The sequence below is a fragment of the Achromobacter sp. 1011791174 genome (assembly GCF_059760925.1).
Genome location: NZ_JCBANH010000013.1, coordinates 1 through 95,442 on the forward strand (window position 1 = coordinate 1; position 95,442 = coordinate 95,442).

Below are 95,442 nucleotides of genomic sequence, written 5' to 3' on the forward strand. Positions count from 1 at the left end.
GCGGCGCCCGCCGCCGCGAAGTCGGCCGGACCGGGAAGGCCCGGGGCGGGCCCGGCCCGCCCGCCATGCCGGCGTCCGGCTTTCGGCGTACCATTGGGCGACCCCGGCCCGCGGTACGGCCGGGGCGATTCTCGAGGCCCGCATGCTCCAACCCGTTTCGGCCAACACCGACCTGCCCGCCGAGCCCGCGCCCGCGCCGGCGCCCGCCCTGCGCGTCAGCACACTGTCCCCCCTGTCCTTCCCGGCGTTCCGGATCATCTGGATCGCCAACCTGTTCGCCAACCTGGGCACCTGGGCGCAGTCCGTCGCCGCGGCCTGGATCATCACCACCGAACAGAGCAGCCCGCTGCTGGTCGCCATGATCCAGGTGGCCGCCGCCTTTCCGCTGGTGGCCCTGTCCATCCTGACCGGCGTGCTGGCCGACAACTACGACCGCCGCAAGGTCATGCTGGCCGGCATGGGGCTGGAACTGGCCGGGGGCCTGTTCATCACCATCCTGGCCTTCGCCGGCCTGCTGCACCCGATCACGCTGATCGCCTCGGTCTTCTGCATCGCCATCGGCAGCGCCGTCGTGACGCCGGCCTGGCAGGCGGCGGTGGGCGAACAGGTGCCGCGCGCCCACGTGGGCAGCGCGGTGCTGCTGAACAGCGTCAACTACAACGTCGCGCGCGCGGTCGGTCCGGCCATCGGCGGCCTGCTGCTGGGCGCGCTGGGCGCGCCCTGGGTGTTCCTGCTGAACTGCTTCTGCTACGGCGGCCTGATCTGGGCGATCTGGCGCTGGAAGCGCGACCTGCCCGAGCGCCGCCTGCCGCCCGAGCGCCTGCTGCAGGGCGCGGTCACGGCGCTGCGCTACACCCAGCATTCCACCGTGACGCGCGTGGTCATGCTGCGCGCCTTCGCCTTCGGCCTGTCGGCCAGCGCCCTGTGGGCGCTGCTGCCCCTGCTGGCCCACGAACACGACGGCGGCAGCGCCATGCTGTACGGCTACATGTTGGGCGCGCTGGGCCTGGGCGCCATCCTGGGCAGCGTGCTGGTGCGCCGGGTGCAGGCGCGCTGGGGCGCCAGCGGCCTGATCAGCGCCGCCGCCGGCCTGCTGGCGGCCTGCCTGCTGGCGCTGGGCCTGACCGGCACGCTGTGGGTCGCCTTCCCTGCCCTGCTGCTGTCCGGCGGCTGCTGGATCGGCGTGCTGGCCACCTACAACACCACGGTGCAGATGCTGGTGCCGGACTGGGTCAAGGCGCGCTCGCTGGCGCTGTACCAGACCGCCATTTTCGGCGGGCTGGCGGCCGGCTCGTTCATGTGGGGCCATTTCGCCGGCACGCTGGGCGTGTCGGGCGCGCTGGCCGGCGCCGGCGTCATGCTGGGCCTGACCGTACTGCTGCTGTACCGCTCGCGCCTGCCCGAGCAGGTGGACGCGCAGTCGCTGACGCGCGCCGACAGCGCCGAGCCGGCCCTGCAAGCCGCCGGCTTCGACACCGAGCACGGCGCTGTGCTGGTGGCGGTGCAATACCAGATCCCGAACGACAAGCTGCGCGCGCTGATCGGCGCCGCCCATCCGCTGCGCCTGATGCGGCTGCGCAACGGCGCGCAGCAGTGGCAGCTGTTCCGCGACCTGGAGCGCGAAGGGGTGTGGCGCGAGGTCTTCCTGGTCGAAAGCTGGATGCAGTACCTGCGCATGCTGGATCGCATGACGCTGGCCGACAAGATGGTGCTGGACGGCGTGCGCGCGCTGCACGCCGGCGACGCGGCGCCGGAAGTGTCGCGCAACGTCAGCTACCTGGCGATGAACGGGTCGCAGGGATTCTCGCTGCGGCGGGATCCGGAATCGCTGTAGGGCGCTCGACCCGGGCCTGTCCCGGGCGCAGGCTCAGAATGTGATGGTGGCCGTGACGGTATCGCTGTAGCTGCCCGGCCTGGGCGTGGCCTGCGGCGGCACCAGGCCGTAGACGGTGTAGCTCTGCGCCGCGCCCGTGCCCAGGCCGGCCATGGGCGAGCCGCCCGTCGCGTCGCCCCAGACGATGGCGTAGCTCGACCCCTGGTACAGCTGGTAGCCGACCGTGTCGGCGGCGGTCGAGTGCTTCATCTTGCGCGCCAGCACGTTGCCGCCCACCGTCCCGCCATTGAGCGCCAGCGAGTACGCGTTGTTGTTGGTGCATTGCACGCTGATCTGGCTGCTGCCAGGCACCGGGGCCGTCAACAGCCCCTGGGCCGGAAACACCAGGTTGGTGGCGGAAATGGTGCAGTTCTTCTGCACCAGCGCCTTGACCGTCAACGGGATCTGCAAGGTCAGGGAGGGCGAACTCAGCGGGCAGTTCAGGAGCAGCCCGATGAGCGGAAAGGTCTGCAAGTCCACCTTGGCCTGCGTGGTCGTGGCGTAGCTTTCCATGTATTGCGTATCGGCATTGTTCACGATGGCCACGGTGTTCTGGCCGCCCGGCAGCTTGGCATAGACGGTCGCCGACACCGACCCCGCGCCGATGCCGGTCAGCAGCTGCGACGTAGGCGCCGAGGTGGTCGCGTCGCCCCAGATATTGGAATAGCCCGGATCCGTATACAGGTTGTAGTTCATGCGGTAGGAACCGTTGCCCATCGCGCGCGCCGCGATCGACGGGCTGGTATTTCCCGTTCCCAGGCTGATGCATACCCGCGTGAACAACGACAGGCCGGAGCAGTTCAGCTTGATCAGCCCGCCGCTGTTGAGCGTATCCGCCGGCAGCAGGGGATTGATCGTGCCAAAGTCGATGGTGGTCGAACTGCCGGTCAGGTCGCAACTCTGCGCCTGCGCCGCGCCGGACCAGGCCCAGCACCACGCAAGCACGATCAACACGATGGCGCGTCTCATTGCGCAGGTTCCTCCAAAGGATGGCAGACATAGGGGCCCAGCGTGGGCATCAGGCGTCCGGGCTCGGCGCCGTATTCGAATTGCGCGCGGCAGGACACGCCCTTGCCCTGCACCGTCAGGTGATTCAGCGCCTGCAGGTCCTCGACGAAGGTCATGCCGTCGTAGCCCACCACCCCGCGCTTGCCGCTCTCGGCATGCAGCACCCCGGCCCCAGGCGGCAGGAACTGGCCGTCCGGCGTCTTCAGGATCACCGTGGCCGCCACATAGCGCTCCAGCTGGAAGTTCGCCACCACGCCCGAGCGCGACTGCGGCACCACCACCGCCTTGGTCGATTCCAGCCGCGTGTCCACCGGCAGGTTCTCGGCGTCGATCGACAGGCGATTGGCCTGATAGGGAACCAGGTCCGGCACCAGCAGGTGGCCCGAGCTGTCGGTCTTGCCCAGCTTGCGGTTCTCGTGCAGCACGTCCACGTCCGGCGCGCCCGTCGACACCAGCGCGAAGCTGTCGTTGATCCGGCGCGAGGGCGTGACCACGCCGTCCATCAGCACCAGCGCCCCCGAGGCCTGGGCCGCCGCCTGCGTGCGTCCGCCCAGGTCCTGCGCCAGACCGGTCAGCTGGCCGTAGCGGCCCAGGTACTGCGCCTGGCCCTGCGTGTAGGCCTGCCCGCCGCTGCGTCCGCGCTGCACCGACCAGCCCGCGCCGCCTTCATAGTCCACCGAACGCTGCGCGCCCACGCTGTAGCTGTCCTGGCGCTGCTGGCGGCTGACCGACGCGAAGGCCTGGGTCCGATCGCCCATCATCAGCGTCAGGCTCAAGTACACGCCGTTCGAGTCGGACTGGTTGAAGTCGTGGAACGCACTCAGGTTCATGGCCACGCGGCTGTGCAGGTTGACGGTATAGGTCGCCGAGCCCAGCTTGGCGGCCGGCGCGTCCGGCTGGCGATAGCCGATGTAGCTCAAGGCCATGCTCTGCGACCGGGTGATGGGAAACGACACGGTCGCGCGATCCGTCTGGCGGACCACCGGCGCGTCCTCGCGCGAACCCAGGTCGCCGTAATCGCCGAGCGCCCGGGTGGACAACAGGTCCAGGCTGAACTCAGGCCGCACGTACTGGTAGCCCAGGCTGGTCTGGCCGCCCGCGTAACGGCCCGCGCTGCCGGCCAGCGAAGCGCTGACCACGCCCGCCTCGCCCAGCCTGACCAACGCGCCGCCCCCCAGGTTGTAGACGCCGGGCGCGCTCTCGGCATGCCCTTCCAGCGTCAGCGCGTCATCCAGGCCATAGCGGCCCGATGCGCTGAAGGCCGGCGCGTGGTCGTAGTCGAACGAACGCACGCTGAACCGCCGCCGCACGAAGCCCGCCTCCACCGAATAGCTGGACAGGCCCCGCGCCAGCAGGCGCGTGTCCACGTACAACGGCACCGTCGTCGCGATGCTGCGCCCCAACGCGTCGCGCGTGACGATGGTGGCCTGGCCCGCGCCGGTGATGCCGGGGATCTGGTTGACCACGAAGGGGCCGGCCGGCACGTTGCTGGAGTATTGCTGCACCCCGTTGATGTACAGCGCGATCGAGGACGGCACCACCGAGGACGCGCTGATCGCCGCCACCGGAAAAGTCACCAGGTCCGGCCGCAGCGAGAAGTTGCGGCCCCACTGCACGCCGGCGATGCGGATCGACCGCGACCAGTCCAGCGACGACGTGATCGTGTCGCCCAGCCGCAGCGTGCGCATCGTGTCCTGGTCCGAGCGCGTCCAGTAGGTGTCATAGCGGATATAGCGGTCCGCCCGCCCGCCGGCATAGGTGATGCCGGTGTTGCTGAATACGCCGGACGGACTGAAATAGCGCTGCTCGGTATACAGCGACAACCGGGACAGGCCGCTGGTCTGCGCGTAGGCGTCGTAATTCAGCACCAGCCCGCGCCCGCTGGTGGCCGGAGGCGCCCTGGGGACGCCGCGCATGTCGAGTTGATAAGGCGTGCGCAAGGCGTCCGGCACCACCAGGTTCACCGACTGCGTCGCGGCGTTGTAGCTGTAGCGCAGGCCCGGAATCGCATCCAGCCGCAACGCCGGACTGCCAGCGGCGCCCTCCGCCCCCGGCACGTCGATGCCGACCGAGCGCAGCGCATCCGCGCTGGCCGACAAGCGGCCCTGCGCATCGCGGAACCGCAGCAGTTGCGAGGTATTGGCGCCGTTGATGCTCACTTCCAGGAACACGTCGCGCTCGGCGATATCGCCGAACGACACCAGCTGATCGGGCACGTCCGCCGCCCGCGCCACCGCGCAAGACAGGGCCAGCGCGATGCTCCAGGCGCGTCGCCCGCGTGTACGGGAAGCGCATACCGCCATAGGCTGCATACCTCTGGCGCGCCGCCTTCCGCCCAGGCCGGCGCGCGGCCAGTCAGTCCATCCGGGGCGCCACCGAGATCGTGCCGCCATTGATCAGGGCCTTGATACGCACGGGGCCCGGCGCCTGCGGCCGGCCCGGGATACGCCACTGCCGCTGGCGCTGGGCCAGCGCATAACCCACCAGCCCGTCGACCTCGGCCACGGGCTTGCCGCCGCTGTCCAACACCTGCAGGCTGGCCACCTGCGCATAGCGGGTGCCGGTGTTATTCAGGCTCAGCACCCATTCCTTGCCCTCGCGCGCCGCCCTCCAGCTCAGTTCCGGACGCGGCTCGGGCGTGGCCCCGGCCACGAACACCGGCACCGAATAGCGCAGCCGCAGCACCACGCCATTGACCGCCGGCGTGGACGGATCCGGAATCTCGTCGATGACCAGCCGATAGCTCTTCTCGATCGCCGCCGGTTCCCGCGACGCGCGCACCAGCCGCACCAGCTGTTCGCTGCGGGGCGGCACCTGGATGATGGGCGGGCTGACCTGGATCTCGTCGGTGGGCAACAGCACGTCGTCGCCGTCGCGCTGTTCCCAGGCGTAGACCCGCACCTGACCATAGACCGGCATCGCGTCCGGGTTGCGCAGCGTGATGCCGCTGGCGCCCTGTTGCGGCGCCATGTCGACCATGACCGGGGAAATCTGCAGCGTGGCCGCGCCCGCCGGACCCGTCGCGCCCAGCAGGACCGCCACCGCCGCCAGCACTGCAAGCATGGCTGTACGCACGGTGGCGGCTCCTCAGAAATAGACGGTGGCGGTGACGGTGGAGCTGTAGGTATCGGGCGCCGGCGTGGCCTGGGCCGGCACCGAGCCGTTGACGGTCAGCGTCTGCGCGGCCCCGGTACCCGTGCCGCTCACGCGCGCCGCCACGGTGGCGTCGCCCCAGACGGTGCTCAGGTCGGCCTTGTACAGTTGGTAGGCCACGGACGCCGTCGTGTTGACCGTGCCGAACATATGCCGGCTGGCCTCGGTATTGCCCGTGCCAGTGCCCGCGTTCAAGCCGACGGTATACGGCGTGGTGTTGGTGCACGTGACAGTCAGCGTCGAGGTGGATGTCACCGCCGTGCTCAGCACGCCCTGGGGGCCGAATGCCAGGTTGTTGGCGGCGATGGTGCAGTTGGCCTGGATGACGATGGTGACGTTGAAGTTCGCCGTGCTCTGTCCCGCGGCCAGGTTCGACGCGCACACCAGGGAGCTGAGCAAAGAAAATGTGGCCGAGCGATAGATCAGGCGTTTCATGAGCGCTACTCCACGAAATACTGCTGAATCAACCTACCCGCAATTGATGCATGTCATGTCAATTTTGAAATTTGACGAAACATACAGCTATTTTCCATTCTCTCTGGCTTTCTTCAAGACATTTTCGATATTTTCCCGCTATTTTTCTGTCTTCCCCTTCGAAGTAGCTCCAATGTTCGGCAATAAAACTTGTTGTAATTCAGGGAATTGGCTGTTTTCTTAAAAAAGTGACGGAATTCAGACATAAAATGCCGCCTTGATTCGGCATTTTTCAGCGCCTTTATGTACGGATTTTTTCGATTATTGGCAGCATTAATTGCGGCAAGAATCGAAAGTGACCGAGGAGTCTCAAAAATCCTCTCACTCGCCGCATTGCGCGGCTAGCCGGTGTGCGACCGCTGTCGCCCCCGCCGTGTGCGGGTTCAGAATGTGATGGTGGCCGTGACGGTATCGCTATAGCTGCCCGGCCTGGGCGTGGTCTGCGCCGGCACCCGGCCATATACCGTATGGTTCTGCACCGTGCCCGACCCCAGACCGGTCTTGGGCGAGCCGCCGCTCGCATCGCCCCAGACGATGGCGTAGTTCGCCCCCTGGTACAGCTGGTAGCTGACCGTGTCGGCGGCGGTCGAGTGCTTCATTTTGCGCGCCAGCACGTTGCCGCCCACCGTCCCGCCATTGAGCGCCAGCGAATACGCGTTGTTGTTGGTGCATTGCACGCTGATCTGGCTGCTGCCAGGCACCGGGGCCGTCAACAGCCCCTGCGCCGGAAACACCAGGTTGGTGGCGGAAATGGTGCAGTTCTTCTGCACCAGCGCCTTGACCGTCAACGGGATACTCAAGGTCGTGTCCGGACTGCTCAATGGGCAATTCGTGAATGCGCCGAAAAACAGCAGCCCGGTTTCCACGTCGACCCTGGCGCTGACGCCGCCGTAGGTCTCGAGGTACTGCGTATCGACATTGCCCACCGTCGACACCGAGGTCTGCCCGCCCGGCAGCTTGGCATAAATGGGCACCATTATCGAACCATTGCCCAGGACATTGAGCACCTGGGAGGTGGGCGGCGAAGTCGTCGCATCGCCCCAGACGGTCGTATACCCGGCGTCTGTATACAGGTTGTAGTTCATCCGGTAGACGCCGTTGCCCATCGCGCGCGCCGCGATCGACGGACTGGTGTTGCCGATCTCCAGGCTGATGCATATCCGCGTCGTAAAATACAGCCCTGAACAGTTCACATCGATCAAGCCGCCATTGTTGTAGGTATCGGCGGGCAGCAGGGGATTGACGGCGCCGAAATCGATAGTGGTCGAACTGCCCGACAAATTGCAGTTCGCCTGGGCCTGCGCCGCGCCCGCCCAGGCCCAGGAAAACACAATCGCGATCAACAGGATGGCTCGTCTCATTGCTTGTGCTCCTCCAAAGGCTGGCAGACGAACGGGCCCAGCGTGGGCAATTGCCGGCCGGGCTCGGCGCCATATTCGAATTGCGCGCGGCAGGACACGCCCTTGCCCTGCACCGTCAGGTGATTCAGCGCCTGCAGGTCCTCGACGAAGGTCATGCCGTCGTAGCCCACCACCCCGCGCTTGCCGCTCTCGGCATGCAGCACCCCGGCCCCAGGCGGCAGGAACTGGCCGTCCGGCGTCTTCAGGATCACCGTGGCCGCCACATAGCGCTCCAGCTGGAAGTTCGCCACCACGCCCGAGCGCGACTGCGGCACCACCACCGCCTTGGTCGATTCCAGCCGCGTATCGACCGGCAGGTTCTCGACGTCGATCGACACCCGGTTGGCCTGATAGGGAATCAGGTCCGGCACCAGCAGGTGGCCCGAGCTGTCGGTCTTGCCCAGCTTGCGGTTCTCGTGCAGCACGTCCACGCCCGGCGCGCCCGTCGACACCAGCGCGAAGCTGTCGTTGATCCGGCGCGACGGCGTGACCACCCCGTCCATCAGCACCAGCGCTCCCGAGGCCTGGGCCGCCGCCTGCGTGCGTCCGCCCAGGTCCTGCGCCAGACCGGTCAGCTGGCCGTAGCGGCCCAGGTACTGCACCTGGCCCTGCGTGTAGGCCTGCCCGCCGCTGCGTCCGCGCTGCACCGACCAGCCCGCGCCGCCCTCGTAATCGATCGAATGCTGCGCGCCCACGCTGTAACTGTCCTGGCCCTGCTGGCGGCTGGCCGACGCGAAGGCCTGGGTCCGATCGCCCAGCATCAGCGTCAGGCTCAAGTACATGCCATTCGAGCCGGACTGATTGAAGTCGTGGAAAGCACTCAAGCTCATGACCGCGCGGCTGTGCAGATTGACGGTGTAGGTCGCCGAGCCCAGTCTGGCGGCCGGCGCGGCCGGCTGGCGATAGCCGATATAGCTCAAGGCCGCGCTCTGCGACTGGGCGACGGGAAACGACAGGGTGACGCGGTCGATCTGCCGCGCCACGGGCGCCTGCTCGCGGGATCCGAGATCACCATACCCCCCCAACGCGCGCGTGGCCTGCATGTCCAGGCTGAACCCCGGCCGCACGTACTGGTAGCCCAGGCTGGTCTGGCCGCCCGCGTAACGGCCCGCGCTGCCGGCCAGCGAAGCGCTGACCACGCCCGCCTCGCCCAGCCTGACCAGCGCGCCGCCCCCCAGGTTGTAGACGCCGGGCGCGCTCTCGGCATGCCCTTCCAGCGTCAGCGCGTCATCCAGGCCATAGCGGCCCGATGCGCTGAAGGCCGGCGCGTGGTCGTAGTCGAACGAACGCACGCTGAACCGCCGCCGCACGAAGCCCGCCTCCACCGAATAGCTGGACAGGCCCCGCGCCAGCAGGCGCGTGTCCACGTACAACGGCACCGTCGTCGCGATGCTGCGCCCCAACGCGTCGCGCGTGACGATGGTGGCCTGGCCCGCGCCGGTGATGCCGGGGATCTGGTTGACCACGAAGGGGCCGGCCGGCACGTTGCTGGAGTATTGCTGCACCCCGTTGATGTACAGCGCGATTGAGGACGGCACCACCGAGGACGCGCTGATCGCCGCCACCGGAAAAGTCACCAGATCCGGCCGCAGCGAGAAGTTGCGCCCCCACTGCACGCCGGCGATGCGGATCGACCGCGACCAGTCCAGCGACGACGTGATCGTGTCGCCCAGCCGCAGCGTGCGCATCGTGTCCTGGTCGGAATGCGTCCAGTACGTGTCGTAGCGGATGTAGCGCCCAGTGCCATCGGCAAGGTTGGCGCGCCCGCCAAGATAGCTGATGCCGGTGTTGCTGAACACGCCGGACGGACTGAAATAGCGCTGTTCGGTGTACAGCGACAACCGGGACAAGCCGCTGGTCTGCGCGTAGGCGTCGTAGTTCAGCACCAGCCCGCGTCCGCTGGTGGCCGACGGCGCCCGGGACACGCCACGCATATCGAGCGCGTAAGGCGTGCGCAACGCATCCGGCACCACCAGGTTCACCGACTGCGTCGCGGCGTTGTAGCTGTAGCGCAGGCCAGGAATCGCGTCCAGCCGCAGCTCCGGGCTGCCCGCCGCGCCGTCCGCCCCCGGCACGCCGATGCCGACCGAGCGCAGCGCATCCGCGCTGGCCGACAAGCGGCCCTGCGCATCGCGGAACCGCAGCAGTTGCGAGGTATTGGCGCCGTTGATGCTCACTTCCAGGAACACGTCGCGCTCGGCGATATCGCCGAACGACACCAGCTGATCGGGCACGTCCGCCGCCTGCGCCGCCATGCACGACAAGGCCAGCGCGATGCCCCAGCCGCGCCACTCGGCCGCGGCCACTCAGTCCATCCTGGGCGTAGCCGAGATCGTGCCGCCATTGATCAGGGCCTTGATACGCACGGGGCCCGGCGCCTGCGGCCGGCCCGGGATACGCCACTGCCGCTGGCGCTGGGCCAGCGCATAACCCACCAGCCCGTCGACCTCGGCCACGGGCTTGCCGCCGCTGTCCAACACCTGCAGGCTGGCCACCTGCGCATAGCGGGTGCCGGTGTTGTTCAGGCTCAGCACCCATTCCTTGCCCTCGCGCGCCGCCTTCCAGCTCAGCTCGGGACGCGGCTCGGGCGTGGCCCCGGCCACGAACACCGGCACCGAATAGCGCAGCCGCAGCACCACGCCATTGACCGCCGGCGTGGACGGATCCGGAATCTCGTCGATGACCAGCCGATAGCTCTTCTCGATCGCCGCCGGTTCCCGCGACGCGCGCACCAGCCGCACCAGCTGCTCGCCGCCGGGCCGCACCTGGATGATGGGGGGACTTACCTGGATCTCATCGGTGGGCAACAACACATCGTCGCCTCCGCGCTGCTCCCAGGCGTAGACCCGCACCTGGCCATAGACCGGCATCGCGTCCGGGTTGCGCAGCATGATGCCGCTGGCGCCCTGCTGCGGCGCCATCTCGACCATGACCGGGGAAATCTGCAGCGTCGCGGCGCCGGCCGGACAAATCCAGCCGAGCAGAACCACCAGCATGGCGGGTATGCGCGCGCACACGGCCACACTCCTCAGAAATAGACGGTGGCGGTGACGATCGAGCTATAGGTGTCAGGCGCCGGCGTGGCCTGGGCCGGCACCGAGCCATTGACGGTCAGCGTCTGCGCGGCCCCGGTACCCGTGCCGCTCACGCGCGCCGCCACGGTGGCATCGCCCCAGTTCGTGGTCAGGTCGGCCTTGAACAGCTGGTAGCCGACGGATGCCGTGGTGTTGACGGCCCCGAACATGCGTCGGCTGGTTTCAGTATTGCCCGTGCCGGTGCCCGCGCTAAGGCCGACGGTGTACGGCGTGGTGTTGGTGCAGGTGACGGTCAGCGTCGAGGTGGACGCGACCGCAGCGCTCAGCACGCCCTGGGGAGGGAAAGTCAGGTTGGTAGCTGCGATGGTGCAGTTGGCCTGGATGATGATGCTGACGTTGAAGGTCGTGGAATTCTGCGCCGCCAGGCTCGATGCGGATGCCAGGGAAGTGAATAAAAGAAATGCGGTTTTGCGATAGATCAGGCGTTCCATGCGCGCCACTCCACAAAATACTGCTGATTCAACCTACCCCAACATGGGTGTGTCTTATCAGATCAGATACAAGATCTGGAGCAACACGAGCGTATTTTCCATACCCCGCTGGCTTATTCAAGTTATTTTCTTAACATCGGTGCTGGATTTTACTTTTCTTTTTACTACTCCCGAGTAATTTAGTTTTATTTTAAAAATAGTCTTAAGCCAATTGAAATATCACGAACATCGCTGATATTCGAAGAAATATAACCCCACATATTTAATCCAATACCTGCAGGACAGCGTCAAATTAATGACCCCGCCACGCTTCATGCAGTTATGACACTCCAGACCAGACCGTGAGGAAAACATTCTCACCTGACATGAAAAACGCAACACTATTGCTTGAAATGTCGATTTGTTCCATGCCCAGCTGGCACATTCCGTCATGTTGTAACGCCAGCTAAATTCGCCTGTCTCCAAGCCGTTGTTGCCGATGTAGCACCCCCTAAGCACTCAAGAGCGTCGCGTCATGAAACAGCTACTGAAAGACATCACCATCCGCCGCATGATCCTGGGCACCCTGCTCACCATCAGCGTCCTGCTTGCCGGCATGTCGGCAATCACCATCAACGGTTTGCGCGGCTCGGCGGATGCGCTGACCGACAGCACCGAACTGCTGCACGAAGTCTCGGCGCTTTCGCGCGTCAACGACCAGATCATGCGTGCGCGCCTGCGCCTGTCGCGCCAGATGGAATATGCCGCCGCCGGCGACGCCACGCAGGCGGCCGAGGAAGGCCGCAGCATCGATGCCGCCCTGGCCGAAGCCCGCAAGCAGCAGGCCATATTCCTGGAACTGGCCGGCAACGATGCCCCGGCCGCCATCCTGGATCCCATGAAATCGGGCTTCGATGCCCTGACCGTGGCGGGCATCGCGGTCCAGCGCGACCTGCTGACGGCCGGCGATGTGGCGCGCGCCCGCGCCCATGGTGCCGGCCCGGTCGTGAGCGCCAGCCGCGCCTTCGGCAAGAGCATCGAGCAATACGAGGCCTACGCCAAGGAACGCGAGACCCAGCTCTGGGAGAACGCCGCCGCCAAGCGCCGCCACGCCTATATCGGCATGGGCGCGGTGCTGGCCGTCTGCCTGCTGCTGCTGGTGCTGGGCGACCTGTACGTGGTGTATTTCGTCAAGCGTCCGCTGGACGACTTGCGCGGCCATTTCCAGCGCATCGCCGCCGGCGACCTGACCGCGCCGATCGCGGCCTTCGGCCGCAACTGCGTGGGGCAGGTGATCCCCTATCTGCAGGACATGCAGGCCAGCCTGGTCCGCACCGTGCACGCGGTGCGCGCGGGCGTACATGAAATACATATCGGATCCAGCGAAATCGCCGCGGGCAACCAGGACCTGTCCAGCCGCACCGAGCAGCAGGCCGCCTCGCTGGAGGAAACCGCCGCCAGCATGGAGCAGCTGCTCTCCACCGTCAGCAGCAACGCGGAGAACGCGCGCCAGGCCAACCAGATGGCCTCGACCGCGTCCGAAGTGGCGCAACGCGGCGGACAGGCCGTGCGCGATGCCGTGAACACCATGCGCGAAATCGCCCAGGACTCCAGCCGCATCGAGGACATCGTCGGCGTGATCGACGGCATCGCGTTCCAGACCAACATCCTGGCGCTGAACGCGGCCGTGGAAGCGGCCCGCGCCGGCGAACAGGGCAAGGGCTTCGCGGTGGTGGCGGGCGAGGTGCGGTCGCTGGCGCAGCGTAGCGCCACGGCGGCCAAGGAAATCAAGCAGCTGCTCAACACCTCGGGCGCCACGGTGCAGGCGGGGTCCACCCAGGTGGAGACGGCCGGGCGCACGATGGAGGAAATCGTGCGGACCATCGAACACCTGACCTCGCTGGTGGCCGATATCGCCGCCGCCTCGCAGGAACAGGTCACGGGCATCGACCAGGTCAACACGGCGGTCACGCAGATGGATCACGTGACCCAGCAGAACGCCGCGCTCGTCGAAGAGGCCGCCGCCGCCGCGTCGTCGCTGGAAACGCAGGCGCAGCGGCTGCAGGGCGCGGTCAGCGCCTTCCGCCTGCCGTCCCAGGCCGGCCTGCCCGCGCTGGCGATGGCGGCGTAGGCCGCATACATCGCGGCCCGGCGGCTGTCAGGCCGCCGCGTCCGGCGCCGTCGCGTACACCTGCTGCCCATGCCGGACGACGCGCCTGGGCAATTCGCCGCCAATCCAGTAGGCCAGCTCCGACGGATGATCGATGCTCCAGGCCACGAAGTCCGCCGCCTTGCCCGCTTCCAGCGTGCCATGCGTGGTCTCCAATCCCAGCGCGCGGGCCCCATGGAGGGTGGCGCCGGCCAGCGCTTCCTCCGGCGTCAGGCGGAACAGCGTGCAGGCCATGCTCAGCATCAGGCGCAGCGACAGCGCCGGCGAGGTACCCGGATTGAGGTCGGTGGAAATGGCTATCGGCACGCCGTGGCGGCGCAGCAGATCCACCGGCGGCAGCCGGGTTTCGCGCAGCGCGTAAAACGCGCCCGGCAGCAGCACCGCCACGGTGCCTGCCTGCGCCATGGCCAGCACATCGCTCTCGGTCAGGTATTCAAGGTGATCGGCCGACAGCGCGCCATGGCGCGCCGCCAGCGTGGCGCCGTGCAGTGACGACAGCTGCTCGGCATGCAGCTTGACCGGCAGGCCCAGGTGCGCCGCGCTCTGGAACACCCGCTCGACCTGCGCCGGCGAGAACGCCAGGTGCTCACAGAAGGCGTCCACGGCGTCCACCAACCCTTCCGCCGCCAGCACGGGCAGCATGCGGCGGGCGACCTCGTCGATGTAGTCGTCCGGCCGGCCCGTGAACTCGGGCGGCAGCGCGTGCGCCGCCAGGCAGGTGGCGCGCACCGTCAGCGGCAGCGAGCGGCCCAAGCGGCGCGCCACGCGCAGCATCTTGCGCTCGTTGGGCAGGTCCAGGCCGTAGCCGGACTTGACCTCCAGCGTGGTCACGCCGTCGCGCAGCAGGTGCAGCGCGCGCCGGCTCGCATCCAGATACAGCTCGTCCTCGGTGGCGGCGCGCGTGGCGCGCACCGTGCTGGCGATGCCGCCGCCGCGCGCGGCGATCTCGGCATAGTCCACGCCCTGCAGGCGCTGCTCGAACTCCAGGCTGCGGTTGCCGCCGAACACCAGGTGGGTGTGGCAATCGACCAGGCCCGGCGTGACCCAGGCGCCGCCCAGGTCCTGCACGGCCGCCGAGCCATCCAGCGGCATCTCGGCCTCGGGGCCGATCCAGGCAATGCGCCCGTCCTCGGTGACGATGGCCGCGCGCTCGATGATCGAGTACGCGCCGCCTTGCATCGTGGCGGCGTGGCAGTTGCGCCAGACCTGTTTCATTGCCGGTTCTCCTTGTTGCTTGCGTTGTTTCAGTCCGAGCCCTGCGTCAGCGGCCGGGACGGGTTTTGCGGCGCGCCCTGCTCCGGGACGCGCACCTGCGCCGCCTTGCGCTGCGGCAGCACCCACAGGCGATAGGCGATGCACAGCAGCGCGATCCACACGGCTCCCACGATAAGCGCGGCCTGCGTGTTCGGGAAGTAGCCCAGCACCAGGATCACGAAGACCATGAAGGCGATCGCCAGGATCGGGCCGGCCGGCCACAGCGGCACCGGGAACTTGAGCTGCGCGGCCTCCCTAGGGTCCATCTTGCGGCGCATGTTGAATTGCGACAGCAGGATCATCAGCCAGACCCAGACCGTGGCGAAGGTGGCGATGGAGGCGATCAGCAGGAACACATCCTTCGGGATCAGGTAGTTCAGCACCACGCCGATCAGCAGCGCGGCCGACATCACCACCACCGTCATCCACGGCACGCCACGGCGCGACACGGCGGCGAAGCCGCGCGGCGCCTGGCCCTGCTGCGCCATGCCGTAGAGCATGCGTCCGGCGCCGAAGATGTCGCTGTTGATGGCCGACACGGCGGCCGATATCACCACGATGTTCAGGATGGTGGCGGCGGACGGGATGCCCAGCTGGTCGAAGATCTGCACGAAGGGGCTGCCCTGGCTGCCGATCTGCGACCAGGGGAAGATGGCCATCAGCACGAACAGCGTCAGCACGTAGAACAGCAGGATGCGCAGGGGCACGGCGTTGATGGCGCGCGGGATGGTGCGGCCCGGGTCCTTGGCCTCGCCGGCCGTGATGCCGATGATCTCGATGCCGCCAAAAGCGAACACCACCACCGCCAGCGATGCGATCAAGCCGCCGATGCCGTTGGGCATGAAGCCGCCGTTCTGCCAGAGATTGTGCACGCCGGTGGCCGGCGCGTCCGCGCTCAGGCCGATGCCGAACAGCATGATGCCCAGTCCGCCGGCGATCATGGCGACGATGGCGGCCACTTTCAGCAGCGACAGCCAGAATTCCAGTTCGCCGAACAGCTTGACGGTGCACAGGTTGAGCCCGCCGATCAGCAGCACGATGGCCAGCACCCAGATCCACTGCGGCACGTCCGGATACCAGAATCCCATGTACAGCCCGAACGCCGTGACGTCGGCCAGGCAGACGATGATCATCTCGAAAGTGTAGGTCCAGCCGGTGATGAAGCCGGCCAGCGGTCCCAGAGACTGGCTGGCGTACTGGCCGAAGGAGCCGGCCACCGGGTTGTGCACCGCCATTTCCCCGAGCGCGCGCATCACCATGTACACGGCGGCGCCGGCGATCAGGTAGGCGATCAGGACCGAGGGGCCCGCGGCCTGGATGGCCTTGGCCGAGCCGTAGAACAGGCCGGTGCCGATGGCCGACCCCAGCGCGATGAAGCGGATGTGCCGGGCGCTCAGCCCTCTCTTCAACTCACTGCTCTGCACTTCTTGCATGCTTGTCTCCATGTGGTGGGAATGCCGCGGGCAGGGCCGAGCGCCGCCCGCGCGCCCTCTGCGGGGCGCTGCAAGCGGCTGCGGCGGGAGGGCCCACGCCGCGCGCGCGGGCCGGTGTTGCGTTACAGACTGGGCAACAGGCCCGCCGGCATGAGCGCGTTCAGGCTGCGTCCGGCGATCAGCGCGCTGGCCTGTTCGATGTCGGGCGCGAAGAAGCGGTCCTTCTCGTAGTGCGCCACCTTCTGGCGCAGCAGCTGGCGCGCGCGCTCCAGCTTGGGCGAGGTCTTCAGGCCCTCGCGGAAATCCAGGCCCTGGCAGGCGCCCAGCCATTCGATGGCCAGGATGTCGCGCACGTTCTCGGCCATCGGCCACAGGCGCTTGCCCGCGTTCGGCGCCATCGACACGTGATCTTCCTGGTTGGCTGAGGTGGGCAGGCTGTCGACGCTGGCCGGATGCGCCAGCGCCTTGTTGTCGCTGGCCAGCGCGGCGGCCGTCACCTGGGCGATCATGAATCCGGAGTTCACACCGCCGTTGTTCACCAGGAAGGGCGGCAGCTGCGACATGTGCTTGTCCATCATCAGCGAGATGCGGCGTTCGGACAGCGCGCCTATCTCGGCCAGCGCCAGCGCCAGATTGTCGGCGGCCATGGCCACCGGCTCGGCATGGAAGTTGCCGCCCGAGATCACGTCGCCCTCGGCGGCGAACACCAGCGGGTTGTCCGACACGGCATTGGCCTCGACTGCCAGCACCTCGGCGGCCTGGCGGATCTGCGTCAGGCAGGCGCCCATGACCTGCGGCTGGCAGCGCAGCGAATAGGGATCCTGCACCTTGCCGCAGTCGGCGTGCGAATGGCCAACCTCGCTGTCGTCGGTCAGCAAGTCGCGGTAGACGGCGGCCACGTCGATCTGGCCGCGCTGGCCGCGCGCCGCGTGGATGCGCGGATCGAAGGGCGCGCGCGAGCCCAGCATGGCTTCCACGCTCAGGCCGCCGCAGACCAGCGCCGCGGACATGAGGTCCTCGGCCTCGAACAGGCCGCGCAGCGCATAGGCGGTCGACACCTGGGTGCCGTTCAACAGCGCCAGGCCTTCCTTGGCCGCCAGCGTGAACGGCTGCAGGCCGGCGATTTCCAGCGCCTGGCGGGCAGGCAGCCACTCGCCGCGATGGCGCGCGCGGTTCTCGCCCAGCAACAGCAGGGACATGTGCGCCAGCGGCGCCAGGTCGCCCGACGCGCCCACCGAGCCCTTGAGCGGAATGTGCGGATAGACCTCGGCGTTGACCAACGCGATCAGCGCGTCGATGACCTTGCGGCGGATGCCGGAGTAGCCGCGCGCCAGGCTGTTGATCTTCAGCACCATGATCAGACGCACCATGGCGTCGTCCAGCGGCTCGCCCACGCCGGCCGCGTGCGACAGCACCAGCGAGCTTTGCAGCGCTTCCAGGTCCTCGCGCGCGATGCGGGTGGACGCCAGCAGGCCGAAGCCGGTGTTGATGCCGTAGGCGGTGCGGTCCTCGGCGATGATGCGCTCCACGCAGGCCACGCTGGCGTCGATCGGGCCGGCCGCCGACGGATCCAGGGTCAGGCGCTGCGGCTGGTGGTAGACCTGGCGCAGGTCGGACAGCGTGAGTTGGCCGGGTTTCAAGTGCAAATCCATTGTCGATCTCCTATGCCGCCGTCAGGCGGTATTCATGCAATGTCGTGGCCGCCGCTCGTGGCGTGGCGGCGCGCAGCCGACGCGCCGTTGCGGGCCAGCAGGTAGTACAGGATGCCCGGCACGATCAGGCCGATGATCCAGGAAATATCCACGCCGCCCAGGTGCTGGACCAGGGGGCCGGTGTAGAGCTTGGTCGAGATGAAGGGCATCTGCACCAGCACGCCGACGGCGTAGGCGGTGAGGCCCGTCATGTTCCAGCGGCCGTAGCGTCCGTCGGGGTCGGCCAGCGCCGGCACGTCATAGCGCTCGCGGTTCACGAAGTAATAGTCCACCAGGTTGACCGCGCTCCAGGGCGTGAAGAAGGCCAGCAGGAACAGGATGAAGGACTTGAACGCGCCCAGGAAGCTGTGCTGCCCGATCAGCGCGACGGCCGTCGCCGCGCCCACGATCAGCAGCACGGCAACCACGCGCTGCCGGTGCGTGACGTCGATGCTTCCACGAAAGCCGCTGATGATGGTGGCGATGCACATGAAGCTGCCGTAAGAGTTCAGCGTCGAAATGGTGATCTTGCCGAAGGCGATGCTGAAATACAGCAGCGCGGCGATCGTGCCCGTGCCGCCCAGGTCCACGATATAGGCCACTTCGCGACCGGCGAACTGACCCGGCGCCATGGCCGCGGCCAGCACGCCCAGCACCATCGCGATCTGCGCGCCCGCCACCGAACCCAGGCCCACCGCCAGGAAAGTCCTGGCCGAAGACGTGCGGCTGGGCAGGTAGCGCGAGTAATCGGCCACATACGGCCCGAAAGCGATCTGCCAGGAGGCCGCCAGTGACACCGACAGCAGGAACGAGCCCCAGGTGAAATGGCGGTTGGCCAGCAGCTCGCCCACATCGGCCAGCGCCATAACGCGGCTGAACAGGTAGACGAAGGCGACGATGCCCAGCAGCGTCGCCACCCGGCCGATGATGTGGATGACGCGGTAGCCGAACACGGTGGCCAGCACGATGGCGGCGGCGAACATCAGGATGCCGGCGCTGTCGCTCACGCCCAGCAGCTGGCCGATGGCCTGGCCGGACAGCACGGTGCCGGTGGCGGTGAAGCCCAGGTACATGACGCAGACCAGCGCGATGGGAATCGCCGCGCCGTAAACGCCGAACTGCACCCGGCTGGAGATCATCTGCGGCAGGCCCAGTCGCGGCCCCTGCGCGGCGTGCAGCGCCATGATGGCGCCGCCGAACAGCTGGCCCACCAGCAGGCCCACCAGCGACCAGAACACGTCGCCGCCCAGCACCACCGCCAGGGCGCCGGTGACGATGGCCGTGATCTGCAGGTTGGCGCCCATCCACAGCGTGAACTGGCTGTAGAGCTTGCCGTGCCGCTCCGATTCCGGAATGTAGTCGATCGAACGCCGCTCGATGAGCGGCGCCCGTTCCGATCCGACTGGTGTCGCCATGCTTTCGTCTCCTGGCGCCTGTGCACAGGCCGGCGCCTTTTCCCCCATGTGCGGGAGCCGCGCCAGCGCGGCTCCCCGGACCGCTCAGCGGCCCGTGATCATCGGCAGGTTCAGACCCTGCTCGCGGGCGCAGTCGATCGCGATCTCGTAGCCCGCGTCGGCATGGCGCATGACGCCGGTGCCCGGGTCATTGGTCAGCACGCGGGCGATGCGCTCGGCGGCGGCGTCGGTGCCGTCGCAGACGATGACCATGCCCGAATGCTGCGAAAAGCCCATGCCCACGCCGCCGCCGTGATGCAGCGACACCCAGGTGGCGCCGCTGGCGGTGTTCAACAGCGCGTTGAGCAGCGGCCAGTCGGACACGGCGTCGGAACCGTCGCGCATGGCCTCGGTTTCACGGTTGGGGCTGGCCACCGAACCGGAGTCCAGATGATCGCGGCCGATCACGATGGGCGCGGACAGCTCGCCGCTGCGCACCATCTCGTTGAAGGCCAGGCCAAGCCTGGCGCGCTGGCCCAGGCCGACCCAGCAGATGCGCGCCGGCAGGCCCTGGAAGCTGATGCGTTCGCGCGCCATGTCCAGCCAGCGGTGCAGGTGCGCATCGTCGGGAATCAGTTCCTTGACCTTGGCGTCGGTCTTGTAGATGTCCTGCGGATCGCCGGACAGCGCGGCCCAGCGGAACGGACCGACGCCACGGCAGAACAGCGGGCGGATATACGCGGGCACGAAGCCGGGGAAATCGAAGGCATTGTCCACGCCTTCTTCCTTGGCCATCTGGCGGATGTTGTTGCCGTAGTCGAAGGTGGGCACGCCCTGCTTCTGGAATTCGAGCATGGCGCGCACGTGCCGGGCCATGGACTGCTTGGCCGCCTTGACCACGGCGGCCGGCTCGCTTTTCGCGCGTTCGCGGTATTCGGCCCAGGTCCAGCCGACGGGCAGATAGCCGTTGAGCGGATCATGGGCGCTGGTCTGGTCGGTGACCATGTCCGGACGCACGCCGCGCCGCACCAGTTCCGGCAGGATCTCGGCGGCATTGCCGCACAGCGCGATCGAGATCGCGCGACCTTCCTTGGTGTAGCGGGCGATGCGTGCCAGCGCGTCGTCCAGATCGGCGGCCTGCTCGTCGACATAGCGGGTACGCAGGCGGAAGTCGATGCTGCTCTGCTGGCATTCGATGTTCAGCGAGCAGGCGCCGGCCAGCGTGGCGGCCAGCGGCTGCGCGCCGCCCATGCCGCCCAGGCCGGCGGTCAGCACCCAGCGGCCCGCGAGCTTGCCGTCGTAATGCTGGCGACCGGCTTCGACGAAGGTCTCGTAAGTGCCCTGCACGATGCCCTGGCTGCCGATATAGATCCAGCTGCCGGCGGTCATCTGGCCGTACATGGCCAGGCCGCGCGCGTCCAGCTCGTTGAAGTGTTCCCAGGTGGCCCAATGCGGCACCAGGTTGGAGTTGGCGATCAGCACGCGCGGCGCGTTCGCGTGGGTCTTGAACACGCCCACCGGCTTGCCGGACTGCACCAGCAGGGTTTCGTCCTCGTTCAGGTTCTTCAGCGACTCGACGATGCGGTCGTAGCAGTCCCAGTCGCGCGCGGCGCGGCCGATGCCGCCATAGACCACCAGCTCCCTGGGGTTCTCGGCCACGTCCGGATCGAGGTTGTTCATCAGCATGCGCAACGGCGCCTCGGTCAGCCAGCTCTTGGCCGTCAGCTGCTTGCCGCGCGGGGCGCGGATCTCGACGTCGCGGTAGCGTTTCGATTTTTCCATCGTGGTCTCCATAGCCAGGTGCGCCGCGCCTTGGATCCGCGGCCATTGGCCGAATCATAGGATGCCTATGCTTGTATATACAAGATGGGACGAGCTATTTTTTTGTCAGGGATTACCCGCAGCAAAGACGAGCCACGGGCGCGCGACCGCGCCCCGCCCGCGGGGCGGACGGGGCGGAAAAACCGGGGTCGGAAACGCCGCCGCGCTCAGGCGGCGACGGGCAGCAGCTCGATCAGGCAGGCGTCCAGCGCGGCGGACGCCGTCGCCGGCTCGATGCGATATTCGGCCAGGCCACCGGCCGTTTCGATGTGCAGGCAGTCATGCCGCGACGGCAGCTCGTGGCGCGCGCCGTCAACGGCCAGCGCCAGCGGCGCGTCGGACGCGTTCAGCAGCAGCACGGCGCGGGCCGGGCTGTGGAACACGCAGGATGCGTTCAACCATTGCAGGCGGGCCTGCCAGCGCGCCGGCGCGTAGAACAGGTTGAAGTCGCGGATGGGGCCGTCCAGCAGGCGGCAGTCCACCTTGGCGTCGCCACGGAAGGCATAGGCGCGGCGCGGTCCCAGCGGCGGCTCGCGACGACCGTCGACAGTCAGCTCGATGCCCGCGCCTTCCAGCACGGTGATGATGCGCTGGAAGCCGTCGAAAGCCGAAAAGCCGCCATCCTGCCCCACGTCCGCGATGGACAGGCGCCATTCGAAGCCGGCCGTGCTGCCGCCGGGATTGCAGGCCACTTCCTGGGTGGTGCCGCCGCCGTTGCGCCACGGCATGCGCGGATAGTCCCGCGCCCGGTACAGGCGCGCGTCGAACTGGGTCATGTGGTGAATTTTCCTTCAAGACGATGGCGCGATCCGGGATGGATCAGGCGAGCCAGCGTGACCGCGCGCTCGCCCGACCAGGTGCGCCGGCGTATCAACAGACAGGGTTCGTCGCGCTCGATCTGCAGCAGCTGGCACTCGCGCGGCTTGGCGCGGATCGCCTCGACCACGTGCTCGCCCTCGGTCAGAGGGGCCACGCGCGTCAGATATTCATAGGGCGTGCCCTGCGTGAAATCCTGCTTGAGGTAGTCGGGCGCCAGCTTGACGTTGACGTAGCGGTCCTCGAGCTGGATGGGCAGGTCGTCCTCGTAGTGCACGATGACCGAATGGAACACCGGCTGGCCTTCGCGGATCTCCAGCATCAGGGCCTGCTCGTTGCCGGCGGGCTCCTCGGCCAGCCGGATCACGCGGCTGTGATGACGATGATTGCGCGCCGCGATCTCGTCGGCGATATTGTTCACCGCGAACAGCGCCGAGCGGGCCTTGGGCTGCGCCACGAACGTGCCCACGCCCTGCATGCGCACCAGCAGCCCTTCGGCGGTCAGCTCGCGCAAGGCGCGGTTGATGGTCATGCGGCTGAAGCCCAGTTCCTCGACCAGCTCGCTTTCGGACGGCACGCGGTAGTGCGCGGGCCAGGCGCCGCTGCGGATCTGCTGGGCGATCATCTGCTTGACCCGCGCATACAGCGGGGCGGGCAGGGCGTCTGGCTGGACGGGCAATCGGGTAGGGTTGGAAGCCACGAAACAGTCCTGTGCTGGGCCGGCGGGCAGGATGCGAGCGCCTGGCCAGTTCTCATGTTTCGGGAATTATATAGAGGATGACTAGACACGTATAGACATCATTGCAGACGGCGCCGGCACGCCGGGATCCTGGACCGTGCTGGACGCCGGGCGGTGAATTTTTTATACTCCCCCCCTGTATCCAACGGAGTCCCGGCCGTGCCCCACAGCCCGCAAGAGAAAAAGCGCGTCACGACGCGCCTGCGCCGCATCCAGGGCCAGGCCCTGGCGCTGGAGCGCGCCGTCAACGACGGCACGGAATGCGGCGCGCTGCTGCAACAGCTGGCGGCCCTGCGCGGCGCGGCCACCGGGCTGATGGCCGAAGTGCTGGAAAGCCATCTGCGCGAAACCTTCGCGCAATCGGCCCAGGCGCCCGCCCCGACCGCCGACGCCGACGCCGAGATCGACCAGATCATGCGCATCGTCCGCACTTATCTCAAATGAACAAGGCCCACCGCCGAAGCGCTATCGCGCTCCCCCCTCAAAGGGGCGCGGCAGCGGAGCGGCCAGGGCAACATCCGCGCACATGGCCCCGCGTCGTGTACGGCAGAAGCAACACCATCGTCAACGCTCTGGAGCATCATCATGAAATCACGCGCAGCAGTCGCATTCGGACCCGGCAAGCCGCTGGAAATCGTTGAAATCGACGTGGCGCCGCCGCGGCGCGGGGAAGTGCTGGTGCGCATCACGCACACCGGCGTCTGCCATACCGACGCCTTCACCCTGAGCGGCGACGATCCCGAGGGCCTGTTCCCCGCCGTGCTGGGCCACGAAGGCGCGGGCGTGGTGGTCGAAGTGGGCGAGGGCGTGACCTCGCTGCAACCCGGCGATCATGTCATCCCGCTCTACACGGCCGAATGCCGCGAATGCAAGTTCTGCCTGTCCGGCAAGACCAACCTGTGCCAGAAGGTCCGCGCCACGCAGGGCAAGGGCGTCATGCCCGACGGCAGCTCGCGCTTCAGCTATGAAGGCAAGCCGCTCTACCACTACATGGGCTGCTCGACCTTCAGCGAATACACCGTGGTCAACGAGATCTCGCTGGCCAAGATCAACCCGGCCGCGCCGCACGAAAAGGTCTGCCTGCTGGGCTGCGGCGTGACCACCGGCCTGGGCGCGGTCCACAACACCGCCAAGGTCAAGGAAGGCGACACCGTCGCCGTGTTCGGCCTGGGCGGCATCGGCCTGGCCGTGATCCAGGGCGCGGTGCAGGCCAAGGCCGGCCGCATCATCGCCATCGACACCAATCCCAACAAGTTCATCCTGGCCAGGGCCATGGGCGCGACCGACTGCGTCAACCCCAAGGACCACGACCGTCCCATCCAGGACGTGATCGTCGAGCTGACCGACGGCGGCGTGGACTTCTCGTTCGAATGCATCGGCAACGTCAACGTGATGCGCGCGGCGCTGGAATGCTGCCACAAGGGCTGGGGCGAGAGCATCATCATCGGCGTCGCCGGCGCCGGCCAGGAAATCAGCACGCGTCCGTTCCAGCTGGTCACGGGCCGCGTCTGGCGCGGCTCCGCCTTTGGCGGCGTCAAGGGCCGCACCCAGCTGCCCGGCATGGTCGAGGACGCCATGAGCGGCAAGATCGACCTGGATCCCTTCGTCACCCACACACTGCCGCTGGACCGCATCAACGAGGCCTTCGACCTGATGCACGAGGGAAAATCGATCCGCACCGTGATCCACTACTGATCCATCGCGTCACACCGGCATTCACGGGCGGTCCACGGGCCGCCCGTTGTTTTTTCTTCACGCCCGGTTCATCTGCACGTCATCTGCCGCCACGATCATTCGCCGTTCCAAGACCAACCACGCGGGAAAGAGAATGGACTGGAAGCAAGACTGGAAGCGGCATTGCGCGCGCGCGACGATGCTGGGAATGATGGCGCTGGTGGCCGCCTGCGGCGGCAGCGACGATGACGACGACAGCCCGGCGCCGACCCCGCCCACCACGCCGCCCGTGGCCGCCCGGCCGATGGAGCTGACGATCCTGCACATCAACGATCATCACTCCAATCTGGACAGCAAGAAGAAGGACTTCAAGCTCAAGAACGCCGCCGGCGCGACCGTGACGGTCAACGCCGACGCCGGTGGCTTCGCCCGCGTGACGGGCGCCATCAAGGCGCTCTCGGCCGCCTCGCCCAATGTGCTCAAGCTGCACGCCGGTGACGCCACCACCGGCACCCTGTACTTCAACCGCGCCGGCGATCCGGGCGAAGCCGACGCGGCCATGATGAACACGGTCTGCTTCGACGCCATGACGTTGGGCAACCACGAGTTCGACAAGGGCGACAGCGGCCTGAAGCGCTTCATCGACCTGCTGCACAAGGGCGCCTGCCAGACGCCGGTGCTCAGCGCCAACGTGACCTTCGGCGCCAATTCCGCGCTGAACCCCTCGCGCGCGCCCGGCCTGGTCAAGCCCTCCATCGTGCTGCAACGCGACGGCCAGTCCATCGGCCTGGTCGGCCTGACCATCGCCAACAAGACGCAGCAGTCGTCCAGCCCCGATCCCGGCACCGTGTTCGGCGACGAGACCGCCGCCGCGCAGCAGCAGATCGACGCGTTGCGCGCGCAAGGCGTGAACAAGATCATCGTGATGAGCCACGTCGGCTACGACTACGACAAGCAGATCATCCCCAACCTGAGCGGCGTGGACGTGGTGGTGGGCGGCGATTCGCACACCCTGCTCGGGCCGGCTGGCATGGCGGGCTACGGCGTCGGCTCGCCGGCCGGCGCCTACCCCACCGAAGTCAAGAACAAGGATGGCAAGCGCGTCTGCCTGGTGCAGGCCTGGGAATACTCGCAGGTGGTGGGCGAGCTGAAGGTCAGCTTCGACGCCAATGGCGACGTGACGGCCTGCGCCGGCACGCCGCACGTGCTGATGGGCAGCGCCTACAAGATCGGCGGCGCGGCGGTCTCCCCGGCGGACCAGGCCGCCATCGCGGCCGACATCAAGGCCAGCGGCTTCCTGTATCCGCAGGAGCCGGACGCCGGCGCGCTGGCCGTACTGCAGCCCTTCAAGGCCAAGGTCGACACGTTCAGCGCCAGCCAGGTGGCGAAGGTGCCGCAGGAACTGTGCTCGCGCCGCGTGCCGGGCGGGCCCGGCTCGCGCGACTACAGCCGGTCCGGCGTGGACTGCAACACGCTGGGCAGCGTCAGCCTGCGCGGCGGCGACATCCAGCAGCTGGTTGCCCAGGCCTATCTGGAAGTGGGCAACGCCAGCTACGGCGGCGCCGACATCTCGCTGCAAAGCGGCGGCGGCGTGCGCGTGCCGCTCAAGGGCACCGTCACGGCGGCCAATGTGATCGAGGTGGTGCCCTTCGGCAACATGCTGTGGCGCCTGAACGTGACCGGCGCCGAGGTCAAGAGCATGCTGGAAGACGGCATGCAGGCGGTCTACGGCCCGGGCGGATCGACGGGTCCATACCCGTACACGGGCGGCCTGCGCTTCGACGTCAACGCCGCGCAGCCGCAAGGCAGCCGGGTATCCAACATCGAGGTCTACGACGCCGCCACGTCCTCATGGGGTCCGCTGGACGCCAGCCGCACGTACAAGCTCTTCGTGCTGAGCTTCAACGCCACCGGCGGCGACGGCTACAAGACCCTGGCCAATGTGCCGGCCGCGCGCCGGCAGGACATCGGCGTGCTGGATGCCGACGTGCTGCAGGCCTACATCGACAAGCAGGCCAAGGATCCGGCCACCGGCCTGCCGGTGCTGAATCTGCTGCCGATCAGCCAGTACAGCACCAAGTCCTACACCGAGTAGGACGGGCGGCCCGCCGCGCGCGGGAGCGGGCTCAGTTGCCCCGCTCCTGCTCGCGGCGCAGCGCGGCCTGGTACTCGGGGCCGTTGCGCAGGCGCAGGTACTCCGCATAGCGCTTGCGGTACTTGGCGCTGTAGACGTCGGGTTCCTGGTTGCCGCGATACAGATCGGACATGCCGGACTTCTTCCACACGGCCAGATCGGCCAGCACCTGAGCGCGCGTCAGCGGCGCCGACGCATCGCCCGGCGCGGACGCCATGGCGGCGGCCTGGCGCGGCGCGGCATAGGCTTGGGCGTTGTCGGCGGCGGCGCCCTGCGCGAGGGCGCTCGTCGACAGGGCCAGGGCCAGCACGCAGGACGATGCGATGATGGGACGTTTCATGATTTCTCCTTGACGGGTGACAGGCCACCGCGATGGGAGGCCGGAATGCCGGGTGCCGGAATCGCCCTGTCGGGCGCGCACCGGGCGCATGGAGAAAGTCTAGGGAAGCGGCCGCGACAGAAGCCCGACGCCGGGATTAGTTTTCGGTAATCCGGGGTGCCGACAGGCCAAAACCGATGGTGATGTCGCGGCCCTCGGAAGCGGCGAAGGGCCGGCCGCCATGCATGCGGGCGATGGCCGCGACGATGGCCAGCCCCAGCCCGTGGTGGTTGGCGTCGAAGCCACGCGCCTCGTCGCCACGATAGAAGCGGTGGAACAGCCTGGGCAGGTGCTCCTTGGCAATGGGTTCGCCGACATTGCTGACGGCGATCAGCACGTGCTCGTCGTCGCGCGACACATGGATGCGTATCGTGCTTCCCGCGTCCGCGTAGCGCACCGCGTTCGACACCAGATTGGACACGGCCCGCTGCAACAGCGGGCGGTCGATGCAGGCGGCGGCCTCGCCCGACACGGCCAGCGTCAGCCCGCGCTCCTGCGCCTCGGCCTCGTGGTAGTCGGCCACCTCGCCCAGCACCTCGGAAAGCCGGTCGACCCAGACGCCGCGCGCCTGCGCGCCACGGTCGGCCTGCGACAGGAACAACATGTCGTTGACCATGCCGGACAGCCGCTGCAGCTCTTCCAGGTTGGAGCCCATGACATCGCGCAGCACCGCCTCGGAACGGCGACCGCTCAGCGCCAGCTCGGTCTGGCCGATCAGCGTGGCCAACGGCGTGCGCATCTCGTGCGCCACGTCGGCGTTGAAGCCCTCCATCTGCACATAAGCCCGCTCCAGGCGCTGCAGCACGGCATTGAACTGCCGCACCAGCGGCTGGATTTCCTCGGACTGTCCGCTTTCGTCCAGCCGTTCGCCGATGCGGTCCGGCGCCAGCCGCGCCGCCTGCCGCCCCAGCTCGTCCACGGGGGCCATGGCGCGCCGCACCAGCAGCGCCGCGATGCCCGACACCGCGGCCGCGCCCACGAAGGCGCAGGCGATCAGGGTCCAGGCCAGCGCGGCGCGCAGATGCAGGTCGGACGTGATGTCCAGCACCAGCTCGGCGTGCATGGCATCGCCCGGCGTGCCCGGCGCTGGCAGCGAGAACATGATGCGCCGCTCGTGCGCGTGATCCTCATCCTCGGCGATGTCTGCGCCGAACGCGGTCTTGGCGCCATCGATCTCCAGCACCAGGGAAAAATCCGGGCGGCCATAGAAGAAATCGCTTAGCTTGTGCCGCAGGGTGGTCGAATCGCCGGTGGCGGCGTTCTCGTCGACCAGGTGGCGGATGACTTCCATCTTCTGTTGCAGCAGCGCTTCCTGGCGGGTCTGCAGGTTCAGGTTGGTGGCGTAGTACACCGCCAGACATACCCCGCCCAGCCCCAGGAACGTCAGCATCGCCAGCCAGCGCGAGAGCCAGCGGCGCAGGGAGCCGGAGCGCGGCTGCATCAGTCTTCCCGCAGTTCCAGCACGTAGCCCATGCCGCGCACCGTGTGCAGCAGCTTCTGGTCAAAGGGGTCGTCGACCTTGCCGCGCAGGCGTCGCACCGCGACCTCGACCACATTGGTGTTGCTGTTGAAATTGATGTCCCATACCTGCTCGGCCAGCTCCAGCCTCGACAGCACCTCACCCTGCTTGCGCATCAGCAGCGCCAGCAGCGTGAATTCCTTGGCCGTCAGGTCCAGCCGGACGCCGCCGCGCGAGGCGCGCCGGCGCAACAGGTCCAGTTCCAGATCGCCCACGCGCAGCACGTTCTGCCCGCCGACCTCGGCCTGGTTCTGGCCGCTGCGCCGGCCCAGCGCCAGCACGCGCGCCAGCAGCTCCGACAGGGCGAAGGGCTTGACCAGATAGTCGTCGGCGCCGTCGCGCAACCCCTTGACTCGGTCCTCGATCTTGTCGCGCGCCGTCAGCATCAGCACCGGCACGCGGTCGCTCTTGCGCAATTCGCGCAGCACCGAGAAGCCGTCCATGCCGGGCAGCATCACATCAAGCAGGATGAGGTCGTACTGGCTTTCGCGAGCCAGATGCAGGCCGCTGATCCCGTCCATCGCGACGTCCACCACATAGTTGTGTTCCGTCAGCGCCAGGCGCAGGTATTCGGCCAGTTTCTTCTCGTCTTCGATTACCAGTACTTTCATGGGGCCCGTGGGTGAAAAAAGGGCTGAGCGGCGCCGCCGCTAGGCTGCGCCGGCCGGAAACGACCCAGCCATTCTATCGCTTGCGGATCTGGCGCGGATACGGCGCGCCGGTATGCGTGGCAGGGCGAACTCAGCGGAAAAGGGCGGGACGGCATAAGCCGCTCCGCCCGCAGGCGCGCGGCCGCCTTGGGCGGCCGCGCGGATTGGCAGGGCACGGGCGATGCCGCCCTCAGCCCGGGGTGTAGATGCTGTTCAGGCGGGCGCGCTCTTGCGCGCTCATGTTGCGCACCTCTGCCTGTACCTCGTCGCGGGTGAGCGCGGTGCCTTGCTTGTACCAGCCCGGCGTGCCCAGGTTGCGATAGGCCAGGAACCACTTGCCCGGGTCAGCCTTGGCGGCGGCCAGCTCGCTGTCCACCTGGGCCCGGCTCTTGCCGCCGGCTGCGTGTTCGGGCGCGATGGCGTAGCCGATCTCGGTATCGGTCTGGTGCCAGACGTTCGAGGCGCTGGCGGCGAAGGGCAGGGCGAGCGCGGCGCAGAGCGACAGGGCGGCGGCGTGACGGGTTTTCATCAGGATCTCCTTACGGCGGTTGACGTTGACGGACCGGCGAAGGCGCCAGCCCGATACACGCTTCGTGTTAAGCGATGACGACAACTTTACGGATCTGATCGCGTCAATTCGCCAACGCGCCGATTACGAATTCGTAATCGGCGCGACTGTCCCGAAACCCGCGTGTTTCCTGGCTTCGCGCCGACCCATGGCAGAGACGGCAACCTTACGGAAATGTCATTTTTCTGTCGGGGTTCTGACGAGGCCCGTTCGATACAGTGCCGCCAGATGCCTATCCCAGCCCGGCTGCGCGGGCCCGCCACTCCCTTCCCCTGACAGAATCATGCGCCCATCCCTGATACCGCTGGCCCTGGCGGCCGCCCTGCTGGCCGCGCCGGCCTGGAGCCAGCCGCCCGCTTCGTTCCTGGCGCCGCCATCGACCGCCATTCCGCCCTCCAGCGATCAAGCCGCCCCCAACGCGCCGCTGACGCTGGAACAGGCCCTGTCCATCGCCTTCGAACGCAGTCCCCTGCTGGCCGCAGCGCGCAACGAAGCCGCCGCGACCGAAGGCGAATTGCAGCAGGCGGGCCTGCTGCCCAATCCCAGCATCGACGTCAGCATGGACGATCGGCGCAAGGCATCGCGCACGACCACCACCACGCTCAGCATGCCGATCGAGACCGGCGGCAAGCGCGGCGCGCGCGTCAAGGCCGCCGGACTGGCGCGCGACATCGCGCAGACCGACCTGGGCGCGGCCCGCGCCGATCTGCGCTCGACCGTGATCGCGGCCTTCTTCGACGTGGCCACCGCGCAGGAAACCGTGCGCGTCGCGCAGGAGAACGCAAGCATTGCCCAGAAGGCGCTGCAACTGGCCGACAAGCGCGTGGCCGCCGGCAAGGCGCCGCCGCTGGAAAGCAACGCGGCGCGCGTGGAGCTGGCCAATGCCCGCATCGACGCGCGCGCGGCCGAAGCCGCGCTGCAGGTCGCCCGGCGCGGCCTGGCCTTGTTGTGGGGCGAAGCGGCGCCTGCGTTCGCCAGCGTGCGCGGCGACATCGGCCAGTTGCCGGCGCGCGGCACGCTGGATGAGCTGAACGCCGAGTTGTCGCGGTCACCGCGACTACAGGCCGGAAAGCTGGCGGTGGACCTGGGCGCCGCACGGTTGGAAGTCGAGAAAAGCAAGCGCTACCCGGACATCACGCTGAGCACCGGCGTGGCCCGCGACTATGAGGCGAAACGCAACAAGGTCCAGTTCGGCGTGGGCATTCCGCTGCCGCTGTTCGATCGCAATCAGGGCAATGTCTATGCCGCCACGATGCGCTCATACAAGGCGCGCGATCAGTACCGCGACCTGGAGGCGCGGCTGTCGGCCGAGCTGCTGCAATCGGTCTCCCAGTTCGACCTGGCGGCGGGCGCGGCCAATGACTACCGCGCCACGGTGCTGCCCAGCGCGCGCCGCGCTTACGACAGCGCGCTCAAGGGCTTCGAAGCCGGCAAGGTCGGCTATCTGCAGGTGCTGGACGCCCAACGCACCCGCTCGCAGGCCGAACTGGGCTACCTGTCCACCCTGACCAACGCCTACCAGGCCTGGGCCAATATCGACCGCCTCATCGGACGCTGACTCTCATTACGCCATGACCATGCAAATCCTGCGCTTTCCCCCTGGCCGCTCCCGCGCGCGGTCCCTGACTGTCGCGCTGCTGGCGGCCGCGAGCCTGCTGGCCGCCACGGGCGCGGCCGCCGACGAAAAGCCCGGCGCCGCCGGCCACGCCGACCACGCGCCAACCGAAAAGGGCCCGCAAGGCGGCGCCCTGACCCGCGCCGGCGGCAACGGCGTCGAACTGCTGGTCAGCGAATCCGGCGGTTCCTCACGCCTGCGCCTGTGGGCCTACGCCGGCTCCAAGCCCGTCGCGACGGGCGAGATCAAGGCCCGCGTCCGCGTGCTGCGCCCGAATGGCGTCGTGGAAGAACTGCGCCTTGAGCCATCCGATGGCGCGCTGGTCAGCACCCAGGACATCGCCGAACCGCACTATTTCGAGATCGAAGCCGAGGTGAACTGGCCCGGCCAGGCCGAGCCGCTGAAGGCGTCGCTGGAAAAGGACGAAGGCCTGATCGCGCTCACCGCCGAGCAGGTTGCCGCGGCCGGCATCCGCAGCGCGGCCGCCGCGCCCGCCGCGCTGGAAGCCACCTCGCAGTTCCCCGGTGAAATCAAGTTCAACGCCGACCGCACCGCGCACATCGTGCCGCGCCTGGCCGGCGTCGCACAGGAGGCCCCCGTCGAGCTGGGCCAGATGGTCAAGAAGGGCGACCTGCTGGCCGCGCTGTCCAGCACGGCCCTGTCCGACCTGCGCAGCGAATGGCTGGCCGCCGTCAAGCGGCGCGACCTGGCCGCCGCCACTCACCAGCGCGAGCTCAAGCTGTGGCGCGAGCAGGTCACCGCCGAACAGGATTACCAGCAGGCACGCACCGCCTTGCAGGAAGCGCAGATCGCGGTGCAGAACGCCGAGCAGAAGCTGGCCGCCGTGGGCGCCACGCCGCGCGCGAAGGACCTGAGCCGGCTGGAGATCCGCGCGCCGTTCGACGGCGTGATCGTCGAAAAGCACATCACGCTGGGCGAGGCGCTGGCCGACAACGTCAATATCTTCACGCTATCCGACCTGCGCACCGTCTGGGCGGAATTCTCGATCGCGGCCAAGGATCTGCAGGACGTGCGCGTGGGCGAGGCCGCCCGCGTCAGCTCGGCGTCGTTTACGGGCAGCGCGATGGGCAAGGTGTCCTATATCGGCTCGCTGCTGGGGCAGCAGACCCGCACGGCTACCGCGCGCGTCACGCTGGAGAATCCCGACATGGCCTGGCGGCCCGGCCTGTTCGTCTCGGTCAACGTGGTGATCAGCCAGCGCGACGTGCCGGTGGCGATCGCCGCCGACGCGGTGCAGACGGTGGAAGACCAGCCCTCGGTGTTCATCGAAGTGCCCGGCGGCTTCCTGGCGCAGCCGGTCAAGCTGGGCAAGGCCGCGGGCGACCAGGTGGAAGTGCTGTCCGGCCTGGCCCCGGGCGTGCGCTACGTGACAGACAACGCCTTCGTGCTGAAGTCCGAGCTGGGCAAGGCCAGCGCCGACCACGCGCACTGAGCCAGGGGCTACATACATGTTTGAACGCCTGATCCGCTTTGCCATCGAACAGCGCTGGATGGTGCTGTTCGTCACGCTGGCCATGGCCGCCGTCGGCATCTACAACTACTCGCGGCTGTCCATCGACGCCGTGCCCGATATCACCAACGTGCAGGTGCAGATCAACACGGCCGCGCCTGGCTATTCGCCGCTGGAGACCGAGCAGCGCGTCACCTACCCGATCGAGACCGTGATGGCCGGCCTGCCCGGCCTGGAACAGACCCGCTCGCTGTCGCGCTACGGGCTGTCGCAGGTCACGGTGATCTTCAACGACAGCACCAACATCTATTTCGCGCGCCAGCTGGTCAACGAACGACTGCAGCAAGCGCGCGAGAATCTTCCCGAAGGCATATCGGCCACGCTGGGGCCGATCTCGACCGGCCTGGGCGAGATCTACTTTTGGACGGTCGAGGCCGAGGACGGCGCGCGCAAGCCCGACGGCTCGCCCTATACCTCCACCGACCTGCGCGAGATCCAGGACTGGGTGGTCAAGCCGCAGGTGCGCAACATTCCCGGCGTGACGGAAATCAATTCCATCGGCGGCTACGCCAAGGAATACCTGGTGGCGCCGAACACCGAGCAGCTGGCGTCCTACGGCCTGTCGCTGACCGACATCATGACGGCGCTGGACCGCAACAACGCCAACATCGGCGCCGGCTACATCGAGCGCAAGGGCGAGCAGTACCTGATCCGGGCGCCGGGACAGGTCCAGTCGGTCGATGATATCGGCAACGTGCTGCTCACCGCCGTGAACGGCCAGGCCATCCGCGTGCGCGACGTGGCCGAGGTGTCCATCGGCCGCGAGCTGCGCACCGGCGCGGCCACCGACAATGGCAAGGAAGTAGTGCTGGGCACGGCCTTCATGCTGATCGGCGAGAACAGCCGGACCGTATCGCTGGCAGTGTCAGATCGCATCGCCGCCATCAACAAGACGCTGCCCGAGGGCGTGAAGCTGATCACGGCCTACGACCGCAGCAATCTGGTCGACAAGGCCATCGCCACCGTCAAGAAGAACCTGCTGGAAGGCGCCACGCTGGTCATCGTGATCCTGTTCCTGTTCCTGGGCAACATCCGGGCGGCGCTGATCACGGCCATGGTCATCCCGCTGTCCATGCTGTTCACCTTCACCGGCATGGTCACGTACAAGGTCAGCGCCAACCTCATGAGCCTGGGCGCGCTGGACTTCGGCATCATCATCGACGGCGCCGTCGTGATCGTGGAGAACTGCGTGCGGCGCTTGAGCCATGCCCAGGCCCATCAAGGCCGGCCGCTGACCCGCAGCGAGCGCTTCCACGAGGTCTTCGCCGCCGCGCGCGAAGCGCGCCGGCCGCTGCTGTTCGGCCAGCTCATCATCATGGTGGTGTACCTGCCCATCTTCGCGCTGACCGGCGTGGAAGGGCGCATGTTCCACCCCATGGCGCTGACCGTGGTGCTGGCCCTGCTGGGCGCGATGATCCTGTCGGTGACCTTCGTGCCGGCGGCCGTGGCCCTGTTCATGGGCAACAAGGTGGCCGAGAAGGAAAACCGCCTGATGAGCTGGGCCAAGCGCCGCTACGAGCCTTTGCTCGACATGGCGCTGCGCCGCACGCCGCGCGTGCTGATCGCGGCAACCGTATTCATGGTCGCCTGCGGCGTGCTGGCCTCGCGCATGGGCAGCGAGTTCATTCCCAGCCTGAACGAAGGCGACATGGCGATCCAGGCGCTGCGCATTCCCGGCACCAGCCTGAGCCAGTCGCTGGAGATGCAGAAACAGCTGGAAGTACGCCTGAAAGAGAAATTCCCCGAGATCGAACGGATCTTCGCGCGCACCGGCACGGCCGAGATCGCCTCGGACCCGATGCCGCCGAACATCTCCGACGGCTACATCATGCTCAAGCCCATGGATCAATGGCCGAAGCCGCGCAAGACCCATGCCGAGCTGCTGGCCGCCATCCAGGAGGAAGCGGGCAAGATGCCGGGCAACAACTATGAGTTCTCCCAGCCCATCCAGCTGCGCTTCAACGAGCTGATCTCCGGCGTGCGCAGCGACGTGGCCGTGAAGATCTTCGGCGACGACAACGACGTGCTCAACCGCACGGCCGCCGAAGTGGCCGAGTCGCTGAACAAGATTCCCGGCGCGTCCGAGGTCAAGGTCGAGCAGACCACCGGCCTGCCGGTGCTCACCGTGAACATCGACCGCGCCCGCGCGGCGCGCTACGGGCTGAGTCTGGCCGACGTGCAGGACACGCTGGCGATCGCCGTGGGCGGGCGCGCGGCCGGCACGTACTACCAGGGCGACCGGCGCTTCGACATCGTGGTGCGGCTGCCGGAATCGGTGCGCGAGAGCATTCCCGCCCTGCGCAAGCTGCCCATCGCCCTGCCCAAGGCTGACGGGCAGGCGCAGACGGCCTACATCCCGCTGTCCGAGGTCGCCAGCCTGGACCTGTCACCCGGCCCCAACCAGGTCTCGCGCGAGGACGGCAAGCGCCGCATCGTGATCAGCGCCAACGTGCGCGGCCGCGACCTGGGCTCGTTCGTGTCCGAGGCGGCGGACGTGATCGAACGCGACGTCAAGATCCCGGCGGGCTACTGGACCACCTGGGGCGGCACGTTCGAGCAGCTGCAATCGGCGGCCCAGCGCCTGCAGATCGTGGTGCCGGCCGCGCTGGTGCTGGTGTTCGCGCTGCTGTTCGCCATGTTCGGCAATGTCAAGGACGGCCTGCTGGTCTTCACCGGCATTCCCTTCGCGCTGACAGGCGGCATCATCTCGCTATGGCTGCGCGGCATGCCGCTGTCGATCACGGCGGCGGTGGGCTTCATCGCGCTGTGCGGCGTGGCGGTGCTCAACGGCCTGGTGATGCTGTCATTCATCAACGGATTGCGCCAGGAAGGCAAGCCGCTGGACGAAGCGGTGCGCGAAGGTGCGCTGACGCGGCTGCGGCCGGTGCTGATGACGGCGCTGGTGGCCTCGCTGGGCTTCGTGCCCATGGCCCTCGCCACCGGCACCGGCGCCGAGGTGCAGCGCCCGCTGGCCACCGTGGTGATCGGCGGCATCATCTCCTCGACCATCCTGACCCTGCTGGTGCTGCCCGCGCTGTACCGCCTGCTGCACCGCAAGGACGCCGAGGAGCTGGAACTGGCCGAATCAGCCCGCGTGGCCCGCGACAACGCATGAGGCCAGGCGCGGCGGCCCACCCGGGTCCGCCGCGCCTTACGGAAATGTAATCGGGCCGTCGGCTATTCGTCGGCGCTCGATCGCTACATTGCCTGAATTCTTCCCCGATCGGTTATCTCCATGCATCTTCCCCCTCCGCCCACCGCCGCGCGCGCCCGCCGACCCGCCGTGCAGCTTTCGGTCATCGTGCCCTTCCTGAACGAGCGCGAGGTGCTGCCCGCCTGCCTGCAGCGCTTGAGGCGCGTGCTCGACGGCCTGAACGAGTCCTACGAAATCGTGTTCGTCGACGACGGCAGCCACGACGGCAGCGCCGAGTTCCTGGCCGCGCGGATCCGCACGGAACCCGGCCTGAAGCTGCTGCGCCTGTCGCGCAACTTCGGCAAGGAGGCCGCCATGACCGCCGGCATCGAGCACGCCGTGGGCGCGGCCATCGTGATCCTGGACGCCGACCTGCAGGATCCGCCCGAGCTGATCCCCGACATGGTGCGCGCCTGGCGCTAGGGCGCGGACGTGGTCTGCATGCGACGCCGCAGCCGCGCCGGCGAGAGCTGGCTCAAGCGCGCCTCGGCCTATGCCTACTACCGGCTGCTGAACCGGCTCAGCAAGGCCGACATTCCCGCCGACACCGGCGACTTCCGGCTGATGAGCCGCAAGGCAGTGCAGGCCCTGCTGCAGCTGCCCGAGCGCTGCCGCTACATGAAGGGCATGTATGCGTGGATCGGCCTGCCCACCCGCATCCTCGACTACGACCGCGATCCGCGCGCCGCCGGCGCCACCAAGTGGAACTACCTGGGCCTGATGCGGCTGGCGATGGAGGGCATCACCTCGTTCTCCACCGCGCCGCTGCGCTGGGCCACCGGCCTGGGCGTGGCCGCCGCGCTGGCCGGCGTCGGGTTCGGCATCGTCATCACGATCAAGACCTTGCTGCTGGGCGAGGAAGTGCATGGCTATCCCTCGCTCATCGCCATCATCACCTTCCTGAGCGGCGTGCAGCTGATCACCATCGGCCTGCTGGGCGAGTACGTGGGCAAGACCTATATGGAATCCAAGCAACGGCCGGTCTACCTGCTGCGCGACGTGCAGCGCAGCCGCACGGCGGCATTGCGCCTGCCCGGATCCGAACCCGGCACGGCGGCGGCCCCGGCCTCCGGATACGCGCGCGACGACGCGGCCGGCCCGGCGCGCCAGGCCGCCGCATCCGCCGCCATGACCGGAGAGGGTCCGCATGCGGTCAACTTCTAAGGCCCTGCTGCTGGGCCTGGCGGCCATCCTCGCGGCGCGGCTGTTCGCCATGGCGGTCATGCCGCTGGCCGACACCTCGGAACCTCGCTACGCCGAGATCGCCCGCCTGATGGCCGTCACCGGCGACTGGGTCACGCCCTGGTTCGAGCCGGGCGTGCCCTTCTGGGGCAAGCCGCCGCTGGCGTTCTGGGCGCCGGCGCTGTCCATCAAGCTGCTGGGTCTGTCCGAGTTCAGCCTGCGCCTGCCGGCCTTCGCCGCCATGCTGGGCGTGCTGGCGCTGGTCCATGCCTTCGCCGCCCGCCGGTTCGGCGTCAGCGCCGCGCGCTGGGCCGCACTGGTGTTCGCCACCATGCTGCTGCCGCTGGCCAGCGCCGGCGCGGTGCTGACCGATCCCTACCTGGCGCTGGGCGTGACGCTGTCGATGACGTCTTTCCTGCTGGCGCGACGCGACGGCCCCCCGTGGTGGCGCTATGGCTTCTTCGTGGGTCTGGCGATCGGCCTGCTGTCCAAGGGGCCGTTGGCCCTGGTGCTGGTGGCGGCCGCCGTGCTGCCCTGGTCGCTGCTGCCCGCCGGACGCGCGCAGTGGCGCGCGCTGCCCTGGATCGGCGGCACGATCCTGATGCTGGCGCTGGCCCTGCCCTGGTACGTGATGGCCGAGATCCGCACGCCCGGCTTCCTCCAGTACTTCATCGTGGGCGAGCATTTCCTGCGCTTCGTCGACCCGGGCTGGCAAGGCGATCTGTACGGCACCGCGCACAAGCGGCCCTATGGCGGCATCTGGCTGGACTGGCTGCTGGCGACCATGCCCTGGGGACTGGCGGGCCTGTGGCTGTTCCTGCGGCCCGGCCAGGACGCGCCGCTGCGGACCCGGCTGGCGTCGCTGGCGCGCGATCCGCTGCGCGCCTACCTGCTGCTCTGGGGCCTGGCCGCGCCCGCGTTCTTCACGCTGTCCGGCAATATCCTCTGGACCTACGTGCTGCCTTCGCTACCGCCGCTGGCGCTGGCGCTGGGCGCCTGGATGGCGGACCATGCGCCGACGCAGGGCTGGCGCGCCCGGTTGCCGGCGGCGCTGATGCTGCTGACCCCGCTCGCGGCGCTGACGCTGGGCGCGCTGTCGCTCGCGCAGCCCGAACGCTACAAGACCGAAAAGCAGCTGGTGGCCCAGGCCTTCGCGCGCATGCAGCCCGGCGAGCAGCTGGTCTTCGTGGGCAGCAGGCCGTTCTCGGCGCGCTTCTATTCGCAAGGCGCGGCCGGCCAGCTTCCCATGGATGCCGTGGCGGCGGCGCCGGCCCTGCCGGGGGCCGGCGCGCGCCTCTTCCTGGCGGTCGAAAAGAACCGCCTGCCGGCCTTGCGCGACACGCTGGCCGGCTGGCGGCTGCTGCCGCTCTACGCCAGCCGGCGCTACGTGCTGCTGCAAGTCGAAAGCGGCGCCGTCGCGGCGCGCGATGACGCCGCTCGGGAAGCGCCGGCCGCCATCGCCGCGACCGGCCTGGCGGCCAATCCGCCGTCCCCGGCGCCCTGACGCGCGCTCAGCGCCCGCGCGCCACGCACATCAGGCTCAGGATCTCGAACATGATCTGCGCGCCGGCGTGCGCGGTGTTGGCGGTGGCGTCGTAGGCCGGCGCCACCTCCACCAGATCGCCGCCGGCGATGTTCAGCCCCGCCAGCCCGCGCAGCATGGCCTGGGCCTCGCGCACCGTCACGCCGCCCACTTCCGGCGTGCCGGTGCCGGGCGCGAAGGCGGGATCCAGACAGTCGATGTCGAACGACACGTAGACCGGCGCGTCGCCCACCACCTCGCGCGCCTTGGCCACGATGGCGTCCACGCCCAGCCGGGGAATGTCCTCGGCATGGATCACGGTCATGCCCGAGGCGTAGGAAAACTCCCACAGATACTCGGCCGCGCCGCGGATGCCGATCTGGATGGTGCGCGTGGGATCGAGCACGCCGTCGAGCACGGCCTGGCGGAACGGGCCGCCGTGATGGAAGCGGCTGCCGTCGAACGGCCCGCCAGTGTCGCAATGCGCGTCGAAGTGGATCAGCGCCAGCGGCCGCTCGCGGCCCAACGCCCGCAGGATCGGCAAGGTCACCGAATGATCGCCGCCCGCCGACAGCGGGATCACGCCGGCCTGCTGGATATGCCGGTAGATGGCCTCGATGTCTTCGTGCGACTGGTCCAGGCTGAAGCGGCTGCGCATCGGCACGTCGCCGATGTCGGCCACGCGCAGCTGGGTCACGGGCGTGCATTTCAGGACGTGGTTGTAAGGGCCGACGCGCTCGATCGCGCGCAGGGCGCGCGGCCCGAAGCGACAGCCGCTGCGGTTGCTGGCGCCCAGGTCCATCGGCACGCCCAGCAGCGCGACCTCCAGGTCGCCGAATTCGGGCCGGCTCCAGTCCATCGCCCGGGCCGGCGCGTCCAGCAGCGTGGGCATGCCGGCATAGGGCGCCATGCGCGTGCCGCTATCGTTGATCACATTGGCCGCGATGGCGCGGAAATGCGGATCGTGGATCTCGGCCTCGTTGGCGCCGCCGAAGCGCTCGCGCAGCGCCTGCAATTTTTCGGGCGTGAAAGTCATGTCTTGCTCCTGCTTGATGAAAACTCAGTCGGCCCGGGCCGGGGCGCGCGCGCCATCCAGGCTCGCGGGCGCGTCGGCGCGGGTCGCCAGGCTGATCACGACCAGGCTGGCGAGGCTGACGGCCAGGCTGACGTAGATGGGCGTGTTGGCGTCCAGGCCGTCCTTGATCATGAACACGATGGCCGCGCCGCAACCGAGCAACATGCTGGCGATGGCGGCCGGCGTGGTGGCGCGGCGCCAGTAGATCGCGCCCAGCAGGGGCACCAGCATGCCGCCCACCAGCAGGTTGTAGGCGCAGGTCAGCGCGCTGAGCACATCGTCCACCGCCAGCGCGATGCCGACGGCCGTGAACCCCGCCAGCAACGTGATGAGGCGGTGCGAACTCACGTTCTCGAAGCGGCGGCCGCCGCGCAGCGCGGGCAGCAGGTCTTCCGCCAGCACGGTGGAGGTCGCCAGCATGGCGGCGCTGGCCGTGGACATCATGGCCGCGAGCGCGGCGGCGATGACCAGACCGCGGATGCCGTCGGGCAGGCTGGCCTGCACGATGGCGGCGAAGGCGTTGTTGGGATTGTCCAGATCGGGCAGCAGCACCTTGGCGGCCATGCCGATCAACGCGCCGGCCAGACCATAAAGCACACAGTACACCCCGGCCACGCTGCCGGCGACGCGCGCCACGCCCGTGGTGCGGGCGGTGAACACACGCTGCCAGATGTCCTGGCCGATCAGGATGCCGAAGAAATAGATGACGAAGTAGGTGGCGATGGTGCTCCAGCCGATGGTGGTGAAGTCGAAGCTGGCGGCCGGCAGGCGCGCGACCAGCTGGTCCCAGCCGCCCACGCGCATGATGCAGATCGGCAGCAGCACGAACATCAGGCCCACGGTCTTGATCACGAACTGCACGATGTCGGTCAGCGTCAGCGACCACATGCCGCCCACCGCCGAATAGATGACGACCACGCCGCCCCCCAGCAGCACCGCCGCCCAGAAGGGCAGGTCGAACAATACGTGCATCACCGTGCCGGTGGCGATGACGGACGTGGCGGCCAGCATCAGCGCGTAGGCCATCATCACCAGCGCGCTTACGCGGCGCGTGGCCGGGCTGTAGCGCCGCTCCAGCACCTGGGTCACGGTATAGATGCGCAGCTTGAGCAGCGGCTTGGCCAGGAACAGGTTCAGCACCACGATGCCCGCGCCCAGCGCCGCGCACAGCCAGAAGCCGGAAATGCCGTGGACATAGCCCAGGCGCACCGTGCCGACGGTGCTGGCCCCGCCCAGCACCGTGGCCGCCATGGTGCCCATGTAGAAGCCGGGCCCCAGGTTGCGCCCCGCCACCAGGAAGTCTTCCTGCGTCTTCGCGCGCCGCATGCCGTACCAGCCCAGCAACAGCATCGCGCCCATGTAGATCACGACTACGCCTATGTCCAAGTACATGTCCGCCCCTCGATTCGTTTCCGGCGCGCGTCCAGGGCGCGCCATGTGGTCTTGATGCCATTCACAGGCGTTGCACGAAACACCGATATGTATAAAAGTGAATTTCCGCAAAACCTGCTTTCCAGCCATTGCCGGCATGATTTCCGCGCTTTTCAACGTAGGACTTTCATGCCTGCAAGGCCCGATGGAATAATAGAAATCACGCAATTCCCGATCCATATCTCGTTCGCTCAACAAGCATCGATCAATATCAATGTTTCATAGGTGATTACCCTATGCTGTCCACCGTTACCGATCTGGATCTCAGGCTGATCAGGGTGTTCCTGGCCATTGTCGACGCCGGCGGCGTATCGGCCGCGCAGGACGTGCTGGGCGTGGGCCAGTCCACCATCAGCAGCCAGCTCGCCACGCTGGAGACGCGGCTGGACTTCCGCCTGTGCGAGCGCGGCCGGGGCGGCTTCCGGCTGACGGCCAAGGGCCAGCGTTTCGCCCGGCTGGCGCGCGGCGCGCTGACCTCGCTGAACAACTTCACCGCCGAGGCCCGCAACATGCATCGCCAGCTGGTCGGCAGCCTGACGCTGGGCCTGATCGGCAACGCCACGCTGGAACAGAACGGGCTGATCGCACGCGCCATCGCCCGCTTCCGGCAACGCGACGAAGCGGTGCGGCTGTCGCTGCTGATCCGCGGCCCGCGCGAACTGGAAGAGCTGATCCTGAAGGACGAAATGCAGGTGGCGGTGGGCTATTTCCTGCACCGCGTTCCGATGCTGGACTACGCCACGCTGTTCCAGGAGCGCCAGGTGGCCTATTGCGGCGCGGGCCACGCGCTGGCGGCCCGCGCCGGCAGCCTGGGCCCGGGCGACGTGGCCGAGTCGGACTGGACCTGGCGCACCTACCCGCTGCCCGAGGCCTCCTTCGCGGGCCTGCCGCGCCGCATTACCTCCGAGGCCGACAACATGGAGGCCGCCGCGGTGCTGATCCTTTCCGGCGCGCACCTGGGCTACCTGCCCGAGGCCTATGCCGCGCCCTATGTGCAGGCCGGCCTGCTGCGGCCTCTGAATCCGGCGCTGTTCCATTACGACGTGGACATCACGCTGGTGGCCAAGAAGCGCCCCCACCTGAACGAGATCACGGCGGCCTTCCTGGAGGACATGCGCGCCGCGCTTGCGCTGCCACAGCCATGAAGCGCCTGGGTTAAGCTCGGGACGCGGCGCTGCCTGCCAGGCCCGCCGCGCATCCCGAACACGAGGCCCGCATGTCGACCACCGCCACCCTGAATGCCAACGCTCCCGCCCCCCGCCGCATGACCGTGCCCGCCTTCCGCGCCCGCAAGGGCCAGGAACCGCTGGTCATGCTGACCGCGTACACGGCGCGCATGGCCGAGCTGCTGGATCCCTGCTGCGACGCGCTGCTGGTGGGCGACAGCCTGGCGCAGACCATCTACGGACTGCCATCCACCGTCCCCGTCACGCTGGACACCATGATCGCGCACGGCGCGGCCGTGGCGCGCGGCGCGCGCACCGCGCTGGTGGTGGTGGACATGCCTTTCGGCAGCTACGAAGCCAGTCCCGAGCAGGCCTTCGCGTCGGCCTCCCGCGTGCTGAAGGAAACCGGCGCGGCCGCCATCAAGCTGGAAGGCGGCGAGGCCATGGCCGCCACGGTCGCCTTCCTGTCGGCGCGCGGCATCCCCGTGATGGGACATGTGGGCCTGACGCCGCAGGCGGTGAACATCCTGGGCGGCTACGGCGCGCGCGGACGCGGCCATGCCGAGCAGGCCAAGATCGCGGCCGACGCCGAAGCCATCGCCGCCGCCGGCGCCTTCGCGGTGGTAGTCGAGGGCGTGGTGGAACCGCTGGCGGCATCGATCGCCGCCAGCCTGTCCTGCCCCGTGATCGGCATCGGCGCGTCCGCGTCATGCGACGGACAGGTGCTGGTGGTGGATGACATGCTGGGCATGTTCGAGCGCACCGCCCGTTTCGTGAAGCGCTACGACACACTGTCCGAACGCATCCAGGCCGCGGCGCGGACCTATTCCGAGGAAGTGAAGGCCCGGCGCTTCCCGGGCCCCGAGCATCTGTACGAAGCGCCCAAGGCCTGAGCCGGGCCAACGCCGCGACTTGCCCGATCCGCCACCGGCATCAGGCGCGCGGCCACAGCAACGGAAACAGCGCGTGCTCCAGCGGCGCGCCCGCCGGCAGCTCCTGCTCCAGCCCCGGAAACTCCGGCGAGGTCCGCCAGGCGCGCGGTGCATGCCGCATGTCCTCGCCCAGGAAGCGCACCGAGAACGCGCGCCGGCGTCGGTCTCCGCCCACGCCGCCGGACGCGTGCAGCGTCAGCATATGGAAGAACACGGCGTCGCCCGGCTCCAGCTCCCAGCCCAGGATGCGCCAGCGCGAGCGGTCGGCCTCGATGTCGGGCAGATCCGCCAGGCTGCCTTCCGGAAACCACCTGGCCTGGTTGTCCAGGAAGGTGCGCGGCATCAGCCAAGGCCCCAGGTGCGAGCCCGCCACGAACTCCAGCGTGGCCTCGCGCGCGACCGGATCCACCGGCATCCACATGCTGCAATTCATGCGCCCTTCGACGTTGTAATAGGGCTGGTCCTGGTGCCAGGGCGTGCGCTGGCGCGTGTTGGGTTCCTTGACGAGCAGATGGTCGTGATAGAGCCGCGCCGGCCCGCCGCCCATCAGCTGCGAGGCCACCGAGCCCACGCGGCTGTCGAAGATGAATCGCCGGTATTCGTCGTTGTCCCGCCAGTTGCAGAAGTCCTCGAAGAACCAGCCGGGATCGTCCGGCCGGCTGGCCACCTTGGCGCGCGGGCTGGGCGCGTCCAGGTTCTTCTGGATGCCGCGCGTCAGCAGCTCGACTTCCGGCGCGGTGAACAGCTGCCGCACACAGAGCGCGCCGTCGCGCTGGAAGGCCGCGATGTCCTCGGCCGGCAGTTCGAATTCATGGCGATGCATGGTCACTCCTCCTTGTCATCATCATAGTCAGGCCGCGATGCGCCGCCCGCGCGCCGACGCATCGCGGACAGCCAGAGATAGGCCGCCGACAGCAGCGCGAGCCAGCCCAGGCCCACATACAGCGCGCCGCGCGTATCCTCGAACGCGGCCAGCACCGCGAACACGAACAGCATGAAGACGACGGCGCAGCGCTGACCCCAGGGCCACAGCGGCACGGGAAAGGCCAGCTCGGCGGCGGCCGGGCCCAGGCGGCGACGCATGGCCAGCTGCGACAGCAGGATCATCAGCCACACCCAGACCACGGAAAAGGTCACGATGGCCGCCAGCTTCATGAACAGGCCGTCGGGCAACAGGTAATTGAGCGCCACGCCCACGAGCAGGCCCGCGCCCATCACCGCCACCGTCATCCAGGGCACGCCGAAACGCGACACCCGCGCGAAGCCGGCCGGCGCCTGGCCGTTCAGCGCCATGCCGTAGAGCATGCGCCCGGTGCTGAAGATATCGCTGTTGACCGCCGAGATCACAGCCGAGATCACCACCAGGTTCAGCACGTCCGCGGCCGCCTTGATGCCCAGGCTGCTGAATATCTGCACGAAGGGGCTGCCTTGCGTGCCGATCTTGCTCCAGGGGAAGATCGCCATCAGCACCAGCAGGGTCAGCACGTAGAACAGCAGGATGCGCAGCGGCACCGAATTGATCGCCTTGGGAATGACGCGCCGGGGATCGCCGGCCTCGCCCGCAGCCATGCCGATGACCTCCACGCCGCCGAAGGCGAACATCACCACCGTGAAGGACGCGATCATGCCCTCGATGCCGTTGGGAAAGAAGCCGCCGTGCTGCCACAGGTTGGCCAGGGCCGGCGCCGTGGCGTCCGCGTCGCCGATGCGCATGCCGCTGAGCAGCACCGCCGCGCCGCCCGCGATCAGCGCCAGGATCGCCACGACCTTGAGCAGGGACAGCCAGAACTCCAGCTCGCCGAACACCTTCACACTGCACAGGTTCAAGCCGCCGATGCACAGCACGATGCCCAGCACCCAGATCCAGCGCGGCGTGTCCGGATACCAGAAACCCATGTACACGCCGAACACGGTGACATCGGCCAGACAGACCATCAGCATGGAAAAGGCATAGCTCCAGCCGGTCAGGAAACCCAGGTACGGCCCCAGGTAGCGCGTCGCGTAATGGCCGAAGGAGCCGGGCACCGGATGGCGCACCGCCATCTCTCCCAGCGCGCGCATGGTGAAGAAGATGGCCGCGCCGCCGATCAGGTAGGCCAGCAGCACCGACGGCCCCGCGCGCTGTATGGCGGCGGCGGAGCCATAGAACAGGCCGGTTCCGATCGCCGAGCCCAGCGCCATGAAGCGCACGTGCCGCGCGCTCAGGCCACGGCGCAAGCCTGTCTGCTCATCCATGGATATCCCCTCTCTTTTGGTATTGGTCTGATCGGCAATATCTATACTTGTATAGTCAAGCTTGGGACAACATGACGTAATCCCTAACCCGGCGTCCAATCCCGGGCTATCCGAGGCAAGCGTCCGAACTTCCACGGATTGAACCCATTAGAATCAGACGAATCCAATCCAGATGCCCGCCCCCATGCCCGATCCGCTGCCCCTGCAAGACGCCATCGCCGACGCGATCAGCACCGCGACGCGCGGGGCCGGCCGCGTCAACATCCTGGTGGCCGGCAAGACGGGCGTGGGCAAGAGCACGCTGATCAACGCCGTGTTCCGTGGCGAGCTGGCGCGCACCGGCGCGGGCAAGCCGGTGACCTCGACGACCCAGGAATTCACCCGGCCCGGCCATCCGCTCACCATCATCGACACGCGCGGCCTGGAAGTAGCCGACTACGAAGCCTCGCGCCGCGAGCTGGACGCGCTGATCCGCGAGCGCGGAGCCGCCGCCGATCAGGAACGCCACATCCACATCGCCTGGCTCTGCATCCAGGACAGCAGCCACCGCGTCGAGGACGCGGAGATCGCGCTGTGCAACATGCTGGCGGACGCCGGCATTCCCGTCATCACGGTGCTGACCAAGGCCCGCAAGAACAGCCCGTTCGCCGACACCGCGCGCGAGCTGCTGCCCCCCGGCAGGTGGTGCCGGTGCGCGCGCTGCCCGAGCGCATCGACGAGCTGGACGCGGATCTGCCGCCCATGGGGCTGGACGAGCTAATCGCCGCCACCGCCCAGGCCATCCCCGAGGCGCAGCAGCGCGCCTACGCCAATGCGCTGTCCACCCGCAACAAGCAGGCGCTGGAAGTAAAAAAAAAGCGGGCTGAGATCGAAGTGAACATCGCCGCCGGCCTGGCCGCGTCGGCCGCCGCCGCGCCCATCCCGTTTTCCGACGCCTTCGCGCTGGTGCCGATCCAGGTCGGCATGATCGCCAAGATCGGCATCACCTTCGGCATGGAGCTGGACACGGCGGCCATCACCACGCTGGTCACGTCCACGCTGGGCGCCTCGGCCGCCACGCTGATCGGCCGCTCGGTGGTGTCCAGCCTGCTCAAGCTGATCCCTGGCGCCGGCAGCGCGGCCGGCGGCACCATCGCCGCCACCACCGCCGCCACCCTCACCAAGCTGCTGGGCAACGCCTACGTGGCGGTGCTCTACGACTTCTGCCAGCGCCATCCGGGCAAGGACATCGACACCGCGATGATCGCGCAGGCGCTCAAGCAACGCGTGGGCTTCGGCCGAGGCTGAACACCGCGCCGGATAGGCGTACTTTTTCGCAACAGTTGGACGGCCTTCGCAATAATGCGCAGGCTTTTGGCATTTTCATATGCGGGATAAATATTTGGCTTCCGCAGACGTAAAGCCATATATCCCGTCATGTTTTCATGCCAGCCGCAGCGGCGGCCCATGCCGGAAGACCGGCCATAAGCTATGACCATCGCGAATTCGGACGTCATGTACAGGCACCTGGTGCAGGGTGTCGAGGACTACGCCATCTATATGCTGTCTCCGGACGGCACCGTCGCCAACTGGAACGCCGGCGCCGAACGCACCAAGGGCTATGCGGCCGACGAGATCGTCGGCCAGAATTTCTCCTGCTTCTATACCCCGGAAGACCGGGCCTCGGGCCTGCCGCAAGCCGGACTGGCGCGGGCCCGCGACCGGGGCAAGTTCGCCGCCGAGGGCTGGCGCGTGCGCAAGGACGGCACCCTGTTCTGGGCCAGCGTGGTGATCGACGCGATCCACGGCGACGGCGGCGAACTGCTCGGCTACGCCAAGATCACGCGCGACGAGACCGAGCGCCGCATGCAGGAACAGCAGCTGCTGCGCGCCAAGGAAATGACCGAGCGCTACAACGCCGAGCTGGGCTCGCTGTCGAGCTTCCTGGACGCGGTGATTTCGCAGATCCCTTCCTGCGTGCTGGTGATGGACGCGGTGTCGCGCCGGATAGTGCTGGCCAACCGCCAGGTGCAGGCCATGTTCGGCGTCGACCGCGCCGACATGCGCGGCCGGACCATGCAGGAATGCCTGCCGGAACAGGCCTGCGCCTTCTTCGAGCGGCTCTGCAATGATGCGCTGCGCTCGGACGGCGCCATGCGCGAAGAGGAAGAGGAGCTGTCCACCACGCTGGGCCCGCGCTCGCTGCGTACCAAGACGCTGGTGTTCCACAACAGCGATCCGCGCTCGCGCTATGTGCTGCTGATCGCCGATGACGTCACCGACGAGAACGCCGCCCATGCGCAGGTGCGCTACATGGCCCACCACGACACGCTGACCGGCATGCCAAACCGGCGCCTGTTCCGCGAACAGATGCTCAAGGCGCTGAACGCGGCCAGCGACGGCCGAGCCACCGCGGTGCTGTGCCTGGACCTGGACAACTTCAAGAGCGTCAACGACACGCTGGGCCACCAGTTCGGCGACGAGCTGCTGCGCCTCCTGGCCAAGCGCCTGCCCAAGGTCCTGCGCGAACAGGACACGCTGGCGCGGCTGGGCGGCGACGAATTCGCCGTGGTGCTGCCCAACATCGAGCAGACTGAGGACGTGCGCCGCATGGCGCAGCGCCTGGTGGACGCCGTGCGCGCGCCGTTCGAGATCGACGGTCACACCGTGCCGGTGACGGTCAGCATCGGCATCGCCGTGGCCGACACGCCGGAATGCACCGCCGACCACCTGCTGCGCTACGCCGACATGGCGTTGTACGAGGCCAAGCGCAACGGCCGCAACGGCATGGCCTTCTTCAAGCCCGAGATGGAGACCACCGCGCTCAAGCGCCACGAGATGGAAATGGACCTGCGCCAGGCCATCATCTCGCAGCAGCTGCGGCTGCACTACCAGCCCATCAAGGACGCCAGCCATGTACGCACCGTGGGCCGCGAGGCGCTGATGCGCTGGCAACATCCGACCAAGGGCCTGATCATGCCCAACGACTTCATTCCCGTGGCCGAGGAAACCGGGCTGATCCATGAGCTCAGCGCCTTCACGCTGCACGAGGCCTGCCGCGAGGCCATGCGCTGGGAGCCGCATGAAACCGTGGCCGTCAACCTGTCGGCCAGCCAGTTCGCCAACAGCGCGCTGGTGTCGCTGGTGGAATCGGCGCTGACCACGTCCGGCCTGCCGGCCGACCGGCTGGAGCTGGAGATCACCGAATCGGTGCTGCTGGCCAATTCGGCGGCCAACCTGTCCACCCTGACCCGGCTCAAGGACATGGGCGTGAAGGTGGCGCTGGACGATTTCGGCACCGGCTATTCCTCGCTGAGCTACCTGCGCAGCTTCGAGTTCGACAAGATCAAGATCGACAAGTCCTTCACCCAGGACGTGGAGTCCAGCCGCGAGGCGCTGGCCATCATCCGCGCCATCAACGGCATCGGACGCAGCCTGGACATCCCCACCACCGCCGAGGGCGTGGAAACCCCGGCCCAGCTGCGCCGGCTGACGGAGGAAGGCTGTACCCACTTCCAGGGCTACCTGCTGGGACGCCCGGTGTCGCACGAGCCCGGCGCCACGCCGCCGACGTCGACGTAATCCGCCGTAAACGCCTGTGTGACAGCACGCCTGCGGGACAACCCGCAGGCGCGCGCGGCAACGCCATACGGCGGCAATACGTCCCTGTTACAGTGGCCCCGGCAGGGTCTGGCCAAAATGACGAACTGGACGGCAGGCGCGCCCTTGATCCCAGGGTTGATTGCACCGCGCCGACCTTACGCTGCGCCTCATATGCGGCGGCTTTCCGTGCCGCCGCGATGTCGACAGCCATCGGGGCCGCACCATGTTCAAGTCCATACGCAACCGCCTCATCGCCCTCTGCGTGGCGATCACCATTCTTTCCATGCTGTCGCTTTCCCTGGCCACGGTGCTAGTGGCCCGCAACAATACCTTCGACCAGGTCGACCACAACATCGGCCAGATCACGCGCAATCACGCCAATGAACTGTCCGCCTGGGTGCGCGACAAGCAGCGCGTCACCAGCTCGCTGAAGAACGCCGTCGACCAGCCCGAAGCCATCGCGCACACCATGGCCGCGACCGCGCAGCAGGCCGGCGGCTTCGATGACGCCTATATCGTCTACGCCGACAAGCGCTACATCTTCAACCACGCCATGCCGGATGGCTTCGACGGCCCGGCGCGCGCCTGGTACCAGCAGGCCGCCCAGACCAACGGGCCGGCCATCACGCCGATCTATGTGGACGCCGCGTCGGGCAAGCTGTGCATGAGCTTCGTCGAGGCGGTGCGCAAGGACGGCCGCGTGGTCGCGGCCGTGGGCACCGACATGCTGCTCGACAGCATGGCCAAGATGGTCGCGGCCATCCAGGCCACGCCCAAGAGCTTCGCCTTCCTGCTGGACGGACAGGGCCAGATCCTGGCCCACCCGGACGTCAAGCTGGCGCTCAAGCCGGTCACCGCCATCGATCCCGGCCTGGACCTGGGCCAGCTGCAACAGCTGGCCAGGAACAGCGGCAGCTCGCTGACACAGGACATCGGCGGCGTCAGCCAGCTGCTGTACGCCAGCGCCGTGGAAGGCACGCCCTGGACGCTGGTGATCGCCATCGACCGCGCCCAGGCCAACGAGCCGGTCACCATGATGGTCAAGCTGGCCGCGTCCATCACCGCGCTGGCGCTGCTGCTGGCCGTGGCCTTCGTGACGATGGCGGTCAAGCGTCAGCTGCGCGGCCTGCCCCAGGTGCAATACGCGCTGCAGGACATCGCCAGCGGCGACGGCGACCTGACGCGCCGGCTGCCGGCCGAGGGCGGTGACGAGCTGGCCCGGATCGGCGCCGCATTCAATCAATTCGCCGACAAGATCGCCACGATCCTGCGCGAGATCCGCGTGGCGGCCGACTCCGTGCGCACCGCCAGCCTGGAGATCGCCAGCGGCAACCATGACCTGTCCGACCGCACCTCGCAGCAGGCCAGCTCGCTGGAGCAGACCGCCGCGGCCATGGAAGAGATCACCTCGACCGTGCAGCACAACGCCGACAACGCCAGCCAGGCGGCCAACCTGGCCAGCGACGCCTCGCGCGTGGCCGGCCAGGGCGGCGCGGTGATGCAGCAGGTGGTGCACACCATGGACGGCATCGACGCCTCGGCGCGCAAGATCGTCGACATCATCGGCGTGATCGACGGCATCGCCTTCCAGACCAACATCCTGGCGCTGAACGCGGCGGTGGAAGCCGCGCGCGCCGGCGAACAGGGCCGCGGCTTCGCCGTGGTGGCCGGCGAAGTGCGCACGCTGGCCCAACGCAGCGCCACCGCCGCGCGCGAGATCAAGACGCTGATCGAATCCTCGGTCGACCAGATCCGCACCGGCAACTCGCTGGTGCGCCAGGCCGGCGGCACCATGGATCAGGTGGTGGGCAGCGTCGAGCGCGTGACCAGCATCGTCGGCGAGATCGACCTGGCCAGCCAGGAACAGCGCACCGGCATCTCGGAGATCGGCAACGCCATCGGCCTGATGGACAACGCCACGCAGCAGAACGCCGCGCTGGTGGAACAGGCCGCCGCCGCCGCGCAGACGCTGCAGGAACAAGCCGCGCACCTGGCGCAGCTGGTGGGCGGCTTCAAGCTCGACAGCCATGACGTCGCCAGCCACGCAACGACTCGCGGCGCGCCGCAGGTGGCGCCGGGAGCCATGTTGGCGTTGAACTGAACCAGCAACGCAGCGCCGTTGCACCGCGTGCGGCGCCGGCCCTCAGGCCGGAATCGCGCGCAGCAGCTGTTCGCGCAGCCAGGCATGCGCCGCGCTGCGCTGGCGCACGTGGCTGTAGGCCTTGAGCGTGAAGGGCGGGATCTCGAAGGGCGGCGGATACTCAACGATCGACGCCACCGCGCCCAGCGTGCGCGCCGCCTGACGCGGCACCGTCATGATCAGCGCCGAGCCGGCCACGATGAAGGGCGCGGCCAGCACCGAGGGCAGCTGCACCGCCACGTCGCGGCGCAGTCCGCGACGCTCCAGCAGCTTGTCGATATGGCCGCCGGCCTCGCCCCAGGGGCGCACCGCCACGTGGCGCTCGGCCAGGTAGGCGTCCAGGCTGGGCGCGGACCGGATCCGAGGATGATCCCGGCTGGCGATCACCACGTAGTGATCCGTCAGCCAGTCGAAGCTCTCGATGCCGGGAGCGGGCTCGGCCATGTCTTCCACATAACCCAGCGCGAAATCCAGCCGGCCCGAGGCCAGGTCCTCGGCGTAGTCCGGGTTTTGCGCGTGGACGATCTGGAAGCGCAGGCGCGGCGCCAGATCCTGCACTTGCGCGACCAGGGCCGGCAGCATGGCGAAGGTGGTGTAGTCGGTGGCCGCGAGGGTGAAGCAGCGGTCGCTGGTGGCCGGGTCGAAGCGGCCCGCCTGCGCCAGCCCGTTGGAAAGCAGCGCCAGCGCGGCGCTGACCGGCCCGGCCAGCCGCTCGGCATGGGCGGTGGGCTGCATGGCGTTGCCGATGCGCACGAACAGCTCGTCGTCCAGCGCGGCACGCAGGCGCGCCAGCGCGTGGCTCAGCGCGGACGGGCTCATGGCCAGTTCGTCGGCGGCGGCGCTCACCGAACGGCGACGCAGCAGGGCATCCAGCGCCACCAGCAGGTTCAGGTCCAGGCGTCTCAGATCAGAATGCATAACATGCATTATCTGCTGAAAATAATGCACTTGATGCACTGACACCCGCATCCCTATCATCGTCGGTTTGCCATTCCACGCGGCCATGCGCCGCCTTTTCGATTTTCTCCGTAGCGCTCCCATGACGATTTCCATCCGCCCCGCCACCGAACAGGACTGCGCGCTGATCCTGCGATTCATCACCGAGCTGGCCGTCTATGAAAAGGCCGCCGACCAGGTAGAGGCCACCGTCGAAACCCTGGCCAGCAGCCTGTTCGGCCCCGGCACGCCCGCGCGCGCGCTGATCTGCGAAGCGGACGGGCAGCCGGTGGGCTACGCCATCTATTTCTTCAACTACTCGACCTGGCAGGCCAGGAAAGGGCTGTACCTGGAAGACCTGTACGTCTCGCCCGCCAGTCGCGGCATCGGCGCCGGCAAGCGCCTGCTGCGCCATCTGGCGCGGGTCGCGGTCGAGGAAGGCTGCGGCCGCTTCGAATGGAGCGTGCTGGACTGGAACCAGCCGGCCATCGACTTCTACCAGTCGATCGGCGCGCGGCCGCAGGCCGAGTGGGTGCGCTACCGCATGCACGGCGAGGCGCTGACGGGCTTCGCCGCCGGCTCGGACTGAAACGTCGGGCGGGGCTGTCGGACGACGGCGGCATCACCGCCCACGGGATCGACAGCCCTCGGAGCGCCGGCCATGGAACGGCGGACCACCTGCGGGAACGCTCCCGCCAGCGCCAGTCGCCCGGCTGGCGCGCCCTAAATCACCAGGTTGCGAATGAAGCGCAGCACGCCCGCCTGCCGGTTGGCGTAGGCATAGGACACCGAACTGGCAAAGGACGTGGTCGCCCCCGCAGGTATGACCCGCTCCTGTCCGGCCAGCTCCAGCGTCAGCGCGCCCTCGATCACGTAGAGCATCTCGACGCAGCCTTCCGGGTCGGCCTCGGCCTGGTAGCGCTCGCCGGGCGCCAGGGTCCAGGACCATAGTTCCACCTGATGCGAGGCGGCCGCCGAGCAGTGCAGCACCGCCTGGCTGCCGGCAAGCTGGCCGCGCCAGGTCAGCACGTCGGGCGCCTGATCGGGCGCGCGGCCGGCCGGGCTGACCAGGGCGGTGAAGTTGGCGCCCAGCGCCGTGGCGATGAGGCTGAGCTTGGCCAGGCTGATGTTGGCGTCGCCGGCCTCCAGCCCGGCGATGGTGCGGCGGCTCACGCCCGCCGCATCGGCCAGCGCCTGCTGGCTCAGGCCTTGCCCATCGCGCAGGCGCCTGAGATTGGCGGCCACGTGTTCGAGCACCTGGTTCGACGGCATGGCGATTCTCCTTGCGCAAGCGCATGAGCAATATATTGCGCAAAAATACCACATCCGATATTGTGCAATATTATGCACAATAGCCCCACATCCCCATCTCCCTCCCTGCTTGCGCGCAGGGCGCCCGAAGCCGCGCTCGTCCTGATCACCGTGGTCTGGGGCGGCACCTTCCTGGCCGTGCAGCACGCGCTCACCGCGGGCACGCCCATGTTCTTCGTCGGCTGCCGCTTCGCCGCCGCGGCCCTGGCCGTGGGACTGGTGTCGCTGCGTTCGCTGCGCGGCATCACCTGGCGCGAAGTCCGGGCCGGCGGCGCGGTCGGCCTGGCCATCGTGGCCGGCTACGGCGGCCAGACCATCGGCCTGCAGCACATCACCAGCAGCGAATCGGCCTTCCTCACCGCCCTGTACGTGCCGGCGGTGCCGCTGCTGCAATGGCTGGTGCTGCGGCGCGCGCCGCGCGCCATGACCTGGGTCGGCGTGGCGCTGGCCTGCATGGGCCTGATGCTGCTGACCGGCAACAACCCCGCCTCGATCTCGTTCAGCTACGGCCAGCTCATCACCATCGCCGGCGCGGTGGCCATCGCCGCCGAGATCCTGCTCATCAGCCATTACGCGCGCAGCGTGGACCTGCGCCGCGTCACCGTGCTGCAACTGGCGGCCGCGTCGATCGCGGCCTTCGCGCTGATGCCGCTGGCCGGCGAGACCGAGATCCCGCCGTTCTCCTGGACGCTCACCGGCCTGGCCGTGGCGCTGGGCTGCGCCAGCGCGCTGATCCAGCTGACCATGAACTGGGCGCAGCGCACGGTCGATCCCGCGCGCGCCACGCTGATCTATGCCGGCGAGCCGGTATGGGCCGGCATCTTCGGCCGCATCGCCGGCGAGCGGCTGGCGCCGCTGGCGCTGGTCGGCGGCGCACTGGTAGTGCTGGGCGTGATCGTCAGCGAATGGAAGCCGCGTCTGCGGCGCGCGCGGGCATCCGCGACGGCCGGACAGGCTTGAGCCACCACACCGGCAACCGCCGGATTCGCCACGCATGGCGGCGAGCCGGCAAAAGAAAACCCCGCGCGCCGATTCAAGACGGCGAACGGGGCCTGGTGTGCTGTCCCGCAAACGCCAGCGGCACGCGACCGCTGGCGAAGGGCCTACTGCCCGGCGTAGCGCGGCGAACGCGGACCATACAGGATGCCGCCTTGCGTGCCGGCGCTGAGCAGGGCGTTGCTGGTCATGCCGGCCACGCCATAGCTGCGGTCCGACAACGAGTTGACCACCTGATCCACCACCGCCTGCACCAGCATGCCGATCAGGCCGCCGCTGTTGCTGCTGCTGCCTTGCCTCAGGGTCTGGTGGCCGTCCCACAGCTTGGCGCCGCTGCGCAGGTCCAGCAGCGTCGCGTCGATGGACACGGTGACGTCGCTCGACACCACCTTGTAGCTCGCGCCGTATTCCTTGACGGTCATGTACAAGGCGGCGTCGGCCCCGAAGATCTCGCGCAGGCGCGCGGCGGGCACGGCGTGGATGTCATCCGGCGTGGTCAGGCCGTTCTGGCGGAAGGTCTCTTCCATGACGGCAACCGGCACCACGTAGTAGCCGGACTCGGCCAGCGGCAGCGTGGCTTGCGACAGCACGGCGGCGGACGCGGCCACGTCGACGGACGTGTTCAGCGGCGGCAGCACCAGGATGGAAGCCGGCTTGCTTTCACGGAACGCGGTGTAGTCCACGTTGCGCTGCGGGCCGGCGCAACCGGCGAGCAGGGCGACGATGGCCAGCATGGCCAGGCGCAGTGATTTCATCATGATCAGTTCCCCTTCTTCTTCGGCGCGGCCGGCTCGGTCTGGGCGGCGGGTTCGGACTTGGCGCCCGGCTCGTTCCTGGCGACGGATTCGGCGGCAGGCGTTGCGGCCTGCGCTTGCGGCGCGGCGGCGGACTTGCCCGCGTTGCGCATCAGGAAGTCCATGAACGGCGTGGATTCGGGAAAGGCCTGCTTTTCGCCCTGCAGCTGCTCGACGCCCTTTTCGCCGTCGCCCATCTTCAGGTACAGCATGCCCAGGTGCGCGCGAAAGCCGGGAGGCAGTTCGCGGTTGGTGGCGCGCGCCTTCTCGACGCTCTTTTCCAGCGTCTGCGCTTGCACGGCGTAATCGTTGCCATCTTCCTTCAGGTAGGCGTACACGGTGGGTTGATAGCCTTCCCAGGTGTACAGGCTCTTGGGCTGCTGCGCGCAAGCGCCCAGCAGGCCGGCCAATGCCGTGATCGCCAGCGCGCGACCCGTACGGGCGAACGCCGTCCGGCGCGGCTGCGCCATCGTCTTCATCATGATGGATTCCCCTTTTAGTTGGCGGTGGGCGCCCAGGCGCCTTGCGTGATGCCGTCGACCAGGCGATCCACCGCTTCGCGGATGGCCAGGTCCAGCACCTTGCCGTTGAGCGTGGAGTCGTAGCCGGCCGAGCCGCCGAAGCCGATCACTTCACGGTTGGACAAGCTGTACTCGCCCGCGCCCGATGCGGAATAGACGACTTCGGAGCTGGTCACGTCGACGACGTTGAGATCGACCTTGGCGTAGGCCACCTGCTCCTTGCCGCGCCCCAGGATGCCGAACAGCTGCTGGTCGCCGGTCACCTTGCGGCCGAAGGCCGTGACGTCGCCGGTGACGACGTAACGCGCGCCCTTGATCTTGTTGGCCTGCTTGTTGAAAGCGGCTTCCTGGGCGATCTCGGACAGGTTCTGGCGATCCATGACCTGGAAGCGGCCGGTGCGCTGCAGATGGCTGGTCAGGATGGTCTTGGCCTGGCCGCCGAGGCGATCCACGCCGTCGGAGAACACGCCGCGCAGGAAGTCCGTGCGGTTGTCGAACTTGCCCACGGAAATCGGGCTGCGCGGGCCCTGGTAAGGCGTGCTTGCCGCCACCGTCGCGGGCACGGCGACGGACTTCGACCGCTCCGTTGCGCAACCCGCCATCAACACCGACACCAGGGCCAGCGTTCCTGCTTTCACTACCGTACCGAACATCAAGCTTCTCCTGAGAATTTCCCTAGGCCTCTAACCGGGCCGCTTGCGTGACATTTATCGAAGCCGCAATATATACAACTTTTAACAACTTAAATAATTTGAAGTGACGGACCCTTTGGCGTCATTTTTCAGGAATCAAGCCCTTGCCGGTTCGCGCCACGCGGAAACGCGCAACCGCTGGCGGCCACTCTAGCGACCGCCAGGGAATGCGGAAATGGGAATAGTCCGAAATCGCGACCGGCCGGGTCGCGGCCACGGCAAGCCGCAGACGCGCCGTCGGCCCAACTTCCCGCGCCGGCCGACGGTGGGCTCGTCTAGCGCAGCGTCAGCGTCGCGCCGATGACGCGCAAGGTCGGCATCAACTGACGCCATGCATCCTTGGACAGCGCCTCGGGCCGACGCAGCCGCGCCGACGCCGGATCGTCCAGCAGATCGCCCTTGCAGGCGAACACGATGCTGTTGGTCATGTCGTCGTCCACCACCTCGAACATCGCCGCGCCGAAGGACTCGCGCACGCGGGCCAGGTACTCATGGTAGAGCGGATGATTGACGTGGAAGTTGATCACCAGCAGGCCGTCGTCGCGCAAGGCGCGCAGGCAATCGGCATAGAACGCCTCCGAGCACAGCGCGTCGGGCATGCCCTGGTCGCCGAAGCCGTCGAGCAGGATCACGTCGGCGTGGTCCGACGCGCCGCCCAGGAATTCGGCCGCGTCGCAGGCGATGACGCGGAAACGTTCGTCGTCCGGCGGCACCATGAAATCGCCGCGCAGCGCAATGACCGCCGGATTGATCTCCAGCGCCTCGACCTGCGAACGCGGCAGGTGCCGATGGCAGAACTTCGCCAGCGAGCCGCCGCCCAGGCCCACCATCACGATGCGGTCGGGCTCCGGGTTGAACAGCAAGAAGCCCATCATCATGCGCGTGTACTCCAGCTCCAGCGCGTCCGGGTTCAGCAGCGACATGCTGCTCTGGATGACCTGCTCGGAAAAATGCAGCGAGCGCCGGTCGCCCACGTCGCGCACGAAGGGTCGCGACTCGCTGTCGGGAATGGAGGCCGGCGGGGCGGAAGCGGCGGGATGGTCGGACATGAAGCGGCGCGGCGTTGCGGAAAGACGGGCGAACGATAGCACCGCGCGCGCCCGGGCGGTTGGCGGGGCGGCGAAGGCGCGGCCGCGCCATCCGTACAACCCCCTATTACCTCCGTGCCGCCATCTAATTATCGTATTCGAGAATTATCAAATAATAGAATTCTCTTCGACGCAGCGATGAACCCAGACCTCATTTCGGACTATGCAGTGATCGGCGCCGGCATCGCCGGCGCTTCCGTGGCCTACCGCCTGAGCGCGCATGCCAGCGTGATCGTGCTGGAGCGCGAGGCGCAGCCCGGCTACCACTCGACCGGCCGCTCGGCGGCCATGTTCATGGAAACCTATGGCACGCCGCAGATCCAGGCGCTGACCCGCGCCAGCCGCGCGTTCTACGAGAATCCGCCCGAGGGCTTCACCGAACATCCGCTGCTGCACCCGCGCGGCGTGCTGTACGTGGCCACCGCCGAACAGCGCGACCTGCTGCAACAGACCTATGACGAATTCCGCCGGCATTCCGACAACGTCCGCCTGATCGAACCGCAGGCCGCCGCCGCGCGCGTGCCCTGCCTGCGCGCCGAGCAGCTGTGCGGCGCGCTGGAGGAGCCGGACGCGCGCGACATCGACGTGCACGGCCTGCACCAGGGCTTCCTGCGCGGCATGCGGGCGCGCGGCGCCACCCTGCGCGCCAATGCCGAGCTGCGCGCGGCCAGCCATGCCGACGGCGTCTGGACGCTGACGCTGGCCGACGGCGCCACGCTGCGCGCGCGCGCCATCATCAACGCGGCCGGCGCCTGGGCCGATCACGTGGCCGCGCTGTGCGCCGCCGCGCCGGTCGGCCTGCAGCCCTGCCGCCGCACCGCCTTCACCTTCAACGGTCCGCCCGACGTGGATTTCTCCGCCTGGCCGGCGGTGGTGGGCGTCGACGAAAGCTATTACTTCAAGCCCGACGCCGGTCAGCTGCTGGGCTCGCCGGCCAACGCGGATCCGGTCGAGGCGCACGACGTGGCGCCGGAGGAACTGGACGTGGCCACCGGCATCTACCGCATCGAGGAAGCTACCTCGCTGACGATACGGCGCCCCAAGCACACCTGGGCCGGCCTGCGCTCCTTCGTGCGCGACGGCGACTTCGTGGTTGGCTGGGACGAGGCCGCGCCGGCCTTCTTCTGGCTGGCGGCGCAGGGCGGCTACGGCATCCAGACCGCCGCCGCGGCCTCGGAACTGGCGGCCGCGCTGGTCGAGCGCCAGCCAGTGCCCGACGCGCTGCGCGCGCATGGCGTCGACGCCCGGGCCATGCGCCCGGGCCGCCTGCGCTGATCCTCTTTCATTCCACCCGTTTTCCGGAAGTCCCCATGACCGCCATCACCCGTTATCCCAGCACCCTGCCGCTGCCGTTCTCGCGCGCCACCCGCGCCGGCGGCTTCCTGTTCCTGTCTGGCCAGATCCCGATGGATGCCGACGGCAAGGTCGTGCGCGGCGACATCCGCGAACAGACCCACGCGGCCATCGCCCGCATCAAGGACACGCTGGCGCTGGCCAATGCCAGCCTGGCCGACGTGGTGCGCGTGACCGTCTGGCTGGCCGACCTGGCGCAATTCGCCGATTTCAACGAAGCCTACCGAGAGCATTTCCCGGCCGACTTCCCGACGCGCTCCACGGTGGAGGCACGGCTGGCGCTGGAAGTGGACGTGGAGATCGAAGTGCAGGCCTGGGTCGGCGACCGGACCTGATTTCCCCGCAAGCAATCCCACGCGCGCCGGCCTCGCGCACCCTGCAAACGCTCGACATGGAGTGGCAGCATGAAGATCTTTTCCGGTTCCCTGGCAACCGAAACCAATACCTTTTCCCCCATCCCCACCGGCCTGGGCGCCTACCGCGCGCGCGGCTATTACCCGGCCGGCCAGCATCCGGACCGCATGCAGATGTATGCCGGTCCGCTGTGGGCGGCGCGGCAGCGCGCCAAGGGCAAGGACTGGACGCTGGTCGAAGGCCTGACCGCCGCCGCCATGCCGGCCGGCATCACCACTCGCCACGCCTATGAAACGCTGCGCGACGAGCTGCTGCAGGACCTGCGCAACGCCGGCCCCGTGGACGTGGCGCTGTTCGGCCTGCACGGCGCGATGGTGGCCGACGGCTACGACGATTGCGAGGGCGACCTGCTGCGCCGCGCGCGCGAGATCGTCGGCCCGGACACGGTGATCGGCGCGGAACTGGATCCGCACTGCCATCTGACCGCGACCATGATGGAATCCGCCGACCTCATCGTCTGCTACAAGGAATACCCCCATACCGACATCCTGGACCGCGCCTATGAGCTGGTCGACCTGTGCGTGGCCAAGGCCAAGGGTCGCATCCGGCCGACGCGCGGCGTGTTCGATTGCCAGCTCATCTCGGTCATGCACACCAGCCGCGAACCGATGCGCGGCTTCGTCGACAAGCTGATGGCGATGGAAGGCAAGAACGGCGTGCTGTCGATCTCGATCGCCCATGGCTTCCCCTGGGGCGACACCGCCGACATGGGCGCCAAGGTGCTGGTCTATACCGATGGCGATCCGGGGCGGGCCGAGGCGCTGGCGCGCGAGCTGGGCCAGGAGATCATCGGTTTTCGCGAACAGCTGTCGCCGGCCTATCCGCCCACCGACGAGGCGCTGGACCAGGCCCTGGCGCACGGCGCCTTCCCGGTGGTGCTGGCCGATTCGGCGGACAACGCCGGCGGCGGCGCGCCCAGCGACGCCACGTTCATCCTGGAACGCGTGCTGGCGCGCGGCATCGAAGACGTGGCGATGGGTCCGTTCTGGGATCCGGTCTCCGTGCAGCTCTGTTTCGAGGCGGGCGAGGGCGCCGAGGTGCAGCTGCGCGTGGGCGGCAAGGTCGCGCCCGTGTCGGGCCAGCCGCTGGACCTGCGCTGCACGGTGCTGGCGCTCAAGCGCGAGGCCGTCATGACGGGGCTGTCCAACACGCCGGCGCTGCTGGGCGACGTGGCCATCCTGCGCACGGGCGGCGTGGTGCTGGCGCTGACCTCGCTGCGCACCCAGGCCATGGGCACGGACATGTTCACGCAGTTCGGCATCGACCTGGCCGCGATGAAGCTCATCGTGGTCAAGTCCTCGCAGCACTTCTACGCCTCGTACTCGCAGGTGGCCAAGCACGTCATCTACGTCGCGACGCCCGGCGCCATCACGCAGGACTACAACAGTCTGCCCTACCGCAAGGTGCGGCGGCCGAAATGGCCGCTGACGGCCTGACATGACATGACGGCGCGGTCCGCAGAGACCGCGCCGCAAGCAAGACCACGACACACAATACAAGGGGATGACCATGATCAAACGTTTCAGCCTGCTGGCCACGGCGGCGCTGCTGGCGCTGGGCGCCGTCACCGGCGCGCACGCCCAGGGCAAGACCCTGCGGCTGGTGCCGCACGCCGACCTGAAGACGCTGGACCCGCTCTTCAACACCGCCTACATCACGCGCAACCACGGCTACATGGTGTTCGACATGCTGTTCGCGCAGGACAGCAAGGGCCAGGTCAAGCCGCAGATGGTGGACAGCTGGCAGGCCTCGGAAGACGGCAAGCGCTGGAGCTTCACGCTGCGCCCGGGCCTGAAGTTCAGCGACGGCGCGCCGGTCACGGCCGAGGACTGCGTGGCTTCCATCCAGCGCTGGGGCAAGAAGGACACGCTGGGCCAGGCCATGTTCGCGGCCGGCGCCGAGCTGGCCGCCACCGGTCCGGAGACCTTCACGCTGACGCTCAAGGAACCCTTTGGCCTGGTGCTGGAGGCCTTGTCCAAACCGTCCGGCCTGCCGCCCTTCATCATGCCCAAGCGCATCGCCGCCACGGACCCGAGCACGCAGATCACGGAAATGGTGGGCTCCGGTCCGTTCCTGTTCAAACGCGATGAATGGGTGCCCGGCAACAAGGTCGTGTACGTGAAGAACCCGGCCTACGTGCCGCGCGCCGAGCCGGCGGACGGCCTGGCTGGCGGCAAGATCGTCAAGGTGGACCGCGTCGAATGGGTCTACATCCCCGACGGCAACACCGCCACCGCCGCGCTGATGAACGGCGAGGTGGACATGATCGAGCAGGTCACGCCCGACTTCCTGCCGGTGCTGGAAAGCAATCCCGACATCAAGCTGGACACCTCGGTGGCCTCGCAGGGCATGGTGGTGCTGAACGCGCTGCATCCGCCCTTCAACGACGCCCGCGCGCGCCAGGCGCTGTACTACCTGGTGAACCAGAAGCAGATGCTGGCCGCCATGGGCTACCCCGACAAGTACCGCGTCGACTACTGCGCCACGCTGTACATCTGCGGTTCGCCCCTGGCCACCGACGCCGGCGCCGCGCCCTACGCCAAACCGGACCCGGCGCGCGCCAGGCAGCTGCTGCAGGAAGCCGGCTACAAGGGCGAGAAGGTGGTGCTGCTGTACCCCACCGACCACCTGAGCGCGCCCGCCGTGATGGTGCTGTCGCAGAACCTGAAGAAGGCCGGCGTCAACGTCGACCTGCAATCCATGGACTGGGCCTCGCTGGCCGCGCGCCGGCTGAAGAAGGATCCGCCCGCGCAGGGCGGCTGGAACCTGTTCCTGACCTGGGGCGGCTACTACGACGCCAGCACGCCGGTCACCAACCCCTGGCTGTCGGCCGCCTGCGGCAACAGCCTGCCGGGCTGGCCCTGCGACAAGGAGCTGGACGAACTGCGCACCGCCTGGATCCGCGAGACCGACGCGGGCAAGCGCAAGGAGCTGGCGGCCCGCATCCAGGAACGCGCCTACCAGACCGTGCCCTACGTGATGTGGGGCGAGTTCAAGCCCGTGTACGCCACGCGCGGCCTGAAGGGCACCGAGCTGATCAAGGCCGGCGTCCCGGTCACGTGGAACATCGAGAAGCCGTAAGGCGGGCGCCGGGCGCCACGGCGCCCGGCCCAGGTTCCGGGGGGAACGCAGCATGAAATACATCCTGCGCCGCATCGCGGCGGTTATTCCGGTCATGGCGGTGGTGGCGGTCGTGGTCTTTATGCTCATCCACCTGTCGGACGGCGATCCGGCGGCGGTCATCGCGGGCGACAACGCCACCGCCGAGGACGTGGAGAAGATCCGCCAGAACCTGGGCCTGGACAAGCCGCTGCTGCAGCAGTTCGGCATCTGGGTCGGCAATATCGCCACCGGCGATCTGGGCACCTCGATCGCCACGCAGATGCCGGTGTCACAGCTGATCGGGCAGCGCCTGGGGCCGACCTTCTCGATCGCCGCCTTCACCATGCTGTTCGCGGTGCTGCTGGCGATCCCGCTGGGCGTGCTGGCGGCCTGGCATGCCGGCCGCTGGCTGGACCGGCTGGTGATGGTGGGCTCGGTCTGCGCCTTCTCGGTGCCGGTGTTCCTGATCGGCTACAGCCTGGTGTATGGCTTTTCGATAAAGTTGGGCTGGCTGCCGGTGCAGGGCTACAAGCCGCCCGAGCAGGGCCTGGTCCAGTACCTGCGCCACCTGGTGCTGCCCTGTCTGTCGCTGGGCCTGGTCTACATGGCGCTGCTCACGCGCATGACCCGCGCCACCATGCTCGAGGCGCTGTCCGAGGACTACATCCGCACCGCCCGCGCCAAGGGCCTGGCGGCCGGCCCGGTGGTATGGCACGCGCTCAAGAACGCGGCCAATCCCATCGTCACCACCATCGGCGTGGGCGTGGCGCTGCTGATCGGCGGCGTGGTCGTGACCGAGACCGTTTTCGCCATTCCCGGCCTGGGCCGCCTGACCGTGGACGCCGTGCTGCGCCACGACTATCCGGTGATCCAGGGCGTGCTGCTGGTGGCCTCTGGCATCTATGTGTTCATCAATCTGCTGGTCGACCTGAGCTACCGGCTCTTCGATCCGCGCATCCGCTACTGAACGGGGCCGCCATGACCACGACCTCAATCCCGCTGCCGGCGCGCAAGCCCGCCGGCCGCCGCGCGCTGCGTTCGCTGCGGCGCCATCCGACGCTGTACCTGGGCTGCGCCATCCTGATCCTGCTGGCGCTGGCGGCGCTGGCCGCGCCCTGGCTGGCCACCATCGATCCGCAGGACATCGACCCGCTGGCGCGCATGAAACCGCCCTCGGCCGAGCACCTGTTCGGCACCGACGCGCTGGGCCGCGATGTGTACTCGCGCACCATCTGGGGCGCGCGGGTCTCGCTGCTGGTCGGCGCGGCGGTGGCGCTGGCGTCCACCGTGATCGGCGTGGCGCTGGGCATGCTGGCCGGCTACTTCCGCCGCGTCGACGCGCTGATCATGCGCGTCATGGACGGGCTGATGGCCATCCCCGGCGTGCTGCTGGCGATCGCGCTGATGGCCACGCTCAAGGGCGGCCTGGGCACCGTCGTCATCGCCATCGTGATTCCGGAAATCCCGCGCGTGGTGCGGCTGGTGCGCGCGCTGGCGCTGACCATCCGCGAGCAGCCCTACATCGAGGCGGCGGTGGCGTCCGGCACGCGCGTGCCGGCCATCCTGCTGCGCCACATCCTGCCCAACCTGTTCGCGCCGCTGATGGTGCAGGCCACCTTCATCGCGGCCTCGGCCATCCTGACCGAGGCGGTGCTGAGCTTCCTGGGCGTGGGCATTCCGCCGCACACGCCCAGCTGGGGCAACATCATGGCCGAGGGCCGCAACTTCGTGGCGGTGGCGTTCCACATCATCCTCTACCCCGGCCTGTTCCTGGGCGTGACCGTGCTGGCCGTCAACCTGGTGGGCGACGGGCTGCGCGACATGCTGGATCCGCGCCTGGCCAAGAAACTCTAGGAGCGCCCATGCGAACCGAACCCGTGTTGCGCGTGCGCGACCTGACCACCTGTTTCGATGGCGACGAGACCACCACGGTGGCCGTCAACGGCCTGTCGTTCGATCTGCTGCCCGGCGAGACGCTGGGCCTGGTCGGCGAATCCGGCTGCGGCAAGAGCGTCACCTCGCTGTCCATCATGCGACTGCTGCGCGCGCCCGGTCGCGTCGCCGGCGGCGCCATCGAATTCGCGGGCCAGGATCTGCTGGCGCTGCCCGAGAAGGCCATGCGCGCCATCCGCGGCAACCAGCTGTCGATGATCTTCCAGGAGCCGATGACCTCGCTGAACCCCGTGTTCACCATCGGCCGCCAGATCGCCGAATCGCTGACGCTGCACCAGGGCCTGTCGCGGCGCGAGGCGCTGGCGCAGGCCGAGCGGCTGCTGGACCTGGTGCAGATCTCCGATCCGGCCCGCCGCGTGCATGAATACCCGTACCAGCTGTCCGGCGGCATGCGCCAGCGCGCCATGATCGCGATGGCGCTGGCCTGCCAGCCCAAGGTGCTGATCGCCGACGAGCCCACCACGGCGCTGGACGTGACCATCCAGGCCCAGATCCTGCACCTGCTGCGCGACATCCAGGCGCGGCTGGGCACGGCCATCGTGCTGATCACGCACGACCTGGGCGTGGTGGCGCAGATGTGCCAGCGCGTCATCGTGATGTACGCCGGCCGCAAGGTCGAGGAAGGCAGCGTGGACGACGTGCTGGACCGTCCGCAGCATCCCTACACGCAGGCCCTGATCCGCTCGCTGCCGGCCTTCGCCGACGGCCAGGGGCACGACGTCCGGCTGGCCGAGCTGCCCGGCATCGTGCCGGTGATCACGCCCGAGTCGCGCGGCTGCGCCTTCGCCGCGCGCTGCCCGCAGGCGATGCCGCGCTGTACCGAGGAAATTCCGCCGGCCGTCGACGCCGCCGAGCGTCACCGCAGCTGGTGCTGGGCAAGGGCGGAAGCCCACCCCCGAAGCGCTGCGCGCTTCCCCCTCAAGGGGGCGCCGCCGCGGACCGGCGAAGCCGGCTCCGCGCGGCCCCGCGAAGTCGCACCGGTGCCAGCATCGGGTATGGCGCGTAGCGTCAAGGAACACTGACATGGACACTCCGATTTCCGCCGCCTCGCCCATGCTGGACGTCAGCGGCCTGAAAAAACACTACCCGGTCGACGGCGGACGCGTCCTGCGCGCGGTCGATGGCGTCTCGCTGTCGGTGCCGCGCGGCCAGACCTTGAGCCTGGTCGGTGAATCCGGCTGCGGCAAGTCCACCACCGGCAAGTGCCTGATCCGGCTGACTGATCCGACCGAGGGCCGCATCCTGCTCGAAGGCCAGGACCTGGCCGCGATGAACGGCGAGCAGCTGCGCGCCATGCGCCGGCGCATGCAGTTCATCTTCCAGGATCCGTTCTCGTCGATGAACCCGCGCATGCGCGTGCGCGACATCATCGGCGAACCGCTGCGCAATTTCGGCCACGGCCGCGCCGCCATCCGCGAACGCGTGGCCGAGCTGCTGGCCCGCGTCAGCCTGCGGCCCGACGCCGCCGAGCGCTATCCGCACGAGTTCTCCGGCGGCCAGCGCCAGCGCATCGTGATCGCGCGCGCGCTGGCGCTGGAACCGGCGCTGATCGTCTGCGACGAGCCGGTGTCGGCGCTGGACGTGTCGGTGCAGGCGCAGGTCATCAACCTGCTGATGGACCTGCAGCGCGACCTGGGCCTGACCTATGTCTTCATCTCGCACGACCTGAGCGTGGTGCGGCACATCAGCCATCACGTCGCCGTCATGTACCTGGGCAGGATCGTCGAGACCGGTCCGCGCGACGCCGTCTTCAGCCGGCCGGCGCATCCGTACACGCGCGCGCTGATGGCCTCGGTGCCGTCGGCGCGCCAGGGCGAACGCCGGCCCGCGCAGGTGCTCAAGGGCGAGATCCCCAGCCCGCTGTCGCCGCCGTCCGGCTGCGCCTTCCGCACCCGCTGCCCGCAGGCCGCGCCGCGCTGCGCCGAGGAAGCGCCGGCGCAGCGCGAGATCGCGCCGGGCCAGCAGGTGGCCTGTCATTTCGTCTGAACCCGCATCCCCATCACCTATCGCCATTTCCGCCGGAGCCCGCCATGCCAGATACCCAACCCTATGACTACATCCTCGCCGGCGGCACCGTCATCGACGGCAGCAACACGCCCGGCGTCAAGGCCGACGTGGGCGTGCGCGGCGACCGCGTGGCCGCCGTGGGCGACCTGAGCGGCGCGGCCGCGCGCGAACGCATCGACGTGTCCGGCCTGGTGGTCGCGCCCGGCTTCATCGACTCGCACACGCACGACGACAACTACCTGCTGCGCCGGCGCGACATGACGCCCAAGATCTCGCAGGGCGTCACCACCGTGGTCACCGGCAACTGCGGCATCAGCCTGGCGCCGCTGGCGCATCCCGCGCCGCCGGCGCCGCTGGACCTGCTGGACGAGGGCGGTTCGTACAAGTTCACCCGCTTCGCCGACTACCTGGACGCGCTGCGCGCCACGCCCGCCGCCGTCAACGCCGCCTGCATGGTCGGCCACTCGACGCTGCGCGCCGCCGTCATGCCGGACCTGCATCGCCCGGCCACGCCGGCCGAGATCGACGCCATGCGCGCGCTGGCCGAGGAAGCGATGGCCAGCGGCGCCATCGGCGTCTCCACCGGCACCTTCTACCCGCCCGCCGCCCACGCCACCACCGAGGAGATCATCGAGGTCTGCCGGCCGCTGGCCACGCACGGCGGCATCTACGCCACCCATATGCGCGACGAGGGCGAGCACATCGTGCCGGCGCTGGAAGAGACCTTCCGCATCGGCCGCGAGCTGGACGTGCCCGTGGTGATCTCGCACCACAAGCTGGCCGGCCAGCCCAACTTCGGCCGCTCCAGGGAAACGCTGGCGCTGATCGAGCGCGCCATGGCCGCGCAGGACGTGTCGCTGGACGCCTATCCCTACGTGGCCGGCTCAACCATGCTCAAGAAAGACCGCGTGCTGCTGGCTGGCCGCGTGATCATCACCTGGTGCAAGCCCTGCCCCGAACTGACCGGGCGCGAGCTGGACGAGGTGGCGGCCGAGCGCGGCAAGTCCAAGTACGACGTGGTCGACGAACTGCAGCCCGCCGGCGCCATCTATTTCATGATGGACGAGGGCGACGTGCAGCGCATCCTGTCCTTCCCGCCCACCATGATTGGCTCCGACGGCCTGCCGCATGACGAGCGGCCGCATCCGCGCCTGTGGGGCACCTTCCCGCGCGTGCTCGGCCATTATTCCCGCGACCTGGGCCTGTTCCCGCTGGAGACCGCCGTCTGGAAAATGACCGGCCTGACCGCCGCCAAGTTCGGCCTGGCCGGACGCGGCCAGGTCCAGCCCGGCTGCTACGCCGACCTGACGGTGTTCGATCCGGCCCGCATAGCCGACGCCGCCTCGTTCGAGCGCCCCACCGAACGCGCCGCCGGCATCCATTCGGTGTACGTCAACGGCGCGCCGGTCTGGCGCGAGCAGGCCTTCACCGGCCGGCATCCGGGCCGCGTGCTGGGCCGGGGCCCCGAGGCGTAGACGAAGGCCGCCGCCCTCTCCACGGGCGGCGGGCCCTGGAGACCGGACCCCGCGACGCTACAATCCGCTTACACGCGGCAGGGCCTGCGGGCCCGGCCGCCCCAAGAACCTGATACGCCCAACCGCCCATGGCAGCTGCCAAACCCGCTCCCCCCGCCATCGTAGGCAAGGAAGAAATGGGCGCCCGCCTGCGCGCCGAGCGCAAGGCCCAGAAGATGACCCTGCAGGCGCTGTCGCGCGCCTCGGGCATCGCGGTGTCCACGCTGTCCAAGGCCGAACTCGGCCAGATCGCGCTCAGCTACGAGAAGTTCGCCGCCCTGGCGCGCGCGCTGCGCATCGACATGACGCGCCTGTTCATGCCCGGCGACGCCTCGCCCGCGCAGGTCGCGCCCACCTATGTGAAGAACAGCCTGATCGAGGCGCGCGACTACATCACGCCCAACTACCACCACCGCCTGCTCATGGGCGAGTATCCGGGCAAGAAGATGATCCCGATCTGGGCCACCATCACTTCCCGCGAAGTGGTGGAATTCGACGACTACATCCGCCACCCTGGCCAGGAATTCGTGCTGGTGCTGGCCGGCAAGGTCCGCATCCAGTTCGAGAACGGCGACAGCGTGGTGCTGGGCAAGCTCGAATCGGCCTACTTCGACAGCGGCATCGGCCACGTCTACCTGACCTTGAGCAAGCAGCCCGCCGAGGTGCTGGCGGTGTGCAGCGACGTGGAAGAGATACCGACGCGCAAGCGGCCGCTGTAGGCCGCCGCGCCTTCGTCCTGTCTCATGCCTTGAACGTCACCCACGGCCGCAGCCGCGCGACGGATCGGATCAGTCCCGCCTGCTCCTGCGCTTCCAGCACGGGGCCGATCGGCTTGTAGGCCTGCGGCGCCTCCTCGATCCTGCGCTCTTCGCGCAGGGTCACGCACTGCCAGGTGCCCGACGCGGATTCCTGCTTCATGCGGCGCACGGCCTGCCGCCGCACGCTGCGGCCCGCGCCGTGGCTGCTCGACCAGAGCCAGTCGGCATTGCCCAGGCCGCTGGCCACGAAGCTGAAGTCGCCCATGGAGCCGGGAATCAGCGCCAGGTCGCCCGCGCGCGCCGGCGTCGCACCCTTGCGATGGATGTTCAGCCCCTGCTCGCGCAGCACCATGTTGTGCGGCACGTCGACCACCAGGCGGGCGCGCAGGCCGCCGACAGCGGCCTCCATTTCCTGCCTGACCATCTCGCCCAGCACCATGCGGTTGGCCCAGGCATATCGGGCCGCCGTGCCCATGGCGGTCAGGTACTCGTCCGCCAGTTCGCCGGCCAACCCGTAGAGCTTGCTGTCCGGATGCTTCAGGCCCTTGGGCCAGGCGGCGCGCGCGCGGTCCATCCAACGGCTGCCGACGTGAAAGCCCACGTCGCGCGAGCCGGTGTGGATCATCACGACCACCTCGCCCTTGACCAGCCCCGCCGCGTAGGCGGCGTGCCGATCCAGGATCTCGTCGACGATCTGCAACTCGACGAAGTGATTTCCGCCGCCGGGCGTGCCCAGGCCGGGATCGCGGATCGTCTCGCGGCTGCCCACCATGCCCTCCGGCGCGTAGCGGGCCGCGCCGCCGAAATCGGCCAGGCTCACGCACTGCGCGAGTTCGGCCTGCAGCTGATCGCGGTCCGCGCGCGCCCACAGGCCCTCGGACGACAGCCGCTCGATGAAGGCCTGCGGACCATCATCGAACAGGGCGCGGAACGCGCGGCCGGGGACCGGCACGTTGCGGCCGTTCTCCAGCAGCACACGAGTCAGTCCGCGCAGCAGTTCCGGCTTGCGCGCCTCGACGGCGGCCTGCTTCAGGCCGGTGGTCAGCAGGCGCATGCCGCAATTGATGTCCGTGCCGATGGCGGCGGGGATGACGAATTCGGCGTCCGTGGCCACGATGGTGCCCACCGGCGCCACGCTGCCCGGATGGAAGTCCGGCGTGGCGCAGGCCTTGCAGACGCCATGGTGCGCGTCGGGCGAGCGCACCGAGGCGAAGGCCAATAGCTGGTCCACGGCCTTTTCTTCCAGCGGAAGGGCCTCGGGAAGCAGGACGGACGCCTGCGCGTGTTGATTGCTGAGGTGGTACGCGCCATGCCGGCGTTCCACCAGGATGCCCTGACGTTTCAGGGCGGATTGAAGTCGGGAAATGTTCTTCACTTTCGCTGCTACCTTGCAGGTACACACATGCCTCCGTGTTCCGGAAGGCTCTGGTACCCCCAGCAGCAGCGCCAGGAGGAAGCCGCAATTCTAAGACCCGATGGCGGCATTGCTCAAGAAGCGGATGCGCGGCTGTTGTATTTCCCGCAGCGGCTGCGGCGGTAACGTTCGCGCGGCAACGCTCGCGGGGCAACGGCCACATGCGCCGGGTTGGTTGCTAATGAGCAGATTGCTAATGAGCACTCGGTCTTTGACGCGCGCGGCCTCGCTGCCTAGCCTCGAGGGGTTGCGCACACCACGTCAAAATCCTTCCCGACCTGAGAACATGAGCTATCGCTACCTGGGCCGCAGCGGCCTGAAAGTATCCCGCCTGGCATTGGGCACCATGATGTTCGGCGGCCCCACGGACGAACCCACTTCCCACGAGATCATCGCGCGGGCCAAGGCCCGGGGCGTCAACTTCATCGACACCGCCGACGTCTACCAGAAGGGCCGCACCGAGGAAGTCGTGGGCCGCGCCATCCGGCACGACCGCGACGACTGGGTGCTGGCCACCAAGTTCGCCAACCCGCTGGGCGAGGGCCCCAACGACCGGGGCACCTCCCGCAAGTGGATCATCCAGGCCGTGGAAGGCAGTCTGCGCCGGCTGGGCACCGATTACCTCGACATCCTGTACTTCCACCGCGCCGACTTCAACGCCCCGCTGGGCGAGGCCGTGCGCGCCATCGGCGACCTGGTCCGCGCCGGCAAGCTGCGCTATTTCGGCGTGTCGAATTTCCGTGGGTGGCGCATCGCCGAAGCGGCGCACCTGGCCGACGCCGAGGGCATCGACCGGCCCGTGGCCAGCCAGCCGCTGTACAACCTCGTCAACCGCAGCGCCGAGGCCGAGCAGCTTCCGGCCGCGGCGGCCTATGGCGTGGGCGTGGTGTCCTACAGCCCGCTGGCGCGCGGCGTGCTCACGGCCAAGTACGAGCCCGACCAGCCGCCGGCCGAAGGCACGCGCGCGGCGCGCCAGGACAGGCGGCTGCTGGAAACGGAGTGGCGTCCGGAATCGCTGCGCATCGCCCGCCGCATCCGCGACTACCTCGACACCCGGGGCATCGATCCCGTGCAGTTCGCGCTGGGCTGGGTGCTCAACAACCGGCTGGTGACCAGCGCCATCGCCGGCCCGCGCACCATCGAGCAATGGGAGTCCTACGCCAACGCGCTCGACTACGTCTTCACCGCCGAGGACGAGGCGCTGGTGGACAGCCTGGTGGCCGCCGGCCATCCGTCCACGCCCGGCTTCACCGATCCCGGACACCCGGTGGAAGGCCGCGTGCCTTACGCCGCACCGGCCACACGCGCCGCAACGGAGGAATGACAGCATGACCGCGACATCGACGACAGACCGCCCCTCGGCCAGCGCGCAGGACAGGACGGCGGGCCGCCCCGCCTGGCGCCGCGACGATATCCTCGCCAGCCTGCCGGGCCAGGCCGAGGCCCTGCTCGCCGGCGCCGTGGCGCGCGAACGCGAGCGGCGCCTGCCCTTCGACGCCTTCGACGCCGTACGCGCGTCGGGCCTGGGCGCGCTGCTGGTGCCGGCCGAGCATGGCGGGCCGGACGGCACGCTGGAGGACGTGGCCGAGGCCATCATCACGCTGGCCGCCGCCGACTCCAACGTGCCGCACGCGCTGCGCCTGCACTACAACGTGTCGGCACTGTGGCGCGTGCTGCCGGCGGACGAACACGTGCGGCAGCAGTTCGGCCGCATCCTGGCCGGCAAGCTGTTCGGCGGCGCCTCGACGGAGCAAGGCACGCCCAAGCCCGGCCTCATCACCACGCGGCTGACACGCCAGGACGGCCACTACCGCCTGAACGGCCGCAAGTACTACTCGACGGGCACCCTGTACGCCGACTACGCCTACATCGCCGCCATCGACGAGCAGGACCAGCCCGTCACCGTGATCCTGCCGCTGGACCGCCCGGGCCTGGAGATCGTGGACGACTGGGACGGCTTCGGCCAGCGCCTGACGGCCAGCGGCAGCCTGCTGCTGCACGATGCCCGCGTCGAGGAATCCGAACTGCAGCGCGTGTCCCTGCGCGAACTGGGATTGCCCAGCCATCACATTTCCGCCTGGCGCCAGCTGGTGCTGGTGGCGACGGCCGCCGGCATCGTGCGCGCGCTGGTGCGGGAAACCCGGGACTACGTGCGCAGCAAGGGCCGCGCGGCCCTGCACAGCAGCGCGGACGCGGCCCGCGACGATCCCTTCATCCAGCAGGCCATCGGCGATATCGCGGCGCACAGCCATGCCATCGACGCGCTGGTGCGCGACACGGCCCGCGAGCTGGAACGCGGCGCGCAAGCCATCCGGCGACGCGCGCCCGACGCCCAGGCCATCGTGCTGCAGGGCGGGCTGGCCACGGCCAAGACGCAGCTCATCGTCAGCAAGCTCGCGCTGCACGCCGGCCAGCAGCTGTTCGAGGCGGGCGGCGCGTCGGCCACCTCGTCCGCCTTGCAACTGGACCGGCACTGGCGCAACCTGCGCACGATCTTCAGCCACAACCCGTTGAGCCACAAGGCGCGCGTGCTGGGCGACTATCACCTGAACGGCACGACCACCGAGTTCGAGCAGGGACGGGTGTTCTGAACTGACGTGCGGCGGCGCAGGCAATGCGCCGCCGGCGTGGCTGACAAAGCAAAATGGCGCCTCGCGGCGCCATTTTTCATTGCCGGGCCGCCTCAAGATGAAGAGCGCCCCCCTCGGGGGGACAGCAAGCGCACGTAGTGCGCGCGGCGTGGGGGATATTTTTCATGCCGCGCGCGCGCTGCGCGGCGGCGGTTCCTGCACGCCCCGCCGCAAGCCCGGCCTGGGCGCGGCGGCGATCAGCGCCTGGGTGTAGGGATGACGCGGCGCGCGCCAGATCTCCTCCGGCAGCCCTTCCTCCACGATCCTGCCCTGGTGCATGACGATGACGCGGTCCGACAGGTAGCGCACCACCGACAGGTCGTGCGAGATGAACAGGTACGACAGGCCGAAGTCCTGCTTCAGGTCCACCAGCAGGTTCAGGATCTGGGCCTGAATGGATACGTCAAGCGCCGACACCGGCTCGTCCAGCACCACCAGGTCCGGGCGCAGGATCAGCGCGCGGGCGATGCCGATGCGCTGGCGCTGTCCGCCGGAGAACTCGTGCGGGTAGCGGCCGGCGGCCGAGGCCGGCAGCCCGACCCGGTCCAGCATGGCGGCGATGCGCGCGCGCCGGGCGTGGCGGTCGCGTTCGCCATGCAGCGCCAGCGCCGCATCCAGCGTGTCGTACACGCTGCGGCGGGGATTGAGCGAGGCATACGGATCCTGGAACACCATCTGGATGCGCTTGCGCCACGGTCGAACCTGGCGCGGCCGCAGGGACGCCAGGTCCGCGCCGTCCAGCACGATGCGGCCGGATGCCGGGTCGGTCAGCCTGAGCAGCGTGCGCGACAGCGTGGACTTGCCGCAGCCGGACTCGCCCACCAGCCCCAGGGTCTCGCCGCGCGCGATATCGAACGATACGTCGTCCACCGCATGCAGCAGGTCCCCGTCGCGCCGGCGGTACGTCGTGCGCAGGGACTGCACCGACAGCAGCGTGGGGCCGCGCGGCGCGGGCGTGTGGACCCGGACGGAATCCTGCGCCTGCAGTCCCGCCGCGCCGCCATGCGCGCGCCGGACCTCGGGCAGGCGCGCGCTGCTGTAGTGCAGCGCCTTGCCCCCGTGCAGCGAAGCGCCCAGCAGGCCCTGCGTATACGCATGGCGCGGCCGCGCCAGCAATTCCATGGCGGACGCCTCTTCAACTTTCTCGCCGTCCAGCATGACCAGCACCCGGTCGGCCCATTGCGACACCACGCCCAGGTCGTGCGTGATGAGCAGGAGGCCCATGGACAGTTCGCGCCGCAGCTCGTCCAGCAACTCCAGGATGCGCGCCTGCACGGTGACATCCAGCGCCGTGGTCGGCTCGTCGGCGATCAGCAGCCGGGGCTGGCAGGCGACGGCCATGGCGATCATGACGCGCTGGCGCTGGCCGCCGGACAGGTTGTGCGGATAGTCCTCGATGCGGCGCTGCGGCTCCGGGATCTTCACCAGCGCCAGCATCTCCACCGCCCGCCGGTGCGCGGCCTCGCGCGACAGGCCCTGGTGCAGGCGCAACGACTCGACGATCTGCGCGCCCACGGTATGCACCGGATTGAGCGAAGTCATCGGCTCCTGGAAGATCATCGAGATCTCGCCGCCCCGGATCGCGCGCAGCTGCGGCAACGGCAGGCGGACCAGGTCCTGCCCGCGAAAGCGGACTTCCCCGGCGATGCTGGCCTGCGGCGCCAGCAGGCGCAGCAGGGCCAGAGCGGTGGTCGATTTGCCGCAACCCGATTCGCCCACCAGCGCCAGCGTCTCGCCCTGGCCCAGCGTGAAATCCAGCTGCTTGACGGCGTGATGGCCGCCGTCGCGGCCACGGAACCGGACGTCCAGGCCGCGCACGTCCAGCAGCGCGGGCGGAAGATGGGGCACAGGGGTCATGCGCGGCCTCTCAAGCGCGGATTGAACGCGTCGTTGATGCCGTCGCCCACCAGATTGAGCGACAGCACGGTCAGGATGATGGCGACCCCGGGCGCGGCGGCCAGATACCAGGCGGTGCGCAGATGCTCGCGTCCTTCGCCGATCATGCTGCCCCAGCTGACCACGTTGGGATCGCCCATGCCCAGGAAGGACAGGGCCGACTCCATCAGGATCGCGGTGGCCACCAGCACCGAACTCGTCACCACCACCGGCGGCAGGGCATTGGGCAGGATCTCGCGGAAGATGATCCAGGCGTCGCCGAAGCCCTGGCTGCGCGCGGCCTGCACGAACTCCGCCTCGCGCAGCGCGCGGAACTCGGCGCGCACCAGCCGCGCGATCACGGGCCAGGACGCCGCGCCGATGGCCAGCACGATCATGCGCGCGGACGGCTGGCCGATGGCCACGATGACGATGACCAGCAAAAAGGTCGGGATGGTCTGCACCAGCTCGGTAAGGCGCACCAGCACATCGTCCAGCCAGCCGCCGAAATAGCCGGCCGCCGCGCCGACCAGCACGCCGATGCCCAGGCTGATGCCAGCGGCGGCCGCGCCCACGGCCAGCGACACGCGCGCGCCATGCGCCAGGCCGGCGGCCACGTCGCGGCCGAGCGAGTCGCTGCCCAGGAAGAAAGCGGCATCCTGGCCGGGACCGAGCAGCGGCTGCGCGACCATGTCCAGCGGATCGCCGGGGAACAGCACGCCGGCGAACACCGCCGACAAGGCCACGGCCATAAGCAGCAGCACGCCAGCCAGGGCGGAGGGATTGCGCAGGAAAGCGCGCCAGGCCGATGCGCGCGCCGCCAGGCCGGCCGCATCGGCCGCCTGGGCCGGGGCGGGCTTGCGCGTCGGAATCAACAGGGCTTTCAAGGTCATGGCCAGTCGGCCCTCCTGTGCGGGGTCATTGGGTCAGCGCAGCCGGATGCGCGGGTCGAGCCAGGCCTGCAGCAGGTCCACCAGCATGTTGGCCACGATCACCAGCAGCGAGGACAGGAACAGGATGCCCAGCAGCACGGCGTAGTCGCGCGCCAGCACCGATTCCAGCGCCAGCCTTCCCAGGCCGGGCCAGCTGAACACGGTCTCGATCACGGTCGCGCCGCCCAGCAGCGCGCCGAAGTGCATGCCCGCCACCGTCGTGACCGGGATCAGCGCGTTGCGCAGCACATGCCGGAACGTGACCGCGCCCGGCCCCAGGCCCTTGGACTCGGCGGTCCGCACATAGTCCTGGCGGCTGACCTCCAGCATGGACGCGCGCGTCAGGCGCGCGAAGATCGCGATGAAAAAGCCGGACGTGGCCAGGGCCGGCAGGACCAGATGGCGCGCGCCGTCGACGAACGCGGCCCAGCCCGTCAGGCCCGCGCCTATCGTGTGGCTGCCGCCGGTGGGCAGCCAGCCCAGCTTGACCGAGAACAGCACGATGGCCATCAGTCCCAGCCAGAACGAGGGCGTGGAATACAGCAGCAAGGCGACGACGGACAACAGCCGGTCCTGCCACTTGCCGGCGCGCGCCGACATCAGCACGCCCAGCAGCACGCCGGCGCAGACGGCGATGCCCAGCGCCGTGCCCATCAGCAGCAGCGTGTTGCCCAGCCGGTCCAGGATCAGCTGCGCCACCGGCGCGTTGTGGCGCGGCGACATGCCCAGGTCGAACTGCGCGATGCCGGTCAGGTAGCGCCACAGCCGCTCCAGCATCGGCAGGTCCAGCCCGAAGTGGCGCCGCAGCTGCGCCATGCCTTCCTCGGTGGCGCTGCCGGATTCGGCGGCGATCACGTCCGCCGCGTCGCCGGGCACCAGCTCCAGCAGGACGAAGTTCAGCGCCACGATGCCGATCACCGTGGGCACGGCCTGCCAGGCGTTGCGCCGCAGGACGCCGGCGATGCGGGCCAGCCGGCCCCGGCTTGCCAGGTTCATGCCATGCGCCCCTTGCTCAGGATCCGGCCAGGTACACGTCGGCGAAATTGCCGCGCGTGCCTTCCGCCGTGGTGTTCCACGCCTGCACCTTGCGGGCGACGATGGTGACGTTGGGATTGGCGCCCAGCTCGATGGACGCGACATCCTCGCGCACGACGCGCTGGAACTCGCCGAACAGCTGGCGCCGCCGCGCCTCGTCCGGCTCCACGGCAGCCGCCTCCAGCAGGCGGTCGACCTCGGGATTCTGGTAGTGCGAGGCGTTGGAGAACGGCAGGCCGATCTTGAAATTGCGCGACCAGAACACCCGCTGCACGCCGATCGTGGGATCGAACATGTTGGTCAGGTTCTCCAGCGTGATGTCGAAAGCGCGGTCGGTGTAGACGCGCGTCACGTAGGTGGCGAAGTCCAGGCTTTCCAGCTCGGCGTCCAGGCCGACGCGCAGCAGGGCCTGGCGCACGAACTCGGCGGCGCGACGGTCCTGGAAGGGGTTGTAGAGCAGCCGGACCTTGAAGCGCTTGCCATCGGCCTTGCGCGGATAGCCGGCCGCGTCCAGCGCGGCCTCGGCGGCCTTCACGTCATACGGATAGTGGCGGATGGCGTCGTCATGAAAACGCGTCAGCGTCTTGCCGATGGGACTGGCCGACACCACGCCGCGCCCGTACCACACGGTGCGCGCGAATACGTCGATGTTCAGCGACTGGGCCACCGCCTGGCGCACCTCGCGCTTGCGAAACGGCTCGGAATCGAAGTTGAAGTAGATCTGCTGGTGATCGCCCACGTAGGGCCAGGGCGTCACGTCCACCGCCACGTTCTTCAGCTTCTCGAAGCGGTCGATGTCCGACAGCGAGATGGCCTTGTTGGCCAGCTGCGCCTCGCCCGATTCCAGCGCCGCGGCGCGCGCCGCCGCCTCGGGAATGAACCGGGCCACGGCGGCGTCCAGGTAGGGCTTGGGCGCGTCCCAATAGTCCGGATTGCGCTCCAGCCGCACATGGCTGCCGCGCACCCATTCCTTGAAGATGAACGGCCCCGTGCCCACCGGGCTGTTGTTGCGCGGATTGGTGGCCACGTCCTTGCCCTCGTACAGGTGCCTGGGCACGATGGGCGATTCGGACGCCGACAGGGCCGTCAGCAGGTAGGGCGCGGGCTTCTCCAGCCTGAGCACCAGCGTGCTGTCGTCCGGCGTGTCGATGCCGCCGACGTTGGCGAAGGTCACTCGCCCGCGCGGATGCACGGTCTTGAGCGTGGCGATTGAATAGGCCGCGTCGGCGGACGTGAAGGGCTGGCCGTCGTGCCATTTGACGCCCTTGCGCAAGGTGAAGGTGTAGCGCAGGCCGTCGGCCGACACGTTCCACGCGGTGGCGAGCTGGGCGACGGGCTTGAGCTCGCGATCATAGGCCAGCAAACCCTCGATCACCTTGGGTCCCAGTTCCGTGCTGCCGCCGGCCGACGTGGTCAGCGGCACGAACGCGGCGGGCTCCTGCGTGATGATCCAGGTCAGCGTGCCCCCGCGCTGCGGCGCCGGCTGCCCCAAGGCCGGCAGCGCCAGCGCGGCCACCGCGACCAGCGCCAGCCGGCGCAGCAGCCGGACCGCGCGGCCCGTGTTGTCTTGCTCTTGAATGCTCTGCATCGCCTTGCGTCCCACGTATCCACGGAAAGCGTCGATATTAGAAAGCCCGCTGCTTCATCGCTACGACTGATGCATCATGAGCAAATATCCGCATCCGGATACGCGTGCGCGGCATGGCTGCGCATGTGGAAATAGCGCCTTAGCAAATCGGAATTGGTTCTTTGACGCGCCTGCGCGCGCCTGCCCACAATGCAGGATTCTCCCCTCCGCAGGCGCACTTCCGAGGTTCCATGAGCACACTACTCGCGGCCGATCCGGCCGCCGATATCGCGCATCATCCATCGCCCGCCGACCTGCCCGCCAGCCCTTACGCGCAGGCGCTGCGACAACCCATGCTGCTCGGCCTGTTCCTGCCGATCCAGGCCGGCGGCTGGAGCGCCTCCACGCTGGAGCGGACCACCGACTGGCGCTGGGAGTACAACCGCGACCTGGTGCTGAAGGCCGAAGCGCTGGGCTTCGACCTGGTGTTCGCGCTGTCGCAATGGCTGCCCAAGGGCGGCTATGGCGGCGTGTTCGACGGCAACGCGCTGGACTCGTTCCAGACCACCGCCGCGCTCACCTCCATCACCCGCCGTATCCTGCTGATCTCGACGATCCACGTGCTCTACGGCCCGCTGCATCCGCTGCACCTGGCCAAGTGGGGCGCGACGCTGGACCATATCTCCGGCGGCCGCTGGGGCATCAACGTGGTCACGGGCCACCGGGAAGTCGAGCACCGCGCCTTCGGCACTGAACAGATCGAGCACGACCGGCGCTATGAATTGGCGGCGGAGTTCGTCGACGTGCTGCAACGGCTGTGGCGCGAGGACGAGCCGCTGTCCTTCAGCGGCCGCTCGTCATGGAAACTGCAGGATGCCTATGTCACGCCCAAGCCGCGCTATGCGCGGCCATTGCTGGTCAGCGCCACCGGCTCGGACGCGGGCATCGCCTACGCGGCGCGCCATTCGGACGTGGTCTTCATCACCAGCCCGGGCGCGTCGGACTTCGCCAGCGCGATCGAGGTCCTGCCCGCCCACGCCGAACGCGTGAAGGCCGCCGCGCGCGGCGTCGGCCGGCGCGTGCGCACGCTGCTCAATCCCATGGTGATCAGCCGCGAGACCGAGAGCGAGACGCGCGCCTATTACGAGGCCATCGTCGCCAGGCAGGATTTCCGCACGCCCGACGGCTTCCAGAGCCTGAAGAGCGATGCCCATGCCTGGCGCGGCCGGGAGGGCGTGGACCCGCCCAGCCGCCGCGCCATCGGCGGCAATATCGAAGTGATGGGCACGCCCGAACAGATCGTCGAACAGTTCGTGCGGCTCAGGCAGGCCGGCATCGACGGCCTGCAGCTGAGCTTCTTCGACTTCAAGCCGGACCTGGAATTCTTCGGCGACAGGATCCTGCCGCTGATGAAACAGGCCGGCCTGCGGACTTAGGCGCGGCGCGCCGTCAGCCACTGCGCCGGCTTGAGCGCCTTGCCCACGATGCGGATCTCGCCGATGCTGCCGAAGAAGCCGTCGGCGCGTCGGCCATCCCATGAGCCCGCGCCGATGATCCAGGGCATGTTGGCCGCCAGCGCGGCCAGGCCGGGCGCGTTGCTGGCGTTGCGCAGCACCGGCGCGCCCTCGATGTACAGCACGGTTTCATGCGTGACCTCGTCGTTGACGATGGCCACGTGCATCCACTTGTCGGCGATGATCTCGCCGGACCAGTTGGTCTTGGCGCCGCGCGTGCCCGACACTTCGGGCACGACTTCCCACTGGACTTCGCGCAGGCTGGACAGCGCGAACAGCAGCGGCGGCGATTCCGGATCGCCGTCCGAGAAGCCGGCCAGGTCGCCGCGCTTGCCGTCGCGCGTCATGACGTTCATCCACGCGTGCTTCTGCGCCGTCCAGTCCTTGTCGATCTTGAGGAAGGCCTCGACGGTATAGCCCGACGGCACCGTCGCCGGATTGATGGGCGCGGCCACGTCGGTCGTGAAATAGCTCATGCGGGCCGTGTTCTTGTCCGTGTTCAGGAAGCGCACCGAGCCGGGCGCGGCCGACAGGTAGTGATGGTCGCCCGACCACACCAGATCGGCTTCCTGCGCCCCGGCCACGCCATCGATGTTCAGCGGCGCGCGGCGGATCGGGTTCGCGCCCGTCACGTCGGCCACGGTCTCGCCCACCTTCACGGGCTGCCCGGCAACGCCGCCGAAGAAGCGCCAGTGCGCCAGCGTGTTGGCGACCTTGGGATAGTCCTCGGAGTCGACCGCCGGCTTCTGCACGATCGTGGCCGGATCGGTGTAGTTGGCCAGGATCAGCGCGCGCGCCTGCTCGACCAGCGAGCCGCGCGTGGCGGCGCCCGGCTTGAAGGTCTTGTTGAAGCCCGAGAAACGCTGGGCGAAGTCCATCTTGATGGTGAACTGCTCGTTCGGCGCCGTCAGCACCGCCTGGTCGAAGGCGTTCAGCGTTTCCTTGGGTTTTTGCGGCACCCAGGGCGAGAAGGACAGGACCTTGATCTCGTTGTGGGTCAGGTCGAATTCGTACAGGCGCATCAGGCCGTTGCCGCCCTGGTAGGCCATCTGGTAGTCGACCACCATCTCCTCGACGGGATTGCCGAAGTCATTGGTCTTCGTCAGCCGCGCCGCGCCGTGGTAGTGGCCGTTGAGCGTCATGAAGATCTGGTCGTTCTTGCGGATCAGCTTTTCCCACAGCATTTTGCCGTAGGGCACTTCCAGCGGCGACACGCCGTCCTTGTCGATGTTCAGCAGCTGGTGATTGACCAGGATGACGGGCAGCGTGGGATTGGCGCGGATGACCAGGTTGGCCCATTCCAGCGCCGCGTCCGACACGCGCCACGACAGCGACAGCACCATGAACTTCTGCCCCTCGGCTTCGAACACATGGTATTCGTGGAAGCCGCTGGCATCGCGGCCGCCGAACGTGGCCTGCTGCTTCGCGCGGTCGCGGCCGAAGTTCTTCAGATAGGGTTCGAGCGCCCGGTCCCGCAGCTCGTCGGTTTCCTTCCCGTTCTTCTGGCTGCTCTCGTCCACATAGTCGCGATCCATGATCACGTCATGGTTGCCCGCCAGGATGGAGTAGGGCACCTTGGCGTCCTCCAGCACCTTCATCGCGGCGCTGGCCACCTTCCACTGGTCCGGCTTGCCCTGCTGGTCGACCACGTCGCCCAGGTGCGCCAGGAACGGGATGTTCAGGGCGGCGGCATGCTGCGCCACCCAGCGGGTCTGGGCCTGGAACGGCTCGCTGCCGTACTTGCGCATGAACTGCTGGTTCTCGGCATCGGTGGCGTAGCGCGAGTAGAACTGCGTGTCCGGCAGCACCGCCAGGGCGAAGGTCGACGCGAGCGCGGGCTGCGGCTGCGGTTGCGGCTTGGCCGGGACCGCATCATCGTCATCGTCGCTGCTGCTGTTGCAGCCCGCCAGCAACAGGCTGCCGCCGATGGGCAGCAAGGTCGCCCCGATGCCGGCGCGCAGCAGGCTGCGCCGCGTGGTGTTGAGCGCGATGGGCAGGTCGGCGCTTTGCTGCGCGGTGATGACTGGGGTCTGGGAGGGGGTCTTGCTGCCGTGCTTCATGAATGCAACCTGAAAAAGCTAGGCAGTCTAGGCAGGACGAATGACGTAGCCATGACGATGGCCATACTGCGGACGGGAAGCCACAGCCTGCGCTGTCAGGCCATGGACTTATTCACATGTTATGGAAACGCGCGACGCCTGGAGACGGCAACGCCGCGCCCTCTCCTCAAGGCCGGCCGCGCGTCAGCCGATAGGACCGGAATGCCGGCGTGACGGCGGCCACGGCGAGATTGCATCCGACCAGGCCCAGCATCATCCACAGCGCGGCATCGATGCCCGAGGCCGCGATCAGGCTGCCCGCGACATACGGAAATCCGAAGGCGCCGGCGAAATAGCCCAGGGTGAACACCTGCGACGCGGCGGGAATGGAGATGCCCAGGCCGTCGGCCAGATTGACCGCCATGGCGTTGAGCGTGGAATAGGTCAGGCCATATCCGGTGGCGAACAGGATGGTGGCGGCGACATAGAGCGGCGCGCTGCCTGCATTCACGGCCAGCAGCAGGATGCCGCCCAGCGTGATCGCAAACAGGGCCAGGGCCAGGCGCCCCAATGGCAGCTTGCCGATCCATGAGGCGACGGTGAAGCGCAGCAGCACGGTGGTGATGGTGAAGGTCAGGAAGAACGTGTCGGCGCTCAGTCCCCGTGACTGCGCATAGAGGCTTTGGAAGGTCGACAGTCCGGCGAAGGTGCAGGCGGCGATGCCCATCAGCGCGACCGGCAGCACGGTCTTCGCGCGCAGCACGCAGGCCACGGCGGACAGCGACAGCGCCACCGTCTTGAGCGGCAACTGCGGCTGGCGGGCCAGGCTGCGCCGCAGCAGCCAGGCAAAGCCCGCCGCGATCACGCAGCACGCGGCATAGGCCGCGAAAGCAGCGGACACCCTGCCGGACTGCCGCGCCAGGAAATGGCCGAGCGGCGCGGCCAGCCCCATGCCCAGCATCTGCGATCCCGACAGCAGGGTCAGCGCCTCCAGGCGCGCGTTCGGTTTCAGGCAATGGATAAGCAGGATCGGCGCCAGCATGTAGAACACGGCCCACCCCAGGCCCAGCAGCAGGCCGCCCGCGTAGGCCATCGGCAAGCCGCCTGCGCCCATCAAGGCGAAACAGGCCATCGCCATGGCCATCGCGCCCGCCGCGCAGGCGATCAAGGGCAGGATGCCCATGCGCTCGGCCCAGCGTCCGGCGAAGACGGAGCCGACCAGCGTCGCCACGATGCCGACGCCGATGACGGTGCCGGCGCGGGACGCCGCGTAGCCGGCGGCGACCAGCGCATCCGCCAGCAGGAAACTCGCGCCGTAGGCCAGCGCCAGCGACATGGCGGCCAACAGATATGGCAGAAGGATGTGCATGGGCAGCCGATCCGCCAACTGCGTTTCCGCATCCTGGGGCGCTACGAAATGACGGGTCGCGAAACGGGACGAAGCGTTCATGGATGGCGGCGCAGCGGGAGGATCGTCGGGGAGCCGCCATTATCCCTCTACGGCGGCAGCTCCGGCGAGCCGCAAGCCGACGGCCGGACGCGCGTTTCCTCGCGCCTCTGCGTGAACCATGCGGGCCAGGAGCTGCGGTGCCTGTCAGCCGCTTCGATGCAGGGAATCAGCACCTGTTCCAGCACGGGCAATTGATCGGCCGATTTGGCGATCCGGTATTTGACGCTGTGCACGCACTCCCGGTCGTCGAATTCGCAACGATTGAGCCGGGTGCCGCCACAGGGACCGTTCGCCAGGCCCTTGGGGCAGGTCTCGGGACAGACGTAAAGCGTCTCCTGCAGGCGGCAGCTGCCGCAGGTATCGCAGCCGACCAGCGGCCGCTTGACCATGCGTTCGACGGCATGCAGCGCATGCGCCGCCACGGCGGCCTGCCAGATCGGCCGCGTCATGCTCCAGCCAAAGGCTTTGCCGAGCCATCCCTTGCGGCTGAAGAATTGGCGATGCATTGTCGAGAACAGCGCGTAGCGAAGGCGTTCCCGACGGGTGGCGGTGACGTCGGACCGCCCCAGTTCCCATGCGCTGGCGTCGGGGGTGAAACCTACCTGCGGCGCCCCCGGCATCCGCCAGCTGGCATGCCATTGTTCGAGCCATTCGGCCAGCGATGTGATCCGATCCCGTTGCGCGATGAGCGCCTGCTCCAGCAGCAGCAGTTCGTCCAGCGTGTGCACCCCGGACACATGCGCGCCGGCATAGCCCATCAACCGCAAGCCCACGATCTGCAAGGCCAGGCGCTCGATGCCGCGCCTGGCCGCAAGGGCCTGGGAGACGTCCTGCTCCCTGGCCAACAGCTCGCGCATGGTGTCGGTGATGACGACGCCGGGCACGGCCCGCAGCGCGGCGGCGCGCTTGTCGGTCAAGCTCATGACGCAGGCCAGCATGGGTTTCATGCCGTGCTGCGCGCGCATCCAGGCCTGGGCCTCGACATGCTTGGCGGCGTCGAAACCCAATTGCAGGGTCAGGAAATCCGCGCCCGCCAGCAGCTTCTTCCGCGCCTTCAGATACTGCGCGCCGCCTTCTTCCTCGCGGTACTTGAACGGGTTCAACGCCGCGCCCAGCAGCCAGTCCGGTCCGTGCTCGCGGGCGATCTGCAGCGCGGACACCGACTCCAGATAACGCACGGCGGCCCCGCCGGGATCATGGCCCGGCAGGCGGTCCCCGCTGAGCAGCAGCAATTGATTCAGGCCACGGGTCTTCATCGCCGCCATCTGACGCAGCAGATCCGCGCGCTCGCGGTCCTTGCCTGAAAAATGCAGCAGGGATGCGGCCGGATCGCCCAACGCGCCCGCGCCTTCCAGCGGACTCAGATCGGAATGCGCGCCGACGCGATCGGCGAAGGCCGGCAGCAAGGGCCAGCCCGCCAGATGTCCGCGCTGCACGATCCGCCCGAGCCCCGCCAGGCGCGCGGGGGACTGCTGGGGGATGATCTCCAACACGCAGACAAAGCGCCCGTCGTCCAGCGCCTGCTTCAATGCGCTCAAGACGATTCGATACCTGGCAACGTCATGCGGATGGGGCGGCGGCGGTCACACGCTCAAGCCTCGCAGTGCGCGGCGATGTTGCGGTACTGCCCTTTGAAATACAGCAATGGCTGCGTGGCGGCGGTTTGCTGCAGGTTCAGCGCCTTCACCTCGCCGATGACGATCACGTGATCGCCGGCGGCGTGTTCGGCGTAGATGTCGCAATCCAGCCAGTGCAGGCTGCCGGCGATGAGCGGATTGCCCAGCGGCGATTCCCGCCACTCGATGCCGTGCCACTTGTCCGTGCCGCGACGGGCGAACTGATTGGAAATATCGACCTGCTCATCCGACAGGATATTGACCGCGAATCGGCCTGCCTGGCGGATCTTGGGATAGCTGGCCGAACCGGACATCACGCTGAATGACACCAGCGGCGGGTTCATCGACACGCTGTAGAACGACTGGCAGGTGAAACCCACCGGCTCGCCCGCGATGTGCGATGTAACCACCGTGATGCCGGACGCATAGTGTCCGAGCGCTTCGCGAAAGCGCAATGGTTCGATGGCGGTGCTGGGGAGTGACATGGTAGCTGCGAAGTACGACGGACTGCTCGACGGCGAGCCTGCCGCCGCAAACGAATGCGGTGGCAGGCTCTGCCCCAGGCTTAGTTCGAGAGTTCCTGGCGGACGATTTCCGCGCCGGCGCTCAGCGCGCTCAGCTTGCCGCGCGCGACGGCGCGGGGCAGGGGCGCCATGCCGCAGTTGGTGCAGGGATAGAGCTTGTCGGCATCCACGAACTGCAAGGCCTTGCGCAGGGTATTGGCGACTTCCTCGGGCGTTTCGATGGTGTTGGTGGCCACGTCGATGGCCCCGACCATCACCTTCTTGCCGCGAATCAGCTCGATGAGATCCATCGGCACGCGGGAATTCTGGCATTCCAGCGAAACGATATCGATGCTGGACTTCTGCAGCTTGGGGAAGGCCTCTTCATACTGGCGCCATTCGGAGCCCAGCGTCTTCTTCCAATCCGTGTTGGCCTTGATGCCATAGCCGTAGCAGATGTGGACGGCCGTCTCGCACTTCAGGCCTTCGATGGCCCGTTCCAGCGTGGCCACGCCCCAGTCATTCACCTCGTCGAAGAAGACATTGAACGCGGGCTCGTCGAACTGGATGATGTCGACGCCGGCCGCTTCCAGTTCCTTGGCTTCCTGATTCAGGATCTTGGCGAATTCCCAGGCCAGCTTTTCGCGGCTCTTGTAGTGATCGTCATACAGCGTATCGATCATGGTCATGGGACCGGGCAGCGCCCATTTGATCGGCTGCCTGGTCTGCTGGCGCAGGAACTTGGCGTCCTCGACGAAGACCGGCTTGCGGCGCGCCACGGCGCCGACGACGGAGGGCACGCTGGCGTCATAGCGATCGCGGATCCGCACCGTCTTGCGATTCTCGAAATCAACGCCTTCCAGGTGCTCGATGAAGGTGGTCACGAAGTGCTGGCGCGTCTGTTCGCCATCGCTGACGATGTCGATGCCCGCGTGTTGCTGTTCCTGCAGGGACAGGCGCAGCGCGTCTTGCTTGCCTTCGAGCAAGCCCTCGTCCTGCAGTTTCCAGGGCGACCAGAGCGTCTCGGGTTGCGCCAGCCAGGAGGGTTTGGGCAGGCTGCCGGCGGTGGAAGTGGGGAGCAGTTTTTTCACGATGAATGACCTGGTAGCTTTTTATTGATCAAAACGGGCGGTGGCGGACCACTGCGCAAGAACCGATTGGTAGGGCTTGATGAAGTGCTCTTCGACAAACCGTCCCTGCTCGACAGCCAGCCGGCTGCGTTCCTCTCGGTCATAGACGATGCGGGTCAGCGAATAGTCCTGGTGCTTCAGGCTGGGCTGATAGGATTTCCCCGCCGCGGAATTCGCGTTGTAGATCTCGGGCCGATAGATCTTCTGGAAGGTATCCATCGTGCTGATGGTGCCGATCAGCTCGAGATTGGTGTAGTCGCCCAGCAGATCGCCCGTGAAATAGAAGGCCAGGGGCGCGGCGCTGTTCGGCGGCATGAAGTAGCGAACCTTCATGCCCATTTTCTTGAAATATTCATCGGTCAGGGAATATTCGTCCTGCAGGTATTCAACGCCCAGCACCGGATGCTGGTTTTCCGTGCGGTGGTAGACCTTGCTGCTCGATACGCTCAGGCAGATGACGGGCGGCTTCTTGAAATATTCCTTGTAAGTGCTGGAATTCACAAAAAGCCTGAAAAGCTTGCCGTGCAGATCGCCGAAATCTTCCGGCGTGCTGAACTTGGCCTGATCCTTGTTGTGCTCCAGCAGCAGTACGCTGAAGTCATAATCCCGCACGTATGAGGAAAAATTATTCCCCACGATGCCATCGATGCGCTCGCCGGTTTTGCGGTCGACGATATTGGTCTTCAATATCTCGATCAAGGGAAGGGCATTGCCGCTGGTTTCCCCATCGATATTCAATTCGACCGAGATGATTTCAAGTTCGACCGTATAGCGATCGCCCTTGGGGTTGTCCCAATGCGCCAGGGCATTGAAACGATTGTCTATCATGCGGAAGGTGTTGCGCAGGTTCTCCTGGCGACTTGTCCCTCTGGCCAGATTGGCGAAATTGGTGGTGATGCGCGTATTATCCGAGGGACGATAATCCTCATCGAAATTAATACTCTTGATGGAAAACGTGAAATCTCTGCTCATTGCTATCTGGCGCCCAGAACCCTGAAATAAAACCCGCTTACTGCCACAATGCTTGCCAGTATTATTTTTGATTCTCTTGATCTGGCAGCCTTGACATCCTTGGAATCAGGGCCGAATTCTATGCTGCGCTGCGCACAAATAAAAATGAAATGATTTCAAAACACCATTAGCCAGACTCATAGTCCGTATAAATGAGTTGGTCTCATAATATTATTAGTCAAACTCATATAACCGGACCGGCTGATTGGCGCGACAACGCACCGCCTCCGTCAGCGCCTTTGCCGTCGTTTAGAGTCCAAAAAAAATGGCCGCATGAGCGGCCATTCTGAAGAAAGCGTGAAAGAGAGAAATAAAGTCGGTCGCAGATGACGCTTGCAACCCCTTGATCTTGAAAGACTTCGAAGATTAGAAAAGTTGGATCAAAGTCGGTCGCACCCCAGGCCTTCCCGCCTTCAGCGCAAGAAAATTGAACAAAAGTCGGTCGCAGAAGGTTCGGGCTCGTTGAGTTAGGTCGCTAAGCTACGAAAAGGGCTGCCTATCTCGGGGCTGACACAGCCTAGGTGCCAAGCGAACAGCCGTGCAGTCTTGGAGCGGGGTGGCGCAAAAAGCGGGCGGGCACCCGGCACCGCCGTGATAAGACAGCTATCGGCCAGGAGCGGCCATAATGCAACGTCAATTCCAGCAGCTAGGTGCTTAGTAGCATGGCTGACTTCCGCGAGCGGTGCTACTCAGCCGGGACTCATCTGCGTAAGGGGGGATGGCATGGATCCGATTGCTGAACGCTACTTGAGGTTTGCAAAGATCGAGGCGGCGGGTCGCTCGCCGTTGTATGAAAAATGGGCATTGCATGTCGCGAATTCGTTTGACGCACTGGCGTTTTTACAGGGTCTGCCTGTAGATAAGCAGCAACCAAACCTGCTGTTTGCAGCGTTCCGGCATACCGTAGGTGCGCCTACCTCGACTGCGGAATTCGATGCGGGCTTGGCGCAACATGGCGACGCCATCCGGTCCCTCATGTTGGCGCGTTCCACGCAGACCAACGAACCAGGGCGCTGTGCGGTATTGCTGCCTGCTCTCGCTTCGATCGCGGGCAAGATAGCGCTCATCGAGGTGGGGGCCTCCGCAGGGCTGTGCCTGCTGATGGACAAATACGGCTATGACTGGGGTTCCCAACTCCTGGTTCCGTGTCGAGACGATTCGGACTATCCGGTATTCCCTTGTGAGGTCACCGGCGCGGGTCCGCTCCCCCACACCTATCCTGAAATCGTGTGGAGGGCTGGACTGGATTTGAGCCCAATCGACGTTCATTGCGACGAAGATAGGAAGTGGCTTGAAGACCTGGTGTGGCCCGAGGATGGCAATCGACTCGCACGCCTTCAGTCGGCGCTGCGGATCTGCGGACGCGAGCCGCCTCAGATCGTCCGGGGCGATCTGAGGCGGGATCTTGCTTCCTTAATCGAAAAGGCTCCGGCGGAAGCGACCGTGGTTGTGTATCACTCCGCTGTTCTGAACTACGTTATGGACCAGGCACTGCGCAATGAATTTGCACGCAACATGTTGGCCTCGCGTTGCGTCTGGATCAGCAATGAAAGTCCATTGGTATTCCCGCAGTTCTTGCCCGCGGCCACGCCGCAACCGTCCGGCATGTTCCTGTTATGTGCCAATGGCCATGCGTTGGCCTGGACGGATCCGCATGGTGGCGCGTTGCAATGGCTGTGATCCAAAGCTTTCTTTGCTAACCACCTTAGGAATCTTCGAAATGTAGAGATGCGAGCGACCACTTTGGGTCGAAATCAGCCTTCCGCAGACGACGGCTCCCGGCCATGATAGGACCTCCGCCGGACGCGTAACGCGAACATTCAGAAGATCGCTTCATTCAGAAAACGGTCACTCAAGCGTCCAGTGCCTGCCCCGCGTCGACGGATGGCTGGGTTGGGGCGCAACAGCGGCCGCTTCGAAGACCGCCAATCCGTAGGCAGCAATAAGCTCTCTTCGTGCTCCGATAGAAACATCGATTTAGACATAGACATCGCCAAAAATACGGTCATGATACGGAGGTGGATCAGCCTTAACGCACTTTCAACGCGTCTACACGCGCAGCCAACTGGCGTTCGTATTGGTCGTCGCTAGCCAAGCGTCGCGCGGCCTCTGCGCACTCCAATGCTTCGGGCACCGAACCGCGCGCCTCGTGGCACTGGCTCATCAGATCGTAGTAGATCGCCAGCCTGGCTCTCCCCTTGGGATCCTTTTCGGCAGCATCGAGTGAGCGTTTTGCCGTAGTTAACGCTGGTGCGGCTTGACCGAGCGCGAGTTCCGCCTTGGCCTGCTGATAGAGCAGCCAGTGATCCTTCGCGTCGTCGCCGATCTTATTGGTAGCGTTCAATGCTGCCGTTGGATCACCGATGGCCAAGAAGGTCTTCGCGAGAACCCGGGCGACGAATGAATTATTTCCAGAGGTTCTCGCCAACTCATCTGCGAAGGCCCTCATAGTGCTCTCCAATTTACCCGCGAGCACTCGATTACCGCTTCGAGCAGCAACGATAGAGACGTTTGCAAGTGCCTCGCAAGCGTTTACCCATTGACGTCGATGCACCGTGTTGGGAAATATGGCGAGCATGTCGGGAAAGATCTCCGTCACGGCGAGGCACGCCTCGCCGTGGCGATATCCGAATAGTGTGGTCAGAGCGAGAAAGGCCTCGTAAAACTGGTCGAAGCCCTCCAATGCGGACAATGCGACCACGTCCCCGAATTGCTTGACGATAGAGGTGTTTGCGTTTATCTCATTACCGACCGTTGTGTAGGAGCGAAGTCGACTCAAGGCGGCAAGTGATACGCGCAGAGGCACGGCATAGAGGTCTTTCTGAATATCAACGACAAGCCTGCGCATCGCGTCCTCGCCGTGAGTCTTGGCTTCGGAATTAGAGTCGGCCTGTGTACCCAGGTGCGCGATCTGTCCGTACGTGGCATGCCACTCTGGCCGCTCCTCGAGAAGTTCGCGGAAGCATGCCAATGCGGCGTCGATCTCACCACAGCGACGTAGCGCCTTGCCCTGGTGGTGAAGCATCTCTGCCCGGATGTCCGGATCCTTGGTCTCCTCTGCAATTTTGCCGTAGTCCGTGGCACAGGACTTGTAGTAAGCGATACGCGCCTCATTTTCGAGCGTGTAAGAGGTCGCCTCTCTAGCGTCGACGATACAAAGCAACTCCGCGATCGGCATGTCGGACCGAGCGTCGATGCTTTGCAATTTGGAAATCAATATCGCTCGGGAAGGCTTGTCAATCTGCAATAGAGAGTAAGTTAGCCAACCCGCTTGCTTTGCTTCCCAGCCGGCGTCGTAAGCCGCCTGGAGCTGACCTGCCGACAGGTGGATCTGCCTAAGCACGCTCGGCGTCATCTCACCTCGTTTCTGATCGACGTATCGTGCAATAGCCTGAGCCAATTCATGATTTGCAGGCACATTCGAACGGGAGACTCGACAAATCAAATCGTGAACGGACAGAGTTGCCGTGGCCGCCGTCCGATTCAGAATAGCGAGTGATTGCAGCGACGCGCGCGCGTTTATTCCGATGAAGACCCTGAGAAACTGCGAGTCGTACGTCCCGCATCCGCTGTCGGCGATCTTCTGCAGGGCCTGGCGGTTTTCAGCGCTAAGACGACGCAGGATGCGCTCCATCACGTTGCCGCCATCGTTCTCGTGAACGGTCCTCGGATCTTGGAGAATCTCGCGATAGAGATCGTCAGGAGGCACGTCATCGATCTTGGCCACTTCCCGTGTGACTGCGAGGATCAACGGGCAAAAACGACAGGCGTCGACGAACTGCTTGCAGGTTTCGCTTGCCGTCTCTTCGGCCTCGCCCAAGACTTGAAGGCCAGTTGATGTGGACATCCACGGCAGTTGCAAATGGATTGCGCTGCCGGGAGCGCCAACTTGTGAGGTCACGAGAACGCGTCCTCCAAGCTCGAATCCCTTTCGGAGATCAGCAAATGAATCAGACGTTAGCGCTCGATTTAGATCATCGATGACCAGCAGGGTTTTGGTAGCGTTAAACACGCCGGCGACGTTCATGGCCGAGCCGCCGCGTGAACGTTTGATCGCAGTGAGCGGCGTGTCGTCAGGCCAGTCGCTTCCCGAAATCCACAGATAGTTCCCGAACTGTGGCAAGTCGGCATGGACGTAGTCGATTGCGGCCTGTGTTTTACCGGACCCACTCAGGCCATACAAGACGCATACTTGAGCACCCGCTGCGAAGTGCTGTCGTATGGCATCGATGAAAGGCTGCTCGGTATGATGATGGGCACAAGCTGAGGGAACTCGTCCGTAGTACTCGTAGCGATCAAGATTTTGCGAGAAGTCAGGGAGATAGTGCCGATAGAAGTCCGCCGCCTGCGAGTTGTCTAGGGCGGACTGAAAGATGGACTTTGCCAACTCTCGCGCGTCGAGAAAGTTCACCCGCTTCCTATTTTCTTCGCTAATTTTTGATTTATTGAAGTTGCCGCGAAATGATGCCGGCTCCTCTTCGGACGAGACCAGATAGATCCTAGAGGGAGGAGTTGAGCCACCCTTCTCGATAGCGTGATTAATATCCTTTTCGATCTTGTCGAATCGGTACTCCTTCTTCCTCCCTGAACAGTCCTCGAAATACCCCGACTCGGTGCTGTATTCCCCGACGATCGTGAAGTCCTGGGAAAACGTGTCGACGGTGTAGCCGACAGGCTTGTAGTCCTTGTTGATACCATGGTGTACGAGCTTCTTACTCTCGAGCGTCTCGATCACCTTGTGCCCGACCAGTTCCAAACTGACCGCATCGAGGTTAGCCAGTTCGTCAATCAAGTCCTTGACGACTCGCTTCTTGATAAGTTCAGACATCTAGTTCCCCTCTGTCAATTCAGTCACGTGTTGAGCTCTGATACTAACGTCCAGCCTTGTCGCGCCTTCGAATTAGCGAGGAGCCTCGGAAGTGGATATTAATTGAGTTGATGCCTAACGGCTGCTTCGGCCGATGAGTAATCCCTGATGGACGGGGCCGGGATGACCGTTTCGCTCCGATAGCCGCCTTCGAAGCATCAACGTGTCGACCGACAGCAATGGGTCAGCACCAGACATCGAGCAGAGGCCGCTGCCAGCTAGAAGCAGTTGTTGAACGCCCTCGCTCGGGCGATAGCCACAGTCAACGAATGAATGAGGCCTCGTTGAGTGCCGGCATTGCGATGAGTTCGTGGGAAGCTTGCTTTCAGCCAAACTCCGACCGACACCCCTACTTGATTATCTTGGGGATTGAAGCAATCAGCGCCAACGCCTGCGCCATGCCCTCGTCGCTGCGAGGATCCAATGGCGGCACCCCAAGCTTGGAAAGGGCCGCGCCTATGTGGAGATCCACATCCTTTCGGTAAGCCAAGTCAGGGTCCCGACCCGGGCCAAGCGGTACGCTCTCATCGAGGACTGTCTTAAACAACAGATCGTACCGAGGGGCGTGAAGCTTGGCCAAGGCATACAGATAGTCCCGATCCTTGGGGGCCATGTCCCGGCCTGTCACTGCAAGGGCCGCCTCCAAATAGCCGATAGCATCGGATACCGGGCGATCGACGATTACCAGGTCAGCAGCTAGACCCTCATGTTGCTCCTCACGGATCACGGTCGCCATGATCCACAGCGTGCTATTGAAGGTGTGATCCCTAAGAATGGGAAAGCCAGCCTTAGCGCATTCAGCGGCATTGTCCTTAACCTTACCAACGCGAAGTCCTCGCTTTTCTGCAATGGCGGTGAGGTGGTCGACGAAGGTAGACTTTCCAGTCGAGTGGGTACCGGTAACCGCGATGAACTTCGGCATCAGAACAGGCTTCCTTGTTGGGACTTGAGATAGGTGTCTTCGCTGGCCCGTGCGATCCTCGCGAGCGTCAGGAAGGTGAGATCGACCTTTTCCTCAAGCATCGAGGCAAGCCGAATGAACAGATGGGCTGTAACTAAGGCATCGTCAGCAGCCCTATGCTGGGTCCAGTTTGCGCTGTCTGGGAGCAGATCGCCTACCAGTGCCCGTAGTGAGTATTCAGTCCTGCCTGGTAGGACATGCTTGGCCAATGCCCTGGTGTCGATGAGAGCCAAAGGCCGCCAGTCTGGCTCAGTATGGGCAATGACGCGGGCGTCCACACCCACGTTATGACCAACCACGACGCGGCCTTCCATTTCAGCCAGGATTTCGCCCGCGTTTACCCTCCAGGGCTGAAAGGCAGCAGCCATCTCGTTGGTGATACCGTGAATATCGATGACCCTGGTAGTAATCGGCCGCGGGGGACGAACGCCCCAAGACTTGGCTAATTGCACCTGGCGATCAATGATCTGAACTGTCGCGATCTCGATCAGATCATGCGGGTCCTGCCCATTGCCCTCAACGTCGACCACGACGTAAGGGCATTGGCTCCAGTTTTGATTGTTCATGTGGTCTGCACGGTAAGAGGAATAGTACGTCGCTTGCCGGGCTCAGGTGGAGAGTACTGATCGCGCTCTGCGCGACGGATCAAGTTCAGAAGCTCATCACGTCGAGGTTGAGTCAGATTTCCCATCAGCGGGCGCATCATGTCAGCCTTCAGCTCTGCCGCGAGGTCTGTCAGACGCTCCACCCGAGATGTAATTACGGCAGCATTCACTTGATGCTCCATGGAGTAGGCCGGTGTCCCCGGTCTAGCGGAAAATGGGATGGCGACGTTGATATGGAAATCAAGTCTTCGAGCCAGTTCAACGGTTTGCTGAAAGTCTTCCTCGGACTCGTTGGGGAACCCCACAAGCCAGTTCCCATAGAGCACAGAAGGGGTGCTGCTACGAAACTCCCATAGAGCCTGAGCAACCTTCTGGATATCGTAGCCCCTGTGCATTGCCTTGAGCACGCTCGGGGATCCGCTCTGTAGAGAGATGTACAGTAGTTGCAGACGACCAGCCTGGCCCCAGGCTAGGATGTCCTCAAAGTTCTTTAGGAAGGGCTTTGGTTCGATGTACCGAATCGACAGCTTTACAGCCGGTGAGATGTCCAATAAAGACTTCACCATGTCCACAAAGCGCGGGCCGTTCGACCCAACCCCGTAGTTTCCGACTTCGTCCCCGATCAGGACCAAGTGGGAGATCCCCCGGTCCACTGCTGCTTTAGCCTTGGCCAGCACGTCGGTGAGCGGCACTGACGTGTACTCACCACGTCCTCGCGGAATATTGCAGAAGCTGCATTGGTAAAGGCAACTACGAGTGACAGTGATCATCTCGCATGGGTCGTGCTCAGCGTAGAACACGAACCCTTTGGTCGTCTGTTGATAAACCCGAACCAGCTCGGTACCGTATCGCCTGTCTTCTTCTTCCAGCTCGGCTACCACCGCGCACTTAGCCAGTCCAACCCTGTTGCGCAGATTGTGAAGACCTTCGAATGAAGTCGACTCGAAGCGATCGCTGGCACCCTGCGAGTTGCGTCGGTCAACCTCTGCGAAGGGTAGGCTGGTGCTTTCCTTCAGAACATCAGAAAGAGGCATGATCGCAATCCGACCATCACCGACGCTACTGCGCACCTTCTCTGAGCTGGTATTTGCAATACATCCTGTGACAACAACTCGCGCGCGGGGCGCTCGGGAGATGGCCTCGCCAACCTGGTCGATGGCGTCATCGACCCAGTGTTCGCGTACGGAGCATCCGGAGAACACTATTTCATCGGCATCCTCGGGGCGGTCAACGATCGTTCCACCCGCAGATTGAATTCCTGCACGGAGCACATTTAGATCGTAACCTGCATTAAGGCAGGCGTTGTGCGCGAGATACACCTTCTTGGTCATATGGCAATAGTCCATTTACCTACTGGAATGAGCATGTTGGTAACGCCAGTCTGCGTGCAGCCTACTATTGCGCTGGCAGGTGCCTTTGTGTACCTACTATGGTTAAAGTTTTTGTGACCTGCCCCCAGACTTAGTACGGCACCGACATAGAGTCCAGGGTTAAAAACCGTTGTTGCCGATGCGCCTGAGCAAACTGCTCCGGCGTTAAGTATCCCAGCGCGCTATGCGGGCGTTCGGTGTTGTACTCGACGCGCCAGTCTTCGA

General features: G+C 67.1%; 78 protein-coding genes. 33 read left to right on the forward strand and 45 right to left on the reverse strand.

All coding sequences use genetic code 11. The annotated features are described in order from the left end of the window. The first annotated feature begins 142 nt into the window (after positions 1-142). A complete protein-coding gene (locus AC6LJ5_RS06995; protein ID WP_498140109.1) occupies positions 143-1,834 on the forward strand; it encodes an MFS transporter in 1,692 nt (563 codons plus the stop codon). A gap of 33 nt (positions 1,835-1,867) precedes the next feature. Here AC6LJ5_RS06995 and AC6LJ5_RS07000 read toward each other — a convergent pair whose 3' ends face one another. The 8 genes from AC6LJ5_RS07000 to AC6LJ5_RS07035 all read right to left on the reverse strand — a co-directional run bounded on the left by AC6LJ5_RS07000 (position 1,868) and on the right by AC6LJ5_RS07035 (position 11,434). After that, positions 1,868-2,842 carry a Csu type fimbrial protein gene (locus tag AC6LJ5_RS07000; RefSeq protein WP_498140110.1) on the reverse strand — a complete coding sequence of 325 codons (975 nt, stop codon included), beginning with the start codon at positions 2,840-2,842 and terminating at the stop codon, positions 1,868-1,870. Further along, positions 2,839-5,184, reverse strand: coding sequence for a fimbria/pilus outer membrane usher protein (locus AC6LJ5_RS07005; protein WP_498140111.1), 2,346 nt, complete (start codon positions 5,182-5,184; stop codon positions 2,839-2,841). The genes AC6LJ5_RS07000 and AC6LJ5_RS07005 overlap by 4 nt, the downstream gene beginning before the upstream one ends. Before the next feature lie 52 nt (positions 5,185-5,236). Next, the gene (locus AC6LJ5_RS07010; protein ID WP_498140112.1) at positions 5,237-5,956 is read right to left on the reverse strand and encodes a fimbrial biogenesis chaperone; all 720 of its coding nucleotides are present in this window, start codon (positions 5,954-5,956) and stop codon (positions 5,237-5,239) included. A gap of 12 nt (positions 5,957-5,968) precedes the next feature. After that, a complete protein-coding gene (locus AC6LJ5_RS07015) occupies positions 5,969-6,469 on the reverse strand; it encodes a Csu type fimbrial protein (protein ID WP_103272091.1) in 501 nt (166 codons plus the stop codon). A gap of 422 nt (positions 6,470-6,891) precedes the next feature. Further along, on the reverse strand, positions 6,892-7,869 hold the full coding sequence (locus tag AC6LJ5_RS07020; RefSeq protein WP_498140113.1) for a Csu type fimbrial protein: 978 nt from the start codon (positions 7,867-7,869) through the stop codon (positions 6,892-6,894). After that, positions 7,866-10,214, reverse strand: coding sequence for a fimbria/pilus outer membrane usher protein (locus tag AC6LJ5_RS07025; protein WP_498140114.1), 2,349 nt, complete (start codon positions 10,212-10,214; stop codon positions 7,866-7,868). Before AC6LJ5_RS07025 ends, AC6LJ5_RS07020 begins: the two co-directional genes overlap by 4 nt. Continuing rightward, positions 10,215-10,925, reverse strand: coding sequence for a fimbrial biogenesis chaperone (locus AC6LJ5_RS07030; RefSeq protein WP_498140115.1), 711 nt, complete (start codon positions 10,923-10,925; stop codon positions 10,215-10,217). It abuts the gene before it with no gap. An 11-nt stretch (positions 10,926-10,936) separates the two neighbouring features. Next, positions 10,937-11,434, reverse strand: a complete 498-nt coding sequence (locus AC6LJ5_RS07035; RefSeq protein ID WP_498140116.1) for a Csu type fimbrial protein — start codon at positions 11,432-11,434, stop codon at positions 10,937-10,939. 514 nt (positions 11,435-11,948) lie between these two features. Between AC6LJ5_RS07035 and AC6LJ5_RS07040 the strand changes: the two genes are divergently transcribed. Beyond that, a complete protein-coding gene (locus AC6LJ5_RS07040; RefSeq protein WP_498140117.1) occupies positions 11,949-13,544 on the forward strand; it encodes a methyl-accepting chemotaxis protein in 1,596 nt (531 codons plus the stop codon). Positions 13,545-13,571: 27 nt separating this feature from the next. On the opposite strand, the gene hutI is transcribed toward AC6LJ5_RS07040, so the two are convergent. The 7 genes from hutI to hutC all read right to left on the reverse strand — a co-directional run bounded on the left by hutI (position 13,572) and on the right by hutC (position 22,692). Continuing rightward, a complete protein-coding gene (hutI, locus tag AC6LJ5_RS07045; protein ID WP_103272085.1) occupies positions 13,572-14,798 on the reverse strand; it encodes an imidazolonepropionase in 1,227 nt (408 codons plus the stop codon). Positions 14,799-14,827: 29 nt separating this feature from the next. Continuing rightward, the gene (locus AC6LJ5_RS07050) at positions 14,828-16,270 is read right to left on the reverse strand and encodes an amino acid permease (protein WP_498140118.1); all 1,443 of its coding nucleotides are present in this window, start codon (positions 16,268-16,270) and stop codon (positions 14,828-14,830) included. 122 nt (positions 16,271-16,392) lie between these two features. Further along, positions 16,393-17,922 (reverse strand): histidine ammonia-lyase, encoded by a 1,530-nt coding sequence (hutH, locus tag AC6LJ5_RS07055; RefSeq protein WP_103272083.1) that lies wholly within the window; start codon positions 17,920-17,922, stop codon positions 16,393-16,395. A gap of 32 nt (positions 17,923-17,954) precedes the next feature. Continuing rightward, positions 17,955-19,376, reverse strand: coding sequence for a purine-cytosine permease family protein (locus tag AC6LJ5_RS07060; RefSeq protein WP_498140119.1), 1,422 nt, complete (start codon positions 19,374-19,376; stop codon positions 17,955-17,957). 84 nt (positions 19,377-19,460) lie between these two features. Next, the gene (hutU, locus tag AC6LJ5_RS07065) at positions 19,461-21,137 is read right to left on the reverse strand and encodes a urocanate hydratase (RefSeq protein ID WP_103272081.1); all 1,677 of its coding nucleotides are present in this window, start codon (positions 21,135-21,137) and stop codon (positions 19,461-19,463) included. A gap of 206 nt (positions 21,138-21,343) precedes the next feature. Next, a complete protein-coding gene (locus AC6LJ5_RS07070; protein ID WP_498140120.1) occupies positions 21,344-21,952 on the reverse strand; it encodes a HutD/Ves family protein in 609 nt (202 codons plus the stop codon). Beyond that, complete coding sequence (gene hutC, locus AC6LJ5_RS07075; RefSeq protein WP_349291632.1) at positions 21,949-22,692, reverse strand: histidine utilization transcriptional repressor HutC; 744 nt, start codon at positions 22,690-22,692, stop codon at positions 21,949-21,951. The genes AC6LJ5_RS07070 and hutC overlap by 4 nt, the downstream gene beginning before the upstream one ends. A gap of 198 nt (positions 22,693-22,890) precedes the next feature. On the opposite strand from hutC, the gene AC6LJ5_RS07080 reads away from it, so the two are divergent. From AC6LJ5_RS07080 to AC6LJ5_RS07090, 3 genes are all read left to right on the forward strand, one after another. After that, positions 22,891-23,175, forward strand: a complete 285-nt coding sequence (locus AC6LJ5_RS07080; protein WP_103272078.1) for a metal-sensing transcriptional repressor — start codon at positions 22,891-22,893, stop codon at positions 23,173-23,175. 141 nt (positions 23,176-23,316) lie between these two features. Further along, a complete protein-coding gene (locus AC6LJ5_RS07085; RefSeq protein WP_103272077.1) occupies positions 23,317-24,426 on the forward strand; it encodes an S-(hydroxymethyl)glutathione dehydrogenase/class III alcohol dehydrogenase in 1,110 nt (369 codons plus the stop codon). Positions 24,427-24,559: 133 nt separating this feature from the next. Next, the gene (locus AC6LJ5_RS07090; protein WP_498140121.1) at positions 24,560-26,500 is read left to right on the forward strand and encodes a bifunctional metallophosphatase/5'-nucleotidase; all 1,941 of its coding nucleotides are present in this window, start codon (positions 24,560-24,562) and stop codon (positions 26,498-26,500) included. A 31-nt stretch (positions 26,501-26,531) separates the two neighbouring features. Here the strand turns inward: AC6LJ5_RS07090 and AC6LJ5_RS07095 are convergent, their stop codons facing one another. The 4 genes from AC6LJ5_RS07095 to AC6LJ5_RS07110 all read right to left on the reverse strand — a co-directional run bounded on the left by AC6LJ5_RS07095 (position 26,532) and on the right by AC6LJ5_RS07110 (position 29,616). Next, positions 26,532-26,879, reverse strand: a complete 348-nt coding sequence (locus AC6LJ5_RS07095; RefSeq protein WP_498140122.1) for a DUF4148 domain-containing protein — start codon at positions 26,877-26,879, stop codon at positions 26,532-26,534. A gap of 136 nt (positions 26,880-27,015) precedes the next feature. After that, positions 27,016-28,362, reverse strand: a complete 1,347-nt coding sequence (locus AC6LJ5_RS07100) for a heavy metal sensor histidine kinase (RefSeq protein WP_498140154.1) — start codon at positions 28,360-28,362, stop codon at positions 27,016-27,018. After that, positions 28,359-29,048, reverse strand: coding sequence for a heavy metal response regulator transcription factor (locus tag AC6LJ5_RS07105; protein ID WP_103272074.1), 690 nt, complete (start codon positions 29,046-29,048; stop codon positions 28,359-28,361). Before AC6LJ5_RS07105 ends, AC6LJ5_RS07100 begins: the two co-directional genes overlap by 4 nt. Positions 29,049-29,277: 229 nt before the next feature. Next, positions 29,278-29,616 carry a DUF4148 domain-containing protein gene (locus AC6LJ5_RS07110; RefSeq protein ID WP_498140123.1) on the reverse strand — a complete coding sequence of 113 codons (339 nt, stop codon included), beginning with the start codon at positions 29,614-29,616 and terminating at the stop codon, positions 29,278-29,280. 322 nt (positions 29,617-29,938) lie between these two features. Here AC6LJ5_RS07110 and AC6LJ5_RS07115 point away from each other — a divergent pair, with 322 nt between their 5' ends. The 6 genes from AC6LJ5_RS07115 to AC6LJ5_RS07140 all read left to right on the forward strand — a co-directional run bounded on the left by AC6LJ5_RS07115 (position 29,939) and on the right by AC6LJ5_RS07140 (position 38,680). Then, positions 29,939-31,213 carry a TolC family protein gene (locus tag AC6LJ5_RS07115; protein WP_498140124.1) on the forward strand — a complete coding sequence of 425 codons (1,275 nt, stop codon included), beginning with the start codon at positions 29,939-29,941 and terminating at the stop codon, positions 31,211-31,213. A 13-nt stretch (positions 31,214-31,226) separates the two neighbouring features. Beyond that, positions 31,227-32,723 (forward strand): efflux RND transporter periplasmic adaptor subunit, encoded by a 1,497-nt coding sequence (locus AC6LJ5_RS07120; RefSeq protein WP_498140125.1) that lies wholly within the window; start codon positions 31,227-31,229, stop codon positions 32,721-32,723. A gap of 16 nt (positions 32,724-32,739) precedes the next feature. After that, positions 32,740-35,916, forward strand: coding sequence for a CusA/CzcA family heavy metal efflux RND transporter (locus AC6LJ5_RS07125; RefSeq protein WP_498140126.1), 3,177 nt, complete (start codon positions 32,740-32,742; stop codon positions 35,914-35,916). Positions 35,917-36,036: 120 nt separating this feature from the next. After that, positions 36,037-36,417, forward strand: coding sequence for a glycosyltransferase family 2 protein (locus tag AC6LJ5_RS07130; RefSeq protein ID WP_498140127.1), 381 nt, complete (start codon positions 36,037-36,039; stop codon positions 36,415-36,417). Positions 36,418-36,435: 18 nt separating this feature from the next. Beyond that, a complete protein-coding gene (locus AC6LJ5_RS07135) occupies positions 36,436-37,158 on the forward strand; it encodes a hypothetical protein (protein ID WP_498140128.1) in 723 nt (240 codons plus the stop codon). After that, complete coding sequence (locus tag AC6LJ5_RS07140; protein WP_498140129.1) at positions 37,142-38,680, forward strand: ArnT family glycosyltransferase; 1,539 nt, start codon at positions 37,142-37,144, stop codon at positions 38,678-38,680. Before AC6LJ5_RS07135 ends, AC6LJ5_RS07140 begins: the two co-directional genes overlap by 17 nt. Before the next feature lie 7 nt (positions 38,681-38,687). Here AC6LJ5_RS07140 and speB read toward each other — a convergent pair whose 3' ends face one another. Both speB and AC6LJ5_RS07150 read right to left on the reverse strand, forming a co-directional pair. Continuing rightward, positions 38,688-39,734, reverse strand: a complete 1,047-nt coding sequence (speB, locus tag AC6LJ5_RS07145) for an agmatinase (protein ID WP_103272068.1) — start codon at positions 39,732-39,734, stop codon at positions 38,688-38,690. Between the two features lie 24 nt (positions 39,735-39,758). Next, entirely contained in the window at positions 39,759-41,165 is a 1,407-nt protein-coding gene (locus AC6LJ5_RS07150; protein ID WP_103272067.1) for a sodium:solute symporter family protein, read from the reverse strand. 275 nt (positions 41,166-41,440) lie between these two features. Between AC6LJ5_RS07150 and AC6LJ5_RS07155 the strand changes: the two genes are divergently transcribed. Together AC6LJ5_RS07155 and panB are read left to right on the forward strand one after the other, a co-directional pair. After that, positions 41,441-42,349, forward strand: coding sequence for a LysR family transcriptional regulator (locus AC6LJ5_RS07155; RefSeq protein ID WP_103272066.1), 909 nt, complete (start codon positions 41,441-41,443; stop codon positions 42,347-42,349). 71 nt (positions 42,350-42,420) lie between these two features. Beyond that, on the forward strand, positions 42,421-43,263 hold the full coding sequence (gene panB / locus AC6LJ5_RS07160) for a 3-methyl-2-oxobutanoate hydroxymethyltransferase (protein WP_392410502.1): 843 nt from the start codon (positions 42,421-42,423) through the stop codon (positions 43,261-43,263). Positions 43,264-43,303: 40 nt separating this feature from the next. On the opposite strand, the gene AC6LJ5_RS07165 is transcribed toward panB, so the two are convergent. Both AC6LJ5_RS07165 and AC6LJ5_RS07170 read right to left on the reverse strand, forming a co-directional pair. Then, positions 43,304-44,125 carry a phytanoyl-CoA dioxygenase family protein gene (locus tag AC6LJ5_RS07165; protein ID WP_392410501.1) on the reverse strand — a complete coding sequence of 274 codons (822 nt, stop codon included), beginning with the start codon at positions 44,123-44,125 and terminating at the stop codon, positions 43,304-43,306. 2 nt (positions 44,126-44,127) lie between these two features. Then, on the reverse strand, positions 44,128-45,537 hold the full coding sequence (locus tag AC6LJ5_RS07170) for an amino acid permease (protein ID WP_103272063.1): 1,410 nt from the start codon (positions 45,535-45,537) through the stop codon (positions 44,128-44,130). 172 nt (positions 45,538-45,709) lie between these two features. Here AC6LJ5_RS07170 and AC6LJ5_RS07175 point away from each other — a divergent pair, with 172 nt between their 5' ends. The 4 genes from AC6LJ5_RS07175 (at position 45,710) to AC6LJ5_RS07190 (ending at position 51,220) form a co-directional block, all read left to right on the forward strand. Beyond that, positions 45,710-46,297, forward strand: coding sequence for a GTPase (locus tag AC6LJ5_RS07175; protein ID WP_498140130.1), 588 nt, complete (start codon positions 45,710-45,712; stop codon positions 46,295-46,297). Further along, positions 46,228-46,824 carry a DUF697 domain-containing protein gene (locus AC6LJ5_RS07180; protein WP_498140131.1) on the forward strand — a complete coding sequence of 199 codons (597 nt, stop codon included), beginning with the start codon at positions 46,228-46,230 and terminating at the stop codon, positions 46,822-46,824. The genes AC6LJ5_RS07175 and AC6LJ5_RS07180 overlap by 70 nt, the downstream gene beginning before the upstream one ends. A 183-nt stretch (positions 46,825-47,007) precedes the next feature. Further along, entirely contained in the window at positions 47,008-49,098 is a 2,091-nt protein-coding gene (locus AC6LJ5_RS07185) for an EAL domain-containing protein (protein ID WP_498140132.1), read from the forward strand. 244 nt (positions 49,099-49,342) lie between these two features. Continuing rightward, positions 49,343-51,220, forward strand: a complete 1,878-nt coding sequence (locus tag AC6LJ5_RS07190) for a methyl-accepting chemotaxis protein (RefSeq protein ID WP_498140133.1) — start codon at positions 49,343-49,345, stop codon at positions 51,218-51,220. A gap of 42 nt (positions 51,221-51,262) precedes the next feature. Here the strand turns inward: AC6LJ5_RS07190 and AC6LJ5_RS07195 are convergent, their stop codons facing one another. Then, positions 51,263-52,177 (reverse strand): LysR family transcriptional regulator, encoded by a 915-nt coding sequence (locus AC6LJ5_RS07195; RefSeq protein ID WP_498140134.1) that lies wholly within the window; start codon positions 52,175-52,177, stop codon positions 51,263-51,265. A 121-nt stretch (positions 52,178-52,298) separates the two neighbouring features. On the opposite strand from AC6LJ5_RS07195, the gene AC6LJ5_RS07200 reads away from it, so the two are divergent. Continuing rightward, a complete protein-coding gene (locus tag AC6LJ5_RS07200; protein WP_498140135.1) occupies positions 52,299-52,784 on the forward strand; it encodes a GNAT family N-acetyltransferase in 486 nt (161 codons plus the stop codon). Between the two features lie 134 nt (positions 52,785-52,918). Here AC6LJ5_RS07200 and AC6LJ5_RS07205 read toward each other — a convergent pair whose 3' ends face one another. Next, positions 52,919-53,467, reverse strand: coding sequence for a helix-turn-helix domain-containing protein (locus tag AC6LJ5_RS07205; RefSeq protein WP_103272056.1), 549 nt, complete (start codon positions 53,465-53,467; stop codon positions 52,919-52,921). Between the two features lie 72 nt (positions 53,468-53,539). On the opposite strand from AC6LJ5_RS07205, the gene AC6LJ5_RS07210 reads away from it, so the two are divergent. Next, positions 53,540-54,466 carry a DMT family transporter gene (locus tag AC6LJ5_RS07210; RefSeq protein WP_498140136.1) on the forward strand — a complete coding sequence of 309 codons (927 nt, stop codon included), beginning with the start codon at positions 53,540-53,542 and terminating at the stop codon, positions 54,464-54,466. Positions 54,467-54,609: 143 nt separating this feature from the next. On the opposite strand, the gene AC6LJ5_RS07215 is transcribed toward AC6LJ5_RS07210, so the two are convergent. The 4 genes from AC6LJ5_RS07215 to AC6LJ5_RS07230 all read right to left on the reverse strand — a co-directional run bounded on the left by AC6LJ5_RS07215 (position 54,610) and on the right by AC6LJ5_RS07230 (position 57,558). Further along, entirely contained in the window at positions 54,610-55,260 is a 651-nt protein-coding gene (locus AC6LJ5_RS07215; protein WP_103272054.1) for a DUF799 domain-containing protein, read from the reverse strand. A 2-nt stretch (positions 55,261-55,262) separates the two neighbouring features. After that, the gene (locus tag AC6LJ5_RS07220) at positions 55,263-55,778 is read right to left on the reverse strand and encodes a DUF4810 domain-containing protein (protein WP_233772668.1); all 516 of its coding nucleotides are present in this window, start codon (positions 55,776-55,778) and stop codon (positions 55,263-55,265) included. Between the two features lie 14 nt (positions 55,779-55,792). Beyond that, positions 55,793-56,470: a CsgG/HfaB family protein gene (locus AC6LJ5_RS07225; RefSeq protein ID WP_103272053.1), complete on the reverse strand. Its 678-nt coding sequence runs from the start codon at positions 56,468-56,470 to the stop codon at positions 55,793-55,795. A gap of 314 nt (positions 56,471-56,784) precedes the next feature. Next, complete coding sequence (locus AC6LJ5_RS07230) at positions 56,785-57,558, reverse strand: spermine/spermidine synthase domain-containing protein (protein WP_498140137.1); 774 nt, start codon at positions 57,556-57,558, stop codon at positions 56,785-56,787. A gap of 177 nt (positions 57,559-57,735) precedes the next feature. Between AC6LJ5_RS07230 and AC6LJ5_RS07235 the strand changes: the two genes are divergently transcribed. From AC6LJ5_RS07235 to AC6LJ5_RS07280, 10 genes are all read left to right on the forward strand, one after another. Continuing rightward, positions 57,736-58,872, forward strand: coding sequence for an NAD(P)/FAD-dependent oxidoreductase (locus tag AC6LJ5_RS07235; protein WP_103272051.1), 1,137 nt, complete (start codon positions 57,736-57,738; stop codon positions 58,870-58,872). A 35-nt stretch (positions 58,873-58,907) separates the two neighbouring features. After that, positions 58,908-59,285, forward strand: a complete 378-nt coding sequence (locus tag AC6LJ5_RS07240) for a RidA family protein (protein ID WP_103272050.1) — start codon at positions 58,908-58,910, stop codon at positions 59,283-59,285. 69 nt (positions 59,286-59,354) lie between these two features. Continuing rightward, positions 59,355-60,800 (forward strand): M81 family metallopeptidase, encoded by a 1,446-nt coding sequence (locus AC6LJ5_RS07245; RefSeq protein ID WP_498140138.1) that lies wholly within the window; start codon positions 59,355-59,357, stop codon positions 60,798-60,800. A 73-nt stretch (positions 60,801-60,873) separates the two neighbouring features. Further along, positions 60,874-62,445 carry an ABC transporter substrate-binding protein gene (locus AC6LJ5_RS07250; RefSeq protein ID WP_392410495.1) on the forward strand — a complete coding sequence of 524 codons (1,572 nt, stop codon included), beginning with the start codon at positions 60,874-60,876 and terminating at the stop codon, positions 62,443-62,445. Between the two features lie 52 nt (positions 62,446-62,497). Further along, entirely contained in the window at positions 62,498-63,433 is a 936-nt protein-coding gene (locus AC6LJ5_RS07255) for an ABC transporter permease (protein WP_103272048.1), read from the forward strand. A gap of 11 nt (positions 63,434-63,444) precedes the next feature. Beyond that, positions 63,445-64,320: an ABC transporter permease gene (locus AC6LJ5_RS07260; protein WP_498140139.1), complete on the forward strand. Its 876-nt coding sequence runs from the start codon at positions 63,445-63,447 to the stop codon at positions 64,318-64,320. A gap of 8 nt (positions 64,321-64,328) precedes the next feature. Continuing rightward, a complete protein-coding gene (locus AC6LJ5_RS07265) occupies positions 64,329-65,441 on the forward strand; it encodes an ABC transporter ATP-binding protein (protein ID WP_498140140.1) in 1,113 nt (370 codons plus the stop codon). 1 nt (position 65,442) lies between these two features. Continuing rightward, positions 65,443-66,405 carry an ABC transporter ATP-binding protein gene (locus AC6LJ5_RS07270; protein WP_103272045.1) on the forward strand — a complete coding sequence of 321 codons (963 nt, stop codon included), beginning with the start codon at positions 65,443-65,445 and terminating at the stop codon, positions 66,403-66,405. A 44-nt stretch (positions 66,406-66,449) separates the two neighbouring features. After that, positions 66,450-67,901 (forward strand): N-acyl-D-amino-acid deacylase family protein, encoded by a 1,452-nt coding sequence (locus tag AC6LJ5_RS07275; protein ID WP_498140141.1) that lies wholly within the window; start codon positions 66,450-66,452, stop codon positions 67,899-67,901. A gap of 128 nt (positions 67,902-68,029) precedes the next feature. After that, entirely contained in the window at positions 68,030-68,659 is a 630-nt protein-coding gene (locus AC6LJ5_RS07280; protein WP_392410492.1) for a helix-turn-helix domain-containing protein, read from the forward strand. 22 nt (positions 68,660-68,681) lie between these two features. Here AC6LJ5_RS07280 and AC6LJ5_RS07285 read toward each other — a convergent pair whose 3' ends face one another. Next, the gene (locus AC6LJ5_RS07285; RefSeq protein ID WP_498140142.1) at positions 68,682-70,073 is read right to left on the reverse strand and encodes an RtcB family protein; all 1,392 of its coding nucleotides are present in this window, start codon (positions 70,071-70,073) and stop codon (positions 68,682-68,684) included. Positions 70,074-70,398: 325 nt separating this feature from the next. Here AC6LJ5_RS07285 and AC6LJ5_RS07290 point away from each other — a divergent pair, with 325 nt between their 5' ends. Together AC6LJ5_RS07290 and AC6LJ5_RS07295 are read left to right on the forward strand one after the other, a co-directional pair. Further along, positions 70,399-71,436, forward strand: a complete 1,038-nt coding sequence (locus AC6LJ5_RS07290; protein WP_498140143.1) for an aldo/keto reductase — start codon at positions 70,399-70,401, stop codon at positions 71,434-71,436. 4 nt (positions 71,437-71,440) lie between these two features. Continuing rightward, a complete protein-coding gene (locus AC6LJ5_RS07295; RefSeq protein WP_392410489.1) occupies positions 71,441-72,703 on the forward strand; it encodes an acyl-CoA dehydrogenase family protein in 1,263 nt (420 codons plus the stop codon). 162 nt (positions 72,704-72,865) lie between these two features. On the opposite strand, the gene AC6LJ5_RS07300 is transcribed toward AC6LJ5_RS07295, so the two are convergent. From AC6LJ5_RS07300 to AC6LJ5_RS07315, 4 genes are read right to left on the reverse strand one after another with little or no spacing between them, the layout of a single operon-like run. Beyond that, complete coding sequence (locus tag AC6LJ5_RS07300; protein WP_498140144.1) at positions 72,866-74,599, reverse strand: ABC transporter ATP-binding protein; 1,734 nt, start codon at positions 74,597-74,599, stop codon at positions 72,866-72,868. Then, entirely contained in the window at positions 74,596-75,510 is a 915-nt protein-coding gene (locus tag AC6LJ5_RS07305; protein ID WP_392410487.1) for an ABC transporter permease, read from the reverse strand. The genes AC6LJ5_RS07300 and AC6LJ5_RS07305 overlap by 4 nt, the downstream gene beginning before the upstream one ends. A 33-nt stretch (positions 75,511-75,543) precedes the next feature. Further along, on the reverse strand, positions 75,544-76,545 hold the full coding sequence (locus AC6LJ5_RS07310) for an ABC transporter permease (RefSeq protein ID WP_498140145.1): 1,002 nt from the start codon (positions 76,543-76,545) through the stop codon (positions 75,544-75,546). A 16-nt stretch (positions 76,546-76,561) separates the two neighbouring features. Next, positions 76,562-78,172 carry an ABC transporter substrate-binding protein gene (locus AC6LJ5_RS07315; RefSeq protein ID WP_498140146.1) on the reverse strand — a complete coding sequence of 537 codons (1,611 nt, stop codon included), beginning with the start codon at positions 78,170-78,172 and terminating at the stop codon, positions 76,562-76,564. Between the two features lie 230 nt (positions 78,173-78,402). On the opposite strand from AC6LJ5_RS07315, the gene AC6LJ5_RS07320 reads away from it, so the two are divergent. Beyond that, on the forward strand, positions 78,403-79,587 hold the full coding sequence (locus AC6LJ5_RS07320) for an LLM class flavin-dependent oxidoreductase (RefSeq protein ID WP_498140147.1): 1,185 nt from the start codon (positions 78,403-78,405) through the stop codon (positions 79,585-79,587). On the opposite strand, the gene AC6LJ5_RS07325 is transcribed toward AC6LJ5_RS07320, so the two are convergent. The 6 genes from AC6LJ5_RS07325 to AC6LJ5_RS07350 form a co-directional block, all read right to left on the reverse strand. Continuing rightward, positions 79,584-81,725, reverse strand: coding sequence for a LamG-like jellyroll fold domain-containing protein (locus AC6LJ5_RS07325; protein WP_103272034.1), 2,142 nt, complete (start codon positions 81,723-81,725; stop codon positions 79,584-79,586). The two genes, AC6LJ5_RS07320 and AC6LJ5_RS07325, sit on opposite strands and share 4 nt — an antisense overlap. A 166-nt stretch (positions 81,726-81,891) precedes the next feature. After that, positions 81,892-83,073, reverse strand: coding sequence for an MFS transporter (locus tag AC6LJ5_RS07330; protein WP_392410483.1), 1,182 nt, complete (start codon positions 83,071-83,073; stop codon positions 81,892-81,894). 128 nt (positions 83,074-83,201) lie between these two features. Further along, positions 83,202-84,692 carry a methylenetetrahydrofolate reductase C-terminal domain-containing protein gene (locus tag AC6LJ5_RS07335; RefSeq protein ID WP_498140148.1) on the reverse strand — a complete coding sequence of 497 codons (1,491 nt, stop codon included), beginning with the start codon at positions 84,690-84,692 and terminating at the stop codon, positions 83,202-83,204. A gap of 53 nt (positions 84,693-84,745) precedes the next feature. Continuing rightward, complete coding sequence (locus AC6LJ5_RS07340) at positions 84,746-85,255, reverse strand: flavin reductase family protein (RefSeq protein ID WP_103272031.1); 510 nt, start codon at positions 85,253-85,255, stop codon at positions 84,746-84,748. Positions 85,256-85,335: 80 nt separating this feature from the next. Beyond that, complete coding sequence (locus AC6LJ5_RS07345; RefSeq protein WP_199770961.1) at positions 85,336-86,364, reverse strand: methionine synthase; 1,029 nt, start codon at positions 86,362-86,364, stop codon at positions 85,336-85,338. A 21-nt stretch (positions 86,365-86,385) separates the two neighbouring features. Next, the gene (locus AC6LJ5_RS07350) at positions 86,386-87,375 is read right to left on the reverse strand and encodes a DUF1852 domain-containing protein (RefSeq protein ID WP_498140149.1); all 990 of its coding nucleotides are present in this window, start codon (positions 87,373-87,375) and stop codon (positions 86,386-86,388) included. Between the two features lie 762 nt (positions 87,376-88,137). Here AC6LJ5_RS07350 and AC6LJ5_RS07355 point away from each other — a divergent pair. Continuing rightward, a complete protein-coding gene (locus AC6LJ5_RS07355) occupies positions 88,138-89,094 on the forward strand; it encodes a DUF2332 domain-containing protein (RefSeq protein WP_498140150.1) in 957 nt (318 codons plus the stop codon). A 349-nt stretch (positions 89,095-89,443) separates the two neighbouring features. Here the strand turns inward: AC6LJ5_RS07355 and AC6LJ5_RS07360 are convergent, their stop codons facing one another. The 5 genes from AC6LJ5_RS07360 to AC6LJ5_RS07380 all read right to left on the reverse strand — a co-directional run. Continuing rightward, a complete protein-coding gene (locus tag AC6LJ5_RS07360; protein WP_498140151.1) occupies positions 89,444-92,242 on the reverse strand; it encodes a tetratricopeptide repeat protein in 2,799 nt (932 codons plus the stop codon). 388 nt (positions 92,243-92,630) lie between these two features. Beyond that, positions 92,631-93,203: an AAA family ATPase gene (locus AC6LJ5_RS07365; protein WP_498140152.1), complete on the reverse strand. Its 573-nt coding sequence runs from the start codon at positions 93,201-93,203 to the stop codon at positions 92,631-92,633. Further along, positions 93,203-93,808, reverse strand: coding sequence for a 3'-5' exonuclease (locus AC6LJ5_RS07370; RefSeq protein ID WP_251200696.1), 606 nt, complete (start codon positions 93,806-93,808; stop codon positions 93,203-93,205). Before AC6LJ5_RS07370 ends, AC6LJ5_RS07365 begins: the two co-directional genes overlap by 1 nt. Next, entirely contained in the window at positions 93,805-95,178 is a 1,374-nt protein-coding gene (locus AC6LJ5_RS07375) for a radical SAM protein (protein ID WP_498140153.1), read from the reverse strand. The genes AC6LJ5_RS07370 and AC6LJ5_RS07375 overlap by 4 nt, the downstream gene beginning before the upstream one ends. A 130-nt stretch (positions 95,179-95,308) precedes the next feature. Further along, positions 95,309-95,442, reverse strand: a 134-nt coding sequence (locus tag AC6LJ5_RS07380) for an integrase core domain-containing protein (protein WP_498140155.1), incomplete at its 5' end; no start/stop codon positions are given.

Coding starts and splice junctions, on each gene's coding strand:
- AC6LJ5_RS07245 (WP_498140138.1), top strand. CDS start 59,355: ATGAAGATCTTTTCCGGTTCCCTGGCAACCGAAACCAATACCTTTTCC.
- AC6LJ5_RS07270 (WP_103272045.1), top strand. CDS start 65,443: ATGGACACTCCGATTTCCGCCGCCTCGCCCATGCTGGACGTCAGCGGC.
- AC6LJ5_RS07105 (WP_103272074.1), bottom strand. CDS start 29,048: ATGAAAGTACTGGTAATCGAAGACGAGAAGAAACTGGCCGAATACCTG.
- AC6LJ5_RS07035 (WP_498140116.1), bottom strand. CDS start 11,434: ATGGAACGCCTGATCTATCGCAAAACCGCATTTCTTTTATTCACTTCC.
- hutI (WP_103272085.1), bottom strand. CDS start 14,798: ATGAAACAGGTCTGGCGCAACTGCCACGCCGCCACGATGCAAGGCGGC.
- AC6LJ5_RS07290 (WP_498140143.1), top strand. CDS start 70,399: ATGAGCTATCGCTACCTGGGCCGCAGCGGCCTGAAAGTATCCCGCCTG.
- AC6LJ5_RS07295 (WP_392410489.1), top strand. CDS start 71,441: ATGACCGCGACATCGACGACAGACCGCCCCTCGGCCAGCGCGCAGGAC.
- AC6LJ5_RS07170 (WP_103272063.1), bottom strand. CDS start 45,537: ATGGATGAGCAGACAGGCTTGCGCCGTGGCCTGAGCGCGCGGCACGTG.
- panB (WP_392410502.1), top strand. CDS start 42,421: ATGTCGACCACCGCCACCCTGAATGCCAACGCTCCCGCCCCCCGCCGC.
- AC6LJ5_RS07305 (WP_392410487.1), bottom strand. CDS start 75,510: ATGACCTTGAAAGCCCTGTTGATTCCGACGCGCAAGCCCGCCCCGGCC.
- hutU (WP_103272081.1), bottom strand. CDS start 21,137: ATGGAAAAATCGAAACGCTACCGCGACGTCGAGATCCGCGCCCCGCGC.
- AC6LJ5_RS06995 (WP_498140109.1), top strand. CDS start 143: ATGCTCCAACCCGTTTCGGCCAACACCGACCTGCCCGCCGAGCCCGCG.
- AC6LJ5_RS07110 (WP_498140123.1), bottom strand. CDS start 29,616: ATGAAAACCCGTCACGCCGCCGCCCTGTCGCTCTGCGCCGCGCTCGCC.
- AC6LJ5_RS07280 (WP_392410492.1), top strand. CDS start 68,030: ATGGCAGCTGCCAAACCCGCTCCCCCCGCCATCGTAGGCAAGGAAGAA.
- AC6LJ5_RS07230 (WP_498140137.1), bottom strand. CDS start 57,558: ATGTCCGACCATCCCGCCGCTTCCGCCCCGCCGGCCTCCATTCCCGAC.
- AC6LJ5_RS07090 (WP_498140121.1), top strand. CDS start 24,560: ATGGACTGGAAGCAAGACTGGAAGCGGCATTGCGCGCGCGCGACGATG.
- speB (WP_103272068.1), bottom strand. CDS start 39,734: ATGACTTTCACGCCCGAAAAATTGCAGGCGCTGCGCGAGCGCTTCGGC.
- AC6LJ5_RS07195 (WP_498140134.1), bottom strand. CDS start 52,177: ATGCATTCTGATCTGAGACGCCTGGACCTGAACCTGCTGGTGGCGCTG.
- AC6LJ5_RS07300 (WP_498140144.1), bottom strand. CDS start 74,599: ATGACCCCTGTGCCCCATCTTCCGCCCGCGCTGCTGGACGTGCGCGGC.
- AC6LJ5_RS07275 (WP_498140141.1), top strand. CDS start 66,450: ATGCCAGATACCCAACCCTATGACTACATCCTCGCCGGCGGCACCGTC.
- AC6LJ5_RS07205 (WP_103272056.1), bottom strand. CDS start 53,467: ATGCCGTCGAACCAGGTGCTCGAACACGTGGCCGCCAATCTCAGGCGC.
- AC6LJ5_RS07350 (WP_498140149.1), bottom strand. CDS start 87,375: ATGAGCAGAGATTTCACGTTTTCCATCAAGAGTATTAATTTCGATGAG.
- AC6LJ5_RS07220 (WP_233772668.1), bottom strand. CDS start 55,778: ATGATGAAGACGATGGCGCAGCCGCGCCGGACGGCGTTCGCCCGTACG.
- AC6LJ5_RS07310 (WP_498140145.1), bottom strand. CDS start 76,545: ATGAACCTGGCAAGCCGGGGCCGGCTGGCCCGCATCGCCGGCGTCCTG.
- AC6LJ5_RS07190 (WP_498140133.1), top strand. CDS start 49,343: ATGTTCAAGTCCATACGCAACCGCCTCATCGCCCTCTGCGTGGCGATC.
- AC6LJ5_RS07020 (WP_498140113.1), bottom strand. CDS start 7,869: ATGAGACGAGCCATCCTGTTGATCGCGATTGTGTTTTCCTGGGCCTGG.
- AC6LJ5_RS07185 (WP_498140132.1), top strand. CDS start 47,008: ATGACCATCGCGAATTCGGACGTCATGTACAGGCACCTGGTGCAGGGT.
- AC6LJ5_RS07150 (WP_103272067.1), bottom strand. CDS start 41,165: ATGTACTTGGACATAGGCGTAGTCGTGATCTACATGGGCGCGATGCTG.
- AC6LJ5_RS07225 (WP_103272053.1), bottom strand. CDS start 56,470: ATGTTCGGTACGGTAGTGAAAGCAGGAACGCTGGCCCTGGTGTCGGTG.
- AC6LJ5_RS07130 (WP_498140127.1), top strand. CDS start 36,037: ATGCATCTTCCCCCTCCGCCCACCGCCGCGCGCGCCCGCCGACCCGCC.
- AC6LJ5_RS07125 (WP_498140126.1), top strand. CDS start 32,740: ATGTTTGAACGCCTGATCCGCTTTGCCATCGAACAGCGCTGGATGGTG.
- AC6LJ5_RS07050 (WP_498140118.1), bottom strand. CDS start 16,270: ATGCAAGAAGTGCAGAGCAGTGAGTTGAAGAGAGGGCTGAGCGCCCGG.
- AC6LJ5_RS07200 (WP_498140135.1), top strand. CDS start 52,299: ATGACGATTTCCATCCGCCCCGCCACCGAACAGGACTGCGCGCTGATC.
- AC6LJ5_RS07360 (WP_498140151.1), bottom strand. CDS start 92,242: ATGTCTGAACTTATCAAGAAGCGAGTCGTCAAGGACTTGATTGACGAA.
- hutH (WP_103272083.1), bottom strand. CDS start 17,922: ATGGATTTGCACTTGAAACCCGGCCAACTCACGCTGTCCGACCTGCGC.
- AC6LJ5_RS07085 (WP_103272077.1), top strand. CDS start 23,317: ATGAAATCACGCGCAGCAGTCGCATTCGGACCCGGCAAGCCGCTGGAA.
- AC6LJ5_RS07070 (WP_498140120.1), bottom strand. CDS start 21,952: ATGACCCAGTTCGACGCGCGCCTGTACCGGGCGCGGGACTATCCGCGC.
- AC6LJ5_RS07140 (WP_498140129.1), top strand. CDS start 37,142: ATGCGGTCAACTTCTAAGGCCCTGCTGCTGGGCCTGGCGGCCATCCTC.
- AC6LJ5_RS07040 (WP_498140117.1), top strand. CDS start 11,949: ATGAAACAGCTACTGAAAGACATCACCATCCGCCGCATGATCCTGGGC.
- AC6LJ5_RS07115 (WP_498140124.1), top strand. CDS start 29,939: ATGCGCCCATCCCTGATACCGCTGGCCCTGGCGGCCGCCCTGCTGGCC.
- AC6LJ5_RS07235 (WP_103272051.1), top strand. CDS start 57,736: ATGAACCCAGACCTCATTTCGGACTATGCAGTGATCGGCGCCGGCATC.
- AC6LJ5_RS07355 (WP_498140150.1), top strand. CDS start 88,138: ATGGATCCGATTGCTGAACGCTACTTGAGGTTTGCAAAGATCGAGGCG.
- AC6LJ5_RS07165 (WP_392410501.1), bottom strand. CDS start 44,125: ATGCATCGCCATGAATTCGAACTGCCGGCCGAGGACATCGCGGCCTTC.
- AC6LJ5_RS07320 (WP_498140147.1), top strand. CDS start 78,403: ATGAGCACACTACTCGCGGCCGATCCGGCCGCCGATATCGCGCATCAT.
- AC6LJ5_RS07120 (WP_498140125.1), top strand. CDS start 31,227: ATGACCATGCAAATCCTGCGCTTTCCCCCTGGCCGCTCCCGCGCGCGG.
- AC6LJ5_RS07175 (WP_498140130.1), top strand. CDS start 45,710: ATGCCCGCCCCCATGCCCGATCCGCTGCCCCTGCAAGACGCCATCGCC.
- AC6LJ5_RS07005 (WP_498140111.1), bottom strand. CDS start 5,184: ATGGCGGTATGCGCTTCCCGTACACGCGGGCGACGCGCCTGGAGCATC.
- AC6LJ5_RS07240 (WP_103272050.1), top strand. CDS start 58,908: ATGACCGCCATCACCCGTTATCCCAGCACCCTGCCGCTGCCGTTCTCG.
- AC6LJ5_RS07325 (WP_103272034.1), bottom strand. CDS start 81,725: ATGAAGCACGGCAGCAAGACCCCCTCCCAGACCCCAGTCATCACCGCG.
- AC6LJ5_RS07265 (WP_498140140.1), top strand. CDS start 64,329: ATGCGAACCGAACCCGTGTTGCGCGTGCGCGACCTGACCACCTGTTTC.
- AC6LJ5_RS07315 (WP_498140146.1), bottom strand. CDS start 78,172: ATGCAGAGCATTCAAGAGCAAGACAACACGGGCCGCGCGGTCCGGCTG.
- AC6LJ5_RS07370 (WP_251200696.1), bottom strand. CDS start 93,808: ATGAACAATCAAAACTGGAGCCAATGCCCTTACGTCGTGGTCGACGTT.
- AC6LJ5_RS07365 (WP_498140152.1), bottom strand. CDS start 93,203: ATGCCGAAGTTCATCGCGGTTACCGGTACCCACTCGACTGGAAAGTCT.
- AC6LJ5_RS07015 (WP_103272091.1), bottom strand. CDS start 6,469: ATGAAACGCCTGATCTATCGCTCGGCCACATTTTCTTTGCTCAGCTCC.
- AC6LJ5_RS07250 (WP_392410495.1), top strand. CDS start 60,874: ATGATCAAACGTTTCAGCCTGCTGGCCACGGCGGCGCTGCTGGCGCTG.
- AC6LJ5_RS07340 (WP_103272031.1), bottom strand. CDS start 85,255: ATGTCACTCCCCAGCACCGCCATCGAACCATTGCGCTTTCGCGAAGCG.
- AC6LJ5_RS07135 (WP_498140128.1), top strand. CDS start 36,436: ATGCGACGCCGCAGCCGCGCCGGCGAGAGCTGGCTCAAGCGCGCCTCG.
- AC6LJ5_RS07060 (WP_498140119.1), bottom strand. CDS start 19,376: ATGGCGACACCAGTCGGATCGGAACGGGCGCCGCTCATCGAGCGGCGT.
- AC6LJ5_RS07095 (WP_498140122.1), bottom strand. CDS start 26,879: ATGAAACGTCCCATCATCGCATCGTCCTGCGTGCTGGCCCTGGCCCTG.
- AC6LJ5_RS07155 (WP_103272066.1), top strand. CDS start 41,441: ATGCTGTCCACCGTTACCGATCTGGATCTCAGGCTGATCAGGGTGTTC.
- AC6LJ5_RS07260 (WP_498140139.1), top strand. CDS start 63,445: ATGACCACGACCTCAATCCCGCTGCCGGCGCGCAAGCCCGCCGGCCGC.
- AC6LJ5_RS07215 (WP_103272054.1), bottom strand. CDS start 55,260: ATGATGAAATCACTGCGCCTGGCCATGCTGGCCATCGTCGCCCTGCTC.
- AC6LJ5_RS07330 (WP_392410483.1), bottom strand. CDS start 83,073: ATGCACATCCTTCTGCCATATCTGTTGGCCGCCATGTCGCTGGCGCTG.
- AC6LJ5_RS07210 (WP_498140136.1), top strand. CDS start 53,540: ATGCACAATAGCCCCACATCCCCATCTCCCTCCCTGCTTGCGCGCAGG.
- AC6LJ5_RS07000 (WP_498140110.1), bottom strand. CDS start 2,842: ATGAGACGCGCCATCGTGTTGATCGTGCTTGCGTGGTGCTGGGCCTGG.
- AC6LJ5_RS07375 (WP_498140153.1), bottom strand. CDS start 95,178: ATGACCAAGAAGGTGTATCTCGCGCACAACGCCTGCCTTAATGCAGGT.
- AC6LJ5_RS07255 (WP_103272048.1), top strand. CDS start 62,498: ATGAAATACATCCTGCGCCGCATCGCGGCGGTTATTCCGGTCATGGCG.